Source organism: Blastococcus sp. SYSU DS0617 (assembly GCF_054051075.1).
In genome coordinates this window covers 170,835-286,177 of sequence record NZ_JBJHAO010000003.1, presented here as the reverse complement: position 1 = coordinate 286,177, position 115,343 = coordinate 170,835, and the positions used below count along the sequence as shown (strand labels likewise).

General features: G+C 73.7%; 105 protein-coding genes and 1 pseudogene (1 of these 106 only partly in view). 34 read left to right on the top strand and 72 right to left on the bottom strand.

The features are described from left to right. The 11 genes from ACI793_RS05925 to ACI793_RS05875 form a co-directional block, all read right to left on the bottom strand. Positions 1–2,494 carry the 5' portion of a xanthine dehydrogenase family protein molybdopterin-binding subunit gene (locus tag ACI793_RS05925; RefSeq protein ID WP_456605442.1) on the bottom strand. Its footprint begins 2 nt before the window's first position, so 2,494 of the gene's 2,496 nt are visible here — the first part of the coding sequence; the start codon lies at positions 2,492–2,494; only part of the stop codon is in view: it crosses the left edge, with 1 base visible at position 1. Beyond that, a complete protein-coding gene (locus tag ACI793_RS05920) occupies positions 2,491–3,003 on the bottom strand; it encodes a (2Fe-2S)-binding protein (protein ID WP_456605441.1) in 513 nt (170 codons plus the stop codon). Before ACI793_RS05920 ends, ACI793_RS05925 begins: the two co-directional genes overlap by 4 nt. 116 nt (positions 3,004–3,119) lie before the next feature. Then, positions 3,120–4,241 carry an XdhC family protein gene (locus ACI793_RS05915; protein WP_456605440.1) on the bottom strand — a complete coding sequence of 374 codons (1,122 nt, stop codon included), beginning with the start codon at positions 4,239–4,241 and terminating at the stop codon, positions 3,120–3,122. After that, positions 4,234–5,364 carry a vWA domain-containing protein gene (locus ACI793_RS05910; protein WP_456605439.1) on the bottom strand — a complete coding sequence of 377 codons (1,131 nt, stop codon included), beginning with the start codon at positions 5,362–5,364 and terminating at the stop codon, positions 4,234–4,236. The genes ACI793_RS05915 and ACI793_RS05910 overlap by 8 nt, the downstream gene beginning before the upstream one ends. Then, positions 5,357–6,304, bottom strand: coding sequence for an AAA family ATPase (locus ACI793_RS05905; protein ID WP_456605438.1), 948 nt, complete (start codon positions 6,302–6,304; stop codon positions 5,357–5,359). The genes ACI793_RS05910 and ACI793_RS05905 overlap by 8 nt, the downstream gene beginning before the upstream one ends. Further along, entirely contained in the window at positions 6,286–6,711 is a 426-nt protein-coding gene (locus tag ACI793_RS05900; RefSeq protein ID WP_456605437.1) for a molybdenum cofactor biosynthesis protein MoaE, read from the bottom strand. The genes ACI793_RS05905 and ACI793_RS05900 overlap by 19 nt, the downstream gene beginning before the upstream one ends. Beyond that, on the bottom strand, positions 6,708–7,286 hold the full coding sequence (locus ACI793_RS05895) for a nucleotidyltransferase family protein (RefSeq protein WP_456605436.1): 579 nt from the start codon (positions 7,284–7,286) through the stop codon (positions 6,708–6,710). The genes ACI793_RS05900 and ACI793_RS05895 overlap by 4 nt, the downstream gene beginning before the upstream one ends. 13 nt (positions 7,287–7,299) lie before the next feature. Further along, the gene (locus ACI793_RS05890) at positions 7,300–8,346 is read right to left on the bottom strand and encodes an ABC transporter ATP-binding protein (protein ID WP_456605435.1); all 1,047 of its coding nucleotides are present in this window, start codon (positions 8,344–8,346) and stop codon (positions 7,300–7,302) included. A 16-nt stretch (positions 8,347–8,362) separates the two neighbouring features. Further along, entirely contained in the window at positions 8,363–9,163 is an 801-nt protein-coding gene (locus ACI793_RS05885) for an ABC transporter permease (protein ID WP_456605434.1), read from the bottom strand. After that, positions 9,160–9,903, bottom strand: a complete 744-nt coding sequence (gene modA, locus ACI793_RS05880) for a molybdate ABC transporter substrate-binding protein (RefSeq protein ID WP_456605433.1) — start codon at positions 9,901–9,903, stop codon at positions 9,160–9,162. Before modA ends, ACI793_RS05885 begins: the two co-directional genes overlap by 4 nt. Continuing rightward, the gene (locus tag ACI793_RS05875) at positions 9,900–10,292 is read right to left on the bottom strand and encodes a TOBE domain-containing protein (RefSeq protein ID WP_456605432.1); all 393 of its coding nucleotides are present in this window, start codon (positions 10,290–10,292) and stop codon (positions 9,900–9,902) included. The genes modA and ACI793_RS05875 overlap by 4 nt, the downstream gene beginning before the upstream one ends. 226 nt (positions 10,293–10,518) lie before the next feature. Between ACI793_RS05875 and ACI793_RS05870 the strand changes: the two genes are divergently transcribed. Beyond that, positions 10,519–10,779, top strand: coding sequence for a hypothetical protein (locus tag ACI793_RS05870; RefSeq protein ID WP_456605431.1), 261 nt, complete (start codon positions 10,519–10,521; stop codon positions 10,777–10,779). A gap of 88 nt (positions 10,780–10,867) precedes the next feature. Next, the gene (locus tag ACI793_RS05865; RefSeq protein ID WP_456605430.1) at positions 10,868–12,208 is read left to right on the top strand and encodes a phospholipid carrier-dependent glycosyltransferase; all 1,341 of its coding nucleotides are present in this window, start codon (positions 10,868–10,870) and stop codon (positions 12,206–12,208) included. On the opposite strand, the gene ACI793_RS05860 is transcribed toward ACI793_RS05865, so the two are convergent. Further along, positions 12,146–13,417: a glycosyltransferase 87 family protein gene (locus tag ACI793_RS05860; RefSeq protein WP_456605429.1), complete on the bottom strand. Its 1,272-nt coding sequence runs from the start codon at positions 13,415–13,417 to the stop codon at positions 12,146–12,148. The genes ACI793_RS05865 and ACI793_RS05860 overlap by 63 nt on opposite strands. Before the next feature lie 258 nt (positions 13,418–13,675). Here ACI793_RS05860 and ACI793_RS05855 point away from each other — a divergent pair, with 258 nt between their 5' ends. The 5 genes from ACI793_RS05855 to ACI793_RS05835 all read left to right on the top strand — a co-directional run bounded on the left by ACI793_RS05855 (position 13,676) and on the right by ACI793_RS05835 (position 19,396). Beyond that, entirely contained in the window at positions 13,676–15,442 is a 1,767-nt protein-coding gene (locus tag ACI793_RS05855) for a RecQ family ATP-dependent DNA helicase (protein WP_456605428.1), read from the top strand. 104 nt (positions 15,443–15,546) lie between these two features. Then, positions 15,547–17,211 (top strand): carbamoyltransferase family protein, encoded by a 1,665-nt coding sequence (locus tag ACI793_RS05850; protein ID WP_456605427.1) that lies wholly within the window; start codon positions 15,547–15,549, stop codon positions 17,209–17,211. Between the two features lie 119 nt (positions 17,212–17,330). Then, positions 17,331–17,798 carry a DUF4383 domain-containing protein gene (locus ACI793_RS05845; protein WP_456605426.1) on the top strand — a complete coding sequence of 156 codons (468 nt, stop codon included), beginning with the start codon at positions 17,331–17,333 and terminating at the stop codon, positions 17,796–17,798. A 135-nt stretch (positions 17,799–17,933) separates the two neighbouring features. Next, on the top strand, positions 17,934–19,145 hold the full coding sequence (locus tag ACI793_RS05840; RefSeq protein ID WP_456605425.1) for an acyl-CoA dehydrogenase family protein: 1,212 nt from the start codon (positions 17,934–17,936) through the stop codon (positions 19,143–19,145). Between the two features lie 29 nt (positions 19,146–19,174). Beyond that, on the top strand, positions 19,175–19,396 hold the full coding sequence (locus tag ACI793_RS05835; RefSeq protein ID WP_456605424.1) for a hypothetical protein: 222 nt from the start codon (positions 19,175–19,177) through the stop codon (positions 19,394–19,396). Between the two features lie 4 nt (positions 19,397–19,400). On the opposite strand, the gene ACI793_RS05830 is transcribed toward ACI793_RS05835, so the two are convergent. Together ACI793_RS05830 and ACI793_RS05825 are read right to left on the bottom strand one after the other, a co-directional pair. Beyond that, positions 19,401–19,625, bottom strand: a complete 225-nt coding sequence (locus ACI793_RS05830; protein ID WP_456605423.1) for a hypothetical protein — start codon at positions 19,623–19,625, stop codon at positions 19,401–19,403. A 63-nt stretch (positions 19,626–19,688) separates the two neighbouring features. After that, positions 19,689–20,183 (bottom strand): N-acetyltransferase family protein, encoded by a 495-nt coding sequence (locus ACI793_RS05825; RefSeq protein ID WP_456605422.1) that lies wholly within the window; start codon positions 20,181–20,183, stop codon positions 19,689–19,691. A gap of 87 nt (positions 20,184–20,270) precedes the next feature. On the opposite strand from ACI793_RS05825, the gene ACI793_RS05820 reads away from it, so the two are divergent. The 4 genes from ACI793_RS05820 (at position 20,271) to ACI793_RS05805 (ending at position 23,553) form a co-directional block, all read left to right on the top strand. Beyond that, positions 20,271–21,200: an ABC transporter ATP-binding protein gene (locus tag ACI793_RS05820; RefSeq protein WP_456605421.1), complete on the top strand. Its 930-nt coding sequence runs from the start codon at positions 20,271–20,273 to the stop codon at positions 21,198–21,200. Beyond that, positions 21,197–22,792 carry an ABC transporter permease gene (locus tag ACI793_RS05815; protein ID WP_456605420.1) on the top strand — a complete coding sequence of 532 codons (1,596 nt, stop codon included), beginning with the start codon at positions 21,197–21,199 and terminating at the stop codon, positions 22,790–22,792. The genes ACI793_RS05820 and ACI793_RS05815 overlap by 4 nt, the downstream gene beginning before the upstream one ends. Positions 22,793–22,876: 84 nt before the next feature. Further along, a complete protein-coding gene (locus ACI793_RS05810; protein WP_456605419.1) occupies positions 22,877–23,185 on the top strand; it encodes an ArsR/SmtB family transcription factor in 309 nt (102 codons plus the stop codon). Beyond that, positions 23,170–23,553 carry a VOC family protein gene (locus ACI793_RS05805; protein ID WP_456605418.1) on the top strand — a complete coding sequence of 128 codons (384 nt, stop codon included), beginning with the start codon at positions 23,170–23,172 and terminating at the stop codon, positions 23,551–23,553. Before ACI793_RS05810 ends, ACI793_RS05805 begins: the two co-directional genes overlap by 16 nt. Before the next feature lie 25 nt (positions 23,554–23,578). Here the strand turns inward: ACI793_RS05805 and ACI793_RS05800 are convergent, their stop codons facing one another. Continuing rightward, positions 23,579–25,171, bottom strand: coding sequence for an LCP family protein (locus ACI793_RS05800; RefSeq protein ID WP_456605417.1), 1,593 nt, complete (start codon positions 25,169–25,171; stop codon positions 23,579–23,581). Positions 25,172–25,403: 232 nt separating this feature from the next. On the opposite strand from ACI793_RS05800, the gene ACI793_RS05795 reads away from it, so the two are divergent. The 4 genes from ACI793_RS05795 to ACI793_RS05780 all read left to right on the top strand — a co-directional run bounded on the left by ACI793_RS05795 (position 25,404) and on the right by ACI793_RS05780 (position 30,414). Continuing rightward, positions 25,404–26,354, top strand: a complete 951-nt coding sequence (locus ACI793_RS05795) for an acyl-ACP desaturase (RefSeq protein ID WP_456605416.1) — start codon at positions 25,404–25,406, stop codon at positions 26,352–26,354. Positions 26,355–26,511: 157 nt separating this feature from the next. Then, positions 26,512–27,315: an exodeoxyribonuclease III gene (locus ACI793_RS05790; protein ID WP_456605415.1), complete on the top strand. Its 804-nt coding sequence runs from the start codon at positions 26,512–26,514 to the stop codon at positions 27,313–27,315. A 97-nt stretch (positions 27,316–27,412) separates the two neighbouring features. Further along, on the top strand, positions 27,413–28,159 hold the full coding sequence (gene yaaA / locus ACI793_RS05785) for a peroxide stress protein YaaA (RefSeq protein ID WP_456605414.1): 747 nt from the start codon (positions 27,413–27,415) through the stop codon (positions 28,157–28,159). Positions 28,160–28,287: 128 nt separating this feature from the next. After that, the gene (locus ACI793_RS05780; RefSeq protein WP_456605413.1) at positions 28,288–30,414 is read left to right on the top strand and encodes a SpoIIE family protein phosphatase; all 2,127 of its coding nucleotides are present in this window, start codon (positions 28,288–28,290) and stop codon (positions 30,412–30,414) included. On the opposite strand, the gene ACI793_RS05775 is transcribed toward ACI793_RS05780, so the two are convergent. After that, positions 30,411–32,075 (bottom strand): DEAD/DEAH box helicase, encoded by a 1,665-nt coding sequence (locus tag ACI793_RS05775; protein ID WP_456605412.1) that lies wholly within the window; start codon positions 32,073–32,075, stop codon positions 30,411–30,413. The genes ACI793_RS05780 and ACI793_RS05775 overlap by 4 nt on opposite strands. A gap of 62 nt (positions 32,076–32,137) precedes the next feature. On the opposite strand from ACI793_RS05775, the gene ACI793_RS05770 reads away from it, so the two are divergent. Then, positions 32,138–33,556, top strand: a complete 1,419-nt coding sequence (locus ACI793_RS05770; RefSeq protein WP_456605411.1) for an amidase — start codon at positions 32,138–32,140, stop codon at positions 33,554–33,556. A 118-nt stretch (positions 33,557–33,674) separates the two neighbouring features. Here ACI793_RS05770 and ACI793_RS05765 read toward each other — a convergent pair whose 3' ends face one another. From ACI793_RS05765 to ACI793_RS05750, 4 genes are all read right to left on the bottom strand, one after another. Continuing rightward, positions 33,675–35,048 carry a glucose-6-phosphate dehydrogenase gene (locus ACI793_RS05765; RefSeq protein ID WP_456605410.1) on the bottom strand — a complete coding sequence of 458 codons (1,374 nt, stop codon included), beginning with the start codon at positions 35,046–35,048 and terminating at the stop codon, positions 33,675–33,677. Then, positions 35,045–36,904, bottom strand: coding sequence for a glycoside hydrolase family 15 protein (locus ACI793_RS05760; RefSeq protein WP_456605409.1), 1,860 nt, complete (start codon positions 36,902–36,904; stop codon positions 35,045–35,047). The genes ACI793_RS05765 and ACI793_RS05760 overlap by 4 nt, the downstream gene beginning before the upstream one ends. 105 nt (positions 36,905–37,009) lie before the next feature. Then, a complete protein-coding gene (locus ACI793_RS05755; RefSeq protein WP_456605408.1) occupies positions 37,010–42,004 on the bottom strand; it encodes an NAD-glutamate dehydrogenase in 4,995 nt (1,664 codons plus the stop codon). An 87-nt stretch (positions 42,005–42,091) separates the two neighbouring features. Beyond that, positions 42,092–42,463: a phage holin family protein gene (locus tag ACI793_RS05750; protein WP_456605407.1), complete on the bottom strand. Its 372-nt coding sequence runs from the start codon at positions 42,461–42,463 to the stop codon at positions 42,092–42,094. Positions 42,464–42,654: 191 nt separating this feature from the next. On the opposite strand from ACI793_RS05750, the gene ACI793_RS05745 reads away from it, so the two are divergent. Continuing rightward, positions 42,655–43,848, top strand: coding sequence for an AAA family ATPase (locus ACI793_RS05745; protein WP_456605406.1), 1,194 nt, complete (start codon positions 42,655–42,657; stop codon positions 43,846–43,848). Between the two features lie 72 nt (positions 43,849–43,920). Here the strand turns inward: ACI793_RS05745 and ACI793_RS05740 are convergent, their stop codons facing one another. Further along, complete coding sequence (locus tag ACI793_RS05740) at positions 43,921–45,690, bottom strand: SpoIIE family protein phosphatase (RefSeq protein WP_456605405.1); 1,770 nt, start codon at positions 45,688–45,690, stop codon at positions 43,921–43,923. A gap of 183 nt (positions 45,691–45,873) precedes the next feature. On the opposite strand from ACI793_RS05740, the gene ACI793_RS05735 reads away from it, so the two are divergent. Then, a complete protein-coding gene (locus tag ACI793_RS05735; protein WP_456605404.1) occupies positions 45,874–46,335 on the top strand; it encodes an ATP-binding protein in 462 nt (153 codons plus the stop codon). Positions 46,336–46,542: 207 nt separating this feature from the next. On the opposite strand, the gene ACI793_RS05730 is transcribed toward ACI793_RS05735, so the two are convergent. The 17 genes from ACI793_RS05730 to ACI793_RS05650 all read right to left on the bottom strand — a co-directional run bounded on the left by ACI793_RS05730 (position 46,543) and on the right by ACI793_RS05650 (position 65,383). Continuing rightward, entirely contained in the window at positions 46,543–47,034 is a 492-nt protein-coding gene (locus ACI793_RS05730; protein ID WP_456605403.1) for a hypothetical protein, read from the bottom strand. Next, entirely contained in the window at positions 47,031–47,393 is a 363-nt protein-coding gene (locus tag ACI793_RS05725) for a response regulator (RefSeq protein ID WP_456605402.1), read from the bottom strand. Before ACI793_RS05725 ends, ACI793_RS05730 begins: the two co-directional genes overlap by 4 nt. 35 nt (positions 47,394–47,428) lie before the next feature. Continuing rightward, a complete protein-coding gene (locus ACI793_RS05720) occupies positions 47,429–47,932 on the bottom strand; it encodes a chemotaxis protein CheX (protein ID WP_456605515.1) in 504 nt (167 codons plus the stop codon). Between the two features lie 5 nt (positions 47,933–47,937). After that, positions 47,938–48,330, bottom strand: a complete 393-nt coding sequence (locus ACI793_RS05715; RefSeq protein ID WP_456605401.1) for a response regulator — start codon at positions 48,328–48,330, stop codon at positions 47,938–47,940. Beyond that, on the bottom strand, positions 48,330–49,154 hold the full coding sequence (locus ACI793_RS05710; RefSeq protein WP_456605400.1) for a CheR family methyltransferase: 825 nt from the start codon (positions 49,152–49,154) through the stop codon (positions 48,330–48,332). Before ACI793_RS05710 ends, ACI793_RS05715 begins: the two co-directional genes overlap by 1 nt. Beyond that, complete coding sequence (locus tag ACI793_RS05705; protein ID WP_456605399.1) at positions 49,151–50,281, bottom strand: protein-glutamate methylesterase/protein-glutamine glutaminase; 1,131 nt, start codon at positions 50,279–50,281, stop codon at positions 49,151–49,153. The genes ACI793_RS05710 and ACI793_RS05705 overlap by 4 nt, the downstream gene beginning before the upstream one ends. A gap of 359 nt (positions 50,282–50,640) precedes the next feature. After that, entirely contained in the window at positions 50,641–51,546 is a 906-nt protein-coding gene (locus ACI793_RS05700) for a hypothetical protein (RefSeq protein ID WP_456605398.1), read from the bottom strand. Positions 51,547–51,708: 162 nt separating this feature from the next. Continuing rightward, entirely contained in the window at positions 51,709–52,176 is a 468-nt protein-coding gene (locus ACI793_RS05695) for a chemotaxis protein CheW (RefSeq protein WP_456605397.1), read from the bottom strand. A 1-nt stretch (position 52,177) separates the two neighbouring features. After that, a complete protein-coding gene (locus ACI793_RS05690; RefSeq protein WP_456605396.1) occupies positions 52,178–54,634 on the bottom strand; it encodes a chemotaxis protein CheA in 2,457 nt (818 codons plus the stop codon). Positions 54,635–54,799: 165 nt separating this feature from the next. Then, positions 54,800–56,413 (bottom strand): methyl-accepting chemotaxis protein, encoded by a 1,614-nt coding sequence (locus tag ACI793_RS05685; RefSeq protein ID WP_456605395.1) that lies wholly within the window; start codon positions 56,411–56,413, stop codon positions 54,800–54,802. A gap of 272 nt (positions 56,414–56,685) precedes the next feature. Continuing rightward, the gene (locus tag ACI793_RS05680; RefSeq protein ID WP_456605394.1) at positions 56,686–58,227 is read right to left on the bottom strand and encodes a methyl-accepting chemotaxis protein; all 1,542 of its coding nucleotides are present in this window, start codon (positions 58,225–58,227) and stop codon (positions 56,686–56,688) included. Between the two features lie 357 nt (positions 58,228–58,584). Then, positions 58,585–60,204 (bottom strand): methyl-accepting chemotaxis protein, encoded by a 1,620-nt coding sequence (locus tag ACI793_RS05675; RefSeq protein ID WP_456605393.1) that lies wholly within the window; start codon positions 60,202–60,204, stop codon positions 58,585–58,587. A 264-nt stretch (positions 60,205–60,468) separates the two neighbouring features. After that, on the bottom strand, positions 60,469–62,076 hold the full coding sequence (locus ACI793_RS05670) for a methyl-accepting chemotaxis protein (RefSeq protein WP_456605392.1): 1,608 nt from the start codon (positions 62,074–62,076) through the stop codon (positions 60,469–60,471). A gap of 300 nt (positions 62,077–62,376) precedes the next feature. Beyond that, entirely contained in the window at positions 62,377–63,120 is a 744-nt protein-coding gene (otsB, locus tag ACI793_RS05665; protein WP_456605391.1) for a trehalose-phosphatase, read from the bottom strand. Then, positions 63,117–64,607, bottom strand: a complete 1,491-nt coding sequence (locus ACI793_RS05660) for an alpha,alpha-trehalose-phosphate synthase (UDP-forming) (RefSeq protein ID WP_456605390.1) — start codon at positions 64,605–64,607, stop codon at positions 63,117–63,119. Before ACI793_RS05660 ends, otsB begins: the two co-directional genes overlap by 4 nt. A 30-nt stretch (positions 64,608–64,637) precedes the next feature. Then, the gene (locus tag ACI793_RS05655) at positions 64,638–64,997 is read right to left on the bottom strand and encodes a fluoride efflux transporter FluC (protein WP_456605389.1); all 360 of its coding nucleotides are present in this window, start codon (positions 64,995–64,997) and stop codon (positions 64,638–64,640) included. Beyond that, a complete protein-coding gene (locus ACI793_RS05650; protein ID WP_456605388.1) occupies positions 64,994–65,383 on the bottom strand; it encodes a fluoride efflux transporter FluC in 390 nt (129 codons plus the stop codon). Before ACI793_RS05650 ends, ACI793_RS05655 begins: the two co-directional genes overlap by 4 nt. Before the next feature lie 93 nt (positions 65,384–65,476). Between ACI793_RS05650 and ACI793_RS05645 the strand changes: the two genes are divergently transcribed. Beyond that, positions 65,477–66,562: a CaiB/BaiF CoA transferase family protein gene (locus ACI793_RS05645; protein WP_456605387.1), complete on the top strand. Its 1,086-nt coding sequence runs from the start codon at positions 65,477–65,479 to the stop codon at positions 66,560–66,562. Positions 66,563–66,668: 106 nt separating this feature from the next. Here the strand turns inward: ACI793_RS05645 and ngg are convergent, their stop codons facing one another. From ngg to ACI793_RS05630, 3 genes are all read right to left on the bottom strand, one after another. After that, positions 66,669–68,423 (bottom strand): N-acetylglutaminylglutamine synthetase, encoded by a 1,755-nt coding sequence (gene ngg, locus ACI793_RS05640; protein ID WP_456605386.1) that lies wholly within the window; start codon positions 68,421–68,423, stop codon positions 66,669–66,671. An 11-nt stretch (positions 68,424–68,434) separates the two neighbouring features. Further along, the gene (locus tag ACI793_RS05635) at positions 68,435–70,219 is read right to left on the bottom strand and encodes an N-acetylglutaminylglutamine amidotransferase (RefSeq protein ID WP_456605385.1); all 1,785 of its coding nucleotides are present in this window, start codon (positions 70,217–70,219) and stop codon (positions 68,435–68,437) included. A gap of 103 nt (positions 70,220–70,322) precedes the next feature. Then, positions 70,323–71,792: a S8 family serine peptidase gene (locus ACI793_RS05630; RefSeq protein ID WP_456605384.1), complete on the bottom strand. Its 1,470-nt coding sequence runs from the start codon at positions 71,790–71,792 to the stop codon at positions 70,323–70,325. 127 nt (positions 71,793–71,919) lie between these two features. Between ACI793_RS05630 and ACI793_RS05625 the strand changes: the two genes are divergently transcribed. After that, complete coding sequence (locus ACI793_RS05625; RefSeq protein WP_456605383.1) at positions 71,920–72,279, top strand: PadR family transcriptional regulator; 360 nt, start codon at positions 71,920–71,922, stop codon at positions 72,277–72,279. Beyond that, complete coding sequence (locus ACI793_RS05620) at positions 72,276–73,061, top strand: hypothetical protein (protein WP_456605382.1); 786 nt, start codon at positions 72,276–72,278, stop codon at positions 73,059–73,061. Before ACI793_RS05625 ends, ACI793_RS05620 begins: the two co-directional genes overlap by 4 nt. Positions 73,062–73,082: 21 nt before the next feature. Here ACI793_RS05620 and ACI793_RS05615 read toward each other — a convergent pair whose 3' ends face one another. Genes ACI793_RS05615 through ACI793_RS05600 form a run of 4 tightly spaced genes read right to left on the bottom strand, consistent with a single transcriptional unit; the run spans position 73,083 to position 76,932 of the window. Then, entirely contained in the window at positions 73,083–73,841 is a 759-nt protein-coding gene (locus ACI793_RS05615) for an iron ABC transporter ATP-binding protein (RefSeq protein WP_456605381.1), read from the bottom strand. Continuing rightward, positions 73,838–74,866: an iron chelate uptake ABC transporter family permease subunit gene (locus ACI793_RS05610; protein ID WP_456605380.1), complete on the bottom strand. Its 1,029-nt coding sequence runs from the start codon at positions 74,864–74,866 to the stop codon at positions 73,838–73,840. Before ACI793_RS05610 ends, ACI793_RS05615 begins: the two co-directional genes overlap by 4 nt. Then, a complete protein-coding gene (locus ACI793_RS05605) occupies positions 74,856–75,875 on the bottom strand; it encodes an ABC transporter permease (protein WP_456605379.1) in 1,020 nt (339 codons plus the stop codon). The genes ACI793_RS05610 and ACI793_RS05605 overlap by 11 nt, the downstream gene beginning before the upstream one ends. A 37-nt stretch (positions 75,876–75,912) precedes the next feature. After that, positions 75,913–76,932: a siderophore ABC transporter substrate-binding protein gene (locus tag ACI793_RS05600; RefSeq protein ID WP_456605378.1), complete on the bottom strand. Its 1,020-nt coding sequence runs from the start codon at positions 76,930–76,932 to the stop codon at positions 75,913–75,915. 148 nt (positions 76,933–77,080) lie between these two features. On the opposite strand from ACI793_RS05600, the gene ACI793_RS05595 reads away from it, so the two are divergent. The 3 genes from ACI793_RS05595 to ACI793_RS05585 are packed head-to-tail and all read left to right on the top strand — an operon-like array spanning position 77,081 to position 78,928. Next, on the top strand, positions 77,081–78,073 hold the full coding sequence (locus ACI793_RS05595; protein ID WP_456605377.1) for an aldo/keto reductase: 993 nt from the start codon (positions 77,081–77,083) through the stop codon (positions 78,071–78,073). Positions 78,074–78,132: 59 nt separating this feature from the next. Next, positions 78,133–78,495 (top strand): hypothetical protein, encoded by a 363-nt coding sequence (locus ACI793_RS05590; RefSeq protein ID WP_456605376.1) that lies wholly within the window; start codon positions 78,133–78,135, stop codon positions 78,493–78,495. Continuing rightward, a complete protein-coding gene (locus ACI793_RS05585) occupies positions 78,488–78,928 on the top strand; it encodes a hypothetical protein (RefSeq protein ID WP_456605375.1) in 441 nt (146 codons plus the stop codon). Before ACI793_RS05590 ends, ACI793_RS05585 begins: the two co-directional genes overlap by 8 nt. 3 nt (positions 78,929–78,931) lie before the next feature. Here ACI793_RS05585 and ACI793_RS05580 read toward each other — a convergent pair whose 3' ends face one another. From ACI793_RS05580 to ACI793_RS05570, 3 genes are all read right to left on the bottom strand, one after another. Continuing rightward, the gene (locus ACI793_RS05580; RefSeq protein WP_456605374.1) at positions 78,932–79,627 is read right to left on the bottom strand and encodes a hypothetical protein; all 696 of its coding nucleotides are present in this window, start codon (positions 79,625–79,627) and stop codon (positions 78,932–78,934) included. Positions 79,628–79,692: 65 nt separating this feature from the next. Beyond that, positions 79,693–80,208, bottom strand: a complete 516-nt coding sequence (locus ACI793_RS05575; RefSeq protein WP_456605373.1) for a flavin reductase family protein — start codon at positions 80,206–80,208, stop codon at positions 79,693–79,695. After that, a complete protein-coding gene (locus ACI793_RS05570) occupies positions 80,205–81,140 on the bottom strand; it encodes a hydroxymethylglutaryl-CoA lyase (protein ID WP_456605372.1) in 936 nt (311 codons plus the stop codon). Before ACI793_RS05570 ends, ACI793_RS05575 begins: the two co-directional genes overlap by 4 nt. A gap of 144 nt (positions 81,141–81,284) precedes the next feature. Here ACI793_RS05570 and ACI793_RS05565 point away from each other — a divergent pair, with 144 nt between their 5' ends. Further along, on the top strand, positions 81,285–82,193 hold the full coding sequence (locus ACI793_RS05565; protein ID WP_456605371.1) for a GGDEF domain-containing protein: 909 nt from the start codon (positions 81,285–81,287) through the stop codon (positions 82,191–82,193). Positions 82,194–82,208: 15 nt separating this feature from the next. Here ACI793_RS05565 and ACI793_RS05560 read toward each other — a convergent pair whose 3' ends face one another. From ACI793_RS05560 to ACI793_RS05530, 7 genes are all read right to left on the bottom strand, one after another. Further along, positions 82,209–82,628 (bottom strand): hypothetical protein, encoded by a 420-nt coding sequence (locus ACI793_RS05560; RefSeq protein WP_456605370.1) that lies wholly within the window; start codon positions 82,626–82,628, stop codon positions 82,209–82,211. Positions 82,629–82,955: 327 nt separating this feature from the next. Then, positions 82,956–83,291 (bottom strand): YnfA family protein, encoded by a 336-nt coding sequence (locus ACI793_RS05555; protein WP_456605369.1) that lies wholly within the window; start codon positions 83,289–83,291, stop codon positions 82,956–82,958. A gap of 19 nt (positions 83,292–83,310) precedes the next feature. Then, the gene (locus ACI793_RS05550; RefSeq protein ID WP_456605368.1) at positions 83,311–83,718 is read right to left on the bottom strand and encodes a VOC family protein; all 408 of its coding nucleotides are present in this window, start codon (positions 83,716–83,718) and stop codon (positions 83,311–83,313) included. After that, positions 83,715–84,566, bottom strand: coding sequence for a helix-turn-helix domain-containing protein (locus ACI793_RS05545; RefSeq protein ID WP_456605367.1), 852 nt, complete (start codon positions 84,564–84,566; stop codon positions 83,715–83,717). Before ACI793_RS05545 ends, ACI793_RS05550 begins: the two co-directional genes overlap by 4 nt. A 55-nt stretch (positions 84,567–84,621) precedes the next feature. Further along, positions 84,622–85,467 (bottom strand): alpha/beta fold hydrolase, encoded by an 846-nt coding sequence (locus ACI793_RS05540; protein WP_456605366.1) that lies wholly within the window; start codon positions 85,465–85,467, stop codon positions 84,622–84,624. A 49-nt stretch (positions 85,468–85,516) separates the two neighbouring features. Beyond that, a complete protein-coding gene (locus tag ACI793_RS05535; RefSeq protein ID WP_456605365.1) occupies positions 85,517–86,779 on the bottom strand; it encodes a DUF3152 domain-containing protein in 1,263 nt (420 codons plus the stop codon). A gap of 180 nt (positions 86,780–86,959) precedes the next feature. Beyond that, positions 86,960–88,219 carry a DUF3152 domain-containing protein gene (locus ACI793_RS05530; RefSeq protein ID WP_456605364.1) on the bottom strand — a complete coding sequence of 420 codons (1,260 nt, stop codon included), beginning with the start codon at positions 88,217–88,219 and terminating at the stop codon, positions 86,960–86,962. A gap of 217 nt (positions 88,220–88,436) precedes the next feature. Between ACI793_RS05530 and ACI793_RS05525 the strand changes: the two genes are divergently transcribed. Then, entirely contained in the window at positions 88,437–90,176 is a 1,740-nt protein-coding gene (locus ACI793_RS05525) for a helicase (RefSeq protein ID WP_456605363.1), read from the top strand. Positions 90,177–90,179: 3 nt separating this feature from the next. On the opposite strand, the gene ACI793_RS05520 is transcribed toward ACI793_RS05525, so the two are convergent. Further along, positions 90,180–90,974 carry a hypothetical protein gene (locus tag ACI793_RS05520; RefSeq protein WP_456605362.1) on the bottom strand — a complete coding sequence of 265 codons (795 nt, stop codon included), beginning with the start codon at positions 90,972–90,974 and terminating at the stop codon, positions 90,180–90,182. Between the two features lie 105 nt (positions 90,975–91,079). On the opposite strand from ACI793_RS05520, the gene ACI793_RS05515 reads away from it, so the two are divergent. Continuing rightward, positions 91,080–91,958, top strand: a complete 879-nt coding sequence (locus tag ACI793_RS05515) for a DUF3626 domain-containing protein (protein WP_456605361.1) — start codon at positions 91,080–91,082, stop codon at positions 91,956–91,958. 10 nt (positions 91,959–91,968) lie between these two features. Here ACI793_RS05515 and ACI793_RS05510 read toward each other — a convergent pair whose 3' ends face one another. Together ACI793_RS05510 and ACI793_RS05505 are read right to left on the bottom strand one after the other, a co-directional pair. After that, entirely contained in the window at positions 91,969–93,504 is a 1,536-nt protein-coding gene (locus ACI793_RS05510) for a flotillin family protein (RefSeq protein WP_456605360.1), read from the bottom strand. Further along, positions 93,501–94,055 carry an NfeD family protein gene (locus ACI793_RS05505; protein WP_456605359.1) on the bottom strand — a complete coding sequence of 185 codons (555 nt, stop codon included), beginning with the start codon at positions 94,053–94,055 and terminating at the stop codon, positions 93,501–93,503. The genes ACI793_RS05510 and ACI793_RS05505 overlap by 4 nt, the downstream gene beginning before the upstream one ends. A gap of 175 nt (positions 94,056–94,230) precedes the next feature. Here ACI793_RS05505 and ACI793_RS05500 point away from each other — a divergent pair, with 175 nt between their 5' ends. The 4 genes from ACI793_RS05500 to ACI793_RS05485 are packed head-to-tail and all read left to right on the top strand — an operon-like array spanning position 94,231 to position 98,245. Then, positions 94,231–94,695, top strand: coding sequence for a hypothetical protein (locus tag ACI793_RS05500; RefSeq protein ID WP_456605358.1), 465 nt, complete (start codon positions 94,231–94,233; stop codon positions 94,693–94,695). Between the two features lie 34 nt (positions 94,696–94,729). Further along, entirely contained in the window at positions 94,730–96,073 is a 1,344-nt protein-coding gene (locus ACI793_RS05495) for a DNA polymerase IV (protein WP_456605357.1), read from the top strand. Continuing rightward, positions 96,070–97,629 (top strand): FAD-binding oxidoreductase, encoded by a 1,560-nt coding sequence (locus ACI793_RS05490; RefSeq protein ID WP_456605356.1) that lies wholly within the window; start codon positions 96,070–96,072, stop codon positions 97,627–97,629. The genes ACI793_RS05495 and ACI793_RS05490 overlap by 4 nt, the downstream gene beginning before the upstream one ends. Before the next feature lie 10 nt (positions 97,630–97,639). Further along, positions 97,640–98,245 carry a class I SAM-dependent methyltransferase gene (locus ACI793_RS05485; protein ID WP_456605355.1) on the top strand — a complete coding sequence of 202 codons (606 nt, stop codon included), beginning with the start codon at positions 97,640–97,642 and terminating at the stop codon, positions 98,243–98,245. Positions 98,246–98,327: 82 nt separating this feature from the next. On the opposite strand, the gene ACI793_RS05480 is transcribed toward ACI793_RS05485, so the two are convergent. The 4 genes from ACI793_RS05480 to ACI793_RS05465 are packed head-to-tail and all read right to left on the bottom strand — an operon-like array spanning position 98,328 to position 102,317. Then, complete coding sequence (locus ACI793_RS05480; protein WP_456605354.1) at positions 98,328–99,224, bottom strand: hypothetical protein; 897 nt, start codon at positions 99,222–99,224, stop codon at positions 98,328–98,330. Then, positions 99,221–100,543, bottom strand: coding sequence for a CoA transferase (locus tag ACI793_RS05475; protein WP_456605353.1), 1,323 nt, complete (start codon positions 100,541–100,543; stop codon positions 99,221–99,223). The genes ACI793_RS05480 and ACI793_RS05475 overlap by 4 nt, the downstream gene beginning before the upstream one ends. Next, the gene (locus ACI793_RS05470) at positions 100,540–101,121 is read right to left on the bottom strand and encodes an RBBP9/YdeN family alpha/beta hydrolase (protein WP_456605352.1); all 582 of its coding nucleotides are present in this window, start codon (positions 101,119–101,121) and stop codon (positions 100,540–100,542) included. Before ACI793_RS05470 ends, ACI793_RS05475 begins: the two co-directional genes overlap by 4 nt. Next, on the bottom strand, positions 101,118–102,317 hold the full coding sequence (locus ACI793_RS05465; RefSeq protein WP_456605351.1) for a PucR family transcriptional regulator: 1,200 nt from the start codon (positions 102,315–102,317) through the stop codon (positions 101,118–101,120). The genes ACI793_RS05470 and ACI793_RS05465 overlap by 4 nt, the downstream gene beginning before the upstream one ends. A 94-nt stretch (positions 102,318–102,411) precedes the next feature. Here ACI793_RS05465 and ACI793_RS05460 point away from each other — a divergent pair, with 94 nt between their 5' ends. Both ACI793_RS05460 and ACI793_RS05455 read left to right on the top strand, forming a co-directional pair. Continuing rightward, positions 102,412–103,521 (top strand): ferredoxin reductase, encoded by a 1,110-nt coding sequence (locus ACI793_RS05460; RefSeq protein ID WP_456605350.1) that lies wholly within the window; start codon positions 102,412–102,414, stop codon positions 103,519–103,521. 25 nt (positions 103,522–103,546) lie between these two features. Beyond that, positions 103,547–104,749: a fatty acid desaturase family protein gene (locus ACI793_RS05455; protein ID WP_456605349.1), complete on the top strand. Its 1,203-nt coding sequence runs from the start codon at positions 103,547–103,549 to the stop codon at positions 104,747–104,749. Positions 104,750–105,021: 272 nt separating this feature from the next. Here ACI793_RS05455 and ACI793_RS05450 read toward each other — a convergent pair. The 8 genes and pseudogenes from ACI793_RS05450 to ACI793_RS05415 all read right to left on the bottom strand — a co-directional run. After that, positions 105,022–105,291, bottom strand: a pseudogene (locus ACI793_RS05450) (DUF7715 family protein); the annotation flags it as partial. Between the two features lie 41 nt (positions 105,292–105,332). After that, on the bottom strand, positions 105,333–105,728 hold the full coding sequence (locus ACI793_RS05445) for a nuclear transport factor 2 family protein (protein ID WP_456605348.1): 396 nt from the start codon (positions 105,726–105,728) through the stop codon (positions 105,333–105,335). A gap of 41 nt (positions 105,729–105,769) precedes the next feature. Next, positions 105,770–107,140, bottom strand: coding sequence for a replicative DNA helicase (dnaB, locus tag ACI793_RS05440; protein ID WP_456605347.1), 1,371 nt, complete (start codon positions 107,138–107,140; stop codon positions 105,770–105,772). 656 nt (positions 107,141–107,796) lie between these two features. Continuing rightward, positions 107,797–108,252, bottom strand: a complete 456-nt coding sequence (gene rplI / locus ACI793_RS05435) for a 50S ribosomal protein L9 (RefSeq protein ID WP_456605346.1) — start codon at positions 108,250–108,252, stop codon at positions 107,797–107,799. A gap of 2 nt (positions 108,253–108,254) precedes the next feature. Then, on the bottom strand, positions 108,255–108,491 hold the full coding sequence (gene rpsR / locus ACI793_RS05430) for a 30S ribosomal protein S18 (RefSeq protein ID WP_026856604.1): 237 nt from the start codon (positions 108,489–108,491) through the stop codon (positions 108,255–108,257). Positions 108,492–108,532: 41 nt separating this feature from the next. After that, positions 108,533–109,030 carry a single-stranded DNA-binding protein gene (locus tag ACI793_RS05425; protein ID WP_456605345.1) on the bottom strand — a complete coding sequence of 166 codons (498 nt, stop codon included), beginning with the start codon at positions 109,028–109,030 and terminating at the stop codon, positions 108,533–108,535. 2 nt (positions 109,031–109,032) lie between these two features. Then, complete coding sequence (rpsF, locus tag ACI793_RS05420) at positions 109,033–109,320, bottom strand: 30S ribosomal protein S6 (RefSeq protein WP_456605344.1); 288 nt, start codon at positions 109,318–109,320, stop codon at positions 109,033–109,035. 219 nt (positions 109,321–109,539) lie between these two features. Next, positions 109,540–110,574, bottom strand: a complete 1,035-nt coding sequence (locus ACI793_RS05415; protein WP_456605343.1) for a hypothetical protein — start codon at positions 110,572–110,574, stop codon at positions 109,540–109,542. A gap of 120 nt (positions 110,575–110,694) precedes the next feature. Between ACI793_RS05415 and ACI793_RS05410 the strand changes: the two genes are divergently transcribed. After that, complete coding sequence (locus ACI793_RS05410; RefSeq protein WP_456605342.1) at positions 110,695–111,483, top strand: deoxyribonuclease IV; 789 nt, start codon at positions 110,695–110,697, stop codon at positions 111,481–111,483. A gap of 70 nt (positions 111,484–111,553) precedes the next feature. Here ACI793_RS05410 and ACI793_RS05405 read toward each other — a convergent pair whose 3' ends face one another. After that, a complete protein-coding gene (locus tag ACI793_RS05405) occupies positions 111,554–113,041 on the bottom strand; it encodes a glycosyltransferase family 87 protein (protein WP_456605341.1) in 1,488 nt (495 codons plus the stop codon). Positions 113,042–113,062: 21 nt separating this feature from the next. Further along, positions 113,063–115,210, bottom strand: coding sequence for a transglycosylase domain-containing protein (locus ACI793_RS05400; protein ID WP_456605340.1), 2,148 nt, complete (start codon positions 115,208–115,210; stop codon positions 113,063–113,065). Positions 115,211–115,343 lie beyond the last annotated feature (133 nt).

The following is a 115,343-nucleotide window of genomic DNA, read 5'->3' as shown; positions in this document are numbered from 1 at the left end:
ATCGGTCGCCGCCCAGCCGTGACTCCGGCGTCGAGACGCCGGCGGTGGTCTCGGTCTGCGCGCCGCCGTAGGCGTTGGTGCCGGCGGTGGCGCGGTCCCCGCCATCGCCGCCTTCGTGGATCGCCCGCCAGACGCGTTCGGGGGTGAGCGGCATGAGGATGTCGGACACCCCGAGGTGGCGGACGGCGTCGAGCGCGGCGTTGACGACGGCCGGCGTCGACGCGATGCAGCCCGCCTCACCCACGCCCTTGGCCCCGATCGGGTTGCCGGGCGCCGCGTGCACCGTGTTGCCCGTGTCGAAGTGCGGCAGGTCGGCGGCCGAGGGGACGAGGTAGTCGACGAAGGTGCCGGTGGTCAGGTTGCCGTCGACGTCGTAGACGGCCTCCTCGTACAGCGCCTGCGCGATGCCCTGGGCGAGGCCGCCGTGCACCTGTCCCTCGACGATGAGCGGGTTGACGATCGTCCCGACGTCGTCGACGCAGGCGTACTTGCGGATCGTCACCATGCCGGTCTCGGTGTCGACCTCCATGGCGCAGATGTGCGTGCCGTGGGGGAAGGAGAAGTTGACCGGGTCGAAGGTGGCGTCGGCGTCGAGGGAGGGTTCCACGCCGTCCGGGAAGTCGTGCGCCGCGAAGGTGGCCAGCGCGAGCTCCTGGATGGAGACGCCCGTGCCGGGGGTGCCCCGCACCGAGAAGGACCCGCCCTCGAACTGCAGGTCGTCCTCGGCGGCCTCCAGCAGGTGCGCGGCGATCGTGCGGGCCTTGGCGACGACCTTCTGCGCCGCGTTCACCACGGCGGCGCCGCCGACCACCAGCGACCGGGAGCCGTAGGTGTCCAGGCCCCGCGGGGAGATGGCGGTGTCGCCGTGCAGCACCTCGATGTCCTCGAACGGGACGCCGAGCTCGTCGGCGACCAGCTGGCTCCACGCCGTCTCGTGCCCCTGGCCGTGCGGGGTGGAGCCGGTGACCACCTCGACCTTGCCGGTGGGCAGCATCCGGATCGAGGCGTGCTCCCAGCCGCCGGCGCCGTAGGAGAGCGATCCGAGCACCCGCGAGGGCGCCAGGCCGCACATCTCGGTGAAGGTGGAGAACCCGATGCCCAGCTGCACCGGGTCGCCGGACTCCCGGCGGCGGCGCTGCTCCTCGCGCAGCTCGTCGTAGCCCAGCAGCCGCAGCGCCTGCTCGGTCGCGCCCTCGTAGTCGCCGCTGTCGTACTCGAGCCCGGCCACCGTGGTGAAGGGGAACTCCTCGGCCCCGATCCAGTTCCTCCGGCGCAGCTCGAGCGGGTCCATGCCGAGCTCGACGGCGAGCTCGTCCATGATCCGCTCGATGGCGAAGGTGGCCTCGGGTCGCCCGGCGCCGCGGTAGGCGTCCGTGGGGGTCTTGTTGGTGAAGACGCCCTGGCAGTCGAAGCGGTAGGCGGGGAACTTGTAGATGCCCGGGTACATGAAGGCGCCCAGGATCGGGACGCCCGGGCTGACCAGGCGCAGGTAGGCACCCATGTCCGCGAGGATGTGGACCTTCAGTCCCCGGATGTGCCCCTCCCGGTCGGCCGCGATGTCCACGTACTGGATCTGGTCGCGGCCGTGGTGGGCGCTCATGAGCGACTCGCTGCGGGTCTCGGTCCACTTGACCGGCTTGCCGAGCCGCCGGGCCACCAGGAGGGTGATCACCTCCTCCGGCGTGACCTGCAGCTTCCCGCCGAAGCCACCGCCGACGTCAGGGGCGATGACGCGCAGCTTGTGCTCGGGGACGCCGGTGACCATCGCCAGCATGATCCGCAGGATGTGCGGCACCTGGGTCGAGGACCACATCGTGTAGTTGTCGCCCTGCGGCTGGACGACGGTGGACCGCGGCTCCATGAACGCGGGGATCAGCCGCTGCTGGACGAACCGCCGGCTCACCACCACCTCGGCGTTCGCGAACGCCTCGTCGGTGCTCTGCCCGGTCCCCGCGTCGCCGGCGTCGAAGATCCACCGGAAGCTCTCGTTGGACGCCAGGTGGTCGTGGGCGAGGTCCGGGTTCTCCCCCAGGGCCTGCTCCATGTCCAGGACGACGGGCAGCGGGTCGTAGTCGACGTCGACGAGTTCCACGGCGTCCTGGGCGGCGGCCTTGCTGCGGGCGACGATGACCGCGACCGCCTCGCCGACGTGGTTGACCTCGTCCACGGCGACGGAGGGGTGACCCGGGTTGACCATCTCCGGCGTCACCGGCCAGGCGCACGGGATCGAGCCCTGCTCCTCGGCCAGGTCGCGACCGGTGAACACGGCGACGACGTTCGGCGCCGAGCGCGCGGCCTCGACGTCGATCGCGCCGAGCTTGGCGTGCGCGACCGGGCTGCGGACCACCGCCAGGTGCAGCATCCCGGGCAGCACCATGTTGTCGGTCCAGGTGGTCCGCCCGGTGATCAGCCGGGCGTCCTCCTTGCGCTTGCGGGCCTGCCCGACCTCCTTCGCGGGGGTCTCGGCGACGGGCCGGTCCTCCACCGCGGTCACGACTGCGCCCCCAGGGCGTCCGGGGCGCTCCCGCGCATCTCGGCGGCGGCCTGCTGCACGGCGCGGACGATGTTCTGGTAGCCGGTGCAGCGGCAGAGGTTGCCCTCGATGCCCTCGCGCACCTCGTCCTCGCTGGGGTCCGGGTTGTCCCCCACCAGGTCGATCGAGGCCATGATCATGCCGGGCGTGCAGTAGCCGCACTGGAGACCGTGCAGCTCGTGGAACGCCTTCTGCATCGGGTGCAGGGAGCCGTCCTGCGCTCCGTTCCCTCCTGATATGCCCTCGATGGTGGTGACCTCGCCGCCGTCGGCCTGGACCGCCAGCACCGTGCAGCTCTTCACCGCCTCGCCGTCCAGGTGCACCGTGCAGGCTCCGCAGTTGCTGGTGTCGCAGCCGACGACGGTGCCCACCTTGCCGAGCTGTTCGCGCAGGTAGTGGACGAGCAGTGTCCGCGGTTCGACCTCGTCCGTGCAGGACGCCCCGTCGACGCGCACCGATATCTGGGTCACGAATCCTCCGCTCGGATCGCAGCTCCGCGTGGCCCGGGTCGGGGCGACGGGGTGTGTCCGAGTCTTACCCCCCAGAAGTGATCTGTGCCACACCTATCGGCGCGTCGGATCCCAGCTCAGCGGTCCGCCGTGCGGTGGATCGGCCCCTCGGTGCCGGTCAGCCGCTCCCCCGACCCGCCCCAGCGGCCGGCGATGATCTCCGCCGCGATGGACACGGCCGTCTCCTCCGGCGTCCGGGCGCCGAGGTCCAGCCCGATCGGCGAGGACATCCGGTCGAGCTCCGCCCGGCTCAGCCCGGCGTCGGCCAGCCGCTCCAGTCGTTCCTCGTGCGTGCGCCGCGAGCCCATCGCGCCGACGTAGGCCACCGGCAGCCGCAGCGCGACCTCGAGCAGCGGGACGTCGAACTTCGGGTCGTGGGTGAGCACGCACAGCACGGTGCGCTCGTCGATCCGCCCCGCGTCGGCCTCGGCCCGCAGGTAGCGGTGCGGCCAGTCCACGACCACCTCGTCGGCCTCGGGGAAGCGCCGCGGTGTCGCGAACACCGGCCGGGCGTCGCACACGGTGACCCGGTAGCCGAGGAAGGACCCCACCCGCGCCACGGCGGCGGCGAAGTCGATCGCGCCGAACACGAGCATCCGCGCGGGCGGGGCGAAGGAGTTGACGAACAGCGCCAGCTCGTCGCCGCGCCGCTCGCCGTCGCGCCCGACGTGCAGCATGCCGGTGCGGCCGGCGGCGAGCATCCCCCGGGCATCGGCGGCCACGGCGTCGTCCAGGCGCTGCAGGCCCAGGCTGCCCGCGGCCCGGTCGGGCCAGAGCACCAGGCGCCGGCCGCGACGGTCGTCCGGCCCGGTCACGCAGGTGACGACGGCGACCGGTTCGTGCCGGCCGACCGAGGCGGCCACCTCGCCGAGCTCGGGGAAGGACTCGCGCGAGACGGGCTCGACGAAGACGTCCAGGATCCCGCCGCAGGTCAGCCCGACGGCGAAGGCGTCGTCGTCGCTGACGCCGTAGCGCCGCAGGGTCACCTCACCGGTGTCGACGGCGTCCTTCGCCTCCTCGTAGACCGCGCCCTCGACGCAGCCGCCCGAGACGCTGCCGACGGCCGTCCCGTCCGGCCCGACGAGCATGGCGGCGCCCGCCGGGCGCGGCGCGGAGCGCCAGGTGGCCACCACCGTGCCCACGCCGACGGTCTCCCCCGCCTGCCACCAGCCGATCAGGTCGTCCAGCACGTCACGCACGCTGGATCACCCCCGTCAGCTCCTCGAACGCGGCCATGCTGTGCCCCGCGACGAACCGGTCGACCCAGGGCAGCGCCGCCTGCATCCCGCCGGCGAGGGGCTCGTAGCCCGGCCGCCCCTTGTGCGGGTTGACCCACACGACCGCGTGCGCCAGGCGCCGCAGCCGCGCCATCTGCTCGCCCAGGAGCTCGGTGCCGCCGCGTTCCCAGCCGTCGCTGCACACGACGACGACGGCACCCCGAGCCGTGCCCCGCTGGCCCCACCGGTCCAGGAACGCCTTGAGCACCTCGCCGAGCCGGGTGCCGCCCGACCAGTCCGGGATCGCCGAGCCGGTGGCGGCCAGCGCCCGGTCGGGATCGCGCAGGAGCAGCTCGCGGGTGACCCGCGTCAGCCGGGTGCCGATCGTGAACACCTCCGTGGACGACGGGCGCGCGCGCACCGCCACGTGCGCGAACCGCAGCAGCGCGTCAGCGTAGGGGCTCATCGAACCGGAGACGTCGACCAGGAGGACGACGCGGCGGGCCCGGGGAGCCGCCCGCCGGCGCAGCAGGCGGGTCACCTCCCCGCCGTCGCGCAGCGCCCGGCGCACCGTGCGGGCGGGGTGCACGGCGCCCGCCGGGGCCGGCCGGCGACGCCGCGAGGGGCGCATCGGCGCGGCCGGCCGCAGCACGGCGAACAGCCGGCGCAGGTGCTCCCGCTCGGCGGGGGTCAGCTCCGCCACGTCGCGGTGCCGCAGCACCTCGGTGGCGCTGGCCCGCACCGCCAGTTCCGGGGAGCCGGCGGGGTCCTCCCCCGAGCCGGGGCCGGCGTCCAACGGCGCCATCGCCGCGACCACCGGACGCTCGGCCGGCGCGTGGCGCGGCGCACGCGGCCGCTCGCCGCCGAACCACGCGGCGAAGGCCGCGTCGTAGCGGTCCAGGTCGTCCGGGCCGGCGCACAGGGTCAGCCGGCCGGCCCAGTAGACGTCGGCCGGGACCAGCACGTCGAGCTCGCCCGCCGCGGCGAGCATCGCCGCCACGCGGTCGGGGGACGCGGCGACCCCCGCCGCGCGCAGCGTGCGCGCGAATCCCAGGACGGTGTCCACCACGTCGCGCTGCGCGGTCGCCCCCGAGGTCCTAGCCACCGAAGAGCGCTCCCCCGGCGTGCAGCTGGACCCGCTCGGTGTCCTCGCGGTACTTCAGCACGGCGCCCAGCGTGCGGGCGGCGGTGTCGGGGTCGAGCCGCCGCGCCCCGAGGGTGTGCAGCGCCGTCGCCCAGTCCAGCGCCTCGGCGACGCCGGGCGGCTTGAGCAGGTCGAGCGTGCGCAGCGTCGCCGTCGCCCGGGCCACCTCGCGGACCAGCTGCTCGGTCACCTCCGGCAGCCGCCGGCGGAGGATCGCCACCTCACGGTCGAAGTCCGGGAGCTGCAGCCAGTGGTAGAGGCAGCGCCGCTTCAGCGCGTCGTGCACCTCGCGCGTGCGGTTGGAGGTGAGGACGACCAGCGGGGGCGTCTGCGCGCGCACCGTGCCGAGCTCGGGGATGGAGATGGTGAAGTCGCTCAGCACCTCGAGCAGGAACGCCTCGAACTCGTCGTCGGCGCGGTCCACCTCGTCGACGAGCAGCACGCTCGGTGAGTCCTCGAGCGCCTGCAGCAGCGGCCGGGCCAGGAGGAACCGGCGGTCGTAGAGGGAGGCCTCCAGGCTCGCCGGGTCGTCGGCGGCGTGCGCGGCCTCGGCGGCCCGCAGGTGCAGCAGCTGGCGGCCGAAGTCCCAGTCGTAGAGCGCCTGGCTGGCCTCGAGCCCCTCGTAGCACTGCAGCCGGTAGAGCGGCCGGCCGGTGATCTGCGCCAGCGCGGCGGCCAGCGCGGTCTTGCCGACGCCGGCCTCGCCCTCGAGGAGGAGCGGCCGGTGCATCGCCAGGGCGAGGTAGGCGGCGGTCGCCAGGCCCTCGTCGGGCAGGTACCCGGTGCCCTCCAGGGCCGCCGCGAGCTCCTCCGGGCCGGCCGGCTCGCTCGGCGGGGCGGGTGTGAGGTGGGTCACGCCGTCGAGCATCCCACCCGCGACCGTCAGGGGCAGGCGACCCACTCCTCCTCGCCGTCGGTGAAGACCTGCCGCTTCCAGATGGGCAGCCGCTTCTTCACCTCGTCGACGAGGTCGGCGCAGGCGGCGAAGGCCGCACCGCGGTGGGAGGAGCTGACCGCGCAGGCCAGGGCGACGTCGCCGATGCCCAGCAGGCCGATCCGGTGGCTGACGGCGACGGCGTGCACGCCCTCGCGGGCGGCGAACTCCTCGGCCAGCTCGCGGATCACCACGGCCGCGGTCGGGTGGCCGACGTACTCGAGCTCGGTCACCGAGCGGCCACCGTCGTGGTTCCGCACGACGCCCGCGAAGGAGACGACGGCGCCGGCCGCCTCGTCGGCGACGGCGTCCTCGTGCTCGGCGACGGACAGCGGCGCGTCGACGACTCTGGCGATCAGGTGGCCGGCGATCACGGCGCCGAAGGTACCCCGGGCGGCGGGACGTCGAGGTCGGTCGGATCGGCCAGCCCGGTGCAGTCCACCTCGGTGACCTCGTGCCCGGCCAGGTACCGGCGGGCGCCCTCGTCACCGGTCGCGGTCTCGGCAACACCGGCCCAGTGGTCGCGACCGAGCAGCACCGGGTGGCTGCGGACGCCGTCGTAGGTGGCGACGGCGAGCGCGTCCGGAGCGGCGTGCGCGGCGACGGCGGCCAGCGCGGCCGGTGTCATGCCCGGCATGTCGACGAGCGTGACCACGGCGGCGTCCACCGTGCCGGGAAAGCCCCGCAGCCCGTCCAGGCCGGCGCGCAGCGAGGAGGCCATGCCGGTCTCCCAGTCCTTGTTCGCGAGCACGGTGGCGCCGGTGAGGTCGGCGGCGCGCCACACGTCCACCGCCTGCGCGCCGAGGACGACGAGGACGACGTCGCAGGCCTCGCGCGCCGTCCGAACCGCCCGCTCGACCAGCAGGCTGCCCTCGTACTCGACCAGCGCCTTCGGCATCCCGTAGCGGCGGCCGCCTCCGGCGGCGAGGACGACGGCGGCGCAGGTCATGCCCTCCACTCTCTCAGCGGGCGTAGACGGCCACCTCGGACGCCTTCACGGCCGCCCACACCTGCGCGCCGGGCACGAGCCCCAGCTCGGCGAAGGCAGCGGCGGTGACGTCGGCGACCAGCGGCACCTCCCCCTCCAGCTCGCAGCGCACCGTGGTCCCGTGCGGCACGGCGCCGGCCAGCCGCAGTGGCCACACGTTGCGCGGGCTGCCCTCGGGCCGGGCCAGGTAGAGCGCCACCGACTCGGGCCGCACCGCCGCGAACACCGGCCCGGCCACCTCCTCGGCGACCGTCACCTCCCCACCGCCGTCCAGCCGCACCGACCGGCCGGCTCCGGTGCCGGGCAGCAGCGAGAGCCCGACCAGCCGGGCCACGTAGTCGGTGCGCGGCCGCCGGCTGATCTCCGCGGGTGTGCCTGCCTGCACGACACGCCCCTCCTCGACGACGACGACGCGGTCGGCCAGGGCCATCGCGTCGACCGGGTCGTGGGTGACCAGCACCGTGCTGCCCGTGAACTCGGCCAGGTGCCGCCGCAGCTCCGCGCGGACGGTCAGCCGGGTGCGGGCGTCCAGCGCCGACAGCGGCTCGTCCAGCAGCAGCAGCGCCGGGTCGCCGACGAGCGCCCGCGCCAGGGCTGCCCGCTGCGCCTGCCCACCGGAGAGCTCCGCGGGGCGCCGGCTGCCCGACCCGTCGAGTCCGACCCGGCCGAGCCATCCGTCAGCAGCCGCCCGCGCCGCCGCACGGCCGGCCCCGCGGGTGCGCAGACCGAAGGCGACGTTGTCGGCCACGCTGAGGTGGGGGAACAGGAGCGCGTCCTGGAAGACCATGCCGAGCGGGCGGCGGTGCGGGGGCAGGAGCGCACCCTCGCCGTCCCACACCTCCCCGCCGACGACGATCCGCCCCGTGTCGGCCGGCAGCAGGCCGGCCAGGACGCGCAGCAGCGTCGACTTCCCGGCGCCGTTGGGTCCCAGGACGGCGAGCACCTCGCCGTCGGCCACCGCGATCTCGACGTCCAGCGCCAGCGATCCACGCCGGACCGCCACCCGCGCCGTCAGTCCCACGAGCTCGCCCGCCCGTTCACGACGCCGCCCGCCCCAGCCAGTTGTCGCGCAGCAGGAGCAGGGTGGCCAGGGAGACCCCCAGCAGCACCAGGGACAGCACGACGGCCGCCTCCGGCTCGCGCTGCAGCGCCAGGTAGACCGCCAGCGGCATCGTCTGCGTCGTCCCCGGGAAGTTGCCCGCGAAGGTGATCGTCGCGCCGAACTCCCCCAGCGCCCGCGCCCAGCAGAGCACCGCCCCGGCGGCCACGCCGGGCGCCACCATCGGCAGGGTCACGCGGCGGAAGGTCGTCCACCGGTCGGCACCCAGGGTGGCCGCCACGTCCTCGAACCGGGCGTCGGCGGCCCGGAGCGCCCCCTCGACGCTGACCACGAGGAACGGCATGGCCACGAAGGTCTGGGCGAGGACGACGGCGGACGTGGTGAAGGGGATGGTGACCCCGAAGGCGTCGTCCAGCCACGACCCGACGATCCCCTGCCGGCCGAAGACGAGGAACAGCGCGACACCGCCCACGACCGGCGGCAGCACCAGAGGGACGGTCACCAGCGCCCGCAGCACGCTGCGCCCCCGGATGCGGGCGCGGGCGAGCACCCAGGCCAGGGGCACGCCGAGCACCAGCGAGACGAGCGTGGCCAGCGTCGAGGAGACCAGCGAGAGGCGCAGCGCGGCGCCCACCCCCGGCGCGCCCAGCTGCTCGCCCAGCGACGACCAGGGGGCGCGCACCAGCAGCCCGGCCAGCGGCAGGACGAGGAAGGCGACCGCCAGGGCCGCCGGGACGAGCAGCGGCGCGGGCACCGGCGGGCCGGACCGGCGACTCACGGTTGCCGGAACCCGGCGTCGGTGAGGATGCGGCGCCCGTCAGCGGAGAGCAGCAGGTCGACGAAGGCCTGCCCAGCCTCCGGATGAGGGGCGTCGTCCAGCACGGAGACCGGGTAGACGTTCACCACGGACGCGGCCTCGGGGACCTCGACGACGTCCACGGCCTCGGCGCGGCTCCGCGCGTCGGTGACGTACACCAGCGCCGCGTCCACCTCGCCGAGCGCGACCTTGGTCAGCGCGGCCCGCACGTCCTCCTCGTAGGTGTCCGGCACCGCGTCGACACCGGCGACGTCGAGGAGCCGGGCGGCCGCGGCACCACAGGGCACCTGTGCCGCGCAGACGGCCAGCGTGAGGTCGTCCCGGGCGAAGTCCGCCAGCCCGGTGACGCCTGCCGGATTGCCCTCCGGGACCACGATCGTGAGGGCGTTGGCGGCGAAGACCTCCGGATCCGCGGCGAGGCCGGCGCCCGTGACGACGGCCATCTGCCGTTCGTCGGCCGAGGCGAAGACGTCCGCCGGGGCGCCCTGCAGCAGCTGCGCGGCCAGCGTGGAGCTGCCCGCGAAGTTGAACAGCACCTCCAGCCCCGGGCGCCGGTCCTCCAGCACCGCGCCGAGCTCGGTGAACACGTCGGTCAACGAGGCGGCGGCGGAGACCGTGAGCGTGCTGTCCCCCTCGTCCCCCGGCGTCCCGCAGCCGGCCAGGAGCGCGGTGGCCGCGCAGAGCGCCGCACCTCTCCTCACGGGACGTCCACGCTGACGTTGGTCGCCTTCACCGTGGCGACGGCGCGCACGCCGACCTCCAGCGCGAGCTCGTCGGCGGCCTCCCTCGACATCAGGGAGACGACGCGGAAGGGCCCGGCCTGGATCTCCACCTGCGCCATCACGGCGTCCCGGACGACGCGGGTCACGATGCCGGTCAGCCGGTTGCGCGCCGACGACGGCGTCGTTCCGGGCTCGGGCGCCTCGCGCAGCCCGGCGGCCAGCCCGGCCAGTGCCGCGCCGTCGACGGTCGCGGGGCCGGCACCGTCCCGGTGCACCGCCAGCCGTCCGGCATCGATCCACCGGCGCACCGTGTCGTCGCTCACACCGAGCAGAACGGCAGCCTCGGAGATGCGGAACCGGGAGGACACGGCTGCAGTCTAGATCCGCGGGTGCGGATACGGCAGCTCCCTGGTTCCGCACATGCGGAGCGAGCGGGCGCTTTCCCCCTTCCACCCGTATTCACACGTGAATGGTCGAGATCGTTCCATGGAGAAGTTGTCACTAATTCGTGACCACCCAGGAATGTGTCGTCGCCGCGTCAGCGGACATGCATTGATCGCCCCGTGCAATCGATATGCGTGACAGGAGTTCAACATGAACCGGATCGTCAAGGGCGTCACCAGCGCCTCCTTCGCCAGCGTTCTCGCTCTCGGCCTCGCCGGCTGCGGCGACGACGAGGAGGGCACCGTCGAGGTCACCGAGACCGAGCAGGTGACGGAGACCGAGGAGTCGGAGACCGAGGTCACCGAGACCCAGGAGCCGACCGAGACCGAGACCGACACCGAGACCGAGGTCGTCGAGACCGAGACCGAGGTCGACACCGAGACCGAGACCGAGTTCGAGACGAACGACTGATTCGGTGAGCACGGCCGCCTCCACGGCGGCCCCACGGACAGCGGGCGGTGCCTCCGGGCGCCGCCCGCTGCCGACGTGGGTGGTCCCCGTGGCCCTGGTCTGCGTCGCCGCGGCCGTACGGCTGTGGGACCTCGGCGACCCCGACCGGCTCTACTTCGACGAGAAGTACTACGGCGTCGACGCCCACGACTACGTCACCCGCGGAGTCGAGGAGGGGCGACCGTCCCACCCGCCGCTGGGCAAGTGGGTCATCGCGCTCTGCATCCAGATCTTCGGCTACACCCCGTTCGGCTGGCGGATCGGCGTCGCCGTCGCCGGCTCGCTCACCGTGCTGCTGGCCTACCTCTGCGGGCAGCGGCTGTTCCGGCGCACGGCACCGGCCGCCCTCGCGGCGCTGCTGGTGGCGCTGGACGGACTGGCCGTCACCACCAGCCGCCTGGCCATGCTGGACGCGGTCCTTGCGCTGTTCGTGGTGGCCGCCGTCTGGCTGGTGCTGCTGGACCGCGACGCGCGACGGCGCAGCCGCGGGACCGGCGAGGGCCTGCGCCGGTCGTTCCTCGGCTCGCGCTACCGCTGGCTGGCCGGGCTCGCCCTCGGGCTGGCGATCGCCACGAAGTGGTCCGGGCTGCTGGCCGTCGGCGTCGCCGGCGTCCTCGTCCTCGCCACCGAGCTCGTCGGCCGCGGGGACGGTCTGCGTCGGGGCGCGCAGCGCGCCGCCGCCGTCACGGCCGGCGCGCTGCTGAGCTTCCTGCTGCTGCCGGCCGCCGTGTACGTCGCCGCCCATGCCGGCTGGTTCATCAACTACGAGGACAGCTACGCGGGCTCCCGCGCCTGCGGCCCCGGCGAGTGCTCCGCCGGTCCTGGGGAGCGATTGGCGACGTGGTGGGACACCCAGACCGACCTCGTCGAGTACCACCAGCGCCTGGAGGCGACCCACCCCTACCGCTCCGACCCGCTCGGCTGGGTGTGGCTGGAGCGACCGGTGCTCGCCTACGCGGCGAGCTGCACCGACGCCCAGGAGGAGGCGGGCGAGTGCGAGGTGCCTCCGGACACCGTCGCCCGGATCACCATGGTCGGCAGCCCGGCGCTGTGGTGGCCGGCCCTGCTGGCCTACCCGGTGCTGCTCTGGCGGGCAGTCGCCCGCCGGGACGGCGTCGCGGCCACGATCCTGGTGCCGCTGGCCCTGCTCTGGCTGCCCTGGCTGGCCGCCGGCAAGCCCGGTTACTTCTTCTACCTCACGCCCATGGTGCCGTTCATCGCGCTGGGCCTGGTCCGGGCCGTGCAGTTCGGCCCGCGCCCGCGCCTGGTCGGGGGCGGGCTCGCCGTCCTGGCCGTCGCCGCCTTCGCGTTCTTCGCCCCGATCTGGCTAGGGATCCCGCTGGACCGCGACGCCCTCGACCTCCGGTACTGGCTCTCCACCTGGCGGTGACCCGGCCGGCCGGCGCACCACCTCGACGGCCAGCCACACCAGCGCGACGGCCCGGAGCGCGACGGCGACCCCCAGGACCGGGTACGGCAGCCCGTCCCCGAAGCCGGCGCGGCGGGCCAGGTGGGGGAACTCCACCGCGTGCACCAGCACGTCGGCGAGCACGACGGCGACGAACGGCGCCGCGCGGCGCAGGACGAGGGCCATCAACGGCACCAGCCACAGCGTGTACTGGGGCGAGTAGACCTTGTTGGCCAGGATGAAGCAGACGAGCACCGGCACGACGAGCTGCCACCAGTCCTCGGGGCGCCGCCGCCGCACCCCGACGGCGACCGCCACGGTGGCGCCGATCGCGAACACCAGCAGGCCGGCCGTGCTCAGCGCCGCGGCGTCGAGATCCGGTCCACCCAGCGTGAGAGCCAGATACCAGAGGCTGTCCACGTGCATGCCCCGCTCGCTGCTCAGCTCGTAGAAGCGGTCCCAGCCGCCCGGAGCCAGCAGGTAGGCGGGTACGTGCACGGCGACGAACGCCAGCGCCGCGGCGCCGGCGTGGGCCAGCGCGGCCCCCGGTCGGCGGCGGGCGAGCAGCGAGAGCACGACCAACGGCACCAGGAACCCCGGGAAGACCTTGGCGGCGGCACCCAGCCCGGCGAGCACCCCCGAGGTGGTGTGCCGGCCGCGCACGTGCAGCAACACGGCGCCCAGCAGCAGCGCCACCGGCAGCGTGTCCCAGTTGTAGAAGGCGTACAGGAGCAGCGGGGGGGCCGCCGCCCACCACAGCAGCCGCCGCGGCCCCAGGCCCAGCCGCCGCAGCAGGGCGAGGGCCACCAGCACCTCGACCACCACGAGCAGGCCGTTGGTCGCGGTGAACACCAGGACGGTCGCCTCACCCGGCAGGACGTGCGCGAGCACGGCGGCCAGCCAGATGCGGACGGCGAGCACGGGCGGGTACTCCAGCGGCTCGGCCCCGTAGGGCCCGCCGCCGTCGTCCAGCCCGCGCTGGAACCACAGCGGGGCGACGTCGGAGTAGCAGTAGCCGTAGAACTGCTCGCCGTCGACCCAGCCACCGCCGAGGCAGCGCGCCTTCGCCCACCACCCGGCGGCCAGCACGACCAGGGTCACGACGGCCACCACGACGAGATCGGTGCGCTCCCCGCGGTCGAGGAGCCACCGACGGGGGGCCGTCGGCGTGCGGACCGCAGGACCTGGCATCCGCCGATTGTCGACGACGCGCAGGTGGACGCGGGCGGGCGTTCCCGCGGGAACGCCGGAGCGCTGGTCCGCCGGCTGGAGGCCGAGCGGGGAGCCGGTCGCCCGACCTGACCCCGACGTTCCCGCGGGAACGTCCGGCCCCACTGACGTTCCCGCGGGAACGTCCCGGGCGCGGGTGAGACCGGCCACCGTTTGGCGACGCCGCGCGCCGGGGAGAGGGTGCCGGTGCCGCGCGCCTCCAGAGAGAAGTCCCCCGCCGTGACCTCGGACGGCGACCGAGCCGAAGACGAGCGATCCGGGGACGAACGAGCCGGGGACGAGCGATCCGGGGACGACAACCCGGCGGGCGCCACCGCCTCCGTCCGGACCCGCCGGATCCGCCGGTTCGCCCGCGAGGTGCTCGGCTACGAGACGTTCCGCCCCGGCCAGGAAGAGGCCATGCAGGCAGTGGTCGGCGGCCGCGACACGCTCGCCGTGCTGCCCTCGGGCGCCGGGAAGACCGCGATCTACCAGGTCGCCGGGCAGCTGCTCGACGGCCCGGTCGTGGTGGTCTCACCGCTGATCGCCCTGCAGCGCGACCAGGTGGAGCGGCTGGGTGAGCTCGAGGAGGAGGCCGGCCGGGCCGCCCAGCTCAACTCCACGCTCTCGGCCGGCGACCAGCGCGAGGCGCTGGAGGGGGTCGGTGACGGAGCGGTCCGCTTCCTCTTCCTCGCCCCGGAGCAGCTGGCCAAGCCCGAGGTGGTCGACGCCCTGGCGGCCGCGCGTCCGGCCCTGTTCGTCGTCGACGAGGCGCACTGCGTGTCGGCCTGGGGGCACGACTTCCGTCCCGACTACCTCCGGCTGGGTGGCGCCGTCGAGCAGCTGGGCTCGCCGACGGTGCTCGCGCTCACCGCGACCGCCGCCCCGCCGGTGCGGGCGGAGATCGTCGAGCAGCTCGGCATGCGCGACCCCGCGATCGTGGTCGCCGGCTTCGACCGGCCCGAGATCCGGCTGGAGGTCGACCACCACGCCGACGCCCGCGGCAAGGAGCTGGGCGTGCTCGACCGGGTGCTGGCCGAAGTCGGCGAGGGGCGGGGCCCGGGCATCGTCTACAGCGCCACCCGCAAGGGCACCGAGACCATCGCCGAGGAGCTGCGCGAGCGCGGCCTGCGCGCCCGGCACTACCACGCGGGCCTGAACCGCGGCGACCGCGAGGAGACCCAGCGGGCCTGGATGGACGACGAGCTCGACGTCGTCGTCGCCACCACGGCGTTCGGCATGGGCATCGACAAGCCCGGCACCCGGTTCGTCATCCACGCCGAGCCCGCCGACTCGGTGGACAGCTACTACCAGGAGATCGGCCGGGCCGGGCGCGACGGCGAGCCGGCGCTGGCCGTGCTCGTCTACCGGCAGGAGGACCTGGGCCTGCGCCGCTTCTTCGCCGCCGGCACCCCCGCCGAGGAGGAGCTGCAGCAGGTGGCCGGCCTGGTCGCCGCCGCCCCCGCCGCGGGCCTGGAGGACGGCGTCGACGTCAAGGCCCTGCGCGAGGAGACCGGCCGCGCGGCCAGCCCGCTGGTGCGCGACCTCAACCTCCTCGAACAGGTCGCGGCCGTCGTCATCGACGAGGAGGGCGCTGCCCATCCCGCCGCGGACGCCCCGAGCCCCGGCGAGGCCGCCGCGGCCGCCCGCGAGCTGGCCGAGCACCACGAGAAGGTCGACCAGAGCCGCGTCGAGATGATGCGCGGCTACGCCGAGACCACCGAGTGCCGTCGCCAGTTCCTGCTCGGCTACTTCGGCGAGCAGCTCGACCAGCCGTGCGGGAACTGCGACAACTGCACCAGCGGCACCGCCCAGGACGACCTGGGACCCGTCGACCACGACACGCCGTTCCCGGTGGAGACCCCGGTCGAGCACACCGAGTGGGGCAACGGCGTGGTCATGCGCGTCGAGGACGACCGGATCACCGTGCTGTTCGACGAGGTGGGCTACAAGACCCTCGGCCTCGCCGCCGTCGCGGACAACGACCTGCTGCGCACCCGCGGCTGAGCCGCTTCGAGCTGCGGGCGCGGCTCGTGGGCTTGATCATCAGCACGACGACGGGTCAGCGCCTGGAGCAGACGGGCAGCGACCCTGTGAGAAGGAGTGCACGCGTGAAGGTCCTCGGCATCAACGCGATCTACCACGACCCGGCGGCGGCGCTCGTCGTCGACGGGACGGTCGTGGCCGCCGCGGAGGAGGAACGGTTCAGCCGGCGCAAGCATGGCAAGCGACCGCTGCCCTGGAGCGCGTGGGAGCTGCCCGAGTTGTCCGCGGCCTGGTGCCTGGCCGAGGCCGGCATCCGGCCCGAGGAGCTCGACGCGGTCGCCTACTCGTTCGACCCCGGGCTGATGACGACGCCGGAGGACACCGGCCTGTTCGACGACGGCGACGTCATGCGGAAGAAGTACGCCGAGATGGCGCCGGACTTCCTCGCCCACGCCCTGCCCGGGCTGGACCCCGCGAAGGTCCGGTTCGTGAAGCACCACGTGGCCCACGCCGCCTCCGCCGGACTGGCCGCGCCCCATCACCAGGGACAGCGCGACAACGCCGTCCTGGTGCTGGACGGCCGCGGCGAGGCGCACAGCCACCTGGCCGGGCGCTACGTCGACGGGCAGCTGGAGGTGCTCGCCGGGCAGGCCCTCCCTCACTCGCTCGGGCTGATGTACGAGGAACTCACCGACCACCTGGGCTTCCTGCGCAGCTCCGACGAGTTCAAGGTCATGGCGATGGCCTCCTACGGCAAGCCCCGCTTCCTGGGCGACCTGGCGGAGCTGATCCGCGCCACCGACGACGGCGGCTTCCGCACCGAGAAGATCGACTTCACCGAGTTCGCGCCGCGCCTGGGCAAGGGCGACCAGTGGACCGAGGCGCACGCCGACCTCGCGGCCAGCGTGCAGACGCGCCTGGAGGAGGTCCTGGTCGACCTGGCCCGCTGGGTGCACGAGCAGACCGGCGACCGCGTCCTCACCCTCGCCGGGGGCACCGCGCTCAACTGCGTGGCCAACACCCGCATCCTCGCCGAGAGCCCGTTCGAGCAGGTCTGGGTGCAGCCCGCCGCCGGCGACGCCGGTACGGCCCTGGGCGCCGCGCTGCACGTGGCGCACGAGCTGGGCGAGCAGACGCAGCCGATGCCCGGCGCGGCACTGGGTCGCGGCTGGAGCGACGACGAGATCGAGCAGGTCCTGCGGACGGCGGCCATCGACTACGAGCGCCCGGAGGACGTGGCCGAGACGGTCGCGGAGGTGCTCGCCGACAACGGGATCGTCGCCTGGTTCCAGGGCCGCAGCGAGTACGGCCCCCGCGCGCTCGGCCACCGCTCGCTGCTCGCGCACCCCGGCCACGAGGCCAACCTCGAGCGGATGAACGACGTGAAGGGCCGCGAGCAGTTCCGCCCGGTCGCACCCATGGTGCTGCTGGAGAAGGCCCCCGAGATCTTCAGCCGCGGCCCCATCCCCTCGCCGTACATGCTCTTCGTGCACGACGTCGCCGAGGAGTGGCGCGACCGCATCCCGACCGTCACCCACGTCGACGGAACGGCGCGGATCCAGACGATCGATCCCGAGCAGCAGCCCCTGGTGCACCGGATGATCTCGGCGTTCGAGCGGCGCACCGGGATCCCGGTCGTGGTCAACACCAGCCTCAACACCGCAGGCCGCCCGATGGTGGACGACCCGCGGGATGCGCTGGAGTGCTTCGGCTCGGCCCCGGTCGACCTGCTCGCCATCGGGCCGTTCGTCGTGCGCCGCTCCAGGCCGACCTCGCGCACGGAGGCCTGAGGGTCACGATCCGGTTGCGGCGTGCACACGACCGGGTGACCGGTGTTACCGCAGGTGGGACCCGGGGTAGACCGCGCAGGTTCAACGACAACGACGTCATCAACCCTCAGGAGGAACTCATGGCCGCATCCGCGGACCGCAGCGGTACCGGGCGCGCCGGCAAGACCTGGCCGGAGCTGCTGGCCCTGGCCATCGGCGCCATCTACCTGCTGATCGGCATCGTCGGCTTCTTCATCACCGGGTTCGACAACTTCTTCGGCAACGAGAACGGCGCCGAGATGGCCCACGAGGACGCGAACCTGCTCGGGTTCATGATCAACCCGATGCACAACGTCGTGCACATCGTCATCGGTGCCGCCGGTCTCGCCCTGGCCCGCACGCTGTCCGGTGCCCGCACCTACGGCTGGCTGCTCGCGGTCGGCTACGGTGCCGCCTTCGTCTACGGCCTCATCGCCATCGGCGAGGAGTGGGACTTCCTCAACGTGAACGCCGCTGACAACGTGCTGCACATCGTCACCGCGATCATCGGCCTCGTCATCGCGCTGGGTCCGGTGCGCGACGCCGTCGACAGCAACCGTCGCGTGTAACCAGCACCATCCGAACACCCCGCCGTCCGGGCCGGGTCCCGTCGCCCCCTCGGGGTGCCGGGGCCCGGCCCGCACGCATTCCCGGGTGGGTCGCCCGATGCGCCGCCGGCCGCCTCCGCGGCTAGCGTGCCGGACATGGACTTCGCCCTCTCCGCCAAGGCCGAGGACGTCTGCGCGCGTGCGTGGGACTTCATGCGCGAGCACGTCTTCCCCGCCGAGCCCGTGTACGACCGGTGGCGTGCCGAGCGCGGCCACGACGACCACGAGCACCCACCGGTCCTGGAGGAGCTGAAGGCCGAGGCCCGTGCGCGCGGCCTGTGGAACCTCTTCCACCACGAGGTCGGCGGCCTGACCAACCTCGAGTACGCCTCCGTCGCCGAGATCACCGGCTGGTCCCCCGTCATCGCCCCCGAGGCGATGAACGTCGGAGCGCCCGACACCGGCAACATGGAGACGCTGATGCTCTTCGGCACCGAGGAGCACAAGCAGCGCTGGCTGAACCCGCTGCTCGAGGGCGAGATCCGCTCCGGGTTCGCGATGACCGAGCCCGACGTCGCCTCCTCGGACGCCCGCAACATCCAGACCTCGATCGTCCGCGACGGCGACGAGTACGTGATCAACGGCCGCAAGTGGTGGACCTCGGGCGCCGCCGACGAGCGCTGCCAGATCTTCATCGTCATGGGCAAGACCGACCCCGACGGCCCGCCGCACCGCCAGCAGTCGATGGTCCTGGTCCCGCGCGACACCCCGGGGCTGGAGATCGTCCGGCACCTGCCCGTGTTCGGGTACCAGGACCAGCACGGCCACTCCGAGCTCCGGTTCACCGACGTGCGGGTGCCCGTGAGCAACATCCTCTCCGGTGAGGGTGACGGCTTCATGATCGCCCAGGCCCGGCTCGGCCCCGGCCGCATCCACCACTGCATGCGCGCCATCGGCATGGCCGAGCGCGCGCTGGCGCTCATGGTGGAGCGGAGCAAGAACCGGGTCGCCTTCGGCCGCCCGCTGGCCGAGCAGGGCACCGTGCGCGAGGCGATCGCGCTGTCCCGCATCGAGATCGACCAGGCCCGCCTGTACGTGCTCAAGACCGCGGACCTGATCGACAAGTTCGGGGCCAAGGGTGCCCGCACGGAGATCTCGGCGATCAAGGTGGCCGCGCCCAAGGTGGCGCTGGACGTCATCGACCGTGCCATCCAGGTGCACGGCGGCGCGGGCGTCAGCGACGACACCGTGCTGGCGCGGTTCTACGCCAGCGCCCGCACGCTGCGGATCGTCGACGGCCCCGACGCCGTCCACATCCGCGGGGTGGCCAAGGAGGAGCTGGCCCGGGAGCGCCCCTACAGCGGCTGAGGGGACCCGGATCGTCGGTGGCCGGGTGCATGCTGCCCCCGTGCCGCACGATCCCGAGGTGGACGCACTGCTCGCCCACACGACCCTGCGGTGGCGGCGACCGTGCGGCGCATCCGCGCGGCCTGCTCAGCGGCTCCGGGCGCCAGGTCCGCTCGCTCGGGTACCGGGACGCCGGCGAGGTCGACCCCGCCGTCGTGCAGGAGTTCCTGGACCACGCCGTGCAGATCGGCGCGGGCCGCCGGGCGCGCTGACCCGTCAGCCGCCGGCGCTCGCGCGCCGGTGGAGGACGACGCCCACTGCACCCAGCAGCACGCCCACCACCACCTGGGCGATGCCCCAGCCCGCCCGGTCGCTCCCGAACCAGGTCACCGACGACACCAGCAGGACGACGGCGACACCCACGACGAACAGGGCGACCTGGCGCCCCCTGTCCTGCTCGGGCGTGCGGCGGGGAGCGCGGTCGGGGGAGCCGGAGGTCATGACCCGGGTCTACCAGAGGGTCCGGGCGCCCCGCGGGTCCGGGCAGGAGGGGCCGAGGGCCGCTCAGAGGCGGCAGGCCATGACGATCTCGTCGCGGTCGTCGCCCGGCGCCACCCGGATCGCACCGGGCAGCCGGCCGACCTCCACGTACCCGAGGCCGCGGTAGAACGCGTCGACGCCGGTGCCGTCGCGGGCGGTCAGGTGCAGGAACTCCCACCCACGGTCGCGGGCGATGCGGTGGACGCCGTCCATGAGCACCGCGCCCAGCCCCCTCCCCTGCAGCGACGGGTGCACCTGCACCCGCAGGACGGTCCCCCAGTGCGCCCGCAGCGGGCTCAGCGAGCCCACGACGCTGGCGAAGCCGGCCGTCGTGCCGTCCACGGTGAGCAGGGCGAGCACGTCCCGGCCGGAGCGGACGCCCTCCAGCAGCTTGTCCAGCAGGGGGACGACGTCGGCCTGCGTCACCGGGGGGACGAAGCCCACGGCGCCTCCGGCGTTGGTGACGTCGGTCCAGCAGTCCAGCAGTTCCCGGCGCAGGGCGTCGTCGACCTCGGACACGGCACGAACCTCGGCACTCACGGCGCCCATCCTCCCGTGCGCCACACTCCTCCACGCAGGACCTCCCCGGGCGTAGCTTCATGGGCTGTGAGCACAGCCGTCTCCGTGTCGGGCCTGGTGAAGACCTTCGGCGCCACCCGCGCCCTCGACGGCCTCGACCTCGAGGTCGCCTCGGGCGAGGTGCACGGCTTCCTCGGGCCCAACGGCTCGGGGAAGTCCACGACCATCCGGGTACTGCTGGGCCTGCTGCGGCCCGACGCCGGCCGCACCGAGCTCCTCGGTGGCGATCCGTGGCGGGATGCCGTCGCGCTGCACCGCCGCCTCGCCTACGTACCGGGGGACGTGACCTTGTGGCCGAACATCAGCGGCGGGGAGACCATCGACCTGATCGGCGCCCTGCGCGGCGGCCTCGACCCGCGCCGTCGCGCGGAACTGCTCGACCGCTTCGACCTCGATCCGCGGAAGAAGGCGCGCACCTACTCCAAGGGGAACCGGCAGAAGGTGGCCCTCGTGGCCGCGCTGGCCTCCGACGCGGAGCTGCTGATCCTGGACGAGCCCACCTCGGGTCTGGACCCGCTCATGGAGGCGGTGTTCCAGGAGTGCATCCGCGAGGTGCGGGCCGAGGGCCGCACGGTGCTCCTGTCCAGCCACATCCTCGCGGAGGCCGAGGCCCTCTGCGACCGGGTCAGCATCATCCGGCACGGCCGGACCGTGCAGAGCGGGACGCTGGCCGAGCTGCGCCACCTCACGCGGATGTCGATGGTCGTGGAGACCGAACGGCCCGCCGACGGCCTCGGCTCCCTCCCCGGGGTGCACGACCTGCGGCACGAGGACGGCCGGGCGCACCTCGACGTCGACACCGACGCGCTGGACGGCGTCCTCCGGCACCTCGCCGGACTGGGCGTGCGCGGGCTGACCAGCACGCCGCCCACGCTGGAGGAGCTGTTCCTGCGCCACTACGGCGACGAGCTCGCGGACGACGACGTGCCGGTCGCACAGGAGGCCGGGCGGCGGTGAGCAGCACCGTCGCGGGCACCGGCGCGCTGTTCCGCTTTGCCCTGCGCCGCGACCGCCTTCGTCTACCGGTCTGGATCGCCGCCGGCACCTTCATGGTCGTGACGCAGTCGGTCTCCAGCCAGGCCATCTACGACACCCCCGCCGACCTGGCGGCCTACCGCGCCTCGGTCGGCAGCAACGCCGCGACCATCGCGCTGGCCGGGCCGCCGGTCGGGCTGGACACCGTCGCGGGAGCGGTCGCCTTCGAGATCTCGGCGACCGTCATGCTGATCGCCGCGCTCATGGCGATGTTCACCGTCACCCGCCACACCCGGGCCGACGAGGAGGCGGGACGGACGGAGCTGCTCCGGTCCGCGCGGGTCGGCCGGCACGCGCCGCTGCTGGCCGCCGTCCTGCTCGCCACGCTGGCGTGCGCCGTGCTCGCCGTCGCCATCGGCCTGGCCACGACGGCCTCGGGGCTGCCGGCGCCCGGCTCGTTCGTGCTGGGCGCCTCCGTGGGCGTCTGCGGCCTGGTGTTCACCGGGGTCACCGCCGTCGCCGCCCAGGCGACGGGCCACACCCGCGCCGTCTACGGGCTGGTCGGAGGCCTGTTCGCGGCCGCGTTCGTGCTGCGCGCCGTCGGCGACATCGAGGGCAACTGGATGGTCTGGCTGTCGCCGATCGGGTGGGCGCAGGCCACGCACCCCTTCACCGACGACGCCCTCCTCCCGTTGCTGCTGTGCCTCGTCGTGGCCGGCGTCCTCGTCGCCGCCGGGTTCGCCCTGCTCGACCGCCGCGACCTGGGCTCCGGGCTGACCCAGCCCCGGCCCGGGCGGCCCGCCGCCCGACGGGCGCTGCTGTCGCCGCTCGGGCTCGCCGTCCGGCTGCACCGCGGCGCGCTGATCGCCTGGACGGTCGGGCTGGCGCTGCTCGGAATCGTCTACGGAGCGCTCGCGGAGTCGGTGGAGACCCTCATCGGCGAGAACGAGCAGGCGCTGGCGATCTTCGGGGACCCCGACGTCGACCGGCTCGTCGACGCCTACCTGGGCACCACGTTCGCCATCACCGCGCTGCTCGCCTCCGCCTACGCCGTGTCGGCGGTCCTGCGGGCCCGGGCCGAGGAGTCGGGGGACCGGGCCGAGGTGCTGCTGGCCACCGCGACCAGCCGAGCCGGCTGGCTGGGCAGCCACGTGTCCGTCGCCCTGCTCGGGTCGGCGCTGGCCATGACGGCGTCCGGGGTGACCACCGGCCTGGTCCGCGTGGCCCAGACCGGCGAGGGAGCCGCCTTCGGCCGGATGGTCGGCGCCGCCGTGTCCTACGTCCCCGCCATCTGGGTCGTGGCCGGTGTGGCCGTCGCGCTGTTCGGCCTGCTCCCCCGCCTGGCGACGACCGTGGCGTGGACGGCGGTCGGCCTGTTCCTGCTGATCACCATGTTCGCCGAGTCGTTCGAGTGGCCGGGCTGGGTCAGCGACCTCTCCCCGATCTCGTGGATCCCGACATTGCCGCTCGAGGAGTGGACGCTCGCTCCCCTGGCCGGGCTGGCCGCCGTCGCCGCCCTCCTCCTGGCGGCCGGTTTCACCGGCTTCCGGCGCCGCGACATCGCGCTGGGCTGACCGGCGGGCACGGTTCCGTCCTGCCGCTGGCAGAGGTCACGAGGGACTTGTCAGGCAAGCAGCCGCTTGCCTATGGTGGGGGTCGTGGGCGACGTGTTCCGGGCCCTCGCCGATCCGACCAGACGGGCCATCCTCGACGAGCTGCAGGAGCACTCCGGCCAGACGTTGTTCGAGCTGATCAACCGGCTGATCACCCGGCACGGGCTCTCCTCGACCCGCCAGGCGGTCTCCCAGCACCTCGCCGTCCTCGAGGCGGCCGGGCTGGTCCGGACCCGGCGGGACGGGCGCTACAAGTTCCACGACCTGGACACCACACCACTGCGCGCCATCACCGAACGGTGGCGCCCGACACCGGCACCCGGCCCCGAGGAGGACCCGTGCGGATCACCCTGACCAGCGTGTTCGTGGACGACCAGGACAAGGCGCTGCGGTTCTACACCGACGTGCTCGGGTTCGTGGCCAAGAACGACGTCCCGACGGGCGCGCACCGCTGGCTCACCGTCGTCTCCCCGGAACAGCCCGACGGCGTGGAGCTGCTCCTCGAGCCCGACGAGCACCCGGCGGCGCAGGCGTACAAGCAGGGGCTGGTCGCCGACGGGATCCCCTACAACTCCTTCACGGTGGCCGACGTGCAGGCGGAGTACGACCGGCTGACCGCCCTCGGCGTCCGGTTCACCCAGCCGCCCACGCAGATGGGTCCGGTCACCACCGCGGTGCTGGACGACACCTGCGGCAACCTGCTCCAGATCGCCGCGATGTGACCCCCCGCCGCACAGGCCGACGCGGTCAGCCGCCCGCCGTCGGGGGCTCGCCGGCGGCGAGGGCGGCCCGGGCGGCCTCCCGGTCGTAGGCGCAGGCGTCGCGCACGTCGCTCGGCGCGACGAGGTCTTCGGGGTCCTCACCGGCCGACGGCGGGGTGACCGGGTCGTCGCCGACGGCGTCGTCGCCGGGAACCGGGAGGCCCGGGTCGGCCCCCTCACCGGCGGGCTCCAGCGACGCGGAGACGATGCTCCGGATCCGGTCGTAGTCGGGGTAGGCCGGATCGATCACCGAGTCGTCGAACACGACGCTGGAGATCTCCGCGTCCTTGACCAGGAACGCCAGGTCGACGAAGTCGTCCAGCCTCGAGCGGGGGATGTCGGTGAACACGACGTCCCGGGTGGTGCGGGCCAGCTGCTGGTACTGGAGCAGCAGGGTCATCGGTTCGGCGGCGTCGACGATCGCGTCGATGGTGCAGCGCTGCCGGGCCATCCGGTCGTAGTCACTCATCCCGTACCGGCCACGGGCGAACTCCAGGGCGGTGAAGCCGTCCAGATGCTGGTCGGGGCCGGGGGCGATGTAGTCGTCGGGGAGGATGCGCAGCGTCGGCTCGCCGCCGATCGGCACCCAGTAGTTCACGTTGACGGTGATGCCGCCGAGGGCGTCGACCAGCCGGCTGAACCCCTCGAGGTTGATCAGGACGTAGTAGTCCAGATCCAGGCCGAGCGCCTCCCCCACGCCCAGCTTGAGGAAGTCGGCCCCGGCGTTGTCCGTCGGCCCCAGGGCGTCGGGGTACATGGCCGGGCCGTTGCGGTAGACGGCGTTGAGCAGGCTCTCCGCCTCGCTGCCGGCGTCGAACCCGTCGGGGTAGAGCTCGGCCAGCGGGCTGTCCGCGGGGAAGGGCAGCTCCTGGAGGTTGCGGGGCAGGCTGAACAGCGTCGTGTCACCGGTGCCGGTGTCGATGCTGGCGACGATGACCGTGTCGGTGCGCACCCCCTCGCGCCCCTCACCACCGTCGCCGCCGAGCAGCAGGACGTTGACCCGCTCCTTGCCGCCGAACGGGGCAGGCTCGTCCTCCTCGTCCCCCTCGTCCTCCGCCACCGTCGCCGAGCGCCCGTCGTCGGTGAAGACGTCGGTGATGAGGTCGCGGTGCTCGAGGGCGAGCCGGCCGGCGCTGACGGCGGGGACCACGCCGGCGGCGAGCACCAGCAGGACCACCACGCCACCCAGGGCCCGCCGCCCGGAGCCGGTGCCGCGGGGCACGAGCAGCAGGTGGCCGACGACCACGACCACCGCCCACAGCAGCGTCCCGACCCCGATGGCCGCGACGATCCACAGCAGCGAGGACGTGTCCACCGCCGCGCGGAGGGCGGACCGCTGACCCGCGGTGGCCAGCCAGACACCACCGGCGGCGAGCAGGAGGAAGACCCCGAGGACGACGCCGCCGAGGACCCGCCGCCCGGTCGCCAGGAAGCCGGTGCCGGGGATGAGGGCGTTGAGCGCCGTCCAGCCGAGGGCGGCCGGGAAGCTGCCCGCACGGCGCGGGGCACGGGGCGGGGACGCCGCGGGCGAGGCGCCGGCGGGAGAGGCGCCGCTGGGCGTCTCGGACGAGTCGCTCACCGGCGCTCCGCCGCGGTCCATGCCCAGGTCACCCCCCCATGGTCCCACCGATGCCGATCCGAGGCCGGGGCACCGGGGCAGGCGAGGACGCGGACCCTCCGTGCGGGCGACACGCCGATGCCGTTCCGGGGGCGTGCGATCGCCCCGGAGCGGGCACTCACGGGGTACGTGACCTGATGGTTACGTCCGCGTAGGTTACGACGGCGTAGGTCGAGTCGACCCGGAGGTTCCCGTGCCCCAGACGTCCCCGCAGGCAGCCGTGCTGACCGAGCTCGAACCGGTCGTGGCGCAGAACCTCGACCGGCACATCGCGATGGCCAAGGAGTGGCACCCCCACGACTACGTGCCCTGGGACGAGGGCCGGAACTTCGCGTTCCTCGGCGGCGAGGACTGGTCGCCCGAGCAGTCCCGGCTGGACCAGACCGCCAAGGCCGCGATGTTCGTGAACCTGCTGACCGAGGACAACTTGCCCAGCTACCACCGGGAGATCGCCACCCGCTTCGGCCGGGACGGCGCGTGGGGCCAGTGGGTGGGCCGCTGGACGGCCGAGGAGGGCCGGCACGGCGTCGCGCTGCGCGACTACCTCGTCGTCACCCGGGGCGTCGACCCGGTGGAGCTCGAGCGGGCCCGGATGGACTACATGACCACCGGCTACGACTCCGGCGACAAGAGCCCGCTGGAGGCCGTCGCCTACGTCTCGTTCCAGGAGCTGGCGACGCGCGTCTCGCACCGCAACACCGGCAAGGCCACCGGCGACCCGATCGCCGACAAGCTGCTGGCGCGCATCGCGACCGACGAGAACCTGCACATGATCTTCTACCGGAACCTGGTGACGGCGGCGTTCGACATCGACCCGGACGAGACGATGAAGGCCGTGGCCACCGAGGTCATGAACTTCGAGATGCCCGGCGCGAACATGGCGAACTTCCGGAAGAACTCGACGATCATCGCCAAGGCCGGCATCTACGACCTGCGCCTGCACCACGACGAGGTGGTCAGCCCCATCCTGCGCACCTGGAAGGTGTTCGACCGCAGCGATCTCGGGCCCGAGGGCGAGCAGGCCCGCGAGCAGCTCGCCGAGTTCCTGACCGGCCTGGACGCCCAGGCGACCAAGTTCGTGGAGAGCCGCGAACGGATGCGCGCCCGCATGGCGGCCAAGGGGGAGACCCCGGTGCAGGTCTGAGGAGCGGGGGCCCGGAGGGCTCCCCGACGAGGGCCTGCCCGTCTTGTCGCGCCGAGTGAGGGCCCGGAGGGTCTCCGCGCAGGCGTGACGCAGCGGCTCAACGGCGGGTGAGGGGGCACGTGGCCGCGGTGTCGGCCGGTAGGCCGACAATGAGCACATGCGGTTGGCGACGTGGAACGTGAACTCGATCCGCACCCGGGCCGACCGGGTGGCCGCCTTCCTGCAGCGGCACGACGTCGACGTCCTGGCGCTGCAGGAGACCAAGTGCCGCGGGGACCAGTTCCCCGAGATGGTCTTCAGCGCCCTGGGCTACGAGACGGCCCACGTCGGCCACTCGCAGTGGAACGGCGTCGCGATCCTGTCGCGCGTCGGGCTCGACGACGTCACCGAGGGTTTCCCCGGGATGCCCTCCTGGTCGTCGAAGGAGGGGGTGGACCCCGCTCCGGAGGCGCGCGCGCTCGGCGCGACCTGCGGCGGCGTACGGGTGTGGAGCCTCTACGTGCCCAACGGCCGCTCACTGGCCGATCCGCACCTGCAGTACAAGCTGGAGTGGCTCGAGGCACTGCGGGTCGCCGCCGGTGGCTGGCTGACCGCCGAACCGGAGGCACCGATCGCCCTGGTCGGTGACTGGAACATCGCCCCGCAGGACGACGACGTCTGGGACATGTCCGTCTTCACCCACTCCACGCACGTCTCCCCGGCCGAGCGCGCCGCCTTCCAGGGCGTCGTGGACGCAGGCTTCACCGACGTCGTGCGCCCGCTCGCGCCCGGCCCCGGCGTCTACACCTACTGGGACTACACCCAGCTGCGCTTCCCGCGCCGCGAGGGCATGCGTATCGACTTCGTCCTGGGCTCGCCCGCGCTGGCCGGCCGGGTGAGCGGTGCGCTGATCGACCGCGCCGAGCGCAAGGGCAAGGGCGCCAGCGACCACGCACCGGTGATCGTCGACCTCACCGACTGACGCGCCGACGCGAGCCGGGGCGCCGGCGGTCGCCCTCGGCGCCCGACCGGTGCCCGCCTCCGCTCCTGCGCCCGGGCCGCACGTACCGTCGACCCCCGTGCTCGTCCTGCTGCCGCCGTCGGAGACCAAGCACCCGGGCGGGGACGGCGTCCCGCTGGACTTGACCACGCTCACCGCCCCGGAGCTCACCGGGGTGCGCACCCGGCTGGTCGGGGCACTGGTGGAGCTGGCCGCCGACGTCCCGGCTTCCCGCGCCGCGCTGGGGGTCTCGGCGGCGCAGGACGCCGAGATCGCCCGCAACGCGGCGCTCCGGACGAGCGCCACCCTGCCGGCCGTCGAGCGGTACACGGGCGTGCTGTACGACGCGCTCGACGTCCGCTCGCTGACCCCCGCCCGGCGCGCCCGGGCAGACGCCCGCCTCGCCGTCGGCTCGGCGCTGTTCGGCCTGGTGGGCGCCGCGGACCGGATCCCGGCCTACCGCCTGTCGGCCGGCTCGGCCCTGCCCGGGCTGCCGACGCTGCGTGCGCTGTGGAAGCCGGCCCTCTCCCCGGTGCTGGCCGCCGTCCCCGACCTGGTGGTGGACCTCCGGAGCGGGTCGTACGCCGCACTGGCGCCGGTGACCGGCGCCGTCACCGTCCAGGTCCTCAGCGAGCGCCCCGACGGCACCCGTGCCGTCGTCAGCCACTTCAACAAGGCACACAAGGGGCGGCTGGCCCGGTTGCTCGCCGGCACACCGGCCGAGCCCACCGACGTCGTGGGGCTGCGGCGGCTGCTGAGGCGCGCGGGGTTGCACGTGGAACATGACGGCGGAACCGCCCTCACGCTGGTCGTGCCCGCGACCTGACCCCGGCGCTCCACCCCCGTCCTTGCGTGGGCGCATCCGCCGTGACATAACTTCGACGGACGGTGCGCGGCTCGAACAACGGGGCCGCACCGCGCGGACCGGGCCGTACCCGGGCAGAAGGGCTCCCCGTGGACTCAACTCCCGACCGGACGACCGCCGCAGACGGCGAGCGTCCGGCCACCGGGGCGCGCCCGGCCGAGGCCACCGCGAGCGCCCGGCTGGCCGCCCTGCAGAAGCAGTACGAGAGCGAGCGGCTCCGCTGGGAGCTCGCCAAGGTCGCCGGCGGGGTGGGCACGTTCGACTGGGATCCGGTCGCGGGCCGGCTGCTGTGGGACGAGCCGCTCCAGCGCATGTTCGGCTACGACCACCCGGACTCCTTCGACGAGTCCCTCGCCGCCTTCAACGCCCGGGTGCACCCGGACGACAAGGACTGGCACGCCGACGCGCTGCAGACCAGCACCGACACCTGCGGCGAATACGACGTCGAGTACCGGATCGTCCTCCCCGGTGGGGAGACCCGGTGGATCCACGCCCGGGGGCAGTCGCTACCCGGACCGGACGGCCGTACCGAGCGGCTCGTCGGCGCGGCGTACGACACCACGGGCGAGCGCGAGGTGGCCTCGCGGGTCACCCGCGTCCTGGAGGCCATGCCGGCCGGCTTCTACTCCCTGGACCGCGAGTGGCGGTTCACCCACGTGAACGCCGAGGCCGAGCGGCTGCTGGGGCACAGCCGGGACGAACTGCTCGGGAAGGTCCTCTGGGACGCCTTCCCGGCCATGTCGGGCAGCGTGTTCGACGAGAGCTACCGCAGAGCGGTCACGAGCGGGGAGCCCGTCTCGTTCGACGCGTACTACCCGGCACCCCTGGACGGCTGGTACGAGCTGCGGGCGTGGCCGACGCCGGACGGGCTGTCGGTCTACTTCCTCGAGGTGACCGAGCGGCGGGCGGCCCAGGAACGGGCCGAGCGGTGGGCCCGCCAGCTGGCTACCCTCGCCCAGGTGAGCGCCGAGCTCGCCGGCTCCCTGGACACCCAGGTGGCCACCGCCCGGCTCCCGCGGCTGGTGGTGCCCGCCCTGGCCGACTTCTGCGTGGTCACGGTCATCGGCGCCGACGGAGCACCGCGGGACGTCGGCAGCTGGCACGTCGACCCGGCCGCCCGTCCGCTGCTGGAGCGCTACCGCGAGGTCCGGCTGGACGCGATGCCGATGACCGCGCCGGTCGCCCGTGCCCTGCACACCGGCGAGGCGGCCACCTTCAGCGGTGGCGACGTCCTCGAGGTGCTGCCTCCCGGCCCGGCGCGGGACCTGCTCGCGATCCTGGACCCGGCCACCGAGGTGGCCCTCCCCCTCCGCGCCCGCGGCCGGACCGTCGGGCTGCTCACGCTCTTCTACGCCACCGGTCACGCGCCCACCGACGAGGACGTCGCCATCGCCCAGGACGTCGCCGACCGCGCCGGCCTGGCTTGGGACAACGCGCGCCTGTTCAGCACGCAGCAGCAGCTGGCCGAGGGGCTGCAGCGGAGCCTGCTCACCGATCCGCCGGCGACCGAGCACGCCGAGATCGCGGTGCGCTACCTGCCGGCGGCCGAGGCAGCCCGCGTGGGCGGCGACTGGTACGACGCGTTCCTCCAGCCCGGCGGGGACACCATGCTCGTGATCGGCGACGTCGTCGGCCACGACACCGAGGCCGCCGCGGCGATGGGGCAGCTGCGCAGCCTGCTGCGCGGGATCGCCACCTACGGCGACGCCGGGCCGGTCGAGGTCCTGCGCGGGCTGGACAACTCCATGGGCACGCTCCAGCTGGGCACGCTGGCGACCGCCGCGATCGCCCGGTTCGAGCAGACCCCCGAGGAACGCCGCCGCGGTCTCACGCGGATGCGCTGGGCCAACGCCGGGCACCTGCCGCCGATGGTGCTCAACCACGACGGCACCGTCGCCGAGCTGGCGCCCTGGGTGGGTGACCTCATGCTCGGGGTCGACCCGTCCGCCGTGCGCCGGGAGTCGGTGGTCGTGCTCGACCACGGCTCCACCGTGCTGCTCTACACCGACGGCCTCGTGGAGCGCCGGGACGCCGACCTCGACAGGGGCGTGGCCCGGTTGCGGGAGGCGCTGGTGGAGCTGGTCGACCTCCCGCTGGAGGAGCTGCTGGACGAACTGCTCGAACGGCTCGTCCAGGGCCGCCCGGACGACGACGTCGCGCTGGTCGCCGTCCGCCTCCACCGCCTGGAGCTGCCCGGGCCGGGGGCCTCCGCCTAGCCGCGGTCGCGACGGACGGTCGCCTTGCGACCCTTGATCATCGTGGCGCGCAGGGCCTGCACGACCTCGTCGGCCGCCGGCTCGGGGACCTCCACGAGCGCGAACCGCTGGTGGATCTCGATGGCCCCGATGTCGCGGCCGGTGAGGCCCGTCTCGCCCGTGATCGCACCGACCAGGTCTCCCGGGCGGATGCCCGCTTCCCGGCCGAGGCCGACGAAGAGCCGTCCCGTCGGCCCGCCCGGGGACCGGCGGGCGGGCCGCTCGCCGCGCGGACCGGCCGGACCCCGGCCGCCGTCGCGGTCGGCGCGGAAGCCGACCTGCGGGATCTCCTCGTCGTCGTCGACGCCCCCGGTCGCCTCGTGCGCCAGCTTGACCGCGGCCAGCGCGACCTCCATGAGGTCGAACTCGTCGGCGAGGGTCTCGACGACCACACGGAACCGGTCCAGCTCGTCACCGAGCAGGCTCTCGCGCAGCGCCGCCCGGGTCACGTCCAGCCGCCGGGCGCGCAGGTCGGCCACGGTGGGCACGGTCTGCACCGAGATCGTCGCGCCGGCGACCTTCTCGATCGTCTTGAGCTGCCGGTGCTCCCGCGGCTCGGCCAGGGTGATGGCGACGCCCTCGCGCCCGGCCCGGCCCACCCGTCCGATGCGGTGGACGTAGGACTCCGGCGCCGAGGGGACGTCGTAGTTCACGACGTGGGTGAGCTGCTCGATGTCCAGGCCACGGGCGGCGACGTCGGTGGCGACGAGCAGGTCGGCCGTCCCGGCGCGCAAGCGGCCCATCACCTTGTCGCGCTGCTCCTGGCTCATGCCGCCGTGCAGTGGCTCGGCGCGGTACCCCCGGCCGTTGAGGGTCTCGGTGAGGGTGTCGACCTCCTCGCGCGTGCGGCAGAAGACGATGGCCGCCGTCGGCGCCTCGATGTCGAGGATGCGGCCGAGTGCGGCCGGCTTGGCCGCCCGCGGGACGACGTAGGCGGTCTGCCGCACCCGCGGCGCCTCCCCCTCCTGCGCCCGCTCCCTGGCGATGGTGATGCGCGCCGGGTCCCGCAGGTGCCGGCGGGCGAGGGCGTCCAGCCGCCGGGGCATGGTCGCGGAGAACAGCACGGTCTGCCGCTGCTCGGGGGTCTCGTCCAGGATCGCCTCGAGGTCCTCGGCGAACCCCATGTCCAGCATCTCGTCGGCCTCGTCGAGCACGACGGTGGCGACCTCGTCCAGTCGCAGGCTGCCGCGGTTGAGCAGGTCCAGCGCACGGCCCGGCGTGGCGACGACGACGTCGACACCCGCCTCGAGCGAGCGCAGCTGGCGGACGATCGGGGCGCCGCCGTAGACCGGGAGCACCCGGGCACCCAGGTCCTTGCCGTAGCGGTGCAGCGCCTCCGACACCTGGACGGCGAGCTCCCGCGTGGGCACGAGCACGAGCGCGATCGGCGACCGGCCCGAGCGGTGCGCCTCCAGGCGCTGCAGCACCGGCAGGGAGAACGCCGCCGTCTTGCCGGTGCCGGTCGCCGCCTGGCCGAGCAGGTCCCGCCCCTCGACCAGCGGCGGGATCGCCTCGAGCTGGATCGGTGTGGGCTCCTCGTAGCCGAGGGTGGTGAGCGCCTTGAGCAGCTCGGGGCGCAGGCCGAGCTCGACGAAGGTGGGGCCGTCCTGATCGCTGTTCATCGCCGTCCATGGTCCCTGGCCGGCCCGCGGCGGCGCACGCGGGCGGCTGGCAGGCTCGCCGGGTGACCACCAGCGACGAGCTCTGCACCCGCCCGGCCACCGAGCTCGCCGCCCTGGTGCGCTCGCGGGAGGTCTCCGCGCGGGAGCTGCTGGAGGCACACCTGGCGCGGATGGACCGGTACGACGGGGCCCTCAACGCCGTCGTCACCCGGGACGACGCGGCCGCGCGGGCGGCCGCGGACGCCGCCGACGCCGCCCTGGCCGCGGGCGCACCCGTCGGTCCGCTGCACGGCCTCCCCGTGGCGCACAAGGACACCCATGCCACCGGTGGCATGCGGACGACGTGGGGGTCGCCGCTGCTGCGGGACACCGTGCCGCGCTCCGACGAGCTGGTGGTCTCCCGGCTGCGCGCGGCGGGTGCCATCCGGGTGGGCAAGACCAACGTGCCGGAGTTCGCGGCCGGCTCGCACACGGTCAACCCGGTGTTCGGCGCGACGCACAACCCCTACCGGCACGGGCTGTCGGCGGGGGGCTCGTCCGGCGGGGCCGCAGCGGCGCTGGCCGCGGGGCTGGTGCCGCTGGCCGAGGGCAGTGACATGGGCGGCTCGCTGCGCAACCCGGCGGCGTTCTGCAACGTCGTCGGGCTGCGCCCCACGCCGGGCCGGGTGCCCACCTGGCCGGCCCCGATGGGCTGGTCGACGCTGTCGGTCCAGGGGCCGCTGGGCCGCACCGTCGCCGACGTGGCGCTGCAGCTGTCGGTGCTGGCCGGTCCCGATCCCCGGGTGCCCATCTCGCTGTCGGACGACCCGGCGGGCCTCGCCGCACCCCTGCCCGAACGGCTCGACGGCCTGCGCGTGGCCTGGGCGCCGGACCTGGGCGGCCGGGTCACCGTCGACCCGGCGATCACGGCGGTGCTGACGGCGGCCCTGCCCGTGTTCGAGGGCCTGGGCGCCTCCCTCGTCGAGGACTGCCCGGACCTCTCCGGCGCCGACGAGGTCTTCGGCACGCTGCGCGCGTGGCTGTTCGACGCCTCGTTCAGCGACCTGGTCCGGCGGCACCCCGACCAGGTCAAGGAGACGATCCGCTGGAACGCGGCGCTCGGCGCCCGGCTCACCGGCACCGACCTCGCCCGCGCCGAGCGGCGGCACACGAGCCTGCACGAGGCGGTGGTGGAGTTCTTCACCCGGTACGACGTGCTGCTCGCACCGACGACGCAGGTGCTGCCGTTCCCGGTGGAGGTCGAGTACCCGACCGAGATCGCCGGGGTGCCGCAGGAGGACTACCTGGCATGGATGCGCTCCTGCACGCTGCTCTCCCCCACCGGGTGCCCGGCGCTGTCCGTGCCCGGCGGCTTCACGCCCGACGGGTTGCCCGTGGGGCTGCAGATCGTCGCGGCGCCGCGGATGGACCGGCGGGTGCTCGAGGTGGGGCACGCCTTCGAGCAGGCCACCCGCGTCGGCGAGCGCCGCCCGTCTCTCTGAGCAGTTCTAGCGCTTTCTGGCTCCAGCGCTAGACGAGGTTAGATCTGTCTCGATGACGTCCTCCCTCGCCGTACCGCGTCCTCCCTCAGCGCCCACGGTGGGGGAGGACGCTCGATGATCAGGTTCCCTGATCGTGGCGCGGGCCCGGGCCGTCGGAGCCGGCCGGGTACTCCCGGAGCGGCACCTCGCCCGCCCGCCAGGCCGCGAGGACGGGCGCGACGATGCGCCAGGACTCCTCCGCCTCGACGTCGCTGATCGACAGCGCGGCGTCACCCGCCAGCATCTCCCGCAGCAGCAGCCCGTAGGCCGACAGCCCGGCCGGGGGCAGGTCGATGTCCAGGACCCGCCGTTCAAGGTCGAAGGGGTCCCCCGCCCCGTTGAGGTTGACCTCCAGCGCGATGCCGTCGGGATCGAGTCGCAGCCGCAGCACGTCGGGCTCGGGATCCTCGTCGGTGAAGGCGAGGTGCGGCACGGGCTTGAAGCGGACCACGATCTCCCGCCGGTCGGCCCCCAGCGCCTTGCCGCTCCGCAGGCGGAACGGGACGCCGGACCAGCGCCAGTTGTCCACGGTCACGGTGAACTCCGCGTAGGTCTCGGTCTCCCGGCCCGGGTCCACGCCGTCCTCGGCGGCGTAGTCGGGCAACCGGCGCTCCCCGACGGCGCCGGCGGTGTACCGGGCCCGGACGGTGTCCCGGGCCATGTCGACCGGCGGCCGGACGGCGCGCAGCACGTCGCCCTTGCGCGCCGCGAGACCGGCGGCGTCGACGGTCAGCGGCGGCTCCATCGCCACCAGCGCGAGCAGCTGCAGCAGGTGGTTCTGCAGCATGTCGCGCAGCGCGCCCGCGGTGTCGTAGTAGCCGGCCCGGCCCTCGAGCCCCAGCGTCTCGTCGAAGACGATCTCCACCTGCTCGACGTGGGCCGCGTTCCACACCGGCTCGAACAGCCGGTTGGCGAAGCGCAGGCCCAGGACGTTGAGCACCGTCTGCTTGGCCAGGAAGTGGTCGATGCGGAAGACGGCGTCCTCGGGTGCCAGCCGGTGGAGGACGCGGTTGAGCTCGCGCGCGTCGGCCCGGTCCCGGCCGAACGGCTTCTCCACGGCGACGATGCCGCCGTCGGGGAGCCCGGCCTCGGCCAGCGCCTCGAGGGTCGGCAGGAAGATCGTGTTCGGCAGCGCCAGGTAGACGACCGGCACGTCCGACACCCGGTCCAGCGCCCGTCGCAGGTCCGCGGCCGCGGTGACGTCCCCGCGGACGTGGCCGAGGCGGCCGACCAGCCGCTCCCGGGTGGACTCCGGGACGTGCGAGGCGTGGGCGGCCAGCCGACGACGGGCCCAGTCCCGGTACTCCTGGTCGTCCCACTCCTCCCGGCTCACCGCCAGGACGTCGACCTCCTCGTCGAGCACGCCGGCGTCGAACAGCTCGGCCAGGCCCCGGAGCAGCAACCGGCCGGTCAGGTCACCGCTCCCGCCGAGGACGACGAACGACCGCTTCACGACGACACCTCCCCCGACGCCGCCCGCTCCGCCCGGGCCAGGTTCCATCCGCTGGTGATGACGCCGACGTGGCTGAAGGCCTGCGGGAAGTTGCCCAGGAAGGCGCCGGTCGACGGGTCGATCTCCTCGGCCAGCAGCCCGAGCTCGTTGGCCCGGCCGCAGAGGCTGTCGTAGAGCCGGTGCGCCTCGTCCAGCCGCCCCTGGCCGGTGAGGTTGTCGACCAGCCAGAAGCTGCACAGCAGGAAGGCGCCCTCGCCCCCGGGCAGCCCGTCCGGCGACTCGGTGTGCAGGTAGCGGTAGAGCAGGCCGTCCCCGGCGTCCAGGTGCCGGCGCACCGCCTCGGTGGTGGCCACCATCCGCGGGTCGTCGGCGGGGATGATCCGGCGCATCGGCAGGGTGAGCAGCGAGCCGTCGAGGCCGCCCCCGTTGCGTTCCCCCGGCGGCGCCAGGTGCTCGGTGAAGGTGCCCCGTTCCGCGTCCCAGGCCTGCTCGAGCAGCGTCGTCCGGATCCGGTCGGCCTCCTGGTGCCACCGCTGCTCCGGATGGGGCAGGCCGCACACCTCCGCGATCCGGAGGGCCCGGTCGACGGCGACGTGGCACAGCGCCACCGAGTAGGTGAAGGGACGGCCGGCGTCCCGGATCTCCCAGATGCCGTTGTCCGGCGTCCGCCAGTTGGCGATGGCCTGCTCGGTGAGACCGCACAGCGCCCGCCAGAGCGGCTCGCCCACCACTCCCCCGGCGCGCACCCACTGGTAGGCCACGTCCAGCAGCTCGCCGTAGACGTCGTGCTGGACCTGGCGCGCCGCCCCGTTCCCCCAGCGGACCGGGCCCGAGCCGCGGTAGCCCGACAGCGCGAGGTCCTCCCACTCCATCCCCGGCCGCCGCCCGTCGAGGGTGTAGACGATGCTGGTCCGCTCGTCGCGCTCGACGTTGCGCAGCGTCCAGGCCAGGAAGGAGTCGGCCTCCTCGCGCATGCCGATCCGCCGCAGCGCGTAGGTGGTGAACGCGGCGTCGCGGACCCAGGTGTAGCGGTAGTCCCAGTTGCGGACGCCGCCGATCTCCTCCGGCAGCGAGGACGTGGCCGCCGCCATCACCGCACCGGTCGACGCGTGGTCGAGCAGCTTCAGCGTCAGCGCCGACCGGCGGACGAGCTCCCGCTGCGGTCCGTCGTAGTCGATGTGCCCGGCCCACTGCCGCCATGCCGCGACGGTCTGGTCGACCAGCCGCTGGGGCGCGGTGCGGGCGCGGGTGTGCGTCTGGCCCGACCAGTGCAGGGTCAGGGTGAGCAGCTCGCCCTCGCGCAGCCGGATCCGGCCGCCGATGCTGCCGTCCCGGCTCACGCCGATCTCGTGCGAGCACCACAGGTACAGCTCCAGCTCCGGGTGGGCGGGCCAGAGGATCCGCCAGGAGCCCAGCTCCGGGCGCACCTGCACGCCGTCCAGTGGCGTCAGCCGGACATCCACCTCCACGGTGCCGGACACCGCGCGGGCCAGACGGAGCAGCTCCCCCCGGCCGGCCGGCACCTGCTCGCCGAGATCGGCCCCGGCGCGCAGCGTCATGCAGTCGGTCAGCTCGAGACGGCCGTCGGGACCCTGCAGGTCGGTGACCAGGACGCCGCTGTCGGGCAGGTAGCGCTGGGCCGACGCCTGCAGCCCCACCGGCGTCACGTCGAGGCTGCCGCCGCGGTCGGCGTCGAGCAGGCCGGCGACGAAGGGCCGGCTGTCGAAGTCGGGCAGGCACAGCCAGGGGATGCTCCCGTCGCGGCCGACCAGGGCGCTGGTCGCCCCGTCCCCGATCAGCCCGTGGTCCTCGATGGGCAGGTATCCGTCGGTGCGGACGATGGGGCGCAGCGGCACAGGAGTTCCTCGGTTCGGCGACAGGTCGCCCACGGGGTGCCCCCGTCGCGGCGGGAGGAACCCCGCTGGGTGTGACGGTCTCGTGACCAGCCCTTCTGCCCGGCCCTACCGGTCGGCGGGACGTGGGAGGCGGCGGGCCTCGCGCCGACGGCGCAGCCCGCGGAGGGTGCGCACGGCGACCAGCAGCTCGGCCAGTTCCTGCCGGTCCCCACCGGCGATGTCGGCGAGCTGCGCGGCGGCGCGGGACTGGGCGGCGTCCCACCCGTCCACCCACTCCCCCACCAGGACGGCGGGGTCGGCATCGTCACCGGCGCGCAGGCTGAGCACGTCCTCGGTGAGCGAGGACTGCTCCAGGGCCAGGTCGTCGCGCAGGGAGGCCCGCGCCATCGAGGGCCAGCGCCGGTCGCGGGGCAGCGCGGTGATCAGCTCGCGGAGCGGGACGAGTCCCAGGCGCTCGGCCAGGCACTGCATCACCCGGCCCGCGAGCTCGACGGGCGCCCCGGTCCGCTCGGCGACGACGGCCAGGTCCAGGCCGGCCGGCAGCAGCGGGGCGGCGGCGACCTCGGCGGCGAGCTCCGCGGGCACCCCCGCCTCCTGGAGCCGGGCGGCCCGGCCGGCGAAGGCATCGGCCTCCGCCCCCAGCAGCCAGTCGGCCAGCCCGGCCCGCACGGCTGCCACCGGAGCGGCGAACCGGTCCGTCACGGCCCCCAGGGGCTGCGGCGACTCCGCGGTCACGTCGGGCTGCCGCAGCAGCCAGCGCGCACCGCGCTCGGCCAGCCGGCCCGCCTCCGAGCGCAGCTCCACCTGGACGGCGGCCGACACCCGGTTGTCCAGCGGCCGGACGGCGTCCCACAGCCGGTCGACGTCGAAGACGGCGCGGGCGACCGCGTGCGCCCGCACCACCGTCGCGGGCGGGACGCCGCTCTCCTCCGCCAGCCGGTAGAGCCCGGTCACCCCCGCGACGTTGACCGACCGGTTGGTGAGCGCGGTGGCGACGATCTCGCGGCGCAGGGGGTGGCCGGCGACGGCGTGGGGGAACCGCTCGCGCAGCGGCGCGGGGAAGTAGTCGGCCAGCAGATGCCCGAACGCGGGGTCGTCGGGCAGCGCCGACCCGAGGACGGCGGCGTCGGTGTCGAGCTTGGCGTAGGCGAGCAGCACCGAGAGCTCCGGCCCGGTGAGCCCCTGTCCGTCGCGCCGCCGCTCGGCCAGCTGCCGCTCGTCGGGCAGCGACTCGACCTCCCGCTGCAGCCGGCCGGAGCGCTCCAGCGTGCGCACGAACCGCTCGTGGGCGTCCAGCATCTGCCGCGCCGTCGCGGCCTCGACGGCCAGCACCGCGTTCTGCGCGTGGTTGTCGGTGAGCACGGCGGCGGCGACGTCGTCGGCCATCTCCCCCAGCAGCGCGGCCCGGCCCTCGGCGTCCAGCTCCCCGGCGTCCACCACGGCGTTCAGGGCGATCTTGATGTTCACCTCGTGGTCGGAGGTGTCGACGCCGGCGGAGTTGTCGATGGCGTCGGTGTTGACCCGCCCGCCGGCCAGCGCGTACTCGATCCGGCCGCGCTGGGTCAGCCCGAGGTTCCCGCCCTCGCCGACCACCCGGACCCGGAGCTGACCGCCGTCGACCCGGACGGCGTCGTTGGCCTTGTCCCCGACGTCCGCGGCGCTCTCGGTCGCCGCCTTCACGTAGGTGCCGATGCCGCCGTTGAACAGCAGGTCGACCGGCGCGAGCAGGATCGCCCGGATCAGCTCCTCGGGGCCCAGCGACGTCGCACCGCCGCCCAGACCGAGCGCCTCCCGCATCTCCGCGGACACCGGCACCGACTTCGCCGTCCGCGGCCACACCCCGCCGCCCGGGCTGATCAGGGCGGGGTCGTAGTCGGCCCACGAGGACCGCGGCAGCTCGAACAGCCGCCGGCGCTCGGCGAAGGACACCGCGGCGTCCGGCACCGGGTCGACGAAGACGTGCCGGTGGTCGAAGGCCGCGACGAGCCGGATGTGCTCGGACAGCAGCATCCCGTTGCCGAAGACGTCGCCGGACATGTCCCCGACCCCGACGACGGTGAAGTCCTGGGCCTGGACGTCGATGTCCAGCTCGCGGAAGTGCCGGGTCACCGACTCCCAGGCGCCGCGGGCGGTGATGGCCATGGCCTTGTGGTCGTAGCCGACCGAGCCGCCGGAGGCGAAGGCGTCGCCCAGCCAGTAGCCGCGCTCCAGCGAGATGGAGTTGGCGAGGTCGGAGAAGGTCGCGGTCCCCTTGTCGGCGGCGACCACGAGGTAGGTGTCGTCGCCGTCGTGCCGGACGACCCGCTCGGCGGGCGCGACCTCGCCGTCGACCAGGTTGTCGGTGAGCGAGAGCAGCGCGCCGATGAAGATCTTGTAGCAGGCCTGGCCCTCGGCGAGCTGGGCCTCGCGGGAGGGGTCGGCGGGCGGCCTCTTGACCACGAACCCGCCCTTGGCGCCGGTCGGCACGATGACGGTGTTCTTGACCATCTGTGCCTTGACCAGGCCGAGGACCTCGGTGCGCAGGTCCTCCCGGCGGTCGGACCAGCGCAGCCCGCCGCGGGCGACGGCGCCGAAGCGCAGGTGGACGCCCATGACCCGCGGCGAGCTGACCCACACCTCGCGGGCCGGCCGCGGCTCCGGCAGGTCGGGCACGGATGCCGGGTCGATCTTCAGCCCCAGCGCGGGGTGGGGCGGGGCGGACATGGCGTAGTAGGTGGTGCGCTGGGTCGCGGTGATCGCGGCCAGGAGCGAGGAGAGCACGCGGTCGGCGTCCAGCGACTCGACCTCACCGATCGACCGGCGCAGCGAGTCGGCGAGGACGGCCTGCCGCTCGTCGCGCCCGCCGGTGGCCCGCGGCGAGAAGCGGGCCTCGAACAGCGCGACGAGCCGCGACACGACGTCGGGGTGGGCGGCCAGGGTCGACTCGACGTAGGCCTGGCTGAACGGCAGCCCGGCCTGGCGCAGCCACTGCACGTAGGCCCGGACGACGGTGACCTGGCGCCAGTTCAGCCCGGCCAGCATCACCAGCGCGCCCAGGCCGTCGTCCTCGGCCTCCCCGCGCCAGACCGCGCCCAGGGCGTCGGTGAACCGCTCGGGCAGGGAACGGAGCAGGGGCAGGTCCACCGCGGGGACCGCGACGCCGAAGTCGTAGATCCACGACCGCGCGCCGCCGATCCGCTCGATCTCGTAGGGCCGCTCGTCGACGACGGACACACCCATGTGCTGCAGCAGCGGCAGCACGTCGGACAGGAGCAGCCGCTCCCCGACGCGGTAGACGGTCAGCCGGCGCTCCCCGGGCCCGGCGCCCGCCGGCGTCCACAGCCGCAGCGACAGCTGACCCGCGGTCAGCCCCTCGAGCCGGGCGAGGTCGTCGACGGCCCGCTCCGCCGGGAAGTCCTCCTGGTAGGCGGCGGGGAAGGCGTCCGCGACGCGGGCGAACAGCTGCTCCCCCTCGGCGCCGTGCCGGGCGGTCAGCGCGTCCGCGAGGTCGTCGGTCCAGCTGCGGGCGGCGGCGGCCAGCTCGGCCTGCAGCGCGTCGGCGTCGACCGCCGTCGGCCCCGATCGGCCACTGCGGCTCACCGGCAGGCGGACGACGAAGTGCAGGCGGGCCAGCACCGACTCGGTCGACCGGGCCGTGTACTCGATGCTGGAGCCACCCAGCCGCTCCAGCAGCAGCTGCTGCATGCGCGTGCGGACCTCGGTCGTGTACCGGTCCCGCGGCAGGTAGACCACGGCCGACCAGAACCGGCCGGTGGGGTCCTGGCGCAGGAACAACCGGGTCTGCCGCCGCTCCTGCAGGTGCAGGACGGCGTCGGCGACGGGCAGCAGCTCGTCCGTGCTGACCTGCAGCAGCTCGTCGCGGGGATAGGTCTCCAGGACCTCCAGCAGCTCCTTGCCCGTGTGGCTGTCGGCGGGCACGCCGGAGCGGGCGATGACCTCGGCGACCCGGCGCCGCACCAGGGGCACGTCCAGCACGCTGGCGCTGTACGCCGTCGACGGGAACAGGCCCACGAACCGGTGCTGCCGGTGCCCGGCCCCGTCGTCGCGGGGAAGGGTGAGGACGATCAGGTCGAGCCAGGCGCGGCGGTGCACCGAGGAGCGGGCGTCCGCCTTGGTCACGGTGAGCAGGTGCCGCCCGGTCACCTGCACGGCCTCCGGAGGCGGCGAGGGGGCGCGCAGGTCGGTGTCGCTGCGCAGCACGCCCAGCCCGCTGCCGGGCACCGGCCGCACCGCCGGCTCCTCCGCCCCCGCCGCGGCGAGGTCGACGTCGCGGGCGCCCAGCAGCACGACGTTGCCGTCGGCCAGCCAGCGCAGGAGCGCGGCCGCCTCGGCGGGGTCGTCGGCCGGGTCCGTGCCTTGGGGCGGCGCGACGGTGCCCGCCCGGCTCTCCAGCGTGGTCGCGAGGTCCAGCAGCCGGGCGCGCAGGCGCGGGCCGTCCTCGTTCACGGCACGGACGTCGTCGAGCACGGTGCGCAGACCGGCGACGAGGTCGGCGGCCGACTCGTCGTCCAGCGGGCCGTCGAGCACCACCGCCATCCACGACTCGGCGAGGGCGTCGGCACCGCACCCCTCGGGGTCGGCGCTGTCGCAGAAGGCCAGCAGCCGGCCCTGCACGTCGCGGCGCACCACGAGCACCGGGTGCACGACGTGCGCGATGCCGACGCGCTGCCGGACGACCTCGGCGGTCACCGAGTCCACCAGGTGGGGCATGTCGTCGGTGGCCAGCCGGACGACGGCGACGCCGTCGTGCGAACGGAGGACGTCGACCAGTGCGGAGCCCGGCGGCCGGGTCGCCGCCGCGGTCACGTGGCCGAGCGCCAGGTCGACCAGCTCGCGCGGCCGGCGCCCGAGAACCTCGGCGGCGGGCTCGCTCCAGTAGTAGCGGCGCAGCAGCGCGGGGACGTCGTCGGCGGTGCAGCCCGCGGGGTAGGCGTCCGGGCCCAGGGCCGCGACCGCCGAACGAGCCGCCTCCTCCAGGAGTCGTCGCTTCTCGTCGCGGGCGGCCTCCAGCGCGGCCAGCTCGGTCAGGGAGCCGGTCGTGGAGCTCCCGTCCGGTGCGCGCGCCGGGGTGTCCGGGGCGACGCCGGTGGTGCTCGGCATGGGAGCGACGCTACTGCGGTCGGGGTGCCCCGGCTCGGCGACGCGGCAGGCGCCGCTGCCCTCGGCCGGGGCGGACAGGAGGCCGAATCAGCGGTCCAGCACCTGGTCGGCCGCCCAGCCAGCGATGGCCAGGATCAGGCCGCCGAGGACCGCGGTGCCGAAGCCGTCGATGGTGAGCCGGTCGGTGATCGCCGCCGTCAGACCGAGCAGCGCGGCATTGATGACCAGCAGGAACAGCCCCAGCGTGAGCAGCACGAAGGGCAGCGACAGGAGCCGGAGGACCGGTCCCACGATCGCGTTGACGACACCGAAGATCAGCCCGATCCACAGGTAGGTGCCGTACTCGCCCAGCGGGCCGTCCTCGTTGGGGACGATGTCGAGACCGGGGAGCACGTCGAAGTACGTCAGGCCGTAGAAGACCGCCCCGAGGACGACCACCTTGAGCAGGAACTTGATCACGGCGGCGACGCTAGCGGTCCGCCGCCCTCGGCTGGGGGACATCGGGTCGTCTGGCCGTGTCTAGCCGGAGAGCTAGACGGTGGCAGACGCCTCTCGACGGCGCTGCCGCCCCATCCGTCCCGGGCGACACGCGCTAGGTCGTTCTACCGACGTCTAGGGATCGGGCTAGACGAACGCATACGGTGCTCGACATGGATCCCGTGCGGAACCCGTACGCCCCGGGCGCCGGCCAGCGGCCGCCCGAGCTGGCCGGCCGGGACACCGAGCTGTCGGCCTTCGACGTGGTGCTGGAGCGGATCGCGCACGGCCGGCCCGAACGCTCGCTGGTGCTCACCGGACTGCGCGGCGTGGGCAAGACCGTGCTGCTCAACCAGCTGCGCTCCGCCGCGATCTCCCGTGGCTGGGGCACCGGCAAGATCGAGGCCCGCCCGGACCAGTCGCTGCGCCGGCCGGTCTCCTCCGCCCTGCACATGGCGCTGCGCGAGCTGGGGCCCCGGCACGGTGACCAGGACTCGGTGGCCGAGGTGCTGGGCGTGGTGAAGGCGTTCGCGCAGCGCGTGGCGCCGGCCGATGCCAAGGTGCGGGACCGCTGGCAGCCCGGCATCGACGTCCCCGCGGCGACCGGCCGGGCCGACTCCGGCGACATGGAGATCGACCTGGTCGAGCTGCTCAGCGACGCCGCCGGGGTGGCTGCCGACATCGGCAGCGGGATCGCGCTGTTCATCGACGAGATGCAGGACGTGCAGCCCGACGACGTCTCGGCCATCTGCGCCGCGTGCCACGAGCTGTCCCAGCAGGGCGCGCCGCTGATCGTCGTCGGCGCGGGGCTCCCCCACCTGCCCGCCGTCCTCTCGGCCTCGAAGAGCTACTCCGAGCGGCTGTTCCGCTACCTGCGCATCGACCGGCTGGAGCGCGACGCCGCGGACCGCGCGCTCATCGCACCGGCCGAGCGGGAGGACGTCGCGTTCGAGCAGGCCGCCCTCGATGCCCTGTACGAGGCCGCGGACGGCTACCCCTACTTCGTGCAGGCCTACGGCAAGGTCACCTGGGACCTCGCCGCCTCCTCCCCCATCACCGCCGCCGACGTCGCCATGGCCGCGCCGGTCGCCGAGGCCGAGCTGGCCGTGGGCTTCTTCGGCTCGCGCTACGACCGCGCCACCCCCGCCGAGCGCGAGTACATGCACGCGATGGCCGAGCTGGGCGGACCGCACGGCGCGGCCGTCGCGACGTCCGAGGTCGCCGTCTCCCTGGGCCGCAAGCCCGCCTCCCTCTCCCCTGCGCGTGACTCGCTGATCAAGAAGGGGCTGGTGTACTCGGCCGAGCGCGGCCAGATCGCGTTCACGGTGCCGCACTTCGGCCGCTACCTGCTGCGCCACCCGGAGTAGCGGTCCGGCTCACCCCACCTGCGGCACCGCACGTGTCCGCATCGACCTCGGCCGGACGCCGTCGCGGCGCCGTCAGGCCGTGGGCAGGGCCGCGGGGAGCACGGTGGGGCCGGCCGCGACCGGGCGCTCGGCGCCCACCGGGTGCATCCGCACCGCCAGGAGGGCGACGTCGTCCTCGACGTCGGGCCCGAGCATCCCGGCCAGCAGCCGGTTGCAGAGCGCGTCGAGCGGGAGTCCGGCCGCCCCGGCGACCAGGTCGCGCAGCAGGTCCCGCCCCTCGTCCAGGAGCATGGTGCGCCGCTCGAAGAGCCCGTCGGTGAACAGCAGCAGGGTGCTGCCGTCGGGGAGCGGGCTGACCTCGTCGGCCCGAGGGCCCAGCCAGCCGATGCCGACCGGCGGCCCGATCGGCGCCGTCAGGTCGAGCACCGTGCCGTCCTCGAGCAGGAGCAGCGGGTCAGGGTGCCCCGCGGTCGCCCAGCGCAGCCGGCGGGCGGGCCGGCCCGCGGCATCCACCCCGAGCTCCACCCGGGCGACCAGCGCCGTGGCCATCGCCGGGACGTCCAGACCGACCACGGCGTGGTCGACGCGGCGGAGCAGCTCGGCGGGTGCCTCGAGGCGGTCGTAGCCGATCCCCCGCACCAGCGTCTTGACCTGCCCCATGGCGGCCGCGGCCTCGATGTCGTGCCCCATGACGTCGCCGATGACCAGCACCGTGTCGCCGTCGGGCTGGAGGAAGGCGTCGTACCAGTCACCGCCGATGGCGACCCCCCGCGTCGCCGGCCGGTACCGCACGGCCAGCTCGAGGGAGTCCGCCTGCACCGGGGGTGACAGCAGGCTGAGCTGCAGCCGTTCGGCGACCTGCTGCTGGGCGGCGGCCAGCCGGGCGTTGTCCAGCGCCAGGGCGGCCCGCCGGGAGGCGATCTCCGCGGTCCGCAGCTCGACGCGGGTGTGCGGCCCGCGGTCGGGGCCGTTCACCAGCGTGAAGCCGCCGATGACCTCGCCCCGGGCGACCAGCGGGAAGCCGGCGGCAGCAGCGGGCCGGAGCGGCGCCAGGGCCTCGCGGGCGGCCTCGACCGGGACCATCGCCCGGACGATCTCGTCGGTCAGCTCGGGGAGGATGATCGGCCGCGGGTCCCGGAGCATTGCCGGCACCGGTGCGGTCGGGTCGTTGGTGGCCACGCGCAGGTCCGCGTAGCGGTGCATGTCGGCCACCATCGCCGGGTCGCGGTGGGCGCGACCGACGTCCCGGCGCGTTCCGTCGGGGTCGACGACGCTGACGATGCACCAGTCGGCCAGCTGGGGCACGACCAGCTCGGCGAAGCGCTGCACCGCCTCGTCGATGTCGCGTGTGGACGTCATCGCCAGGTTGATGTCACCCAGCAGCATCAGGTGCCGGCCGGCCTGCTCGGCCTCGCGCGCCGCCGCCGAGGCGGCCGCGGCCGCCTCCTCCCGCGCGCCGACCGCCGCGGCGCGCTCGTCGGCGAGCCGTCGCTGCTCGGTGACGTCTTCGTAGGTGACCACCAGCCCGGCTCCGGTCAGGAAGGCGTCGGCGCGGAACCACTTCCCCAGCGGGCCGAACCAGGCCTCCGTGGTGCCCGTCCCGCCGGTCCGTCGCACCTCGCGGTAGAGCTGCTCGAACGGGCCGCCGACCGCCTCGGGGAACTCCGCCCAGATGTCCCGGCCGATCAGGTCGGGGACGGTCCGGTCCAGCACCCGGGCGCCGGCCGGATTGACGTAGCGGAAGCACCACTGCTCGTCGAGGACGAACATCGGCCGGTGCATGCCCTCGACGGCCTGCAGCAGCAGGTCGCCAGGCAGCGGGGCCGGATCTTCGGGGGGCACGGAGCCACTGTGCCGCATGCCCGCTCGCTCGCGGGAACGACCGGGGCAGCGGGCCCCGGAATTCACCCTGCTGGTCAGCAATCTCTCCACCCCCCGGGTCAGATGAGCCGCGGACGGCGGTTTCCACCGGGCGGCTCGGGGCACTCCCGGAAGGTCCAATTCAGGGCACACCGGGGGGTAGGCGTGGTTCGTCGTCTGTCGTGGCCGCTGCGACCGCTGCCGGACGGCCGCGGTGAGGTGTGGCGCTGGAACCTCGCGGCGCTCGCCGAGCTCCCTGCCGCACGAGCCGGCCTGCGCGCCCGGCTGGGTCGCGCCGGATTCCCACCGGAGGACGAGGACGAGTCCGGTGAGCAGCTGGTGATGGCGTTCGACGAGCTCGCCTCGAACGCTCTGCGCCACGGCGAGTCACCGGTGGTCGCGACGGTGGTCGCAGGTACCGGCGGCTGGCTCCTGGACGTCAGCGACCGCGCACCCGAGGCGATGCCGGCCCCTGCGGTCGACCGCGACCCCGCCCTGGGTGGCATGGGGCTGCACCTGGTGGCGCGGCTCTCCGTCGCGCACGGGTGGTACGTGGACGCCGGCACCAAGCACGTGTGGGCCTGCCTGCCCAGCGAGATCGCGGACCGGGAGGCCCTCTCCGCCTGAGCGGCGGTTCGGGGCGGTCGTCCCTGGACAGCACAGCGCCCGGGGCGGCGGGAACCGGAGTTCCAGCGCCGCCCCGGGGCGTCTGTGGCGACCGCTCGTCGTGTCGGCCCGAGTGGGCCCCGAAGGGGTCCGCGCAGGGCCGACGGACACGCTCCGCTCCGCAGGGGAACGGCACGTGGCCGCGGTGTCGTCCGGAGGACGACAGTGTTACGGCAGGACGAGGGAGATGGCGCCCTTGCCGTAGGTCGGGACCTCGATGGCCAGGTCGACCCGGTTGAACGCGGCCAGCATCCCGGCCAGGTCACCCGGCAGCTCCTCGCCCGGGGCGTAGAGCTTGTGCAGCTTCGAGTGCGGAGCACCCTCGGCGTTGAACAGGGCCGAGAGGACGTTGACCACCTCGTGCAGCGCCTCGACCTGCATGCCGGTCAGCTCGCCGTCCTCCTCGACGGCGTCCTGGCAGCCGCCCGGGGGCAGCAGGGCCAGAGCACCGCCGGTGTAGGCCGACGCGCCCAGGTCCATCAGGCACAGGGCGTTGACGTTCATGTGCGGGTCGACGTACACGGCCACGGCGACCGGGCGGTCCGGAGCCGGGGTGACCGGGGCTCCGGGGGTGACGTTGACCGGCTTGCCCACCAGGCCGGTGAGCATGTCGCGCACGTCCTTGGCCGCGGGCAGCGGCACGGTGCCGGCGGCGGTCATGCGATCACCCCGCTGAGGGCTTCCTGGAAGGTCTCCTCGTTGAACGGCTTGGCGATGAGGAAGAGGGCGCCGGCGTTGGCGGCCTTCTCCCGCATCTCCGGCGAGCCCTCCGAGGTGACGAACCCGAAGGGGACGCTGGAGCCCGACGAGCGCAGGGCCTGCAGGCACTCGATGCCGGTCATGTTCGGCATGTTCCAGTCCGACAGCACCAGGTCCGGCTTCTCGGAGCCGACCTTGGACAGCGCGTCGGCGCCGTCCTCGGCCTCGACGATGTCGTGGTCGTCGAAACCAGCCTGACGCAGGGTGCGGATGACGATCTGCCGCATGACGCGGCTGTCGTCGGCGACCAGGATCTTCACAGCTGTACCTCGTTCTTCCGGCAGTAGATGCGGGGTCAGGGGGCAGGGAGCGGCGGGAGCGCACCCTGGACGGAGATGGAGACGGGCTCGCCGCGCCACAGCAGGTCGATGCGGCAGACGTCGGCGGGGTTGCGGAGGGCGGGTGCGTCCCCCACGTCGGGAAGGCTCAGACCCGAGGAGCCGGGCAGCGCGGCCTTGACGTTGCCGCCCACCACGTTCGCGATCTCGCCGAAGGCGTCGGCGACGTCCTCGTCCTCGAGCACCTCGGGGGAGTGCTCGCGGAGCAGCGCGCGGGTGAGCTCCTCGGCGGTGCGGCGTCCGGTCGTGAGGACGACGCTGCCGGTCCACGGGCCGACGACGTCGACCCAGCTGGACAGCGGGTCGGTGACGGGCCCACCCGGGAGCGGGACGAGGACCTCGTCCTCGCCGACCAGGGAGATCCACGCCTCCTGGGCGATCGACTCGACGGTCGCCTCGTCGATCAGCTCGGTGATGACGGGCCGGATGTCGGCGGCGCGACGGCGCTCGCCGGTGTCCATGGTCGTCACAGCACGGCCTCCTGGGGGAGCAGGCCGAGCAGCGCGAGCTTGTCGCGGATGGCGTCGGCGGTGAACGGCTTGATGACGTACTCGTGGGCGCCGGCCGCCAGCGCGCGCACGATCTGGGTGTGCTCGCTCTCGGAGGTGACCATCATGATCGTCATCGAGCGCCAGGCCGGGTTGGAGCGGACGGCGGAGACGAACTGCAGGCCGTCCATCACCGGCATGTTCCAGTCCACGCAGACCAGCTCGGGAAGCTGGTCGGGGGCCAGTGCCTCGAGGACGTCGAGGCCCTCGCGGCCGTGGCCGGCCTGCTGGGTCTCGTACCCGAGCCCCTCCAGGATCCCGGAGACGATCCGGCGCATGGCGCGGGAGTCGTCGATGACCAGAGCACGCATTACTTCCCCTTCAGCGGGCGGTAGGCGGAGCTGCGGCCGACGACGACCCGCTCCCAGGAGTCGTCCACCCCGAGCGTGGTCTCAGCCGCGCCGAGGAAGAGCCAGCCGTCGGGGCGCATCAGGTCGCGCACCCGGCGGAGGATCGCCTGCTTCGTGGGCAGGTCGAAGTAGATGAGGACGTTGCGCAGGTAGACCACGTCGAACGGGCCCATCCGCGGCAGCGGAGCTGCGAGGTTGCACTCGGAGGCGGTCACCATCCTGCGCAGCTGGGGAGCGACCTCCCACTCGCTGCCGGCCCGCACGAAGTGCCGGACGAGCATGGGCGCGGGCAGGCCGCGGTTGACCTCGAGCTGGCTGAAGCGCCCGGCCCGCGTGCGCTCCACCATCTCCCGGGAGATGTCGGTCGCGGTGATCGAGACCCGCGACGCCGCATTGGGCAGCGCGTCATCGAGCAGCATCCCGATCGTGTAGGCCTCCTGCCCGCTGGAGCAGGCCGCCGACCAGATCTGCAGCCGCTCGTTCGGGCCGCGGGCCGCCAGCAGCGACGGCAGCACCGTGGAGGTGAGGGCGGTGAAGGGGTCACCGTCGCGGAACCACGAGGTCTCGTTGGTGGTGAGCGCCTCGACGATCTGCCGCGTGCTGTCCGGGCTGGGCCGGGTGCGCACGCTCTCCACGAACTGGGAGACGTCGGTGAGTCCCGCCTGGCGGGCGATCGGCAGCAGCCGGGCCTCCACCAGGTACTCCTTGCCCGGCTGGAGCACGATCGCGCTCTCACGGTGCACCAGCTGGCGCACCCAGTCGAAGCTGGTGGTGGTCAGGGTCATCGGACGCCTCCGGACAGGACGGTGGCACCGTGGCCGGGTACGACGCGGCCGGGGGTGACCCGGCCCGTCGTGACGCCGGAGAGGTGCCGCTGGATGGCGTCGGCCACACGGTCGAGCGGCAGGGTCTCGTCGGCGAACCCGGCCTGGCTCACCGCACCGGGCATGCCCCAGACCACGGAGGTGGCCTGGTCCTGGACGAGCACGCTGCCGCCGGCGGCGCGGATCTCGCCCGCGCCGTTGCGACCGTCGGCGCCCATGCCGGTGAGGACCACGCCCAGGACGGCGCCGTCGTAGGCGGCCACGGCCGAGCGGAACAGCGGGTCGACGGCGGGGCGGCAGAAGTTCTCGGCCGGGCCCTGGTGCAGGCCCGTGGTGTGCGTGCCGCGGCCCGGGCGGACGACCAGGTGGTGGTCGCCCGGCGCCAGGTGCACGGTGCCCGGCTGCAGCGGGACCCCGTCGGTGGCCTCGACGACGCGCAGCGCGCAGAGCCGGTCGAGGCGCTGGGCGAACTGGCGGGTGAACACCGGGGGCATGTGCTGGACGAGCAGCACGGGAACGGGCAGGGAGGCCGGCAGCTGGGGGAGCAGCTTGGACAGTGCCTCGGGGCCGCCGGTGGAGGAGCCGATGACCAGCACCTCGGGCTTCTTGCCCGGGGTGCTGCGCGGCGCCGGGGGGCGCGGCGGCGGGACGGGGGCGGCGGACCGAACGGGGCCCACCGGGCGGCCGGTGAGGGCCTTGATCTTGGGGATGAGCTGCTCGCGGACGCTCTCCATCGACTGCGCCACGCTGCCGACGTTGGCCGGCTTCGTGACGTAGTCGTTGGCCCCGGACGACAGTGCGTCCAGCGTCGCCGTCGCACCCCGCTCGGTCAGCGTGCTGAACATGATGATCGGGACGCGGTTGCGAGCGGCACGAATGGCGCGGACCGCCTCGATGCCGTTCATCTCCGGCATCTCGATGTCCATCGTGATGAGGTCGGGCTTGAGCTGCTCGAACTTGCCGACGGCCACCTTGCCGTTGACGGCGGTGCCCACGACCTCGATGCCGGGGTCCTCGGACAGCACGTCGGTCACGATCTTGCGGACGACGACCGAGTCGTCGACCACCATCACCCGGATCGGGTTCACGTGCGTCCTCCTGGTTCCTGCCGGAATGCAGCCCGACAGGCTGTTCACCGCAGTATCGGCACCAATTCCCGGCTTCTTGAGCGGGATCGGTCGTGTGCGTGCGATGAGCTCCCGGGGCAAGCCCGTCGTCCCATCCGCATCAGGAGCATCGGCTGTCACAGCCGATTGAGAAAGGCCACGGACGCACTTGTTACGCAATTCCCGGCGACTGCCATTCCAGCAGTCGTGATGACCTCTCGGAGAGAAGTCGACAGGGCGACGGAAATGGCGAGCCGACCCACGGCGTCATGTCCGCCGCGGTCCGCGCGACCTGCGCGTATGCGGCCGGCCCGACCGCGCGCGCCCTCCGGAGGAGGTGGTCAGCGAGTACCGGAGACGCGCACCCAGGGGGCGCGCAGGACGGTCAGCGCACCGTCGTCGAGCAGGTCACCCATGGCGATGCCCTGGACGCATCCGGCGACGGCGTTCCAGGCGCCGGCGGCGCCGTCGTGCCGGTCGAAACCGCCGTCGAGGAAAGCCTGGACGGCGTGCAGCTGCGCGGTGGCCAGTACGCGGGTGCGGCCCGACACGTGCGCCGCCCAGGAGGCCTCGTGCATGGCCGTGGCCCACGGCCGGCGCTCGGCACGCCCATCGTCGACCGCGGCACGCCAGCGGGCCCGGCCGGCGTCGTCCAGCCCGCGCAGGTCGTCCAGGAACGCGACCAGCTCGGCCCCCGCCGCGCCCAGGTCGAGCGCCTCGGGGCCGGCCGGCGGCGCCGTGTCGGCCACGCGGTCGTAGGAGGCGGTCAGCTCCCGCCGCACCAGCGGGGGGAGCACCCCGGCGGCCCAGTAACCCAGGGCGGCGTCGGCCAGGACGTCCGCGGCCTCGGCGACGAGGTCGGGGTCCAGCAGCGCGACGTGCGGGTGCTCGGGGCCGAGCACGTCCTCGCGCAGCAGCCGCTCCAGGGTGGGCGCGTCGCCGATGGTGCCCTGCTCGAGCTGCTGCACCAGGACGGCGGCGCGGTCGCCGGCCCCGTGGGCACCGGCGGCGGCGGTGCGCACGTGCGGTACGGCGACGGCCATCTCGCGGGCCCGCCGGGACCGGACGGCCAGGACCTGGCGCTCGTCCCGCTCCAGGCCGCGCGCGGGATGGGCGGCGCCCAACCGGTTCAGCGCGGCGTCGTCGCCGTGGAGGCCCGCGAGGAGGACCCCGGCGACGGCGCGGCCGGCGGGCAACCGGACGAGGTCGAATCCGAGTGTGGCGGCACTGACCAGCGTGTAGGGCACGGCAGCGCCTCCAGAGCAGGGGATCGAGATGTCCCATGCTGCTGCCCACGACCGCAGAACGCCACGCGGCCGTCACCCCAAGGCAGGAAGCTTCGGAGGTGACGGCCGCGTGTTCGAGTGGTCTTTGCTACCGATCCACTGCGGAGAGTGACTGGTTGGACGTCAGGCGCTGACCGCCTTGTGCACGTCCAGGGCCAGCAGCAGCTGCCCGTCGAGCTTGTAGGCGCCGCGGATCAGGTCGCGCGCCTGACCCTCGAGGGTGTCCGGCGGAGCCTCGAAGTCGGCGGCGTCCACGTCGACGACGTCGGCGATCGAGTCGACGAGCAGGCTGACCGCCTCGCCGTCCAGGCGCACCACGATGACCACGGCGTCGGTGCCCTCGGGGCGCGCCGGGCGGCCGAGCCGCTCGCGCAGCTCGATGGCGGTGACCACCTGGCCGCGCAGGTTGATCAGGCCCGCCACGGCGCGGGGAGCCAGCGGCACGCGGGTGAGCTGCTGGCTGCGCAGCACCTCCTGCACGTGCTCGACCTCGACCCCGTAGAGGTCGCCGTCGAGGCGGAAGGTGGCCAGCTGGCCGCTGGTGGCCGAGGCCACCGCGTCGCTGGCCGCGTAGTCGGTCACGCTGGTCACGTCAGACCTCCAGGTAGGAGCCGGGGGCGCCGGCGGTCGTCGAGTGGTCGGGGGCGGCCGGGGCCGAGTAGAACGCGGGGTCCGCCGCGAGGATCGCGGCGCGGACGTCGAGCAGCTCGGTCACCCGGTCACCGAGGACGGCGGAGCCCAGCAGCCCCATGTCGTCGATGTCGCTGCGCACCGCGGCCTCGCCGTCGACGATGTCGAGGATCTCCTCGACGACGATCGCGACGCTGCGGCCGTGGTCGGCGTAGACGATGACCTCGAGCACCTCGCGCTCGGTCTCGCCGTAGGCGCCCAGGTGCCGGTCGAGCCGGACGATCGGCAGGATGGCACCGCGGTACTGGACGACCTCGCGGTTGCCCACCTTCTCCACCGCGTCGGTGCGCACCTGCTCGAGCCGGGTGACGGTGTCCAGCGGGATCGCCACCCGCCGGCCGCCGCCGATGGAGGCCAGCAGCATCCGCTGGCGCTCGGTCTCGGCCGCGGCCGCGGAGCTGACGGTGGCGCGGGACTCCTGGCGGTCCGCGGTCTCCGTGCGCAGGGCACGCCGGGCGAGGGCCTGGACGTCGAGGATGAGGGCCACCGTGCCATCGCCGAGGACGGTGGCGCCGGAGTACAGCCCGATCTGCTTGAGCTGGCCGCCGACGGCCTTGACCACGATCTCCTCGGTGTTGATGACCCGGTCGACGACGAGACCGAAGCGGCGCCCCTCGGAGCGGAGGACCGCGATGACCACGTGGCCGTCGTGCCGCTCGGAGGTCAGCCCCAGGACGTCGGTCAGCCGGACCAGGGGGAGCAGCTCGCCGCGCAGCCGGTAGACCTGCGCACCGCCGACCTCCTCGACCGCGTTGGCGGCCTTCTCCGCGTCCAGGCTGACGAGCTCCTGCAGGCTGATCTGCGGGATGGCGTAGCGGTCGGTGGCGCACTCGACGGTCAGCGCCGGGACGATCGCCAGGGTCAGCGGGATGCGCAGCCGGCAGACCGTGCCCACACCCGGGTCGGACTCGACCTCGATCGTGCCGCCGATGGACTCGATGTTGGTCTTGACCACGTCCATGCCCACGCCACGGCCGGAGACGTTGGTGACCGCCGCCGCCGTGGAGAAGCCGGGCAGGAAGATGAGCTGCAGGATGTCGGCCGGGCTCATGCGGGCGAGCGCGTCCTGGGTGATCAGGCCACGCTGGACGGCCTTGGCGCCGAGCTTGGCCGGGTCGATGCCGGCGCCGTCGTCCGCCACCTCGACGACGACCTGACCGCTCTCGTGCCGCGCCCGCAGCGTCAGCACGCCCTCGGCGGGCTTGCCGGCCGCCTTGCGCGCGTCGGGGGCCTCGATGCCGTGGTCGACGGAGTTGCGCACGAGGTGGGTCAGCGGGTCCTTGACCGCCTCGAGCAGGGTCTTGTCGAGCTCGGTCTCCCGTCCCTCCATGTCCAGGCGGACGGACTTGCCGCACTGCTGGCCGAGGTCGCGGACGACGCGGGGGAGCTTGGACCAGATGTGGTCGATGGGCTGCATGCGCGTCTTCATGACGCCCTCCTGCAGCTCGCTGGCGATGAGGTTGAGCCGCTGGGAGGCCCGGATCAGGTCGGTGTCGGTCTGCCGGGCGACGTTCTGCACGATCTGGTTGCGGGTCAGGACCAGCTCGCCGACGAGCAGCATCAGCTCGTCGAGCAGGTCGACGTCGACCCGGATGGTGCTGTCGGCGACCGCGCGACGGGTCTGGCCGCCACCCTCGGCAGCCGGGGCGTCGCTCTCGGCCTGCTCGGTGGCGGCGGGGGCCTCGGGGCTCACGGGCGGCTCCTCGGACAGGTTCTCGGGCACGGCGGGGGTCACGTCCTCGATGAGTTCGTCGGCGGGCACGGGCGCCGGCGCCGGGACGGCGGCCTTGGCGCGGGGAGTGCGCTTGGCGGGGGTCTTCGCGGCTGCCTTGGCCGGGGCCTTGGCACGGGGCGTCGCGGGCGCCTTGGCGGCGGCAGCCGGCGCCTTCGCGGTGGCGGCCGGGGCCTCGATGGCAGCCGGTGCCTCGGTGGCGGCCGGCGCCGCCGCCTCCGCGGCGGGGGCCGGTGCGGGGGCGTCCTCCATCGCGGCGGTGACGGCGGCGACCGCGGCGGAGACGTCGACCGAGCCCTCGCCCCCGGTGGCCTCGATGGAGGTGAGCAGGGCACGGACGGTGTCGACCATCTGCAGCAGCACGTTCGTGCGGTGCGGCGTCAGCGCCAGCTCGCCGTCCCGCAGCCGCGACAGCATGTTCTCGCCGACGTGCGTGACCTCCTCCAGCCGGTTGAAGGCCAGGAAGCCGCTGGTGCCCTTGATCGTGTGGATCGTCCGGAAGATGCTGGAGAGCCGCTCGCGGGAGTTGGGCTCCTGCTCGAGCGCGACCAGGTCGGAGTCCAGCTGGTCGAGGTTCTCGTGGCTCTCGACCAGGAACTCCTCGACGATGTCGTCCAGACCGTCCACGGGATGTCCTTCTCTCTGCTTCGCATCGGGGCGCAGTCGCCCCGCTGGGTTCTCGGCGCGGGGGGCGGCGGACTCAAGGTGAATCGCGCCGCCCGCCCGCAGCCGTCCGGATCGTTATCGGCACTCCTCCCCTGCGGCCGGTACGGCCGCAGGGGAGGAGTCACCTCAGTAGGTGAAGCGGCCCACGGTGGTGCGCAGGTCGGCGGCCATCCGGGACAGCTCGTCGACCGCCGTGCGCGTCTGGGTGAGCGCCTGCGTGGTGGAGTCCGCGGCGGAGGAGACGCCGGAGATGTTCTCCGCGATCTGCGTCGTGCCGCCGGCCGCCTCCTGCACCGAGCGGGACATCTCGTTGGTCGTGGCGGTCTGCTCCTCCACCGCGGAGGCGATGGTGGTCTGGCGGTCGGAGATCTGCGCGACGATGGTGGAGATCTCCCCGATCGCGGCGACCGCGGCGGTCGTGTCGCCCTGGATGGCCAGCACCCGGCGGGCGATGTCCTCGGTCGCCTTCGCCGTCTCCTGCGCCAGCTCCTTGACCTCGTTGGCGACGACGGCGAAGCCCTTCCCGGCCTCGCCAGCCCGGGCCGCCTCGATCGTGGCGTTCAGCGCCAGCAGGTTCGTCTGCTCCGCGATGCTCGTGATCACCTTGACGACGTTGCCGATCTCCGCCGACGACTCGCCCAGCTTCGCGACCGTGGCCGTGGTGGTCTCCGCCGCCGTGACGGCGCGAGCGGCGACCTCGCTGGCCTCCGCGGCGTTGCTCGCGATCTCCCGGATCGAGGCACCCATCTGCTCGGCACCGGCGGCGACGGTCTGCACGCTGCGCGAGACCTCCTCCGCGGCACCGGAGACCACACCGGACTGGGCGCTGGTCTCCTCCGCACCGGCCGAGATCTGCGCCGACGACGCCGACAGCTCCTCGCTGCTCGCCGCCACCGCGTCCGCGGAGCCGGCCACCTGGCCCAGCACGGTGCGCAGGTTCTCCTGCGCCGCGCCGAGGGCGGCGGCCATCCGGCCGAGCTCGTCACCCGACCGCACGTCGGGGACGACGGTCAGGTCGCCGGCGGCGAGAGCGTCGACCGACTTCTGCACCGACCGCACCGTGGTGACGATCTGACGGATCACGAGGACGGCGAGGAGCGCAGCGGCCGCGATGCCGATCGCCAGGGCGGTCCACAGCGTGAAGCGCGCCGACGAGGCGAGCTCCTGGCCGGCGTCGGCGTCGGCCGAGGCGTCGGCGGCCTGGCGCTGCTGCTCGGCGCCGAAGGCGTCGGACAGGCCCCTGCCGGCCTCGGCCAGGGGCCCGGTGACGACGACCTGCACGGCGTCGCGGTCACCGGCGTCCGCGACGGGGTACAGCTGCTTGTCCACGGTGGCGTAGTAGGTGTCGGCGGCGTCCAGGACCGGCGCGAAGTCGGTCGGGTCGTTCAGCGTGGCGACGTAGGCGTCCATCTCCGCGCGGAACTGAGCCCTGCGCTCGGCCAGGAGGGGGCGGAGCTCGTCGCGGGTGGCGTCGTCGACGAAGCCGTACATGTTGTTGCGCGCCCGGTCGCCCTGGAACGTGCGCTGCGCCTCGGCGAGTTTGTTCAGCGGGACGATCGAGTCCTCGTACAGGGTGTCGCCGGCGTCGGCCAGCGTGCCGATGCGCTGGACCCCGAGGCCCGTGAGCCCGACGGCGACGATGGCCAGCACGCCGAGTGCTGCGCCGATCTTGGCGCCGACGGGGCGATCGGTGAACCAGCCTCGCCGGCCTGAGCGAGTGGTGTTGGCGGGAACGGTCATGGTGGATCTCCAGGGGAATGGTCCGTACGGCGCCGACTCGATGATGTGCGTCGGCGCGCCCGGTGCTGCGACATCAGAAAGATAAATTGCCACCCTGTGCGGTGCTTCATTTTTCAAACGTGTCGTGAACATCGGGAGAGGAATGATCGGTGACCGAGCTCCCCGTGTCGACTCGTCGCCATTTCGCCCGCGCCGGAAATGGCGGACGCCGGTGGTGGCCGAGGCCACCACCGGCGTCGGCCGGGGCGATTGCGTCGTGGATGACGGAGTTGTCAGTAGGTGAAGCGGCCCACGGTGGTGCGCAGGTCGGCGGCCATCCGGGACAGCTCGTCGACCGCCGTGCGCGTCTGGGTGAGCGCCTGCGTGGTGGAGTCCGCGGCGGAGGAGACGCCGGAGATGTTCTCCGCGATCTGCGTCGTGCCGCCGGCCGCCTCCTGCACCGAGCGGGACATCTCGTTGGTCGTGGCGGTCTGCTCCTCCACCGCGGAGGCGATGGTGGTCTGGCGGTCGGAGATCTGCGCGACGATGGTGGAGATCTCCTCGATCGCGGCGACCGCGGCGGTCGTGTCGCCCTGGATGGCCAGCACCCGCCGGGCGATGTCCTCGGTCGCCTTCGCCGTCTCCTGCGCCAGCTCCTTGACCTCGTTGGCCACCACCGCGAAGCCCTTGCCCGCCTCACCGGCTCGGGCGGCCTCGATCGTGGCGTTGAGCGCCAGCAGGTTCGTCTGCTCCGCGATGCTCGTGATCACCTTGACGACGTTGCCGATCTCCGCCGAGGACTCGCCCAACTTGCTCACCGTGGCGGTGGTCTTATCCGCCGCGGTCACCGCGCGGGCCGCGACCTCGCTGGCCTCCGCGGCGTTGCTCGCGATCTCCCGGATCGAGGCACCCATCTGCTCGGCACCGGCGGCGACGGTCTGCACGCTGCGCGAGACCTCCTCCGCGGCACCGGAGACCACACCGGACTGGGCGCTGGTCTCCTCCGCCGAGGCCGAGATCTGTGCCGACGACGCCGACAGCTCCTCGCTGCTCGCCGCCACCGCGTCCGCGGAGCCGGCGACCTGCCCCAGCACGGTGCGCAGGTTGACGACGGCTTCGTCGAGGGAGCGGCCCATCCGCCCGAGCTCGTCCTTGGTGGTCAGCCCGCTGGAGCGGGTCAGATCACCGTCGGCGAGGGCGGTGGCGACGTCCTGCACCTTGCGGGTGCTCGCGGCGATACCGGTCGCGACGAACCAGCCCAGCCCCAGAGCCAGCGCGATGCCCGCCACCATGACGACGATCGACAGCGTCCGCTGCGACTCGTAGTCCGCGCGGATCGCGGCCGCTGCGTCGGCCGCCTCGGCCGCCTCCATGTCGCGCAGCTCCTGGATGCCCTCGGACACCGCATCGCCCAGCGGCGCGCCCCGCTCCGCGTTCTCGGTGATCCAGCTCGTGTAGTCGGCCGCCTGGGCGAAGGGCACCAGGACGTCGGTCTGGAAGGACAGGTATGCCTCGGCGGCGGAGGTGATCTCGTCGAGGATCGCCGTCTTCTCGGGGGCGCTGGTCAGTCCGCGGTACGCGTCCAGCGCGGCAGTGAAGTCTGCTCCCAGCCCCTCGATCTCGGTCATCGCGGCCGCCGGGTCCGCACCGACGATCGTGTCCCGGAGGTTCACGCGGACGTCGCCGAGGAGACCGTCCATGTCGGCCGCCGCGGCGACGCCGAGGAGGTTGTCCTGGTAGAGCGCCTCAGCGGCGTCCGCGGACGCACCCAACGCGTTGAGCCCCAGCAGGCCGATGCTGCCGGCGGCGACGCCCGCGACGGCGACGGCGCTCACGACCTTCACCTTGACCGAGCGGTCGGCCCAGACCGAGAACGGGGAGCGGGCTCGCTGTGGTGGTGACGTGCGGGGAAGAGCGGTCATGGCGGATCTCCAGAGACAGGTTGCTGACTGCGTAGCGCCGGCCGGGCCGTGTGGCCGAATCCGCGCGTTCTGTGGTGCGACTCCAGAAAGATAGGGCGCCGACACACGCCTCTCCTTGCCGTCTCAAGCATGTCGGCGTCGCATTCCGGGAAAGTCCGATGACGCTCTCGGCCGTGTCGACATGGCACCATTTCACCGAGCCCCGGAATGGCGAATGCCGGTGGCGGCCGCAAGGCCACCACCGGCATCAGCCCGGCGCAGGGGAGAGGTCTAGTAGGAGAACCTCCCGACGGTGGTGCGCAGGTCGGCTGCCATCCGGGACAGCTCGTCCACCGCGACCCGGGTCTGGGTGAGCGCCTGGTTCGTCGAGTCCGCCGCCGAGGACACCCCGGTGATGTTCTCCGCGATCTGGCCCGACCCCGAGGCGGCCTCCTGCACCGACCGGCTCATCTCGCTGGTCGTGGCGGTCTGCTCCTCCACCGCGCTGGCAATGGTGGTCTGGCGGTCGGAGATCTGCGCGACGATCGAGCTGATCTCCTCGATCGCGGCGACGGCCGCGGTCGTGTCGCCCTGGATGCTCTGCACCCGGCGGGCGATGTCCTCGGTCGCCTTCGCGGTCTCCTGCGCCAGCTCCTTGACCTCGTTGGCGACGACGGCGAAGCCCTTGCCGGCCTCGCCCGCCCGGGCCGCCTCGATCGTGGCGTTGAGCGCCAGCAGGTTCGTCTGCTCGGCGATGCTCGTGATCACCTTGACGACGTTGCCGATCTCGGCCGAGGACGCGCCCAGCTTGGCCACGGTCGCCGTCGTCGTCTCCGCGGCGGTCACCGCGCGGGCCGCGACCTCGCTGGCCTCCGCGGCGTTGGCCGCGATCTCGCGGATCGACGCGCCCATCTCCTCCGCACCGGCGGCGACGGTCTGCACGCTGCGCGAGACCTCCTCGGCGGCACCGGCCACCACGCCGGACTGCGCCGAGGTCTCCTCGGCCGAGGCCGAGATCTGCGCCGAGGACGCCGACAGCTCCTCCGACGACGCCGCCACGGCGTCCGCCGAGGCGACCACCCCGGAGAGCACGTCGGCGATGCTGCCCTGCGCCGCGTCCAGGGCGGCGGCCATGCGGCCGAGCTCGTCCCGAGAGGTGATGCCGGTGCGCGTGGTCAGGTCGCCGGCAGCCATGGCCGCGGCGGCGGACTCGACCGAGCGGACGGTCCGCGTGATGCGCCGGACCACGACGACGGTCAGGCCGATCGCCAGGACGACGGCGGCGAGGACGGTGACCAGGAGCTGGGTGGTGGCGTCCGACGCCTGCTGCTCGCTCTCGGAGTTGCGGGCGGCGGCCTCCTCCGACTGGGCGACTCCCTCGACCTCGAGGTCGTCGGCCATGATCTGCAGGAGCGGCTGGAGCTGCTCGGACTGCACGGCCGCGAACTCGGCGAGGTCACCACGGTCGGCCGCCGGGAAGAGCTGGCTGGTGAGCAGCGTCAGAAACTGCTGGCGCGTGGCGAGGAACTCGTCCATGGCCGCCGGGTTGACGATGAAGGGCTCGTAGGCGTCGTACCCGGCCTGCAGGTCGGCGGTCTTCTCCTCCATCTCGCCGAGGAGCTCCACCCGGCGCTCCGGGGAGGACACCGCGTACTCCAGGGTGCGGGCGCGGTGGGCGGCGTGGGCGCGCTGGACCTCGGACAGCGCGTTGAGCGGCTGCAGGTTCTCCGAGTAGATCTCTTCCTGCGCCGTGCGCAATTGGTCGATGCGGCTGATGGCGAAGGCGTTGGTCGCCAGTGCCACGACGGCGAGCAGCGCGACGACCACGCCGACGCGGAAGGCGACGGGGCGGTCGGCGAACCAGGCGCCGGGTGAGCGCCCGGATCGGGTGGGGGGTGCGGGGTGGGTCACGGGGGTCTCCTGCTCGGCCTGGCAGCACATCTGGTCTTGATGTACCGATCGCGATTTCGCCTGCACAGAATGGGATACAGACGACCCTTCGAGAGCTTCGAAACATGCTGTGTCGAATCTCGGCCGAGAAATGTCGGCCGCCGCATTTAGAGCGGGGATTTGTCGACAGTTTCCGGCCGGTGACGGGCGCCGGATACGCAGGAAGCGCACAGCCGGATCGGCTGTGCGCTTCCTGCGTCCGCGCGGCCGTGCGGCCGCGTCAGGTCAGTAGGTGAACCTGCCGACGGTGGTGCGCAGATCGGCGGCCATCCGGGACAGCTCGTCCACCGCGATGCGCGTCTGGGTGAGCGCCTGCGTGGTGGAGTCCGCGGCGGTGGAGACGCCGGTGATGTTCGCCGCGATCTCCCCGGTGCCGCCGGCCGCCTCCTGCACCGAGCGCGACATCTCGCTCGTGGTGGCCGTCTGCTCCTCCACCGCACTCGCGATGGTCGTCTGCCGGTCGGAGATCTGCGCGACGATCGTGCTGATCTCGTCGATGGCGGTCACGGCGGCCGTGGTGTCGCCCTGGATGGCGAGGACCCGCTTGGCGATGTCCTCGGTGGCCTTGGCCGTCTCCTGCGCCAGCTCCTTGACCTCGTTGGCCACGACGGCGAAGCCCTTGCCCGCCTCGCCGGCCCGCGCCGCCTCGATGGTCGCGTTGAGCGCCAGCAGGTTCGTCTGCTCGGCGATCGAGGTGATGACCTTGACGACGTTGCCGATCTCCGCCGAGGACTGCCCCAGCTTGTCGACCGTGGCCTTGGTCGTGGCGGCCGCCGAGACCGCCCGGCTGGCGACCTCGCTGGCCTCCGCCGCGTTCGACGCGATCTCCCGGATCGAGGCACCCATCTGCTCGGCGCCCGCCGCGACCGTCTCCACGCTGCGGGAGACCTCCTCCGCCGCCGAGGCGACGACGCCGCCCTGGGTGGAGGTCTCCTCGGCAGACGCCGAGATCTGCGCGGAGCTGGCGCTCAGCTCCTCCGAGGAGGAGGCGACGGCGTGCGCCGAGGAGGCGACGCCGGCCATGACGACACGCAGGTTCTCCTGGGCGGTGTCCAGCGCGGCCGCCATCTGGCCGACCTCGTCGCGCGAGGTGACCCCGGTGGCCACGGTCAGGTCGCCGGCGGCCAGGGCCTCGAGCGAGAGCTTGACCGCGCGCACCGGCCGGGTGATCGAGCGCATGGTCAGCCAGCTCACCAGTCCGACGACGACCAGCCCGCCGAGCGTGATCGCGACCCCGAGCTGCTGGGACCGGGCGATCGCGTCGTCGAGGTGCCCTTGCGCGATGTCGCTCTCGGCAGCCAGCCCGTCCTTCGCGGCGCTGACGGCGCCGTCGGTCAGGTCGTTCGCCGCCTGGATCTCCTCCCAGCGAGCCCGCATGGCCACCGGGTCGGCCACCGCCAGGTCCACCCAGGCGGTGATCGCGTCGGTGTAGGCGCGGAAGCTCTCCTCCAGCCCCGCGGTGATGCCGGCGGCCGGGCCCTGGAGCGGGATGGTCTCGAGTTCGGCGAGCATCGCCTCCGGGGTGGCGATGTCGTCCGCCAGCTCCTGGAGCTGCACGGCGGGGTCCTCGCGCACGAGCGTCTTGAAGCCGTCGACCTTGAGCTCGCTCGCGCGGGTGTCGAGCTGGAGGACCAGCTCCTGTGCGTGGTTCAGCTGGGCGAGCTCGTGGTTGGCGTCGTGGACGGCGGCGTTGCCGGTCACCACGGCGGCCAGCACGCCGCCCAGGGCGAGGACGACCGTGCCGGAGAGGACGCCGAACTTGACGGCGAGCGGACGGTCGGCGAACCAGCCGGCTCGCCGCCCGGGACCGGGGGAGGAGGGAGAGGCGTTCACAGGTGACCGTCCTGGGAGAGAAGTGGTGCTCGTGCCGGATGTGGGAACACGATGAGTGTGGTCACTCCAGCGACGCGGACGTTCACCATTCATGCTTTCCGGCCGATTCGTGATGCAGGCGGCGGGTCAGCGCGTCATCGGCCGATACTTGTCGATAGGCGCCGTCGATCCATGCGCCGTCGACGGCCGGTGGGAATGCATGCGACCTGGGCATATGCGGCCATTGTCGACAATGGCGGTCCGCTGACCATTCGCTCGGGACTTTCGTCCTCTTTCGCCGCGAGCGACACGAGGCCGGGCTCAGGCGAGCAGGTCGGCCAACCGGTCGAGCAGGGCGTGCACACCGGGGATGTCCGGGACGCGGTGGGCGGCGGTCGTCTCGCCCGGCCCCACCTTCACGGTGACGTCGGAGGGGCCGAGCGCCCGGAAGGCGTCCTCGTCCGTGACGTCGTCGCCGAGGTAGATCGTCGCGGCGACACCGAGCTCGCGGCCCAGCCGGACCAGGGCGCTGCCCTTGTCGGCGTCGGTGACCGCCAGCTCGAGCACCTCCTTGCCCGGCTTCATCGTCAGTGACGGATCGGCGTCCTGCCGCGCCTCGGCGAGGAGAGCGGCGGCCGCTGCGCGGTCCGGGACCTCCCGGACGTGCACCGCCACGCTGGCCGGCTTGACCTCCAGCCGGGCACCGGGTGTCGCGGCCACCAGGGGGGCCAACCGCGCAGCGAGCGCGTCCCGGCGTTCGGCGAGCTCGCCGGCCAGCGGCCCGTCGAACTCGGCGCCGTGGCTGCCGACCCAGCGGTAGGGCCCGGTGAAGCCACTCGTGGCCTGGAGGTCGGCCACGCCCCGGCCGCTGACGAGCGCGACCGTCACCCCCTCGACCGCGCCGAGGCGCGCGAGCACCTCGGCCATGCCCGGTGCGGGAACCGCCGCCGACGGGTCGCCGACCAGGGGGGCGAGGACACCGTCGTAGTCCGAGGCGACCAGCAGCGGACGTCGTCCGGCCAGGGCGGTCAGCGCGGCGTCGAGCTCGCCGGTCGGCGCGGTCACCCCTGCGCTCCGCCGCGGCCGTCCGAGAGCGGCTCGGCCGTCCGCCCGGCGGCCCGGCCGCTCGGCTGCCCGCTGTCCTGGGCCTTCAACGCGTCGAAGAACGAGGTCGCCCAGTGCTCCAGGTCGTTCTTGGCCAGGTGACGGCGCATGGCGCGCATGCGGGAGGCTGCCTCGCGCCGGTCCACCCGGAGCGCCCGCAGGAGCTGGCTCTTCACGCCCGCGATGTCGTGCGGGTTGACCAGGAAAGCCTGCTTGAGCTCGGCCGCGGCACCGGCGAACTCCGACAGCACCAGCGCCCCGCCGAGGTCGGAGCGGGCGGCGACGTACTCCTTGGCCACGAGGTTCATCCCGTCGCGGTAGGGCGTCACCAGCATCACGTCGGCCGCCCGGTACAGCGCCGCCAGTTCCTCGCGGTCCATGGACTGGTTGAAGTAGTGCACCGCGGGCCCGGCCATCGAGCCGAAGACGCCGTTGATGTGGCCGACCTGCTGCTCGATGGTCTCGCGCATGTGCACGTAGTGCTCGACGCGCTCCCGGCTGGGCGTGGCCACCTGCACCAGGACGGTGTCCGGCGCCTCGACCGCGCCGTCCTCGAGCAGCTCCTCGAAGGCGTTGAGGCGGACGCTGATCCCCTTGGTGTAGTCGAGCCGGTCGACACCGAGGATGATCGTGGACGGGTTGCCGAGTTCCTCGCGGATCTCCTTGGCGCGGGCCAGCACCTCGGGGGAGCGGGCCAGCGCGTCGAAGGCCGCGACGTCGATCGAGATCGGGAAGGCCTTCGCCGTCACGGTGCGGCCGTCGTACTCGACGGCGTTCTTGCGGGCCGGCAGGTCGTGCAGGCGGCGGGCCAGCTGGACGAAGTTCGTCGCGGCCGAGGGCCGCTGGAAGCCGACGAGGTCCGCGCCCAGCAGACCCTCGACGACCGCCGAGCGCCAGGGCAGCTGGGTGAACAGCTCGTAGGGCGGGAAGGGGATGTGCAGGAAGAACCCGATCGTCAGGTCGGGCCGCTGCTGCCGGAGCATCGCCGGGACGAGCTGCAGCTGGTAGTCGTGCACCCACACGATCGCGTTCTCCGCCGCGATCTCCGCCGTCCGCTCCGCGAACCGCTTGTTGACCTGGACGTAGGTGTCCCACCAGGCCCGGTGGTACTCGGGCTTCTCGACGACGTCGTGGTACAGCGGCCACAGCGAGGCGTTGGACATGCCCTCGTAGTAGCGGTCGACCTCCTCCTCGCTGAGGGGGATCGGGATGAGCGACATGCCGCCGGACTCGAACGGCTCGGGCGCCTCGCCCGCGGAACCCGACCAGCCGACCCAGGCGCCCCCGCGCCCGGCGACGAACGGCTCCAGCGCCGTGACGAGACCGCCGGGGCTGCGCTGCCAGCGCGTGCTGCCGTCGGGATCGGTCACCTGGTCGACGGGCAGCCGGTTGGCGACGACGACGACGGGGCTCTCGCCCCCGACCTCGTCACCTGTGCCATCGGTCATACCGCGTCGAACCCTACCCAACGGGCCTGATCAGAGCAGGCCGGCCGCCCCGTACGCGGCCGCGGCCGCCCCGATGCCCAGGACGAGCGTGCCGCCCAGGTAGGCCGCGGCGCGGCCCGGCCGCCGCTGCTCGCCGAGGCGGACGACGTCGGCGCCGAGGGTGGAGAAGGTGGTGAACGTGCCGCAGAAGCCGGCTCCCAGGAGCGCCAGCACCCAGGCGGGGACGTCGGCCAGCCCCAGGAGAAGGCCCAGCAGGGCGCTGCCGGCCACGTTGACCGCCGCCGTCCCGACGACGGAGCCGGGACCCCTCCGGGCTGCCGCGAGGCGTTCGGCGAGCAGCCGGAGCGGCGCACCGGCCATCGCCCCGAGGACCACCAGCAGCGGCGTCACGGGGCCGGCTCCGGCGAGCGCATGGCGGCGCGGCCGACGAGGGTCCCGAGCGCCGAGGCGGCGACCCCGCCGAGGACCGAGGCGGCCACGTAGCCCGCGGCGAGCCCCGGACGGCCGGCGTCGGTCAGCTGCACGGTCTCCACGGCGAAGGCGGAGTAGGTGGTGAAGCCACCGAGCACGCCCGTGCCCAGGAACGGGCGCAGCCAGGAAGGGGAGCCGGCGCCGACCAGCCCGATCAGCAGCCCCAGCAGCAGGCAGCCGGCGACGTTGACCAGCAGGGTCGCCCAGGGCCAGCCGCCGGCGTCGTGGGGGAGCCCCTCCGCCGCGCCCCACCGGGCCAGCGCCCCCAGCGCACCACCGAGCGCGGCGGCGACGTAGGCGATCACCGGAAGTCCCCCTGTCCGCTGACACCGACTTCGGGCAGCATGCCACCGACGAGGGCGCACGACGGCGTGGCCCCGGGCAGCAGAGGAGAAACCGTGGGTCCGCTCTCGGGTGTGCGTGTGGTCGAGTTCGCCGGGCTGGGGCCGGGGCCGTTCTGCGGCATGCTGCTGGCCGACCTGGGGGCCGACGTCGTTCGCATCGACCGACGCGGGAGCGGTGGAGGCCTCGGGGCGACGTCGCTGCTGGACCGCGGCAAGCGCTCGATCGCGCTGGACCTCAAGGACCCGGCCGACGTCGAGGTGGTACGCGCCCTCGTGCGGCGCGCCGACGTGCTGCTCGAGGGCTTCCGCCCGGGTGTCATGGAGCGGCTGGGCCTCGGGCCGGACGCGCTGCTGGGGGAGAACCCGGCGCTGGTCTACGGCCGGATGACCGGCTGGGGGCAGACCGGCCCGCTGGCGCCCACGGCCGGGCACGACATCGGCTACATCGCGCTCACCGGGGCTCTCGGCGCGAGCGGGCGGCCGGACGAGCGGCCGGCGCCCCCGATCAACCTGCTGGGCGACTTCGGCGGCGGGGGAGTGTTCCTGGCCCTCGGCGCCGTCGCCGCGCTGCTGCACGCCCGGGCGACGGGGGAGGGGCAGGTGGTCGACGCCGCGATCGTCGACGGCACCGCCGTCCTCACCACGATGATCCACGGGATGCTCTCGACCGGCGGCTGGCAGGACGAGCGGGGCGTGAACCTGCTGGACACCGGGGCGCCGTTCTACGACGTGTACCGCTGCGCCGACGGGCAGTTCCTCGCCGTCGGCGCACTGGAGCCGCAGTTCTACGCCGCGCTGCTGCAGGGGCTGGGCGTGGCCGGGGACGAGACGTTCCCCGACCGGTACAAGCCCGAGCAGTGGCCGGCCCTGCGCGAGCGGTTTACCGAGCTGTTCGGCAGCCGGACCCGCGACGAGTGGTGGCAGGTCTTCGCCGGCACCGACGCGTGCGTGGCGCCCGTCTGGTCGCTGTTGGAAGCCACGCAGGACGAGCACAACCGCGAGCGCGAGGTCTTCGTCGAGGTCGACGGCACGGTGCAGCCCGCGGTCGCCCCCCGGTTCTCCGCGACGCCGGGCTCGGTCGGGTCCGTGCCGCGCGCCGGCCAGCACAGCGACGAGATCCGGGCCGAACTGGGCCTCTGACCGCTGTCCTCCCTCACCGTCGCGCGTCCTCCCTCACGGTGGGCGGTGAGGGAGGACGCGCCACGATCAGGTCACCTGATCGTGGCGCGGGGCAGGGGGTCCCTCCTCAGCGGCGGCGGGTCTCCGGGAAGAGCAGGTCCACGAAGCGCTCGGCGGTGGGCTGCGGTTCGTGGTTAGCCAGCCCGGGCCGCTCGTTGGCCTCGATGAACACGTAGTCGGTGCCGCCGACCTCCGGCACGAGGAAGTCGATGCCGGTGACCGGGATGTCCAGCGCCTCGGCGGCCCGCACGGCCGCCGCGGCGATCTCCGGGTGCAGCTGGTCGGTGACGTCCTCGATCGTGCCGCCGGTGTGCAGGTTCGCCGTCCGGCGCACCTGGATCCGCTCCCCGAGACGGGGGACGTCGTCCATCGCGTAGCCGGCCTCGGCCACGACCTCGGTGGTCGTCGCGTCCATCGGGATCCGTGACTCGCCGCCGGTCGCCCGTTCGCGCCGCCGGCTGGTGGAGCGGATGAGCGCGGCCACCGTGCTCCGCCCGTCACCGATCACCTCGGCGGGGCGCCGGACGGCCGCCGCGACCACCTCCCGGTCGATGACGACGACGCGCAGGTCCTGGCCGGGCACGAGCTCCTCGACGAGCACCTCCGGGCAGAACTGCGCGGCCGCCTCCACCGCGCGCTGGAGCGCGGCGTCGCCCTTGACGCCGACGGTGATGCCCTTGCCCTGCTCACCCCGCGCGGGCTTGACCACGACCGCACCGACCTCGCGCATCAGGATCGACGCGGCCGCCACGTCGTCGATGCCGGCCACCGCCCCCCGGGCGACGCGCACCCCGGCCCGCTCCATGATCCGGCGGGTCACCCGCTTGTCGTCGCAGCGGCTCATGGCCACCGCGGTGGTGAACTCCGACAGCGACTCCCGGGTGACCACCGACCGACCGCCGACCGACAGCCGCATCTCGCCCCATCCCCCGTCGGTGACCTCCACCCGGATACCCCGGCGCAGCGCCTCCTCGGCGATGATCAGGGCGTAGGGGTTGAGGTCCTCCAGGCCCTCGGGGCGGGCGGCGAACAACGGCGAGTTGATCGGGTTCTTGCGCTTGACGCAGACGGCGGAGACGCGCCGGAACCCGAGCTTGCGGTACAGCCGGATCGCGCCCTCGTTGTCGTGCATGACCGACAGGTCGAGGTAGGCCCGCCCGCGGCCGACGTAGCGCTCGGCCAGCACGCGCACGAGCGCCTCACCGGTGCCCGTGGGCGCGTCCTGGTTGTGCACCGCCAGGCACCACAGGCTGGTCCCGCCCTCGGGGTCGTCGAAGGCGAGGGTGTGGTCCACCCCCGTGACGGTGCCGACGATCCGGCCGGTGCGGCGGTCCTCGGCGACGAGGTAGGTGAAGCAGCGGGTGCGGTGGTTGTCCCACATGATGTCGGCGTCACCGAGCACCATGCCGTTGAGTGCGTAGATCTCGTTGATGGCGTCCATGTCGGCGCGCGAGGTGGCCGTGCGCACGAAGACGTCGCGGATGAGCTCGTGCCGTGACCGGTAGCGGTGCAGGTCCAGGCGGAAGGTGTAGCTCGGGTCGATGAACAGCTCGTCGGGAGCCAGGCCCACGAGCACGTGCGGGTCGCGCGGGTAGATGCAGATGTCCCGCTCGCCCACCTCCTCCGCCCGGAGAGCGTGCACGATGCCGCTCAGGTCGGCGAAGGTCTGACCCATCACGAGCCGTCCCCAGCCCATGTCCAGGACGACGTCGTCCTGCATGCCCTGGCGCTGGTGCTCGGAGGGCTGCCGCCACGACCGGTCGGTCATGGCCGGGGTGCGGGCCACGGCCGTCCGACGCCGGTGGCCGGCGATGCGGGGCATGCCGGCGTCCCTCAGGCCACGTGGGTCTGGAGCCACAGCTCGAGCAGACCCAGCTGCCACAGCTTGTTGCCGCGCAACGGGGTCAGCTCGCTGTTGGGGTCGGCGAGCAGCTCGCGGACGTACTCCGGGCGGAACAGCCCCCGGTCGCGGGCGGCGTCGCTGGAGAGCGCGTCGCGGACGAGGCCGAGGACCTTGCCCTCGAGGTGGGTGATCGACGGCACCGGGAAGTAGCCCTTGGGCCGGTCGATGACCTCCGGCGGGATGATCCGCCGGCCGATCGCCTTCAGGATGCCCTTGCCGCCGTCGGCCAGCTTGAGCTCCGGCGGGCACAGCGCCGCGAGCTCCACGAGGTCGTGGTCCAGGAAGGGCACGCGGGCCTCCAGGCCCCACGCCATGGACATGTTGTCCACCCGCTTGACCGGGTCGTCGACCAGCATGATCTCGCTGTCCAGGCGCAGGGCGGCGTCGACGGCGGTCTCGGCCCCCGGAGCCGCCATGTGCGCCCGCACGAACCCCAGGCTGGGGTCCTCGGCGAGCGCATAGCGGTCGGCGACGACACCGCGCATCTGGGCGTGGTCCCGGTCGAAGAACGCCTTCGCGTAGGTCTGCACCGCGTTCTCGCGGTCGATCCCGGCCAGCGGCGGGTACCAGTGGTACCCGGCGAAGACCTCGTCGGCGCCCTGGCCGGACTGCACGACCTTGATCGTCTGGGAGACCCGCTCGCTGAGCAGGTCGAAGGCGACGACGTCGTGGCTGACCATCGGCTCGGCCATCGCCCCGATCGCGTGGCCGAGCGAGCCCGCGAGCTCGTCGGCGCCCACCCGGATGCGGTGGTGGTTCGTGCCGAAGTGCTCGGCGATGACGTCGGAGTAGGCGAACTCGTCGCCCTCGTGGCCGCCGACGGACTCGAAGCCGATCGAGTAGGTCGCCAGGCCGGACTGGCCCTCCTGCGCGAGCAGCCCCACGATCAGGCTGGAATCCAGGCCCCCGGAGAGCAGCACGCCGACGGGGGTGTCGGCGACCAGGCGACGCCGGACGGCCACTCGGAGCGCGTCCTCGATCGCGTCCTCCCAGTCGCGCGCGGTCCAGTTGGCGTACTCCGGCCGGCGCTCGTAGGTGGCGTTCCAGTAGCGGTGCTCGGTGCTCGACCCGTCGGCCTCGATGACCCGCACCGTGGCCGGTGGCAGCTTCCGGACGCCGTTGAGGATCGTCCGGGGAGCCGGGACGACGGCGTGCCAGGACAGGTAGTGGTGCAGCGCGACCGGGTCGATCGAGGTGTCGACGTCACCCCCGCGGAGCAGCGCCGGCAGCGTCGAGGCGAACCGCAACCGCTTGCCCGGCGTCTCGGAGAGGTAGAGCGGCTTGATGCCCAGCCGGTCGCGGGCCATGACCACGCGCCCGGTGTCCCGCTCGGCGATCACGAACGCGAACATGCCGTGCAGGTGGGAGACGACGTCGGTGCCCCAGTGGTGGTAGCCCTTGAGGATCACCTCGGTGTCGCTGCGCGAGAAGAAGCGGTAGCCGTGGCCCTCCAGCTCGGCCCGCAGCTCCTGGTAGTCGTAGATGCAGCCGTTGAAGACCGCGGTCAGCCCCAGCTCGTTGTCCACCATGGGCTGGGAGCCGCAGGTGGAGAGGTCGATGACCGACAGCCGGCGGTGGCCGAACGCCACCCGGCCGTTGCTCCACGAGCCCTGGCCGTCCGGACCGCGGGGGACCAGGGCCTCCACCATCCGGGCGACGGCCGTGGTGTCCGCCGTCGAGCCGTCGAACGTGATCTCGCCGCAGAGGCCGCACATACGGACTTATCTAACCCCCGTCGATCACCGGACGCGACGCCGGGAGGGCCCGGGATGGCGTACGTCACGCCGCCCCGGGCCTGTTCCACGTGGAACCCGTGGCTCAGCTGCCGGTCAGCCGCGCGACCGCCGCCACGACGTCCACGAGGCCGGCGCCCTTGTCGAACGACGTCGTCCGGCCGCCGACCGTCGCGTACGGCGCACCGTCGGTGAACCGGTGCGCGGTGCCGGTGAGCGCCGCCTCGACCTCTGCCGGCGTGGCCCCCGGATCGGCCTGGAACAGCTGGGCCACGATGCCGGCGACGTGCGGCGCGGCCATCGACGTCCCGCTGATCGTGTTGAAGGTGCCGAGGTCGAGCAGCCCCGGACCGTTGCGGAAGTCCAGGCCGGTGGCGCAGATCGGCAGGTAGGGCCGGCAGGCCGAGGTGATGCCGTCGCCCGGCGCGGACAGGTCCGGCCAGGTGGAGGCGTCGGCGGCGGCCCCCCGGGAGGAGAACTCGCTGACGACGCCGTCGCGGGTGCCGGTGTCCTGGTCGGAGTAGGAGGCGACCGAGAGGATGCCGCCGGTCGGGTCCTGGCCGGGCGGGTTGGTGAGCGAGGCCGAGCCGTCGCCGCCGTCGTTGCCGGCGGCCCAGACGGTGACCACGCCCTCGGCGGCCAGCGCCCGCTGCAGCTTGACCGTCGCGGAGTTCGGGTCGAACGGGCCGCCGCCGGTGGGGCCGTAGCTGTTGTTGGTGACCTTGATGGGCGGGCAGACGGCGGGGGAGACGCCCGCGCCGCACGGCGCCTCGTGGTTCTCCAGCACCCAGTTCAGGGCCGAGTCCGCCCCCACGATCAGGAGGACGGCGCCGGTGGAGATCGACACCAGGCTCGCGCCGGGGGCGGCGCCCTGGAGCCGGTCGCCGCCGGACAGCATCGTCGGCCGGCCGGCGACGATGCCGCTCACGTGGGTGCCGTGCCCGCCGAGGGAGAGCGTGTCGGTGTCGACGACCTTCGGCACCCGCACGACGCAGTCCGGGTTCGTGGTCGCCTCGACCAGGCACAGGCTCTTGAGGTTGGCGACGACGGCGCTGCTGCCGTCGGCGTTGCGGAAGTAGGGGTGGTTCGGGTCGATGCCCGAGTCGATCACCGCCACCGAGACGCCGCTGCCGTCCAGCGGCTCGCCGTCCGGGCCGGTCAGCGTGGCCGCGGCCTCCGCGCCCCGGGTGGCGACGTTGGAGGTCTCCTGCGCCATCTCGATGGGGGTGTTGCCCTCGAGGTAGGTGACGCCCGGCCGGGTGCGGGCGGCCTCGATCTGGTCGGCGGTGCCCGACGCGACCACCACGCCGATCCGCTCGAACTCGGTGACCGGGCGCATCCCGGTGGCGGCGACCGCGGCACGGGCGGACGCGGCGTCGACGCCGTGCACGAGGACGGTCGTGCTACCGGTGAGCGCACCGAGCTGGGCGGCCAGGAAGTCCTGCACCGGGGCGAGCGGTCCGGACGGCGCGGCGGACGCGGGGGAGACGGCGACCGCGGCGACGACGAGCGCCCCGCTGACGGCACCGAGGAGTCGGCGGGACGAGCGGCGCATGGGCCCTCCAGGGCGGGACACGACGATGTGTGCCCTGTCTCAACGACGGCGTCGCCGGAGAGTTACCGCCCGGTGCCGGTGCGCCGTCTAGGTTGTCACGCTTTCTAGGTAGCGCTACCTTCTACCGGTGAGCTCGAGCTGGCCCTCCGAGTGGCTGCGTGGCGCGTTGGACCTCTGCGTCCTGCGCGTGCTCGTGGACGGGCCCACCTACGGCTACGCCATCTCCACCGCACTGGAGGACGCCGGTCTCGGCGCGATCAAGGGCGGCACCCTGTACCCGCTGCTGGGCCGGCTCGAGCAGTCCGGGCTGGTGACCGTCGAATGGCGGCCTGGGGACGGCGGGCCCGGCCGCAAGTACTACCGATTGACCGCCGACGGCCGGCACCGCCTGGCCGAGCGGGCGGACGGCTGGATGCGCTTCACCACGATCACCCGCACCCTCGTCGCGGATGCGACGACCGCACTCCCCGAGGAGACCGTCCGATGACGACCGTCGAGGGCCCCCGCACCCGCCGGCAGCGGCGCCGCTTCGCGCTGGAGCAGCGGCTCGCTCCGCACGTCGAGCCGCGGTGGACCGAGGGGCTGCTGCTCGAGCTGCGGCTGCGGGGCGTGGCCGGCGACCGGATCGGCGCGGTGGTGGCCGAGGTCGACTCGCACTGCGCCGAGAGCGGCGAGCAGGCCGCCGATGCGTTCGGCGACCCGGTCGCCTACGCCCGAAGCCTGGAGCTGGCGCCCGCCGAGGGGCAGTCCCCGGCTGCCATCGCCGGCGGCGTCGCCGCGGCCGCGCTCCAGGCGCTGGCCTTCCCGCCGGCGGTGTTCGGTCTCGCCGCGCTCGGAGCGGGGGAGCCGCTCGGGATCACGGGCGGCATGGTCGCGGTCCTCTGCCTGCTCGTGGCGGGAACCGTGGGCCTCGCCGCCTACGGCGAGCACTTCCTGCGCATGGTCCTGCGCCGGCCGGTCCTCTCCGTCCTGGCCTCGCTGGCCCCGACCGGCCTCATGGTGGCCGCCCTGGTGCTGCTGGACGACGTGGTGGCCACCGCGCCCGCCGGCGCCGCGATCGGCGTCGGCGTCGTCCTCATGGGAGCCGGCACCACGTGGGAGCTGGTGCAGCGACGTCGGACGGGGGACGATGCCGACCCGCTGGTGCTGCCGCTCGACGGTGCCCTCCCGCCGTCCCGCGGGGCGAAGCTGGCAGAGGCTGCTGGCCGCTGGCTGGTGCCGACCGTGTTCGTCGCGATGCTGGCAGCCGGGTGGTTGCTGCCGGGCTGACGCCCGCTCGGCCGGGGGTGCTCAGCCGTAGTAGAGGGCGACCGGCTTGCCGTCGATCTCGCGGACGTCGACGGGGGTGTCGTAGACGGCGCCCAGCACCTCGGGCCGCATGATCTCGCGCGACGGGGCATCGGCCACCACCACGCCGTCGCGCATCGCGACGATCCGGTCGGCGTAGGTCGCCGCGAAGTTGATGTCGTGCAGGACGATGATCACCCGCTTGCCCAGGTCGTCGGCCATCCTGCGGATCAGCCGCATGATCTCGGTCATGTGCCGGAGGTCGAGGTTGTTGAGCGGCTCGTCCAGCAGCACGTACTTGGTGTCCTGCGCCAGCACCATCGCGATGAAGGCGCGCTGACGCTGGCCGCCGGAGAGCTCGTCGAGGAACCGGCCGCGGTAGGCATCGAGCTCGAGGTAGCCGATCGCATCGTCGATGTGCTCCCGGTCGCGCACCGTGAGCCGTCCCCGCGAGTGCGGGAACCGGCCGAACTCCACGAGGTCGTGCACGGTCAGCCGCGCCGCGATGTGGTTGTCCTGGCGGAGCACGGCGAGAATCTTGGCCAGCTCGCTGGAGGCCGTCGAGCCGATGTCCATCCCGTCCACGGTGATCCGGCCGGCGTCCGCCTGGATGAGGCGGCCGACGAGGCCGAAGAGCGTCGACTTCCCGGCGCCGTTGGGGCCGATGAGCGCCGTCACGCCCTCCCCGCCGAAGGCGATCGAGACGTCGTCGACGACGGTCTGGCCGTCGTAGCGCTTGGTGATGTTCTCGAGCGCGATCATCGCGCCCCCTTCCGGAGCACGAGGTACAGGAAGAACAACCCGCCGGCGAAGTCGATGACCGTGGACAGCGTTCCGCCGAACCCGAACGCCCGCTCCAGGACCAGCTGCCCACCCAGCAGGCAGATCATCCCGATGAGCACGGCGGCGGGCAGCGTCCACACGTGGCGGAAGGAGCCGGCGTACGAGTAGGCCAGGTTGGCGACGATCAGGCCGAAGAAGAGGATCGGGCCGACCAGCGCCGTCGAGGCGGCGATCATGACCGAGACGCCGGCGAAGAGGACCATCACCACCCGCCGGTGGTCCACCCCCAGACCCACGGCGGCGGGCTCCCCCAGCGTGAGGACGTCGAGGGTGCGCAGCAGCGGCACGATCGCGGCGCACCCGAGGGCGACCAGGCCCGCGGTGAGCGCCAGCAGCGTCTCGTCGGGCCGCGTGAGCGAGGCGAACATCGCGTCCGACAGCACCTGGAAGTCCAGCGGGTCCAGCATGCGCTGCATCCACTCGGTGAAGCTGCGGAAGAACGTCCCGAGCACGATTCCGACCAGCAGCATCAGGTGGATCGAGCGTCGCTTGCCGCCGAAGAGCCAGGTGAACAGCAGCACGCTGAAGGCCACCATCACGACGACCTGGACCAGCCACAGCGTCAACTGGTCGAACGCCAGGAAGGCGGCCGATCCGGAGAAGAACACGATCACGGTCGAGATGAGCACGTAGAACGCGTCGAACCCCATGATCGAGGGGGTCAGGATGCGGTTCTGGGTGATGGTGTGGAACACGACGGTGGAGACGCCGACCGCCGTCGCGACGACGAGCATCGCGGCCACCGTCAGGCTGCGGATCTCCAGCGCGAACGCCAGTGACCCGGGCACGTCGGTGAAGAGGTAGACCGCGGTCAGGACGAGGACGGCCCCGCCCAGGAGCGCGAGCCGGGCCCCCGGGCTCGCCCAGGCCGCGGCGAGCCTCGTCCGGTGCAGGCCGGCAGCGGGCAGCGCGCCGGACTCCGTGACAGTGGGGTCAGTGAGCACGGCCCCGCCTCCGCAGCAGCAACCAGAGGAACAGCGCGGCACCGATGACGCCGACGATGACCGAGAGCGGGATCTCGTACGGGAAGCGCACGACGCGGGCGACCAGGTCGCAGGCGAGGACGAACACGGCGCCCAGGCCGGCCACCCACGGGATCGCCCGCCGCACGTTGTCACCGATGATCAGGCTGACGACGTTCGGGACGACGAGGCCGAGGAACGGGATCAGGCCCGCGGTGACGAGCACCGCCGCGGTGATCACCGCGATGATCACCATGCCGACGGCGACGACCCGCCGGTAGTGCAGGCCGAGGTTGGTCGCGAACTCCTCACCGAGACCGATCACGCTGAATCTGTCGGCGGCCACCCACGCGAGGACGACCATGAACCCCGCGATCCAGAGGAACTCGTACCGGCCCTGCATGACGGTGGCGAAGCTGCCCTGCGACCACTGCTGGAGGGACTGCAGGAGGTCGAGGCGGTAGGCGAAGAACGTCGTGACGGCCGCCACGATGCCGCCGAGCATGATGCCGACCAGCGGGACGAGGACGAGCTGGCGCACCGGCACGACCCGGACGACCCGCAGGAACACCCAGGTGCCGAAGAGGCCGAACGCCGCGGCCACGCCCATCTTCCCGACCACCGGCAGGCCCGGGAGGAACACCATCGTGACGAGCATGCCGAGCGTCGCGAACTCGCTGACGCCGGTGGTGCCCGGTTCCACGAACTTGTTGCGCACCAGCATCTGCATGATCAGGCCGGCGATGCCCAGGGAGGCTCCGACGAGGAGCACGGCGAGGGTCCGCGGGATCCGGCTGGCGACCAGCAGGAAGGCCGCGTCGCCGTCCCGGCCGCCGGCCAGCAGCGATGACGGCGAGACGTCGGAGACCCCGACGAACAGGCTCGCGGACGCGAGGACGACGAGGAGGACGCCGATGAGCACCCCCACCCACGTGCGGCGGGGCCGCGTGCGGGCAGGGGTGCTCGTCGGGGTCCGGTCGAGCGTCGTCACGGACGTCAGGACGACCGCTCCGCGGGAACCGCGCTCGTCATCCGGCGATCTGCAGGACGTCGTCGATCATGATCTTGGTGGTCTCGATCCCGCCGAAGACGACGTACCAGGCGGTCGGGTCCAGGTAGATGATCTGGTCCTCCTGGGCGGCCGTGGTCTGGCGGACGATCTCGTTGTCGAGGACCTGCTCCGCGGCCTGCGCGCCCTCGGCATCGGTGGCGGCGTCCCGGTCGACGACCCACAGGTAGTCGGGGTCGGTCTCCAGGAGGAACTCGAACGAGACCGGCTCCCCGTGGGTGGCGGCCTTGATGTCCTCCACCACGGGCTCGACACCGAAGGCGTCGTAGATCAGCCCGCCGCGGGCGCCGCGGGCGTCGGAGCTGTCCCCGGCCGGGGCCAGCGCGCTGAGCTCGCCACCGGAGACCATCAGGCCGAGACCGGTGCCCGCGTCGGCGGTGGCGGCCCGCGCCTCCTCGATGCCCTCGGTGACCTCGGCGATCGCGGCCTCCGCCTCGTCCTCGGCACCCAGGACCTCGCCGAGGAAGCTGGCGTTGCGCTCGAGCGTCTCGGTGTAGGTGCCGCGGAGGCTGAGGTCGACGGTCGGCGCGATCTCGCTGAGGTCGTCGTACAGCGCCGACGAGCGGCCACCGATGACGATGAGGTCGGGCTGCTGCGACTCGATCTCGACCAGGTCGGCCTCGAACAGGGTGCCCGCGTTGAAGGCGTCGTCGGCGAGGGCGTCCTCGAGGTACCCGGGCACCGAGTCGAGCGGGGCGCCTGCCACCTCGCCGCCCAGCGCGCCGATCGTGTCCAGGCTGGCCATGTCGAAGACGACGATCTTCTCGGGGTCGATCGGGGCCTCGACCGTGGTCTCCTCGTACTCCGCGTCCGCGTCCTCGTCGGCGGCGTTGACGTTGCGGTCCCACGTGAAGGAGACGGTGGCCTCCTCCTCGGCCGACGCGGTCTCGGTGGCGGCGTCCTCGCCGCAGGCCGAGAGCGCCAGGGCGGCGGCGAGGGGCAGGGCGAGGGCCGCGAACGGCCGGGCGCTGGTACGCATGGAACTCCTGTCGGCGGCAAAGGAAGGCATGCCTTAGTAAGGCGGCCCTAAACTGCCATACCGGTTTCGTAAGGGGAACACCGGGGGGCGGCCGGGGCCGCATCGTGACCGGCGGTTGGCTGCACGCCTGCTGGGCACCGACCGGCGCATGCAGACACGCACCCTCGGCTCCCTCTCCGTCCCGGCCCAGGGCCTGGGCTGCATGGGGATGAGCGAGTTCTACGGCACCGCCGACCAGGCGGAGGCGGAGCGGACCATCGCCCGGGCCCTGGACCTGGGGATCACGTTCCTCGACACCGCGGACATGTACGGGCCGTTCACCAACGAGCGGCTGGTGGGCCAGGCGATCGCCGGCCGGAGGGACGAGGTCGTCCTGGCCACGAAGTTCGGGAACGAGCGCAGCGAGGACGGCGGGTTCCTGGGCATCAACGGGCGCCCCGAGTACGTCCACCGGGCCTGCGACGCCTCGCTGCAGCGTCTCGGCGTCGACGTCATCGACCTCTACTACCAGCACCGGGTCGACACGGCCGTGCCGATCGAGGACACCTGGGGAGCGCTGCGCGAGCTGGTCGAGGCCGGCAAGATCCGGCACGCCGGCATCTCCGAGGCGGCCCCGGACACGATCCGCCGGGCGCACGCCGTGCAGCCGGTGACCGCGGTGCAGACCGAGTACTCGCTGTGGACCCGGGATCCCGAGGACGACGGCGTGCTGGCCACCTGCGCCGAGCTCGGCATCGGCTTCGTCGCCTACTCACCGATCGGCCGCGGCTTCCTGTCCGGGCAGATCCGCAGCGCCGACGACCTGGATCCGGGCGACTTCCGCCGCCGCAACCCCCGGTTCCAGGGCGAGGCGTTCGCGCAGAACCTGGAGCTGGTCGACCGGGTGCGCGAGATCGCCCACGAGAAGGGGGCGACCGCCTCGCAGCTGGCGCTCGCCTGGGTGATGGCGCAGAGCGGGCGCGGGGGGAACCCGGCGGTGGTGCCGATCCCGGGCACGAAGCGGGTGCGGTACCTCGAGGAGAACGCCGCGGCCGTCGAGGTCGCGCTCACCGACGACGACCTCCGCCGGATCGACGAGGCCGCGCCGGTCGGCGCCGCGGCGGGCGACCGCTACCCGGACATGTCGTCCGTGCACCGCTGAGGGAGGACCCGCCGCCCCCGTCAGCAGGATCCGCCGGGGGGACGCGGGAGGATGACCCGGTGCAGCCCGGGCTCGTCGTCGTCATCACCGTGGTCGCCGTGCTGCTCGTGCTGACCGGTGTGGCCTCGACGCTGGCCCGGCGACGGATCGGCCTGGTGCACCTGGGCCTGGCCGGCGTCCTCGAGGCGCTGCTGCTGGTGCAGGCGGTCGTCGCGCTCGCGGCGCTCGACTCCGACACCCCGGCCGACACCCCGACGTTCCTCGGGTACCTCTCCGGCGCCGTGCTGATCCCCGTCGCCGGGGTGCTGTGGGCCCGCACCGAGGTGACCCGCTGGGCCGGCACCGTGCTGGCCGTCGCGGGAGCGACGGTGGGCGTCATGGTCTGGCGGCTGCTCCAGCTCTGGGAGGCGACCGGTGCCTGACGACCGCACGCTGGGGGCTCCGGCGCAGCCGGGATCCGGGACCCCGGGTGCCGCGCGCGTGCTGGTGGCGCTCTACGCGGTCTTCGCGCTCGCCGCGGGAGCCCGGGCGGGTGTGCAGCTGGCCACCCGCTTCGACCAGGCGCCGCTGGCCTACCTGCTGTCGGCGCTCGCCGCGGCGGTCTACCTGGTGGCCACGGTGGCGCTGGCCCGGGGGCCGGCGGGACGGCGGGTCGCCCTGGCCGCGATCAGCGTCGAGCTCGTGGGTGTCCTCGTCGTGGGCACGCTCTCGCTGGTCGATCCGGCGGCCTTCCCGGACGAGACGGTGTGGTCGGGCTTCGGCCGCGGTTACCTGTACGTCCCGCTCGTGCTGCCGGTGCTGGGGCTGCTGCTGCTCCGCCGCAGCCGTGGGACGGCCGACCCGACCGGGCCCTGAGCCTCAGAAGTCCCCGCCCCCGAAGTCACCGCCCCCGCCGAAGTCCCCGCCCCCGAAGTCCCCGCCCCCGAAGTCGCCACCGCCGAAGTCGCCACCGCCGACGTCGCCACCGTCCTCGAATCCCTGGGCGTAGGCCTCCTCGTCCCCGCCACCGAACAGGCCGCCGTCGCCCAGCCCGCTGTCGAACAGCGCATCGGCGACCGCGGTGCCGATGACCAGGCCACCGATGGTGCCCAGCAGGCTGCCGCCGATCATGCCGCCCATCCCCATGCCGCCGCCGTAGCCGGGCCGGCCGCCGTACCCGGGGTCTGCGCCGTAGCCGGGCCCGTAGCCGCCGAGTGCCCGTTCCAGGGTGCCGGGCTGCCGCATCTCGGCGCGGGTGGCCACCCGGGCCAGGGTCTCGACGTCGTCGGTGCGCGGGCGCTCTCCGGCCGGCACGGCCGCGGCCAGCTGGGCGAGCACCTGCTGCCGCTGGTCGGTCGTGAGCTGCGCGAACGCCTCGGCGTGAGCCTGCTCGATCTGCTCCGGCGGCGCGGTGCGCAGCAGGTACCGGTACCGGGCGATGGCCTGCTCGTCCGGCAGCGGCTGCCCGTCGGGCTGCCGGGCGTAGCGCCCCGGGCCCGCCTGCCCGTACCCCTGACCTCGGGAGCCGGCGGGGTACCCCTGGCCGCGGCCGAAGAGCCGGTCGAGCAGTCCCATGACGTCCTCCTCGCGGTGTCGGTCCTGCGGTGCCCGTCGGCGCCCCGGCCCACACCCGGCCGGGCTCAGCCCTCGGCGCGGTGCAGCAGCCCGTAGGCGCCGCGGTGGAACAGCAGCGGCCGACGGTCGGCCGAGGCCCCCAGGTCGAGCACGCGGGCCACCACGATGGTGTGGTCGCCGCCGTCGTACTCGGCCCAGAGCTCGCCGTCGATCCAGGCGACGACGTCGTCGAGGACCGGGGAGCCGTGGGGGCTCGGCGTCCACGGGACCCCGGCGAACTTGTCCGGCACCGAGCGGGCGAAGTTCTGCGACACGGCGTCCTGGCCCTCGGCGAGCACGTTGATGCAGAACCGGCCGATGGTGCGCAGCCGCGCCCAGGTCCGCGACGAGCGGGCCGGCGCGAAGGCGACCAGCGGCGGGTCCAGCGACAGCGAGCTGAACGACTGGCAGGTGAAGCCGATCGGGCCCTCGTCGGTGTCCGCCGTCAGCACCGTGACGCCGGAGGCGAAGTGGCCCAGGACGTCGCGCATGGCGAGCGGGTCGACGATCCGCCGGGGCTCCCCGGAGCCGGGGGCGCTCACCGGGCGTCCAGCGAACGCGGCACGGAACGCCCGCCGGCCCGGTACAGCGAGCTGGGCAGCTCGTGCCCGACGGCGCGCTCGGTCACGCGGGCGGCGGTGAGGACGGCGTCCAGGTCCAGCCCGGTGCGCACGCCGGACTCCTCCAGCATGTAGACCAGCTCCTCGGTGGCGATGTTGCCGCTGGCGCCCGGGGCGAACGGACAACCACCGAGCCCGCCGATGGAGGCGTCCAGCTGGGTCACCCCCGCCTGCACCGCGGCCAGCGCGTTGGCCTGCCCCGTGCCGCGGGTGTCGTGGAAGTGCACGCCCACCGGGATGCCCGGGCACGCCCGGCGGACCGCGTCGAGCAGCTGCACCACGCGCAGCGGCGTCGTCGTCCCGATGGTGTCGCCCAGGCACAGCTGGTCGGCACCGGCGGTGACGGCGGCGCGGGCGACGTCGACCGTGCGTGCGATGGGCGTGCGGCCGTCGAAGGGGCAGTCCCAGGCGGTGGCGATGATGACCTCGAGCGAGCCGCCGGCGCCGTGGGCCAGGCCGGCGATCTCCCCCACCGCGGCGACGGCCTCCGCGGTCGAGCGCCCGGCATTGGCGCGGCTGTGCCCGTCGGTGGCCGACACCACGTACTCGAGGTCGGCCACCCCGGCGTCGACGGCGCGGACGGCACCGCGCGGGTTGGCCACCAGCGCCGACCAGTGCACCTCGGGCCAGCGGGCCAGCTCCGCGGCCACCTGGTCGGCGTCGGCCAGCGCCGGCACTGCCTTCGGCGAGACGAACGACGTCGCCTCGATGCGGCGCACGCCGGTGGCGACGAGCGCCTCCAGCATCTCCAGCTTGGCCTCCAGCGGGACCGGGGCCTCGAGCTGCAGGCCGTCGCGCATGCCCACCTCGCGGACGTCGACCGCCGTGGGCAGCACCAGGTCGAACTCGTTCACGGACGCCTCCTGACGGAACTCTCCGTGCATCCTGCACCCGTACGAGGTCCCCCATTGAGGCGACCCGGAACGGTTCCGTGACGCCTGCCGCACCGTTCGTCGGTGCCGTCGCGCAAGATGAGTGCAGGCGACGGAGGTGGGGATGTGATCGAGGTGGTGGATGCGCTGCCCCCTGCCGACCATGCCACCGTGTTCGCCCACGCGCCCATGGGCGTCGCACTGACCACCACCGACGGTGTGCTGATCGACGTGAACCGGGCCCTGGGCGAGCTGCTCGGCATCTCCCCCGAGGAGCTGCGCGGTCGCTCGCTGTTCGACCTCACCCACCCGGACGACGTGACCGGCGCGCGCGAGGCGTGCGCCGGCCTCAGCGCCCGGCCCGAGCAGGCGGTGCGGCAGGAGTGCCGCCTCGTCCGCCCGGACGGGCACGCCGTCCCGGTGCAGGTGGCCACCTCGTGGGTCGAGCCGGAGACGCCGGGCCGGGAGCCGCACCTGGTCATGATCATCGAGGACATCTCGGAGCGGAAGGCCCTCGAGGAGCAGCTGGTCCACCGCTCGCTGCACGACCCGCTCACCGGCCTGCCCAACCGCTCCCTCTTCCAGGACCGGCTGTGGCACGCCCTGGAGCGTGGCCAGCGGGAGCGCACGACCACGTGCGTGCTGATCATGGACCTGGACGGCTTCAAGGCCATCAACGACGAGCTGGGCCACCCGATGGGCGACCTCGTACTCGTGGCCTTCGCCGACCGGATGCGGTCGGTGCTGCGGGCCAGCGACACGGCGGCCCGCCTGGGCGGCGACGAGTTCAGCATCGTGTGCGAGAACACCGACCGGCCCGACGCCGAGGTGCTGGCCGCCCGCCTGCGCACCGCGGTGACCGCACCGCTGGAGCTCAGCGGTCAGGAGGTCTCCATCGGTCTCAGCATCGGGATCGGCTCCGCACCCGGGGGCGAGGAGCCGGCCGACGTGCACGAGCAGGTCGTCCGCGCGGCCGACGACGCGATGTACGCCGACAAGGCCCGCCGCCGGCGCGCACGGTCCCGGTCCCGCTGAGACCGGCGGGCCCGATCAGGGGCCGGACGAGGCCCAGCCCGTCGTCGCCCGGTTCCGGGCCAGGACCGCGGTGACGGCCGGCAGCGGGGCTCCGAGGAACGAGAAGGTGAGGATGAAGTCGGCCTCGTCCGCGTAGAGCGTGGACGTGCCCACCACGGCGATGAGCGCGAGCGAGGCGAGCGCGGCCAGCGCGCTGACGAAGAGCAGGTCGGCCGATCTCCGGCTCAGCAGCCGGACGGCGCCGGTGACGAGCCCGGCGGCGCAGAGCGCGCCGGTGATGACCGTCAGCACGTACACCGCGTCGTCGTCCCCGGCGGCCAGCCCGAGGAGGAAGCCGGCGGTCATCAGCGCCGTCAGGCCCGCGGTGACGAACCCCAGGACGGCGGCCGAGGTGGCGACGCCGGGTCGCCCCGGTCCCGCGGGCCAGGTCGGCACCGGTCCGGGAAAGCCCGTCCCGTATCCGGGGGGCGGGCGGTAGCCAGGGGGCGCGCCGTACCCGGGCGGCGGTCCGTAGCCAGCGGGCGGGCCGTAGCCAGGCGGGGGTCCGTAGCCAGGCGGCGGTCCGTACCCGGGCGGCGGTCCGTAGCCAGGAGGCGGGCCGTACCCGGGCGGGGGTCCGTAGCCGGGCGGCGGGCCGTAGCCGGGCGGCGGTCCGTAGGAGGGCGGCCCCGTGTAGCGCTCCTCGGAGCCGTCGGACTCCGACCCGTTCCCGTTCACGTCGCCAGTCTGCCGGGCCGCCCGCCGGATCCCCCGACGGCCGGCTCAGACGGCGCGCGGCGCGTACATGATCACGGCGACGCCGACCAGGCACAGCAGCGCGCCGGCGACGTCGTACCGGTCGGGTCGGAAGCCGTCGACCGCCATCCCCCACAGCAGGGATCCGGCCACGAAGACGCCGCCGTAGGCGGCGAGGATCCGGCCGAAGTTCGCGTCCGGCTGGAGCGTGGCCACGAAGCCGTAGGCGCCGAGCGCGATCACCCCGGCGCCGATCCAGAGCCAGCCGCGGGCCTCGCGCACGCCCTGCCAGACCAGCCAGGCGCCGCCGATCTCGGCCAGGGCGGCCAGCACGAACAGCAGGACGGAGCGCGCGACGGTCACCCCCGGACCGTAGAGCGGCTCACGCGGACGGCCGTGGCTCCCCCGCGTACGTGCCGAACTGCCAGAGGTTGCCCTCGGGGTCCCGCACCGTGACGTCGCGGGAGCCGTAGTCGGTCGTGTACGGCGCGCGCAGGATCTCGGCGCCGGCCGCGACGGCCCGGGAGTGCACGCCTTCGGGATCGGCGGTCACGACGTAGCAGGCCGCGGTGCCGGGCACGACCGGCCACGGGTCGTCGACGATGTCCCTGACCGACCCGAGCATCACGCCTCCGCCTTCGGGCCAGGCGAGTTCGGCGTGCGCGACGAGGTCGCCGTCGCGGTGCACGACCGTCTCCTGGAATCCGAGGACGTCCACGAGGAAACGGATCAGGGCGGGGGCATCAGTGGCGCGGAAGGCGGGCCAGACGGTGGGCTGAGGAGAAGTCATGCCGTGGACAGTGCCGCGGACAGCGCCCGGGTGTCTTGCACGAATCCGAACTCCCGGGCCAGCCAGCGCGTCGGCGGCAGCCCGGAGAACGCCCGCCACTCCCGCGTCAGGTGCGCCTGGTCGGCGAAGCCGGTCGCGCCGGCGAGCCCGGCCAGGTCCAGCCCCCGCCCGGCTGCCGCCCGCTCGGCCAGCGCCCGGCGGGCCCGGTCGAACCGCGCGACCCGGGCCGCCTCCTTGGGGCCCAACCCGGTCTCGGCCCGGAAGCGCTGCTCCAGGTGCCGCACCGACCAGCCCACGCGCGCGGCCACCTCGGCCACCGGCAGCCGCCCGGCCGACGCCGTCGTCAGCCGCCAGGCCTCCGCCACCTCGGCTCTGACCTCGCCGTGTCCCACCCGGCGGAGCAGCGCCTCCTCCAGGACGGCGAAGCGGGCGGGCCACCCCTCGGCGGACCGCACCCGCTCGATCACCTCCGCGCCGGTCGGGCCGAGGACGTCGTCCAGCGGGGCGTCCAGCGACGCCAGCGCCGAGGCGGGGCAGCCGAGCAGGGCGCGGGCGCCGGCCGGGGTCAGCGACAGCTGGATGCCGGACTGCCGCCCCGGGTGGGCGATGCGGGCCGGACGGGTGTGCAGCCCACCCACGAGCCCGTCGTAGCGCCCCGGGGCCTGGGCGGGGTCGGGATGGGCGGCCATCTCCAGCGGCTCGTCGAGCGCGAGGACGACGGTGAGGAAGGGGGAGGGCAGCCCCAGGTGCTCGCCGGGCGGCAGCCCCTCGTGCCGGTAGCCCACCGCGGCGGCGACGAACGGGCGCAGCCGCGGGTGCACGGGATGCACCACCGACTCCTGCCGCATCGGCCCAGCATGGTCCGCCGGGAGGGAGCGCGCACGTGCCGACCCCGTCGGCGCCCTACGACGGCTGCTCGACCGCGTCCAGGAACAGCCGCAGCGTCTCGAGGAAGACCTCGGGCTGCTCGGAGTGCACCCAGTGGCCGGCGTTCTTGACGCGGACGAGCCGGGTGGAGGGGAACAGCTCGTCCATGCGTTCCCGGTCCCGGGGGAGGACGTAGTGCGAGTTCGCCCCGGCGATCCAGAGCACCGGTCCGTCGAAGGTGGCACCGGCCGGCGGGTCCGGGAAGCCGCGCAGCTCGCCGAGGTCGCGCTCGAGCAGGTCGAGGTTGAGCCGCCACTGCCAGCCGCCGTCGGCGCCCACCCCGTCCCGGACCAGGCTCTGCAGCAGGAAGCTGCGCACCATCCGGCTCGGGACTGCGGTCCTCAGCGCGGCGTCGGCGTCGGCGCGGCTGTCCAGCGCGCTCAGGTCCATGGCCTTCATCGCGGCGATGAAGGCGGCGAACGGGGACGCCTCCTCGTCCTCGTCGTCGGTCCGGCCGCCCTGGAGCGGGTACTCGACGGGCGCGATGTCGACGACGACGAGCGCGTGCAGCAGCTCGGGCCGGCGCAGGGCGAGGGTCATCGCCACCTTGCCGCCCATCGAGTGCCCGACCAGCGTCACCGGCTCGCCGTGCGCGGCCAGCTCGGCGGCGACCAGGTCGGCCATGTCCACGTAGTCCACGCGGTCGGTCCAGGGCGAGTGGCCGTGGTTGGGCAGGTCGAGCAACGTGACCCGGTGCCCGTCGGCCAGCCCCTTGGCGATGGTGGTCCAGTTCTTGCCCTGGCCGAACAGCCCGTGCAGGAAGACCACGCGGGGCCCGGCGTCGCCCAGGGTGCGGCCGTGCAGCCGGAGGTCGTCGTCCACCCGCCCATCCCACCAGCCCGGCGCCGGGCCGGCCGCGCGGGGCACGCCGTCAGCGCGGCAGGATCTCCGCCACCTGGCGCGCCGAGTCCCAGCGGATGGACCCGCGCTGGAAGTCGCTCTGCCGACCCCCGGGCACCGCGTACTCGCCGCTGACGGGATAGCCCAGCGGTCCGCGCTCCGCGCCCTGCTGCATCCAGCGGGCGCGGATCCGACCGTAGACCTCGTGCGCGCCGGTCGCGGTGGTCGAGTAGATGGAGGCGCCGCCGGGGCGGGAGAAGTGCTGCACCCGGCCGACCCCGTCCGCCGTCCGCATCACGTCGGACGCCGGATAGCCCAGCGGTCCCCGCTCCCAGCCCAGGGCGATCCAGCGCTGCCCGATGAGGCCGTAGATCTCGTGTGCGCCGGTCGCCGGCGTCCAGTAGATGGAGGCGCCGCCGGGGCGGGAGAAGTGCTGCATCCGGCCCCTGCCGTCCGGCGTCCGGAGCTCACCGGTGACCGGGTAGCCCAGCGCCCCCCGCTCCCAGCCCAGCCGGCCCCAGCGCTGCCGGATCGCCCCGTAGATCTCGTGCGCGCCGGTCGCGGCGGTCGCGTAGATCGAGGCGCCGCCGGGGCGGGAGAAGTGCTGCATCCAGCCGCGCTTGTCCGGCGTGCGGGTCTCCCACGTGAGGGGGAGCCCCAACGGGCTCTTCCCGCGGCCGAGCGCGGAGTAGCGGCGCTCGATGGCGGTCCAGGTGACCGGGACCCTGAAGGTGCGGGCCACCCGCTCCCGCTCTTCCATGATCGGCCACATGTTCGACAGGCAGCCCTGGAGGTTGATCGACTGCTGCTGCATGGCCGGGGCGGTGCGCCCGCGCGACGGGCAGCTCTGGTGCGGGACGCCGAGCCAGTGCCCGACCTCGTGGGTGATCACGTACTGCCGGTAGAGCGGCACACCGTGCGGCCAGGTGCGCGTGGCGGTCCGCCACCGGGCGTCGTTGATGTACACCTTCCGGCCGACCCGGCAGCTGTAGAAGGCGTCGCAGCCGGGCTGGGCGCCGATGACCCGCGGCGCCGCGAGCACGAGCGTGAAGTTCCCGCCCGAGGGCACCCGCACGAAGTCGATGCTGCCGCCCAGGCTCCATCCGCGCGGGTCGCGGAGGGTCGCGGCCGCCACAGCGGCGAACTGCGACACCTTCCCGGAGACGGTCCCCTGCGTGGTGATCGAGTACGTGATGGTCCGGTGAGCGGCCGCCTGCGCGGCCGGACCGACCGGCAGCAGCACCGAGCCCACCGCCAGCACCACGACCAGCAGTGCCCGCCACGTCCTGGACATCGGCTCTCCCTGTCGTCCGCGGACCCGCCCGCGTGGTGGGCCGCGGGTCCGCCCGCAGCCGGCCGGGCCCAGGAGGCGTCCGGCACTGCGGCGGCACGCTAGGGGCAGCCGGGGAGGCACCGCGGGCTCCGACACGCAGGAGCGGCGGCCACCGCCTCCTGCGCACCAGGGGCCACGCGGTCAGCGGGGGAGCACCTCCGTGGCGCCGGTCGAGGCGTTCCAGCGGATCGAGCCGCCCTGGAAGTCGCTCTGCCGGCCGCCGGGCACGTCGTACTCGCCGCTGACGGGGTAGCCCAGCGATCCGCGCTCCCAGCCCTGCTCGGCCCAGCGCCCCCGGATCGCGCCGTAGACCTCGTGCGCACCGGTGCTCGGGGTCCAGTAGATGGACGCACCGCCCGAACCCGCGAAGTGGTTGAACCGGCCCACCCCGTCCGGCGTCGGCAGCTCACCGGTCACCGGGTAGCTGAGCCGGCCCCGCTCCCAGCCCAGCTGGCCGTACTTCGCCCGGATGGCCCCGTAGACCTCGTGGGCGCCGGTCCACGGGTGCCAGTAGATGGACCCACCGCCGGAACCCGCGAAGTGGTTCATCCGCCCCGTCCCGTCCGGGGTCGGCAGCTCACCGGTCACCGGGAAGCCGAGCGGGCCCAGCTCCCAGCCCGTCTGGGCCCAGCGGGACCGGATCCCGCCGTAGATCTCGTGCGCTCCGGTCGACGGCGACCAGTAGATCGACGCGCCGTCGGAGCGGTTGTAGTGCTGCATCCAGCCGCGGTCGCCCGGCGTCGGCAGCTCCCAGGTCACCGGGCCGCCGAGCAGGCCGCCTGCCTGTCCCAGGTCCCGGTAGCGCCGCTCGATCGCCGACCAGTTCACCGAGACGCCCATGCGCTGCCCCGCCCGCTCCTGCTCGGCGATGACCGGCCACACGTTGGCCAGGCAGCCCTGCAGCGAGATCGACTGCTGCTGCATCACCCAGGCCGTGCGGCCCTGGGCCGGGCAGTCGGTGTGCGGGATGCCGATCCAGTGCCCGACCTCGTGCAGGATCACGTAGCGCTGGTAGTCGGCCAGGCTGTGCGTCCAGGCGTCGGTGCCGAACCGCCAGCGCTCGTCGTTGATGTAGACCGAGCGTCCCACCCGGCAGCTCCACTGGGCGCTGCAGCCGGGCGCCGCGTTCGCGATCACCGACGGGGACGCCAGGATCAGGTCGAAGTCGCTGCCGGAGCCCACCTGCTGGAACGCCAGGGTGCCGCCCAGGCTCCACCCGCGGGAATCGCTCAGGGCGTCGCGGGCGACGGCCGCGAACTGCCCGGGGTCGGCGGCCACCCCGCCCCGTGTGGAGACGGTGTAGGTGACCGTCCGCTCGGCGGCGGAGGCTCCGGTCGGGGTCAGCACGACTGCGGCCAGGGCGACGACGAGGCTGAGGACGATGCGAGCAGCTCTGGTCATGGGATTCTCCGGCGTGGACGGTCGCCCACGCATCCGGTCGACGTCGGAGCCGGCACCCGGAGGCTGTCCGGCTTCTGTCGTCACCTGGTCTATCGCATCCACCCCTGCCCGGTCGATGTCGATCCCGTGACGAATCGCCCGACGGCACGTCCAACGCCTGCGCACGGGCGTCTCCCCCTGCCTCTACCGTGCCGAGGACCGACGAAGGGGACACACGATGCCGGGACGGCGCCGGAGCACCAGTAGCCGCAGCACGACCCGCACCCGGGCGGCCGCGCCGCGCACGCGTGCGGCCGCCAGACCCAGCAAGGCCGCGCCCGAGCTGCCCGTCGCAGGGCCGGGGCAGCGGGTCTGGGTGCTGGCCGTGCCGTTCCGCGCCCCGGCCCCGGGCGCGGTCTGGCACGCCGGGCTGCAGGCGCACGTCTGGGTCGGCGGAGAGCTGCCCGCCGCGCTCGTGCCCTACGACCCGCCGCCCTACAGCTTCGAGCGCTTCGTCGAGGACGAGCTCAACGACTCCCCGCGCCCGCTGCCCGGCGCGCGCCCGCTGACCCCGCGCGACCAGCAGTGCGACGGCGCCGACGTCGTGGCCGCCCACGCGGCAGCCGGGGGGCGGGTCTTCCTGCTCGGGGACGACCCCGGCGTCGGCAAGACCGGTACGGCGATCCTGGCCGTCAAGGCCATCGCCGAGCAGCGCGACGTCCGGCGGGTGCTGGTCGTGGCCGACCGGCCAGCAGCGATCACGATCCCGCACTGGTCCCGCTCGATCGCCGGGTTCGGCGACGGCGGCCTGCGCTGGTGCGTCACCACCTGGGACCGGCTGGGCAAGGTGGCGGCGGTGCAACGGGCGACCGGCGCGCGGTTCGACGTCGTCGTCGCCGACGAGGCGCACATGGTGCGGCACACGACCACGCAGCGCTGGAAGCACTGGAAGGCCGTGTCCGGCGCCGCCCGCGTCAAGGACGCGCCCTACGTGCTGGCCTGCACCGCGACGCCGGCGCACACCCCGCTGGAGCTGCCCTACCTGGCGCCGCAGTTCGCCGCCCAGCACGGGGACCCGCTGAAGGACTGGGCCGACCTCCCCGCGCGCCTGGCCGCGCGAGGGTTCCACGTGGAACGTGGCCGCTACGGCTGGCAGTGGACCGAGGACGCCGACGAGCGACGGGCCGATCTCGCGACGCTGCAGGGCTGGCTGGCCGAGGCCGAGCCGCCGGCGACGCTGCACCGTCCCGCGCCCTGGGGCGCGGTGTCGGTGGGTGGGGCCCCGGTGGCGCTGACGCCGGCCGAGCGGGCGTCCTACGAGGCGGAGTGGTCGGAGTTCCGGGCGGAGATGCAGCTGGCACGGCGCTCCCGGCAGACCGCCCGGGGTCGGGCCGCGCTGCTGCGCTTCCGGCAGAAGGCGGGGCTGATCCGGGTCCAGGCCACGGTCGACTGGGTCAAGGCGCAGGTCGAGTCGGAGCGGCAGGTGACGGTGTCGGTGGAGTTCGTGGAGACCGCGGCCGACCCGATCCGCGAGGCGCTGCTGGCGGCCGGCATCGAGGTGGCCGGGATCTACGGGCGGGACCGGTTCGACGTGGAGGCCGAACGGCTGCGCTTCCAGCGGGGCGAGGCGCAGGTGTGCGTGTTCACCGTGACCGCCTCGATCAGCCTGCACGCCGGGGAGCTGCTGCCCGACGGGTCGCACGCCTCCGAGCTGCCGCGGGTCGGGCTGTTCCACCAGCCGCGGTTCTCCGGCATCCAGGCCCGCCAGGTCACCGGTCGCACGCACCGCGACGGGAGGACCTCACCGTGGCTGGTCGCGTTCGCCGAGGACACGGTGGAGGAGCAGGTCGCCCGGGTGATGGTGGAGCGGCTGGCGGTCACCGGCTCGACGGCCGGTGCCGACACCTCGGCGCTGCAGGAGATCGCCGAGCTGCTCGAGGCCGACTGGCTGCCCGCGACGGCGCTCAGCGAGAGCTGAGCGTCAGCCCTCGCCTCCGCCGCCCTCGAGCACGCGGTAACGCGTGCCGTCGATGGGCTGGGAGTCCGTGAAGTAGTCGGACCCGACCACGGCCGGGACCGAGCCGGAGCTCTCCACCGCCTCCGCCGTCAGGCCACGGGGCGTCAGGCCCCCGGGCTCGACCGCCGCCACCGGCTGCCCTCCCGGGCTGTCGGCCACGTAGGCGCAGGACTCGGCGAGGTCGTCGACGGCATAGCAGTGTCCCGGCGCCGCCATGACCCAGGTGTCCGCCAGCTCCGGCTGCTGCTGCACCACGTCCCTGGGCAGCGCACCCGGCCGGAGGAAGACGTGGACCGGCTGGTCGACGAGGTAGCTGTTGAGGTTGTACGTGCTGGGCCGGGTGCCGAGGAAGGCCTCGACCGGCAGGTCCCCGCGCATGGCGCCGACGTCGTTCACGCTCGCACCGACGAGGAAGGTGCCACGTCGCTCGTCGGCCAGCCGCGCCGGAGCGTCGGGGACCCGGACGTCGCGGTACACCTCGTCCGGCACGAACTCCCACACCACCTGGTGCGTGACCGTGCCCTCGTCGTGCTGCGTGTGGACGACGGCGGGCTCCCCGGTGAACCGGCCCCGCGCGACCACGTAGGAGTCGCTGATCAGCTCGTCGGCGGTCGGGACCACCTCCATGACGAGGGACCCGGTGACCGACATCGTGGGCAGCGGCTCCCGCGCCGTCGGCTCGGGCTCCTGCGCGCCGCAGCCCGCGCCGGCGGCCACGACGAGGGCGCAGACGGCCGCGGCACCGCGTGGACGCATCACGGAGTTCGTCGTCCTGACATGGCTCGCATGTGTAGTCGCAGCGAGTGGCGGCGTCGAGCACTTCCGCCACGCTCCGCGTCGACCGCGCGATGCCATGATCGCGTCGTGCCCCCGCCCTCCACGCTCTCGGCCCGGCTGGCCGTGGCGCACGTGGCGCGGTCGGCGTCGGGCGAGCCCCTGGACCGGTCCCTGCGCGTGACCCTCAACTTCCACCCGGACCGACTGGTGGACGGCGCCACCGTGCTGGACCGGCTGGCCCGCGACGGCCGATACCGGTCGCAGTTCGAGACCGGCACCAGCAACGGCGGGCTCACCGCGCACCCCGGCGGCGCCCGCTGGGGCTGGGAGCAGCGCATGTTCGGGCACGCCTACGACGACGCCCCGGCCGCCGAGCGCCCCAAGTACGGGGGGTTGAACCACCGCCGTCGGCGCATCGGCGCGGCTCCCCGGTTCGGCTCGGCACACCTCCGCCTGACCGGAGCTGTCCTGGACCGCACCACCTTCTGCTTCCCGGACTCCGTCTTCGAGCCCACCACGATGGCGACCGCCGACCGGTTCGGGCTCTTCCCTCTCGTCGAGCGGTTCGAGGCGCGCCCGCTCACCGACGAGATCGAGGCCACCGAGGGCGGGCTGCTCGACGACTACGTCGAGGCGCACGTCCACGGCCCCGTCCACCTGGCGGCGGACGTGGAGGCCGTCGTCCTCGATCCCTGCTTCCGGGGCTCGCCGACCGAGTCCCGGGCCCGGGCGCTCGGCGTCCCCGTGGAGTGGCACGAAGGACGGCGGCTGACGGTGGAATCGCTCGCCACGCACCCTCTGTTCCGGGGCCCTCGCACGGTCGACGTCGGCCGCCGGATCGCGGAGGCCGGGCTGCTCGACGCCGCGATCATCGGCCGCGCGGCGCAGGCGGCCGTCGAGGACCCGCAGGACCTCAAGCGCGTGTGGCACTGCGTCGCCCGGTTCGGGACGCCGCTCGAGGGCTGAGCTATCGGCGTCAGGCGGAGCTGCCGTTCTGCGCGGCGCCGTCGCCGTCGGCGGAGATCGGGACGCGCGTGACGCCGTCGGTACCGGTGGCGCCGCCCAGCCGGCGCAGCAGCGCGGCGACGTCGATGCCGGTGATGTCGCCGGAGAGCTGCAGACCCTGCGCCACGTTGGAGGCGACGGACTTGCCGAGTGAGCCCGCGCCGTCGGTGGAGATGACGGTCATCTTCTCCACGGCCGACAGCGGCGCGGCGGCCGCGCCGACGACGTCGGGCAGGACCTTGACCAGCATCTCCAGGATGGCCGCCTCGCCGTACTTGGCGAAGGCGTCGGAGCGGGCGTCCATCGACTCGGCCTCGGCCTGACCGCGGGCCAGGATCGCGGCCGCCTCGGCGGCACCCTCCCGCTCGACGGCGTCGGCGATCGCCTGGCGGCGCAGCTTCTCCGCCTCACCGCGCTTGGCGCCCTCGATCGCCTCGGCGTCGGCCAGGGCCGAGCGGCGGGCCCGCTCGCCCTCACCGGAGAGCTTGGCCTGCTCGGCGGCGGCCTGCGCGGCAGCGATGGTCGCCTGTCGCTGCGCCTCGGCGGTGAGGATCGCCGTGTTCTTGCGCCCCTCCGCCTCCTGCTCGACCTTGTAGCGCTGCGCGTCGGCGGGGCGGCGCACCTGGGTGTCCAGCTGCCGCTCGGTCAGCGCCGCCGTCCGCTCGGCGACCTTCTCCTGCTCCATGAGGATCGCCTGGTCCTGCGCGGCCTGCGCGAGCGGACCGGCCGCGGCGGCCCGCGCCTTGGCGGCGTCGGTCTCGGCGGTGATCTCGGCCTGCTTCAGCGCCAGCTGCCGCTGCGAGATCGCGATGGCCTCGTCGGCCAGCAGCTGCTCCTGCTGGGACGCCTGCCGGGCCCGCGCCTCGGCGATGCTGGCCTCCTTGAGCACCCGCGCGGCCTCGGGGCGCCCGAGGTCGGCGAGGTAGGAGCCCTCCGCCTGGATGTCCTGCAGCTGGAAGGTGTCCAGGACCAGGCCCTGGCCGGTCAGCGAGGACTCGGCCTCCTCGGCGACGGCGGAGGCGAACGCCGCGCGGTCGCGGATGATCTCCTCGATGGTCAGCCGGCCGACGATCGAACGCAGCGCACCGGCCAGCACCTCCGAGGTGAACGTGTCGATGCCCTCCTGCTGGTTCAGGAACCGCTGCGCGGCGGCGCGGATGGAGTCCTCGGTGCCACCGACCTTGACGATCGCGACGCCCTCGAGGTCGCACTTCACGCCCTGCTTGGACACCGCGCCCCGGATGCCGACCGGGATCCGGCGGCTGGACAGGTCCATCGTGTGCAGCTTCTGGACGACGGGCAGCACGAAGACGCTCGCGCCCATCACCACCTTCTGGCCCGAGGAGTCGCGGGAGACGACGCCGGACTCGCTGGTCACCTGCCGCCCCTGCCGGCCGGTGACCAGGAACGCCTGGTTCGGGCCCGCCACCTTGATGCGGGAGAGCACGAGCAGGACCAGCAGGACGACCAGGACGGCGATGCCGCCGATGGCGTAGACCAGCGTCACGGGGATTCGCCTCCGGGCAGGGGATGGGCTTCGGGGGCGGTCGAGACGACCTCGACCGCGGTGTCGCTGAGGGCTTCGACCACGTAGACCGGCGTCCCGGTGGGCAGCGGTACGTCGCTGCGGGCGGAGAACTTGAGCTGCTGGCCGGCGAGGGTCAGCCGCACCTCGCCGTAGCCCGGGCTGGGCACGGCGGAGACGACGACGCCCTGGGCGCCGACGAGGGAGTGGCGGGTCAGCGTCGGCTGGGTCGGCATGTCCTTCAGCGCGCGGGACAGCCGGATCGCCCCCCACGCGAGCGGGACGGCGACCGCGAGGCCCACGGCCAGCGCGAGCAGGGCGGCGACGGCGTCGGGCAGGTCGCCGGGCAGCAGACTGGTGGCGGCCGCACCGCCGAAGCCGATCCCGCCGAGCAGGGCCGCGATCGCCGGCACCGAGAAGGGTCCGTCGGCGTCGACGTCGCCGATGCCCAGGTCGCCGATCTCGCCGACGAACAGCGAGAGGACGAGCACGACCAGGCCGAGGACGCCGATGACGAGGAAGACCGCTGCCACTCCGTGCGCCCTCCCGTCGGCCTGTGACCAGCACCCTTCCAGTTGCGGCACGGCAGCGGCAAGGAAATCCACCGTCGGGTGAACGGGGCCTCCGGCGGCGCTCGGGTGGCGGGGGCAGGCTGCCGCAGCACCCGTTTCCACATGAAGGGCCGGCGGACGGGGTACCGGCCGCCGCATGGCCACGCCTCCCACGTCCACCGCCACCCTGCTGCCACGCGGCCTCGTCGCCGGCCTCGCCGGCACGGTGGTGATGACGGCCTTCCAGAAGCTGATCGAGATGCCGCTGACCGGGCGACGGGACAGCTTCGCCCCGGCGGACCTCGCCGAGACGGTGACGCCGGTCCACCCCCGCTCCTCCACCGGACGGAAGCGCCTGAACTACGCCGCACACTTCGCCCTGTCCGGCCTGTGGGGCACGGCCTACGCGGTGGCCGCCGCCCGGGGCCTGCGCGGACAGCGGGCGGTGCACAGCGTCTTCGCCGTGGTCTACGCCGGCGACCTCGTCGCCAACACCGCCCTGGGGCTGTACCGCCCGCTGCGGTGGTCGGGCGGGGACTGGGTGGTCGACGTGGTCGACAAGTACGTCCAGGCCCAGGCCACCGGCGCGGTGTTCGACCAGCTGCTCGACCCGGCGGGGTGACCGCGGCCGACCCAGCAGCGCCGACAATGGGGGAGTGAGGCGCGAGGCGAGCATCCTGCACCTCGACCTCGACGCCTTCTTCGCCGCGGTCGAGCAGCGGGACAAGCCCTCGCTGCGCGGGCGGCCGGTCGTCGTCGGCGGCGTCGGCGGGCGCGGCGTCGTCGCCACGGCGTCCTACGAGGCCAGGGCCTACGGCGCCCGCTCGGCCATGTCGACGGCGGAGGCCCGGCGGCGTTGCCCGTCGGGCACGGCGTTCCTGGGCGGCCGGTTCGCCGCCTACCGCCGGACGTCCGACGTCGTGATGGGGTTGCTGCGCGAGCTGTCACCGCTGGTCGAGCCGGTCTCGATCGACGAGGCCTACGTCGACCTGGCCGCCGGCGGACACGACCTCTCGGTGGACGGTGTGACGGAACTGGGGCGGTCCCTCAAGGCCCGCATCGCCGCGGCCACCGGGGGAGTGACCGGCTCGGTGGGCATCGGGTCGTCGAAGCTCGTCGCCAAGATCGGCTCGGACCTGCACAAGCCCGACGGGCTGGTCGTCGTGCCGCCGGGCACGGAGCTGGACCTGCTGCACCCCCTGCCGGTGACCCGGCTGGGCGGCGTCGGCCCGGCGACGGCGGAGCGGCTGCACCAGGTCGGCGTGAAGACCGTGGGCGACCTGGCCGCCAAGTCGCTGGCCGACCTGGTCGCGCTCGCCGGCCGGGCGCACGGGGCCGGCCTGCACGCGCTGGCCCGCGCGGAGGACGAGCGCGCCGTGGTGCCCGACCGCGAGGCGAAGTCGGTGTCGCACGAGGAGACCTTCGAACGCGACCTCACCGACCTCGCCGTCCTCGGCCGGGAGATCGACTCGATGGCCACCCGCGTGGGCAAGCGGCTGCGGGACTCGGCGTTCTCCGGCCGCACGGTCACGCTCAAGCTGCGCCGCTACGACTTCACCACCCTCACCCGCTCGCAGACGCTGCCCCAGCCGACCGACGACCCCCGCCAGATCGCCGCGATCGCCCGCCGGCTGCTGGCCGACGCCGGCGCCGAGGGCGGCCTGCGGCTGCTCGGCGTCGGGGTGTCCGGTCTGTCGCTCTACGCCCAGGGCGACCTCTTCGCCGAGGACGACGACGGCTCGCCGATGGCCGCCACCGAGGAGGCCGTGCCGGACGACGCCCCTCCCGAGCCGCCGCTGCCCGCCGACAAGCGCTGGTGGCCGGGGCAGGACGTGCGACACGAGGACCTGGGCGCCGGCTGGGTGTGGGGCCGCGGGCTGGGCCGGGTGACGGTCCGTTTCGAGGGGCCGTTGACCACACCGGGACCGGTGCGCACACTCGCCGCGGACGACCCGCTGCTGCAGGCCGCCGATCCCCCCGACTGGAGGCCGCCGGCATGACGGAACGTTCGTGGTGGGGCTGGGGCACCACCGACCAGGCGCTGAACGACGAGGAGTGCATCGCCCGCGCCGCGGCGCTGCCCGGGCTGCCCGACCGCCCGCGCCCGGTCCCACGGCTGGCCGACGTCGTCCTGCCCACGTCCCGGGTGACCGCGCCGGACGGGCTGCCCGTGTCCACCGACCACGACGACCGGGCCCGGCACGCCTACGGGAAGGCCTACCGCGACGTCGTCCGGGCGCTGTCCGGCGAGCTGCCGGGCGCCCCGGACGCCGTCGCCCACCCGGCGGACGAGGACGACGTGGTGCGGCTGCTCGACTGGGCGTCCACGGCCGGCGTGGTGGTGGTGCCCTTCGGCGGCGGGAGCTCGGTGGTGGGCGGCGTCGAGTACCGCGGCGACCGGCCGTGGCTGTCGATGGACCTCACCGCGCTCGACCGGGTCCTGGAGATCGACCGGGTCAGCCGCGCGGCCCGCATCCAGGGCGGGGCGCTCGGGCCGGTGCTCGAGGAGCAGCTGCGCCCGCACGGCCTGACGCTGCGGCACTTCCCGCAGAGCTTCGAGTTCTCCACGCTCGGCGGCTGGCTGGCCACCCGGGCCGGCGGCCACTACGCCACGGTGCTCACGCACATCGACGACCTGGTCGAGTCGATGCGCGTGGTCACACCGGTCGGCATCAGCGAGTCGTGGCGGCTGCCGGGCTCGGGTGCCGGCCCGTCGCCGGACCGGATGTTCCTCGGCTCCGAGGGCACGCTGGGCGTGATCACCGAGGCGTGGATGCGCCTGCAGGACCGGCCCCGCTTCAAGGCCTCGGCGTCGGTGACCTTCCCCGACATGGCGACGGCGATCGGCGCCGTCCGCACCATCGCGCAGTCGGGGCTCGCCCCCGCCAACTGCCGGCTGCTGGACACCGGCGAGGCGGCCACCTCCGGCGCCTCGACGTCCGGGGGCTGCGTGCTGGTACTGGGGGTCGAGTCGGCGGCGCACCCGGTGGAGAGCCGGCTGGAGGAGCTCACCGGCCTGGCCCGCGACGCCGGCGGGGTCGTCGCCCCGCGTCGCGAGGGCGCCCGGGACGCGACGGCCGACGCGTGGCGGTCGTCGTTCCTGCGGGCGCCCTACGGCCGCGACGGGCTGGCGCGGATGAGCGCGATCGTGGAGACCTTCGAGACGGCGACCACGTGGGACCGCGTCGAGGAGCTGTACGCGGCGGTGCAGGACGAGGTGGGCGCCGCGCTGCAGGAGGTCACGGGCGCCACTGGGTTGGTCAACTGCCGGTTCACCCACGTCTACCCCGACGGGCCGGCGCCCTACTTCACGGTGGTGGGCATCGGCCGGCCCGGCTCCGAGGTCGCCATGTGGGACGACGTCAAGACCGCCGCCATGGAGGTGCTGACCCGGCTGGGCGGCACGGTGACCCATCACCACGCCGTCGGCCGCGACCACCGCCCCGGCTACGACCGGCAGCGCCCCGAGCCGTTCGCCGCCGCGCTGCGGGCCGCGAAGGGGGCGCTCGATCCGGCCGGCGTCCTCAACCCCGGCGTCCTGCTGGACCCCGTGTAGAACGGGACCCGTGACCGAACAGAACGCGTGGCTGCGGATGACCGAGGAGGACCCGGAGCACTCGGCCGCCTACGTGCAGCGGTTCCGCACGCTGGCGGAGCAGGGGATGGACCTCGTCGGCGAGGCGCGGCTGGTCGACGCGATGCTGCCGCGCGGCTCGCGGGTGCTCGACGCCGGCTGCGGGCCCGGCCGGGTGGGCGCGTTCCTGCACGACGTCGGGCACTCGGTGGTGGGGGTGGACGCCGACCCGGTGCTGATCGCCGCGGCCGAGGAGGACCACCCGGGCCCGCGCTGGCTCGTCGGCGACCTGGCCGAGCTCGACCTGCCCGCGCAGGGGATCGACGCCGCCTTCGACGCCATCGTGTGCGCCGGCAACGTCATGACGTTCCTGGCCGAGAGCACCCGGACCGACGTGCTGCGCCGGATGCGGGGCCACGTCGCCGCCGACGGGCGCGCCGCGATCGGCTTCGGGGCCGGCCGGGGCTACGAGTTCGACGAGTTCCTGGCCGACGCGCGGGCCACCGGCTGGGCCGAGGACCTGCTGCTGTCCACCTGGGACCTGCGGCCCTTCACCCCGGACGCCGACTTCCTCGTCGCGGTGCTGCGCCCGGTCTGAGGCCCGCCGACAGGGTGCGCGGATGCGCCACTCGCGGCGGCAGGACGGCGCATCGGCGCTCCACGTCGACCGGGGGCAGGGGTCAGAGGCGGCCGTTCGCGCGCAGCAGGACCAGCGCGTTCACCGTCCGGTGGCCGCGCCACTCCAGGGCGGCGGCGGGGGAGTAGCTGTCGAAATCGACGGTCCAGCCGCCGTCGGGCTGCTGCCCCGCGGCCAGCCGGTCCAGTTCGGCGTCCACCACGGCCGGCGCGAAGAGCTCCCGGGCCGGCCCACCGGGGAGGGGCGCGAAGTCCAGCGGCCGCATGAACTCGTCCTCGGCGCCCCCGGCCACGTGCAGCGTCCCGTCGGCCGGGATCAGCTCTCGCAACCCGTCCAGCAGCGCCCGCGCCTCGTCCGAGGCCGCACCGGAACGGCCCGCCGCGTCGAGGAACTGCACCGCGAAGGCCAACTCCATGGCGTTGACCGACGCGTCCAGGGCCGCGATGGCGCCCAGGCAGTACGCCGTCGCCCGCGCGAGCCACGCGTGCTCCGCCACCGCCCGGTCCGCCGCCGCCACCAGGTGGGCGGTCGCCGCCACCACGGCGGTGATCTGCAGCGAGGACGTCGTCGGATCCGCCTGCGCCCAGAACGGTGCGCACGCCGCCGGATCGGGCACCGGCAGCGCGAACGGCAGCCCGCCGTCGGGCAGGCAGACCGAGGCCAGCCAGTCGCAGACCTGCGCGGCCCGCGGCGTCGTGGCCGGCGCCAGGTCGGCGAACGCCTCCAGCGCGTGCAGCGCACCGCCGGGCTGGCTGCTCCCCGAGCGCAGGTCCGGCTCCAGACCCCAGCCGTAGCCACCGTCGGCGTTCCGGTAGCCGTCGACGGCGGCGACCACGGCGCCGGGATCCCCCGACCCGGTCAGCAGGTCGAAGCGGCGGCGGTCGAGCAGCCGGCCGGCGGATGCCAGGAACGCGGCGGCGGCGGAGAGGTCCACGGTCACGGCGACGATCCTGCCCGGGGGTGCCAGACCGGGGCAGCCGCCGGCGGCAGCACGGCCGCCGTCGTCCACGGTGGAGAACCGGGCGGCGCGACGACCTCGACGGGGCCGTCGGCCGAGTCCAGCCGGTGCAGGTAGGGGCCGGGATCGGGCGCCGGGGCCGGCGCCGACGGGTCCCGCGGGGCGGCCAGCAGCTCGTGCGCGGTCTGCGCCAGCGACAGCTCGCCGTACCAGCCGCCGCCCTCGTCGCGCTGCCGCACCAGCGCCGCCAGCACCGTCGCGGCCGCCAGGTAGCCGGTCGCGTGGTCCAGCGCCTGCGCCGGCAGCGCCCCCGGCTCCTCCGGCGTCCCGTACAGCATCGCGATGCCCGTCGCGGCCTGCACCAGCGAGTCGAAGCCCCGCCGGTCCGCCCACGGCCCGCGCAGCCCCCACGCCGACAGCCGGACGACGACCAGGTGCGGGTGCCGCTCCGCGAGCGCCGCGGGATCCATGCCGAAGGCCTCCAGCGCGCCCGGCCGGTAGCCCTGCACCACCACGTCCGCCACCGCCAGCAGCTCCTCCACCCGCGCCCGCTCCCGTGCGTCGGCCAGGTCCAGCACCACGTGCCGCTTGCCGGCGCCGGTGTCCACCAGGCCGTCCCGCAGATCGGGGTGCCGGGGCCCGTCCACCCGCAGCACGTCCGCGCCGTGCGAGGCCAGCACCCGCGTCGCCACCGGCCCGGCGATGACCCGCGTCAGGTCCAGCACCCGCAGTCCGCGCAGCGCACGTCGCCGCGGCGCACCCTCGGCCACCCGGCGCAGGCTCAGCAGCGGCAGCCCGGCCGCCGCACGCCCCTGCGGAGAGCCCGCCCACTCCTCCGGCGTCCGGACGGCGGCCGCGGCACCTCCGGCCGCGACCACCGCGCTCTCCAGCTCCTCGGCCGCCCATCCGCTCGCCGCGGCCGCCACCGCGTCGACGTCGTCCGAGCCGAGGACCGCGGCCGCAGCCGCCCGGTGGTGCGGATAGTTCCCGTGCAGCCGCAGCCAGCCGTCGGCGGTCCGCCAGAACCGGGACAGCGGCGCGAAGCCCATGCCCACCGGACGCCCACCCAGCCGGGCGTACCGCTCGCTGCGCACCGCCAGGCCGGCATGCGCCGCGTCGAGCCGGACCGGAGCGCGGTCCCCGGTGAGCACCCGCGCCGCGGCGAGCTGCGCCGCGACCGCGCCGAGCACGAGCCCGGACACGGCGAGCGGTCCGCCCAGCCCGGTCTCCCCGTGCACCTCGACCGGGACGTCCATCGGCACGCCGGTCTCCCGCGCCACCGCGGCGACGAGCGCACTCACCGGGCCTCGATGCGCACCGACGGGTCCGTGCACCACGCCCGGACCGACGGCCACGAGCCGTAGCCGGCGGGCAGGTCCAGGTGCCGGCCGCCGGGGATCACGTCGGCGTCGATGCCGAAGGTGCCGGCGTACAGCGCCGCCGCACCGCCCGGGAAGTAGGGGTCGTCGTCGCTCGCCACCAGCCGCACCCGCGCGCGCAGGTCCGCCGGGAGCGGCGTCGTCTCGATGCCGGCCGGGGCGAAGGCCGCCACCTCGGGGTGCTCGCGCAGCACGTCGGCCGACGGCGGCGCCACCAGCAGCACCCGGTCGGGCTGCAGCGCCCCCAGCGTGGGCACCGCCTGCCACCACAGCAGGACGGCGAGGCTGTGGCACACCAGGACCCGCTCGCCGTCGCTCCCGAGGGCGCCCAGCTCCGACCGCAGGAGGTCCAGCCAGTCGCCGATCACCGGGACGTCGGGCTCCGGGAACTGCGGGTACCGCACCTCGTGCCCGTCGCCGGCGAGCCGCTCGGCCAGCCAGCGCTGCCAGTGCCCCTCCGGCCGGCGGTTCTCCCACCCGTGCACGATCAGGACGTTCACCCGTCCGTCCTCGCGGGCTCCACACCCAGCGCGAGCACCAGCGCCAGCACGGTGCCCGGGTCCTCCAGGCGCGGACCGTACAACTGGCGGAGCTGGGTCATCCGGTAGCGCACGGTCTGCGGGTGCACGAAGAGCTCCGCGGCGACGGCGTCACGCCGGCCCTGGTGCAGCAGCCACGAGCGCAGCGTCTCGGTCAGCTTCTCCCGGGCGCTCTCGCTCAGCCCGTCCAGCGGGGCGAGCGCCTGGGCCCGCAGGTCGGCCAGGGCGGACTCGTCGGCCCGCAGGACGAGCTCGGCCAGTCGTGCCTCGGTGTCCAGCGGACCGCCCTCGGCCGCCGTCCACCCCAGCTGCCGCGCCCGCAGCGCCCGCGCGTAGGAGGCGTCGACCTCGTCCCACGGCCGCGCGGGACCTACCACCGCCTCCGCCTCGCGCAGGGAACGCATGAGCGCCGGCCGGGAGCGGCCCTCGGCGTCCGGGACGAGGAGGGTCACCAGCTCGCCGGAGGCGCCGGCGCCGGGCACCTCCTCGGTGGGCCGCAGGGTCCGCGCGTCCAGCGAGCCGAGCGCGGTCCGCACCCGCGCCTCCGGCACGATCACCGCCGTCAGCGTCCGCGGCAGCGGCCAGTCGGCCCGCTCGGCGGCCGCCTCCTTCTCCTGGCGCGACCCGTGGCCGAGGAGCACGTTGGCCAGCCGCTCGCGGTAGCGCTCCCGCACCCGCCCCGTGGTGGCCAGCTCGTCGCTGTGGCCCGCGACGCTCGAGGCCGACAGCTGGTCGATGTAGGCGAAGACCAGCTCCGCGAAGTGGGCGAGCTGCTCCGCGGAGAGACCGGCCCGCACCCCGCTGTCGGCCATGTGCCGCCAGGACACCCGTGCGCCGACCCGGTAGGCACCGAGCAGCGCGTCCATCGACCGACCGCTGCGGGCCTCGCCCCGGCCCAGCGCGTAGGCGCCGTCCAGCGCCGGCTGGATGGGCGTGCTGGCGTCGCCGTGCCCGCCGTCGGACGCCAGCTCCAGGAAGCCGCCGAGGGCGAGCTGGACGGCGTTCTCGATGTTCCGGCCCATCTCGCCGCTGAACGCGTCGGTGTAGCTGGGCACCTCGACGACGATCGCGGCGACCGTCTGCTCGGCGACCGCCGGCAGCTCACGTCGCATCTCGTCGGCGACCGGGGCCGGGATGCTCAGTGCTGGGTCCGCCATGCCGCGCCTCTCTTGTTCGCAGAGAACAGAACATAGCGGCTGATTCACGTCCGTCACACAGGTAACTGATGTGCAGGTTGGACAACCTCTAGGTATGACGACGACCGTTCCCCGCCCGACCTCGGTGCGGTCGCCCCTGGCCACGCTCCGTGAGCGGGCCGTGCGGCTGGCCGAGATGGTGACCACGCCTCTGCTGCCCGTCGACTACCTCGACCTGTTCGACCCGCTCCGGTCCGGCGCGGCCCTCCGCGGCCGCATCGAGGCCGTGCACCGCGAGACGCGGGACGCGGCCAGCATCGTGATCCGCCCCGGCAAGGACTGGCTGCCGCACGTCCCCGGCCAGTACGTCCGCATCGGCATCGACATCGACGGCGTCCGCCAGTGGCGGGCCTACTCGATCACCTCGGTGCTCGGCCGCGCCGACGGCTGCTTCACCATCACCGTGAAGGCCATCCCCGACGGCAAGGTGTCCAACCACCTGGTGCACCGCGTGCAGCCGGGCACGATCATCCAGCTCGACCAGGCCACCGGGGAGTTCTGCCTCCCGGAGGAGGTCCCGGCCAAGGCGCTGTTCGTCACCGCCGGGTCCGGCATCACCCCGGTCATGGGCATCCTGCGCAACCACGCGGAATCGCTGGCCGACACCGTCCTGGTGCACTCGGCACCCACCGCCGACGACGTCGTCTTCGGCGCCGAGCTGCGGCAGCTGGCCGCCGACGGCCGGATCCGGCTGATCGAGCAGCACACCGACAGCGCCGGGATGCTCGACGCCCGCTCCATCGCCGAGCTGGTGCCCGACCTGCACGAGCGCGCCACCTGGGCCTGCGGGCCCGTGGGCATGCTCGAGGCCCTCGAGGAGCACTGGGCGTCGGTGGGCATCGCCGATCGCCTCTACACCGAGCGTTTCCGCCCCCGCATCCTGGCCGGCGCCGGCGAGGGAGGCGCGGTCACCTTCGAGAAGAACGGCACGACCATCGAGGTCGAGGGCACCACGCCGATCCTCGACGCCGCCGAGGATGCCGGCGTGCTCATGCCGAGCGGTTGCCGCATGGGCATCTGCTACGGCTGCGTCCTCCCCCTGCGCGAGGGCGCGGTCCGCGACCTGCGCAACGGCGAGATCACCAGCGCGGAGGACGTCGGCGACGGCGTCCTCGTCCAGACCTGCATCAGCGCCCCCGCCGGCGCCTGCTCCATCGACCACTGACCGTCCGAGCCCGAGGAGTCGCACCATGACCGTCATCCAGAAGAAGCCCGAGAACCCGATCGCCCACCTCTCCGCCGAGGACATCGAGCTCATCGGCAAGGAGCTCGACACCATCCGCCAGGAGGTGCGCGACAGCCTCGGCGAGGACGACGCCAAGTACATCCGGACCGTCATCGACGTGCAGCGCAAGCTCGAGCTGGGCAGCCGCGCCGTCCTGCTCGTCTCGATGTTCCCGCCGGCCTGGTTCGTGGGCACCGTCGGGCTCTCGCTGGCCAAGATCCTGGAGAACATGGAGATCGGGCACAACATCCTGCACGGCCAGTGGGACTGGATGCGGGACCCGAAGATCCACTCGACGACGTGGGAGTGGGACATGGCCAGCCCCGCCGCGCAGTGGAAGCACTCGCACAACGAGCTGCACCACACGTACACGAACGTGATCGGCAAGGACAACGACCTCGGCTACGGCATCATGCGCGTCGACGAGGACCAGCCGTGGCACCCGCTGTACCTGGCCCAGCCGGTGTGGAACTTCGTCAACGCCTGCTTCTTCGAGTACGGCATCGCGGCCTACGACCTCGAGCTGGGCAAGAACCTGGCGACGAAGAAGCGCCGCTCGAACCCTGAGTTCCGCGCCGCCACCAAGCAGGTGCTGAAGAAGATCCGCAACCAGGCGACCAAGGACTACGTCCTGCACCCCGCGCTGTCGGGTCCCTCGTTCCTGCCCACCCTGGCCGCGAACTTCACCGCCAACGTCGTCCGCAACCTGTGGTCGCACTCGGTGATCATGTGCGGGCACTTCCCCGAGGGCGTCGAGACCTTCGAGAAGGCCTCCATCGACGGCGAGACCCGCGGCGAGTGGTACCTGCGGCAGATGCTCGGCTCGGCGAACATCTCGGGCAGCAAGGCCATGCACATCCTGACCGGCAACCTGAGCCACCAGGTCGAGCACCACCTGTTCCCCGACCTGCCCAGCAACCGGTACGCCGAGATCGCCCCGCGGGTGAAGGACATCTTCGACCGCTACGGCCTGACGTACCACTCGGCGCCGCTGCCGCAGCAGGTCGCTTCCGCCTGGCACAAGGTGATCCGGCTGTCGCTGCCCAACGACTGGCTGGCCGAGACGCGGCCCTCGAACCTGCCCTCCCAGCTGGGCAAGCTCTGGAAGATGACGACGGGTGGCAAGAAGGTGCGCCGCGCCCTGCAGGCCCGCCCCGCGGCCGCCTGACGCACGCCGGTCCACGGACCGGTGTACCCGAGGGGCCCAGAACCGCGATGGTTCTGGGCCCCTCGGGCTTTCTGCTCCACCCGTCGTGGCGGGCCGCCGCGCAGCCGGCGATGTTTCCCGTGGAACCGATGGTCAGCGGACCACCGGCGACCGCAGGTGCACGGAGTCCAGCCGCCGGCCGACGACGGTCCCCGGCGGCCAGACCTGGGCGTAGCGGATGGTCTGCTCGACCTCATCTCCAGCATGTCCTCGAAGTCCACTGCGCCGAGCACGTCGGGCCCCATGCCGGCGGCCACGAAGTGGGCCTCCAGCGCCGTGCGGACGTCGTCGTAGGTCAGGTCGAGGTCCCGCACCAGCGCGGTCGTGGTGGCCCGCAGGGAGTTCAGCCCCGAGAACGCCCGTCCGCAGCCACAGCCACCCGCCGGATCCCTCCGATCGGTGGCGCAGACGAACCCGGCGAACACCAGCTCGCCCTCGATGGCATGGCAGAAGTCCCCGTCGCGGTCACCCTGACCGTCGCGGGTCGCAGTCAGCAGCAACATGGCGCCACCCTGGCGGGCGGGTCCGACAGTTCGGGCGACCCTCAGCTCACCAGGGTGCCCTGGTGGTAGACGACCTCCCAGTCGTCCGCCGTGCGCCGCCAGATGGTCGCCCGGCGGGTGAGCCGGCTGCCCTGTCGCAGGTCGTAGGTCAGCAGGTAGGTCTCCGGCCCGACGGGCAGGCAGTGGAAGTCGCCGGTCTCCCAGGGGTCGTCCGTTCCGCCGCGCTCGTGCCGTTCGCGGACGGTCGCCAGGACGAACTCGCGGCTGTACCGCCGCCCGGACGCACCCACCTCCTCGAACTCGGCCGCCGCCTGGCGGTCCAGCTCCTCGGCCGAGGTGCCGAGCTCCGGGTGGTGGAAGAGCGGTTCCCGCGCCGCCAGCTCGTTCCGCACGGCCGCGAGCGCGGGGTCGGTCACCCGCGACGGCTCCTCGTGCACGGTCCCTCCTCCGCCCGCCGACCGGGCCGTCCCGCCGGGGATCAGCTGGCCATGTCCACGAAGCGGCTGTAATGGCCCTGGAAGGCCACCGTGACGTTCGCGGTCGGGCCGTTGCGGTGCTTGACCAGCATGATGTCGGCCTCGCCGGCCCGCGGGGACTCCTTCTCGTACATGTCCTCGCGGTGGATCATCATGACCATGTCGGCGTCCTGCTCGATCGAGCCGGACTCACGGAGGTCGGACAGCATCGGCTTCTTGTCCTGACGCTGCTCCGAGCCACGGTTGAGCTGTGACATCGCGATGACCGGGACCTCGAGCTCCTTGGCCAGCAGCTTCAGGGCGCGGGAGAACTCCGAGACCTCCTGCTGGCGGCTCTCCACCTTCTTGCCCGAGGTCATCAGCTGCAGGTAGTCGATGACGATGAGCTTGAGGTCGTTGCGCTGCTTGAGCCGACGGGCCTTGGCCCGGATCTCCATCATGGTCATGTTCGGCGAGTCGTCGATGTAGAGCGGCGCATCGGCGATCTCGCCCATCCGGCGGGCGAGCTTCGACCAGTCCTCGTCGCTGAGCGAGCCGGCACGCATGTGGTGCAGCGGGACCTTCGCCTCGGCCGACAGCAGACGCATGGTGATCTCGTGCTTGCTCATCTCGAGCGAGAAGATGGCGGCGGGCATGTGGTGCTTGACCGACGCCGAGCGCGCGATGTCCAGGCCCAGCGTCGACTTGCCCACACCGGGTCGGGCGGCGATGACGATCATCTGGCCGGCCTGCAGGCCGTTGGTCAGCTCGTCGAGGTCGCGGATGCCGGTGGGCACGCCCCGGCTCACCCCGCCGCGGGAGGCGATGGCGTCGAGCTCGTCCATCGTGGGCTGCAGGACGTCGGCGAGACGGGAGTAGTCCTCGCTCATCCGCTTCTCGGTGACGTCGTAGATCTCCTGCTGCGCGCGGTCGACGATGTCGTCGACGTCGCCGCGCCCACCGGCCGCGCCGTAGCCGAGCTGCACCACGCGCGTGCCGGCCTCGACCAGCCGCCGCAGCACGGCCTGCTCGGCGACGATGGCGGCGTAGTAGCCGGCGTTCGCGGCCGTCGGCGTCGACTGGATGAGCGTGTGCAGGTAGACCGCGCCGCCCATCTTCGACAGCTGGTCGGTCCGGTTGAGCTCCGCGGCGACGGTGATCGCATCGGCCGGCTCGCCGCGGCCGTACAGGTCCAGGACGACGTCGAAGATGATCTGGTGCGCCGGACGGTAGAAGTCGGCGCCGTGCAGCACCTCGACGACGTCGGCGATGGCGTCCTTGCTCAGCAGCATGCCGCCGAGCACCGACTGCTCGGCCTGCACGTCCTGCGGGGGCTGCCGGTCGTACTCCGGCGCCGACGCCATCGGCCGGCTGTACTCGTCGGCCACCGCCACGGGGATACCTCCACATCCTTGCGGGCGCGCCCGCGAGCCACTCACCGTGGGGAAGCCGGGAGTTCGGCGGGCGCCGCCGTACCGAACGAGTGTTCGGATGATTGCTACCGCCGGGCACTGACAGTTCGTGCCCGGCGGCAGCTGGGAGGGACGTTAGGAACCCGGAGCGGCGGCGTCCAACACCTCGATCTGCACAACATGTGGACAAGTCGGTGGACGGAGGCGTGTCGACATGTGGAGACGGCCGGGGACACGCTGGGGTCGGCTTCCGGCCACGAGCCGGTCACCTGCGCGGACGTCGTCCCAGGCCTGTGGACAGGAAGTTCCCGGAAAGTTTTTTCCGCCGCTGGCACGCGTGGTGTCGACGGGACGAGGGGGAGCCGCGCAGAGCCCCGAGTCCACCGCCGGCTCCACCGGCGGGGGAGGCCGACGCGGCGACATCGGCGACATCGGCACGGCCTCGACCGCGCGGGAGTGCGACGTCGGCGGTCCCGCACGGCAGCGGCCCCGTGGGCGTGCGACATCGGCCATCTCCCGGGCGGAACGGCGCACGCCCCTCCGGCCCCTGAGGTGCCCGGGAACGCCACGAGGGGCGCCGGACCGTGGTCCGACGCCCCTCGGGGACGGTGCACGCGCTCAGGGCGCGCTGAGCCGGTTCAGCCGGCGACGACCTCGATCGGCAGCGAGGTGCTGACCTCGGGGTGCACCCGCACGGTGACGGTGTGCTGGCCCGTGGTCTTGATGCTGCTGGGCAGCTCGATGCGACGGCGGTCCAGCTCCGGGCCACCGGCCGCGGTGACCGCAGCGGCGACGTCGGCGGTGGTGACCCGGCCGAACAGGCGCCCGCCGTCACCGGCGCGGGCCGGCACGCGGACCTTGAGACCGGACAGCTGCCCGGCCACGGCCTGCGCCTCCTCGAGCGAGCGCACCTCACGGGTGGCGCGGGCCCGGCGGAGGGACTCGACCTGCTTCTCGGCACCCCGGGTGGCCTTGATGGCCAGCCCGCGGGGCAGGAGGTAGTTGCGGCCGTAGCCGCCCTTGACCTCGACGGTGTCGCCGGAGGACCCGAGACCGGTGACCTCCTGCGTGAGGATCAGCTTCAGAGTGCTCATGATCAGCGCGCCGTCGAGGTGTAGGGCAGCAGGGCCATCTCGCGGCTGTTCTTCACGGCCACGGCGACGTCCCGCTGGTGCTGGCTGCAGTTACCGCTGACGCGGCGGGCACGGATCTTGCCGCGGTCGGAGATGAACTTCCGCAGCAGCGTCGTGTCCTTGTAGTCGACGTAGGTCGCCTTGTCCTTGCAGAACTGGCAGACCTTCTTCTTGACCTTGCGAATGGGTGGCTTGGGCACCGGAGTACTCCAGAGAGTTCAGTGGAAGAGGGATCGAGGGATCAGAAGGGCGGCTCGTCGGAGGGGCCGGCCGGCGTCGACCAGGGGTCGCTCGCACCGCCGCCACCGCCGCCGCTGGAGCCGCCGAAGCCGCCGCCACCGCCGCCGCCACCGAAGCCGCCGCCACCCTCACCGCGGGAGGCCTTGGTGACCTTCGCGGTGGCGTAGCGCAGCGAGGGGCCGATCTCGTCGACCTCCAGCTCGATGACGGTGCGCTTCTCGCCTTCCTTCGTGTCGAACGAGCGCTGCTTGAGCCGCCCGCTGACGATCACCCGCGAGCCGCGGGTGAGGGACTCGGCGACGTTCTCGGCCACCTGGCGCCAGACGTTGCACCGGAGGAACAGCGCTTCGCCGTCCTTCCACTCCTGCGACTGACGGTCGAAGGTGCGCGGCGTGGACGCCACGGTGAAGTTGGCGACGGCGGCACCCGACGGCGTGAACCGCAGCTCGGGGTCCGACGTCAGGTTGCCGATGACGGTGATGACGGTTTCGCCGGCCATGCTCAGTGGGCCTCGGGGCGCATCAGCTTCGTGCGGAGCACCGACTCGTTGAGGTTCAGCTGCCGGTCCAGCTCCTGGACGGCGGCCGGCTCGGCCTGGATGTCGATGATCGCGTAGATGCCCTCGGGCTTCTTGTCGATCTCGTAGGCCATCCGGCGACGGCCCCAGATCTCGGTCTTCACGGTGCCACCGGCGTTCGTGACCACGGTCAGGAACCGGTCGAGCGAGGGCGCGATGGTGCGCTCCTCGAGATCGGGGTCGAGGATGATCATCAGTTCGTAATTGCGCACGGAGAACCCCACCTCCTCTGGTCTCAGCGGCCGCAGGGGATCTGCAGCAGGAGGGTCGTACATGCGTTGCGCGCCCCGACGAGCTCGTGGAGTGCCGGAACGCGCGGGCCCAGGCTACCAGTGCGCGGCCTCCCTGCCCCGGGCGTCGTCCACAGGAGCCCGGGAACGGCAGCGGCCGCCGTCCCGGGGAGGGACGGCGGCCGCGGCGACGGCTCGGGGCTACTTCGCGGCGCGGGAGGCCTGGTGGGTGCGGACGAGCGCAGCGCTGACGGCGGCCAGGGCGACGACCGCGACCAGCGCGGCGGCCGGCAGCGGGGCGGCGCTGGCGGCGGTGTCGGCGGTCGTGTCCAGGGTCGAACCCTCCTCGTCGAGGTCGGACCCGTTCAGCCCCGCCAGCTGACCGAACACCGGGACGGTGGCGCCGTCGTAGGTGCCGGCGAGACCGCCGGAGCCCGAGCCGGCCGAACCCGTGGCGCTGCTGCCGGACCCGAGGAAGCGGGACGGGTCGAAGGCCGCACCGGCCGAGTCCGTGCCCGGACTGAGCTGGGCGGCGCCCGCGCCGGTCGGGTACGCGTACTGGTTGCCGGGCACGCCCTCGACCGGCGGCGCGGCCGTCGGCTCCGGGGCGGGTGCCGGCGCAGGGGCCGGGACAGGAGCGGTGGACGGCGGGGTGCTGGTCGGCGGCGGCGGAGTGGGCAGCACACCGGCGGGAGGCGCGGGCAGGGTCAGCGGCGGGAGCTGCGGGACGTTGACGCCCGACAGGTTGGGCAGCGGGACGAGCGTGTTGACCACGAAGGGCGTGGGGGCGGGCAGCGGGGGCAGCAGGCCCAGCGCCGCGTCCGTGAGCACCGAGGTCAGCGAGGCGTTGCTCTGCAGCCGGTAGGTGTAGGTGATCGAGCAGGTCAGGCAGGTGCGGTCGAACGTCTCGGTGACCGAGGCCCCCGGCGCCAGCACCCGCCGGCCGGACGGCAGGCCGAGGGCGACCTCGGTCTTGGCGGTGACGGAGACCAGCGCGGGCAGCAGGCCGCCGCCGACCTGGACGGTCTTGTCCTGGATCTCGTTGACGAAGGTGACCGTGCCGCCGCCGTCGACGGAGACGACGGGCGGCGTGAGGTCGCGGATCGGGACCGTCACGGCCGGCGCGGCGCCGGCCGCCGGGGCCAGCACGACGGAGGCGGCTGCGACGGAGAGCCAGCCGAGGACCGCGACGGCGACCCCGCGCCGTGCGCTCCGGTGGATGCGACCGGTTGCCATGTGCCCCGAACCTCCGACTCGACCTGCTGCTGGGTAACCCCCGTCACGCTGCAGCAACGATGATGTGTGATCGGGGTTACGGCTAAACCTGCGAACAGGGAAGAACTAGGGTTCGACGGCGTGGCCAACCACCCGATCGGCGTACACGTGGGCTCCGCGGACGAGGGACCGCTCGCGGCGGCCGCCGAGATGGACGCCGACGGCGTGCAGATCTTCCTGACCGACCCGCAGAGCTACAAGGCGCCGAAGCCGCGGCCCGACGAGGCCGACCTCCGGGCTTCCGACGTCGCCGTCGTCGTCCACGCGCCGTACATGCTCAACGTGGCGTCGACGAACAACCGCATCCGCGTCCCGGGCCGGAAGCTGCTGGCCCAGCACGCCGCGGCGGCCGCGGCGATCGGCGCGACCGGCCTGGTCGTGCACGGCGGGCACGTGCTGGCCACGGACGACCCCGCCGCCGGCGTGGACAACTGGCGCAAGACCTTCGCCTACCAGGCGAAGGACGGGGGCTTCGCCTGCCCGCTGTTCATCGAGAACACCGCCGGCGGCGGGAACGCCATGGCCCGCGAGCTCGAGGCGATCGCCCGGCTGTGGGAGGCGATCGGCGAGTTCGGCGCCGGCTTCGTGCTCGACACCTGCCACGCCTGGGCCGCGGGCTGGGACCTCGCCACCGCGGTGGACGACGTGCGGGCCATCACCGGGCGGCTGGACCTCGTGCACCTCAACAACAGCCGGGACCCGCACGGCTCCAGCCGCGACCGGCACGCACCGCTGGCCGGCGGGGAGATCCCGACCGAGCTGCTCCTGGAGGTGGCCCGCGCCGCCGACTGCCCGGTCGTCCTGGAGACCCCGGGCGACGCCGCGAGCCACGCCGAGGAGATCGCCCTCGTGCGCAGCGCGCTGGGCTGACCGCCCGCCGTCCTCCCTCGCGGTACGGCGTCCTCCCTCACGGTGGGCGGTGGGGGAGGACGCGCCACGATCAGGGAACCTGATCCCGGACGGGTCGTGGCCGCGGTGACGCACGGAGGGCGTCCGGGGCACGGTCGAGCACTCCGCCCGCGGGGTCGTCGACTCCCGGCCAGCTGGTCCGGACGACGTCCCGGTCCGGCTGCAGCACGTCCCGCACCACCAGGGCCATGAGGACGACGACGGCGACGTCGCGGATGCCCACGGCGAGGAAGAACCACTCGACCTCGATGCCCCGGTTGTCGACGCCCAGGTAGTGCAGCATCGTCGCCACCCAGACCAGCACCTCCGTCGCCTGCCACAGCAGCAGGGACCGCCACCTGGGCCGCGCGAGGACGACGAGCGGGAGCAACCACAGCGAGAACTGCGGGCTCCACACCTTGTTCAGCAGCAGGAACCCCGCGACCAGCAGGAAGGCGATCTGCGGCACCCGCGGTCGCAGCGGCGCCGCCAGGGTCAGCCAGGCCACCCCGAGGCCGAACACCACGAGTGACGCCATCGCCCAGGCGTTGAGCACCGACGGCGTCTGCCCTTCGGCGAGCGGTCCGTCGAACAGCTCGCCGCCGGCAGCGGAGATCGCCATGTTCCAGATCGACTCGGGGTTGGCCCCGCGCTCACGGCTGAACACGAAGAACCACGACCAGTTCTCCGGCGCCGCCAGGGCGACCGGCACGTTGACCGCGGCCCAGGCGACCAGGGCGGCGAGCGCGGTCCGCCACCAGACCGCCAGCCGGCCGGCCCGCAGGCAGAGGAGGAACAGCGTGCCGAGCAGCAGCAGGGGGTAGAGCTTCGCGGCGATCCCCAGCCCGAGGAGGACGCCCGCGAGCACGGGCCGGGAGCGGGCCCAGGCGAGCATGGCGAACGCCGAGAGCGTGGCCGCCAGCAGGTCCCAGTTCGTGAACGCGTGGACCACCAGCAGCGGCGACAGGCCGATCATCGCGGCGTCCCACGGCCTCCGGCCGGCCAGGCCCAGCACCGCGCGGACCAGCAGCAGCGCCAGCGCGGACAGCAGCAGACAGGTGAGCACGTAGTAGCTCTCGACGGGCGGCACGTCGGGGAGCAGCCCGACCGCTGCGGCGGCGCTGTCGTACCCCCGGCTCCCTGCGGCGGCCAGCGCCATCAGTCCGCCGGTGAGGACGGGGTACTCGACCTTCGCGTCCAGGTAGGGCTGCGCTCCGGACCCCAGGCCGTAGGAGCCGAACAGCGGAACGGCGTCGGAGTAGCAGAGGTGGGTGTACTGGCGGGAGCCGCTCCAGTCGCCGCCGGCGCACGGCGCCTGCTTGATCCAGGCCAGGGCGAGGGCCAGGACGACGAACAGCAGGCAGATCCGCAGCGGGGTCCAGAACAGGGCCCGGCCGGTCACCGCGTGCCGGCCCCAGGGGCCGCCCACCGCCTCGCTGGCCTGAGCGGCGACCGGATCGGTCCAGCTCGGCACGACGCGGTCGGGAGACACCGCGGGCCCGCCCGCGGATGCGGACGGGCCCGACGGTGTGCTGGTCACCCGGTCAGTGTGGAGGAACGGTCAGCCGGCGCCCGGCACCGCCGGCTCGGCCGGGGCGGGCGCCCCGCCGGCCGTCCCGCCGCCGGTGCCGCCGGTGCCACCGCTCGTTCCGCCACCGGTGCCGGTGCCTCCCCCCGTGCCCCCGCCGGTGCCACCGGTTCCGCCGGTGCCGTCGGTGCCTCCGGTGCCGGTCTCCTCCTCGACGGTGTCGGCCGGCTCCTCCGTCGGGGCGGTCGTGCTCGGCCGCGCCGGTGTCGAGGTCCGCGGCGCCGAGGTCGTGGTCTGCGGCGCCTGCGACGGCTTCGGGGTCGGCTTCGGCGTCGGCGCGGGCACGCCCTCGCCGGTGTCCCCCTTGATCAGCGGGGCATCGGGCAGGTCCTCCTCGGGCGTGCCCTCGAGGACGGTGTTCATGAACTGCTGCCAGATGTCACCGGGCAGTCCGGAGCCGTAGATGATCGAGCCACCCGAGTTGCGGATGGGATCGCGCCCGTCGGTGCCGATCCACACCGCCGCCGACAGCGACGGGGTGTAGCCGACCATCCAGGCGTCGGAGTTGTCCTGCCGGTTCAGGCCCTGCGTGCCGGTCTTGCTGGCCACCTCGCGACCACCGGCCAGCGCCAGGTTCGAGCTCCGGGCGACGTCGGTGAGCGCGTAGCTGACATCGTTGGCGACGCGGGGCTCGATGACCTGCTGACCGGGGTCCCCGGCGTTCTCCAGCAGGACCGCACCCTCGCTGTCGGTCACCCGGGCGAGGAAGTAGGGGTCCCGGTGGATGCCGCCCGAGGCGAAGGTGGCGAAACCGACCGCCTGGTCGATCGGGCGCATCTCGTACTCACCGATGCCGATCGCACCACCGGTGACGCCGGTGGCGTTGGCCAGCGTCGTGGTGCTGTCGTCCTGCCATGCCTCGGGCAGGCCGGTGGCCGCCAGCGCCGTCTGGCGCACCTCGGCCGGCCCCACCTCGACGGCCAGGCCGTAGAACGTGGTGTTCAGGGAGCGGGTCATGGCCTCGCGGAGGGTGCAGGCGCCGCAGGAGACGCCGCCGGAGTTCACCACCGGGGCCTCGCGGTCGTCGAACTTCTGGTTGTTGCTGCCGTCCCGCCGCGCCGTGACGCTGATGCCGTCCTTCAGCGCGGTCGCCAGCGCGTAGGGCTTCATCGACGACCCCGGCTGGCGCTTGCCCTGCGCGTAGTCGAACCCGAGTCCGTCCTGCCCCCCGTAGTAGGCACGCACCGCGCCGGTCCTCGGGTCGACGGCGACGAGCGCCTCGCGGAGCTCCTCCGGCTCGCCGGTCATGACGTCGTTGACCGCGGTCACGGCCGCGTCCTGGTAGCGCTTGTCCACCGTGGTGATGATCTTGAGACCGCCGCCGTAGATCTGGTCCTCGCTGTAGCGCTTGGCGCGCAGCTCGTCCAGCGCCCGGTCCACGATGTGGCCCTGCGAGTCCGACGGGATGCCCATCGAGGGGGCGACCTTCGGCAGCACCTGGGGGTACACCGACAGGGCGCGCTCCTCGGCCGACAGCCAGCCCTCCTCGACCATCGCGTCGAGCACCAGTCCCCAGCGGTCCTCCGAGCCCTCGCGGTTGCTCTCCGGGTCGTAGGCGCTGGGGCTGCGGATCAGGACCGCGAGCACCGCCGCCTGCTGGGCGGTGAGCTCGGCGGCCGGCACGCCGAAGTACGTCTTCGCGGCCGACTCGATGCCGTAGGCGCCGCGCCCGTAGTAGATGGTGTTGAGGTAGTTCTCGAGGATCTGCTCCTTCGAGTAGTTGTTGTCCAGCTTGATGGCCAGGAAGAGCTCCTGGAACTTGCGGCTGAACGTCTGCTCGGAGTTCTCCAGGATCGCGTTCTTCACGTACTGCTGGGTGATCGTCGAGCCGCCCTGCGTCGAGCCACCGGTGACGTTGTTCCAGGCCGCACGCACGATGCCCGTCGCCGAGATGCCCGGGTCGGTGTAGAAGTCGCGGTTCTCCGCGGCCAGCACGGCCCGCTGGGCCGCCTCGCTCACCTGGTCCAGCGGGACGTTCGTGCGGTTCTCGTCGCCCAGCCGGGCCATCTCGGTGGTGCCGTCGGAGTAGTAGACGACCGTCGTCTGGGCGCTGGTGATCGAGTCGGGGCTGGGCACCTCCGTGCTCGCGTAGACCACGCCGATGAAGACGCCGAGCAGCACGAACAGCCCGCCGATGATGCCGAAGCCGATCTTGAGCCGGCGCCTGCGGCGCTGCTTCTTCGTGCGGGCCGGGCGGCCCTTGCCCCCGGACGGCCGTCCGCCGCCAGGCGGTCGTCCGCCCGAGCCGGGCGGA

Bases quoted from the DNA above. Each gene is read 5' to 3' on its own strand.
- ACI793_RS05895 (WP_456605436.1), bottom strand. From the start codon at position 7,286: ATGACCTGCGCCGCCGTCGTCCTCGCCGCCGGAGGCGGCCGCCGCTAC.
- ACI793_RS05870 (WP_456605431.1), top strand. From the start codon at position 10,519: ATGAACCGGATCGTCAAGGGCGTCACCAGCGCCTCCTTCGCCAGCGTT.
- ACI793_RS05860 (WP_456605429.1), bottom strand. From the start codon at position 13,417: ATGCCAGGTCCTGCGGTCCGCACGCCGACGGCCCCCCGTCGGTGGCTC.
- ACI793_RS05845 (WP_456605426.1), top strand. From the start codon at position 17,331: ATGGCCGCATCCGCGGACCGCAGCGGTACCGGGCGCGCCGGCAAGACC.
- ACI793_RS05840 (WP_456605425.1), top strand. From the start codon at position 17,934: ATGGACTTCGCCCTCTCCGCCAAGGCCGAGGACGTCTGCGCGCGTGCG.
- ACI793_RS05835 (WP_456605424.1), top strand. From the start codon at position 19,175: ATGCTGCCCCCGTGCCGCACGATCCCGAGGTGGACGCACTGCTCGCCC.
- ACI793_RS05830 (WP_456605423.1), bottom strand. From the start codon at position 19,625: ATGACCTCCGGCTCCCCCGACCGCGCTCCCCGCCGCACGCCCGAGCAG.
- ACI793_RS05790 (WP_456605415.1), top strand. From the start codon at position 26,512: ATGCGGTTGGCGACGTGGAACGTGAACTCGATCCGCACCCGGGCCGAC.
- ACI793_RS05775 (WP_456605412.1), bottom strand. From the start codon at position 32,075: ATGAACAGCGATCAGGACGGCCCCACCTTCGTCGAGCTCGGCCTGCGC.
- ACI793_RS05755 (WP_456605408.1), bottom strand. From the start codon at position 42,004: ATGCCGAGCACCACCGGCGTCGCCCCGGACACCCCGGCGCGCGCACCG.
- ACI793_RS05745 (WP_456605406.1), top strand. From the start codon at position 42,655: ATGGATCCCGTGCGGAACCCGTACGCCCCGGGCGCCGGCCAGCGGCCG.
- ACI793_RS05730 (WP_456605403.1), bottom strand. From the start codon at position 47,034: ATGACCGCCGCCGGCACCGTGCCGCTGCCCGCGGCCAAGGACGTGCGC.
- ACI793_RS05720 (WP_456605515.1), bottom strand. From the start codon at position 47,932: ATGGACACCGGCGAGCGCCGTCGCGCCGCCGACATCCGGCCCGTCATC.
- ACI793_RS05715 (WP_456605401.1), bottom strand. From the start codon at position 48,330: ATGCGTGCTCTGGTCATCGACGACTCCCGCGCCATGCGCCGGATCGTC.
- ACI793_RS05710 (WP_456605400.1), bottom strand. From the start codon at position 49,154: ATGACCCTGACCACCACCAGCTTCGACTGGGTGCGCCAGCTGGTGCAC.
- ACI793_RS05685 (WP_456605395.1), bottom strand. From the start codon at position 56,413: ATGACCGTTCCCGCCAACACCACTCGCTCAGGCCGGCGAGGCTGGTTC.
- ACI793_RS05660 (WP_456605390.1), bottom strand. From the start codon at position 64,607: ATGACCGATGGCACAGGTGACGAGGTCGGGGGCGAGAGCCCCGTCGTC.
- ngg (WP_456605386.1), bottom strand. From the start codon at position 68,423: ATGCCCCGCATCGCCGGCCACCGGCGTCGGACGGCCGTGGCCCGCACC.
- ACI793_RS05635 (WP_456605385.1), bottom strand. From the start codon at position 70,219: ATGTGCGGCCTCTGCGGCGAGATCACGTTCGACGGCTCGACGGCGGAC.
- ACI793_RS05630 (WP_456605384.1), bottom strand. From the start codon at position 71,792: ATGCGCCGCTCGTCCCGCCGACTCCTCGGTGCCGTCAGCGGGGCGCTC.
- ACI793_RS05620 (WP_456605382.1), top strand. From the start codon at position 72,276: ATGACGACCGTCGAGGGCCCCCGCACCCGCCGGCAGCGGCGCCGCTTC.
- ACI793_RS05615 (WP_456605381.1), bottom strand. From the start codon at position 73,841: ATGATCGCGCTCGAGAACATCACCAAGCGCTACGACGGCCAGACCGTC.
- ACI793_RS05600 (WP_456605378.1), bottom strand. From the start codon at position 76,932: ATGCGTACCAGCGCCCGGCCGTTCGCGGCCCTCGCCCTGCCCCTCGCC.
- ACI793_RS05595 (WP_456605377.1), top strand. From the start codon at position 77,081: ATGCAGACACGCACCCTCGGCTCCCTCTCCGTCCCGGCCCAGGGCCTG.
- ACI793_RS05580 (WP_456605374.1), bottom strand. From the start codon at position 79,627: ATGGGACTGCTCGACCGGCTCTTCGGCCGCGGCCAGGGGTACCCCGCC.
- ACI793_RS05550 (WP_456605368.1), bottom strand. From the start codon at position 83,718: ATGACTTCTCCTCAGCCCACCGTCTGGCCCGCCTTCCGCGCCACTGAT.
- ACI793_RS05545 (WP_456605367.1), bottom strand. From the start codon at position 84,566: ATGCGGCAGGAGTCGGTGGTGCATCCCGTGCACCCGCGGCTGCGCCCG.
- ACI793_RS05535 (WP_456605365.1), bottom strand. From the start codon at position 86,779: ATGTCCAGGACGTGGCGGGCACTGCTGGTCGTGGTGCTGGCGGTGGGC.
- ACI793_RS05530 (WP_456605364.1), bottom strand. From the start codon at position 88,219: ATGACCAGAGCTGCTCGCATCGTCCTCAGCCTCGTCGTCGCCCTGGCC.
- ACI793_RS05525 (WP_456605363.1), top strand. From the start codon at position 88,437: ATGCCGGGACGGCGCCGGAGCACCAGTAGCCGCAGCACGACCCGCACC.
- ACI793_RS05500 (WP_456605358.1), top strand. From the start codon at position 94,231: ATGGCCACGCCTCCCACGTCCACCGCCACCCTGCTGCCACGCGGCCTC.
- ACI793_RS05490 (WP_456605356.1), top strand. From the start codon at position 96,070: ATGACGGAACGTTCGTGGTGGGGCTGGGGCACCACCGACCAGGCGCTG.
- ACI793_RS05465 (WP_456605351.1), bottom strand. From the start codon at position 102,317: ATGGCGGACCCAGCACTGAGCATCCCGGCCCCGGTCGCCGACGAGATG.
- ACI793_RS05460 (WP_456605350.1), top strand. From the start codon at position 102,412: ATGACGACGACCGTTCCCCGCCCGACCTCGGTGCGGTCGCCCCTGGCC.
- ACI793_RS05455 (WP_456605349.1), top strand. From the start codon at position 103,547: ATGACCGTCATCCAGAAGAAGCCCGAGAACCCGATCGCCCACCTCTCC.
- rplI (WP_456605346.1), bottom strand. From the start codon at position 108,252: ATGAGCACTCTGAAGCTGATCCTCACGCAGGAGGTCACCGGTCTCGGG.
- ACI793_RS05425 (WP_456605345.1), bottom strand. From the start codon at position 109,030: ATGGCCGGCGAAACCGTCATCACCGTCATCGGCAACCTGACGTCGGAC.
- ACI793_RS05415 (WP_456605343.1), bottom strand. From the start codon at position 110,574: ATGGCAACCGGTCGCATCCACCGGAGCGCACGGCGCGGGGTCGCCGTC.